Source organism: Nocardia sp. CA-120079, assembly GCF_050955745.1.
Lineage (GTDB): Bacteria > Actinomycetota > Actinomycetes > Mycobacteriales > Mycobacteriaceae > Nocardia.
Window position 1 is genome coordinate 6,399,630 of sequence record NZ_CP192088.1, and the last position, 115,343, is coordinate 6,514,972.

General features: G+C 64.3%; 93 protein-coding genes, 1 tRNA gene, 3 rRNA genes and 9 pseudogenes (2 of these 106 cut by a window edge). 42 read left to right on the top strand and 64 right to left on the bottom strand.

All coding sequences use genetic code 11. From position 1 onward, the window contains the following. Window positions 1-172, top strand: the final stretch of a protein-coding gene (locus ACQPYR_RS29555) for a class I adenylate-forming enzyme family protein (RefSeq protein WP_433622206.1). The gene continues 1,328 nt to the left of window position 1, outside the view; the window shows 172 of its 1,500 coding nt (coding positions 1,329-1,500); its start codon lies off the left edge, out of view; the stop codon is at window positions 170-172. Window positions 173-662: 490 nt separating this feature from the next. On the opposite strand, the gene ACQPYR_RS29560 is transcribed toward ACQPYR_RS29555, so the two are convergent. Together ACQPYR_RS29560 and ACQPYR_RS29565 are read right to left on the bottom strand one after the other, a co-directional pair. Continuing rightward, window positions 663-1,664, bottom strand: coding sequence for an alpha/beta hydrolase (locus tag ACQPYR_RS29560; RefSeq protein ID WP_433622207.1), 1,002 nt, complete (start codon window positions 1,662-1,664; stop codon window positions 663-665). A 14-nt stretch (window positions 1,665-1,678) separates the two neighbouring features. Next, window positions 1,679-2,437, bottom strand: coding sequence for an SDR family NAD(P)-dependent oxidoreductase (locus ACQPYR_RS29565; RefSeq protein ID WP_433622208.1), 759 nt, complete (start codon window positions 2,435-2,437; stop codon window positions 1,679-1,681). A 190-nt stretch (window positions 2,438-2,627) separates the two neighbouring features. Here ACQPYR_RS29565 and ACQPYR_RS29570 point away from each other — a divergent pair, with 190 nt between their 5' ends. Continuing rightward, window positions 2,628-3,281 (top strand): TetR/AcrR family transcriptional regulator, encoded by a 654-nt coding sequence (locus ACQPYR_RS29570; protein WP_433622209.1) that lies wholly within the window; start codon window positions 2,628-2,630, stop codon window positions 3,279-3,281. 527 nt (window positions 3,282-3,808) lie between these two features. Then, a pseudogene (locus ACQPYR_RS29575) lies at window positions 3,809-4,023 on the top strand (IS1380 family transposase); the annotation flags it as partial. A 346-nt stretch (window positions 4,024-4,369) separates the two neighbouring features. On the opposite strand, the gene ACQPYR_RS29580 reads toward ACQPYR_RS29575, so the two are convergent. The 4 genes from ACQPYR_RS29580 to ACQPYR_RS29595 all read right to left on the bottom strand — a co-directional run bounded on the left by ACQPYR_RS29580 (window position 4,370) and on the right by ACQPYR_RS29595 (window position 7,144). Next, window positions 4,370-5,509, bottom strand: a complete 1,140-nt coding sequence (locus ACQPYR_RS29580; RefSeq protein ID WP_433622210.1) for an LLM class flavin-dependent oxidoreductase — start codon at window positions 5,507-5,509, stop codon at window positions 4,370-4,372. Between the two features lie 70 nt (window positions 5,510-5,579). After that, entirely contained in the window at window positions 5,580-6,416 is an 837-nt protein-coding gene (locus ACQPYR_RS29585; RefSeq protein WP_433622211.1) for an alpha/beta fold hydrolase, read from the bottom strand. Continuing rightward, a complete protein-coding gene (locus ACQPYR_RS29590; RefSeq protein WP_433635275.1) occupies window positions 6,413-6,754 on the bottom strand; it encodes an SDR family oxidoreductase in 342 nt (113 codons plus the stop codon). The genes ACQPYR_RS29585 and ACQPYR_RS29590 overlap by 4 nt, the downstream gene beginning before the upstream one ends. Window positions 6,755-6,775: 21 nt before the next feature. Next, the gene (locus tag ACQPYR_RS29595; RefSeq protein WP_433622212.1) at window positions 6,776-7,144 is read right to left on the bottom strand and encodes a hypothetical protein; all 369 of its coding nucleotides are present in this window, start codon (window positions 7,142-7,144) and stop codon (window positions 6,776-6,778) included. 211 nt (window positions 7,145-7,355) lie between these two features. On the opposite strand from ACQPYR_RS29595, the gene ACQPYR_RS29600 reads away from it, so the two are divergent. Both ACQPYR_RS29600 and ACQPYR_RS29605 read left to right on the top strand, forming a co-directional pair. After that, on the top strand, window positions 7,356-7,880 hold the full coding sequence (locus ACQPYR_RS29600; RefSeq protein ID WP_433622213.1) for a flavin reductase family protein: 525 nt from the start codon (window positions 7,356-7,358) through the stop codon (window positions 7,878-7,880). 94 nt (window positions 7,881-7,974) lie between these two features. Next, on the top strand, window positions 7,975-8,490 hold the full coding sequence (locus ACQPYR_RS29605) for a nuclear transport factor 2 family protein (RefSeq protein ID WP_433622214.1): 516 nt from the start codon (window positions 7,975-7,977) through the stop codon (window positions 8,488-8,490). A gap of 1,009 nt (window positions 8,491-9,499) precedes the next feature. Here ACQPYR_RS29605 and ACQPYR_RS29610 read toward each other — a convergent pair. Beyond that, window positions 9,500-10,741, bottom strand: coding sequence for a 3,4-dihydroxy-2-butanone-4-phosphate synthase (locus ACQPYR_RS29610; RefSeq protein WP_433622215.1), 1,242 nt, complete (start codon window positions 10,739-10,741; stop codon window positions 9,500-9,502). Between the two features lie 1,003 nt (window positions 10,742-11,744). Beyond that, on the bottom strand, window positions 11,745-12,776 hold the full coding sequence (locus ACQPYR_RS29615) for an alpha/beta hydrolase (protein ID WP_433622216.1): 1,032 nt from the start codon (window positions 12,774-12,776) through the stop codon (window positions 11,745-11,747). Window positions 12,777-14,049: 1,273 nt separating this feature from the next. Here ACQPYR_RS29615 and ACQPYR_RS29620 point away from each other — a divergent pair. The 6 genes and pseudogenes from ACQPYR_RS29620 (at window position 14,050) to ACQPYR_RS29645 (ending at window position 22,143) form a co-directional block, all read left to right on the top strand. Then, window positions 14,050-15,699 carry a CocE/NonD family hydrolase gene (locus tag ACQPYR_RS29620; protein WP_433622217.1) on the top strand — a complete coding sequence of 550 codons (1,650 nt, stop codon included), beginning with the start codon at window positions 14,050-14,052 and terminating at the stop codon, window positions 15,697-15,699. 343 nt (window positions 15,700-16,042) lie between these two features. After that, a pseudogene (locus ACQPYR_RS29625) lies at window positions 16,043-17,709 on the top strand (FAD-dependent oxidoreductase). 531 nt (window positions 17,710-18,240) lie between these two features. Continuing rightward, window positions 18,241-19,209 (top strand): annotated as a pseudogene (locus ACQPYR_RS29630) (nitrate- and nitrite sensing domain-containing protein); the annotation flags it as partial. 156 nt (window positions 19,210-19,365) lie between these two features. Next, window positions 19,366-20,454 carry a sensor histidine kinase gene (locus ACQPYR_RS29635; RefSeq protein ID WP_433635276.1) on the top strand — a complete coding sequence of 363 codons (1,089 nt, stop codon included), beginning with the start codon at window positions 19,366-19,368 and terminating at the stop codon, window positions 20,452-20,454. After that, the gene (locus ACQPYR_RS29640; RefSeq protein WP_433622218.1) at window positions 20,451-20,855 is read left to right on the top strand and encodes a roadblock/LC7 domain-containing protein; all 405 of its coding nucleotides are present in this window, start codon (window positions 20,451-20,453) and stop codon (window positions 20,853-20,855) included. Before ACQPYR_RS29635 ends, ACQPYR_RS29640 begins: the two co-directional genes overlap by 4 nt. 313 nt (window positions 20,856-21,168) lie before the next feature. Next, entirely contained in the window at window positions 21,169-22,143 is a 975-nt protein-coding gene (locus tag ACQPYR_RS29645; RefSeq protein WP_433622219.1) for a PDR/VanB family oxidoreductase, read from the top strand. Between the two features lie 1,165 nt (window positions 22,144-23,308). On the opposite strand, the gene ACQPYR_RS29650 is transcribed toward ACQPYR_RS29645, so the two are convergent. Beyond that, window positions 23,309-25,504, bottom strand: coding sequence for a malate synthase G (locus ACQPYR_RS29650; protein ID WP_433622220.1), 2,196 nt, complete (start codon window positions 25,502-25,504; stop codon window positions 23,309-23,311). Between the two features lie 155 nt (window positions 25,505-25,659). On the opposite strand from ACQPYR_RS29650, the gene ACQPYR_RS29655 reads away from it, so the two are divergent. The 4 genes from ACQPYR_RS29655 to ACQPYR_RS29670 all read left to right on the top strand — a co-directional run bounded on the left by ACQPYR_RS29655 (window position 25,660) and on the right by ACQPYR_RS29670 (window position 31,654). Continuing rightward, complete coding sequence (locus ACQPYR_RS29655; RefSeq protein WP_433622221.1) at window positions 25,660-26,439, top strand: IclR family transcriptional regulator; 780 nt, start codon at window positions 25,660-25,662, stop codon at window positions 26,437-26,439. A 685-nt stretch (window positions 26,440-27,124) separates the two neighbouring features. Continuing rightward, window positions 27,125-28,498 carry an FAD-binding oxidoreductase gene (locus tag ACQPYR_RS29660; protein WP_433622222.1) on the top strand — a complete coding sequence of 458 codons (1,374 nt, stop codon included), beginning with the start codon at window positions 27,125-27,127 and terminating at the stop codon, window positions 28,496-28,498. Between the two features lie 943 nt (window positions 28,499-29,441). Then, window positions 29,442-31,001 carry an LVIVD repeat-containing protein gene (locus ACQPYR_RS29665; RefSeq protein WP_433622223.1) on the top strand — a complete coding sequence of 520 codons (1,560 nt, stop codon included), beginning with the start codon at window positions 29,442-29,444 and terminating at the stop codon, window positions 30,999-31,001. After that, window positions 30,998-31,654 carry a DUF305 domain-containing protein gene (locus tag ACQPYR_RS29670; RefSeq protein ID WP_433622224.1) on the top strand — a complete coding sequence of 219 codons (657 nt, stop codon included), beginning with the start codon at window positions 30,998-31,000 and terminating at the stop codon, window positions 31,652-31,654. Before ACQPYR_RS29665 ends, ACQPYR_RS29670 begins: the two co-directional genes overlap by 4 nt. A gap of 519 nt (window positions 31,655-32,173) precedes the next feature. Here the strand turns inward: ACQPYR_RS29670 and ACQPYR_RS29675 are convergent. The 7 genes from ACQPYR_RS29675 to ACQPYR_RS29705 all read right to left on the bottom strand — a co-directional run bounded on the left by ACQPYR_RS29675 (window position 32,174) and on the right by ACQPYR_RS29705 (window position 38,323). Next, complete coding sequence (locus ACQPYR_RS29675) at window positions 32,174-32,443, bottom strand: SDR family oxidoreductase (protein WP_433622225.1); 270 nt, start codon at window positions 32,441-32,443, stop codon at window positions 32,174-32,176. A gap of 359 nt (window positions 32,444-32,802) precedes the next feature. Continuing rightward, a complete protein-coding gene (dmpG, locus tag ACQPYR_RS29680; RefSeq protein ID WP_433622226.1) occupies window positions 32,803-33,831 on the bottom strand; it encodes a 4-hydroxy-2-oxovalerate aldolase in 1,029 nt (342 codons plus the stop codon). After that, window positions 33,828-34,802, bottom strand: coding sequence for an acetaldehyde dehydrogenase (acetylating) (locus tag ACQPYR_RS29685; RefSeq protein WP_433622227.1), 975 nt, complete (start codon window positions 34,800-34,802; stop codon window positions 33,828-33,830). Before ACQPYR_RS29685 ends, dmpG begins: the two co-directional genes overlap by 4 nt. Further along, entirely contained in the window at window positions 34,802-35,608 is an 807-nt protein-coding gene (locus ACQPYR_RS29690; protein ID WP_433622228.1) for a 2-keto-4-pentenoate hydratase, read from the bottom strand. Before ACQPYR_RS29690 ends, ACQPYR_RS29685 begins: the two co-directional genes overlap by 1 nt. A gap of 5 nt (window positions 35,609-35,613) precedes the next feature. After that, on the bottom strand, window positions 35,614-36,402 hold the full coding sequence (locus ACQPYR_RS29695) for an alpha/beta fold hydrolase (RefSeq protein WP_433622229.1): 789 nt from the start codon (window positions 36,400-36,402) through the stop codon (window positions 35,614-35,616). Then, window positions 36,399-37,337 (bottom strand): 3-carboxyethylcatechol 2,3-dioxygenase, encoded by a 939-nt coding sequence (locus ACQPYR_RS29700; RefSeq protein ID WP_433622230.1) that lies wholly within the window; start codon window positions 37,335-37,337, stop codon window positions 36,399-36,401. Before ACQPYR_RS29700 ends, ACQPYR_RS29695 begins: the two co-directional genes overlap by 4 nt. After that, window positions 37,334-38,323, bottom strand: coding sequence for a zinc-binding dehydrogenase (locus ACQPYR_RS29705; RefSeq protein ID WP_433622231.1), 990 nt, complete (start codon window positions 38,321-38,323; stop codon window positions 37,334-37,336). The genes ACQPYR_RS29700 and ACQPYR_RS29705 overlap by 4 nt, the downstream gene beginning before the upstream one ends. Window positions 38,324-38,423: 100 nt before the next feature. Here ACQPYR_RS29705 and ACQPYR_RS29710 point away from each other — a divergent pair, with 100 nt between their 5' ends. The 8 genes from ACQPYR_RS29710 to ACQPYR_RS29745 are packed head-to-tail and all read left to right on the top strand — an operon-like array spanning window position 38,424 to window position 45,837. Next, a complete protein-coding gene (locus ACQPYR_RS29710) occupies window positions 38,424-39,779 on the top strand; it encodes an aromatic ring-hydroxylating dioxygenase subunit alpha (RefSeq protein ID WP_433635277.1) in 1,356 nt (451 codons plus the stop codon). Beyond that, window positions 39,776-40,114, top strand: a complete 339-nt coding sequence (locus ACQPYR_RS29715; protein WP_433622232.1) for a non-heme iron oxygenase ferredoxin subunit — start codon at window positions 39,776-39,778, stop codon at window positions 40,112-40,114. Before ACQPYR_RS29710 ends, ACQPYR_RS29715 begins: the two co-directional genes overlap by 4 nt. Beyond that, window positions 40,111-41,322, top strand: a complete 1,212-nt coding sequence (locus ACQPYR_RS29720; protein WP_433622233.1) for an NAD(P)/FAD-dependent oxidoreductase — start codon at window positions 40,111-40,113, stop codon at window positions 41,320-41,322. The genes ACQPYR_RS29715 and ACQPYR_RS29720 overlap by 4 nt, the downstream gene beginning before the upstream one ends. 59 nt (window positions 41,323-41,381) lie before the next feature. Continuing rightward, the gene (locus ACQPYR_RS29725; RefSeq protein WP_433622234.1) at window positions 41,382-41,948 is read left to right on the top strand and encodes an aromatic-ring-hydroxylating dioxygenase subunit beta; all 567 of its coding nucleotides are present in this window, start codon (window positions 41,382-41,384) and stop codon (window positions 41,946-41,948) included. Between the two features lie 16 nt (window positions 41,949-41,964). Continuing rightward, window positions 41,965-42,849, top strand: coding sequence for an alpha/beta fold hydrolase (locus ACQPYR_RS29730; RefSeq protein ID WP_433622235.1), 885 nt, complete (start codon window positions 41,965-41,967; stop codon window positions 42,847-42,849). Window positions 42,850-42,902: 53 nt separating this feature from the next. After that, on the top strand, window positions 42,903-43,754 hold the full coding sequence (locus ACQPYR_RS29735; protein WP_433635278.1) for an SDR family NAD(P)-dependent oxidoreductase: 852 nt from the start codon (window positions 42,903-42,905) through the stop codon (window positions 43,752-43,754). A 33-nt stretch (window positions 43,755-43,787) separates the two neighbouring features. Next, window positions 43,788-45,377, top strand: coding sequence for an AMP-binding protein (locus tag ACQPYR_RS29740; protein ID WP_433622236.1), 1,590 nt, complete (start codon window positions 43,788-43,790; stop codon window positions 45,375-45,377). Between the two features lies 1 nt (window position 45,378). Then, complete coding sequence (locus ACQPYR_RS29745) at window positions 45,379-45,837, top strand: hypothetical protein (protein ID WP_433622237.1); 459 nt, start codon at window positions 45,379-45,381, stop codon at window positions 45,835-45,837. A gap of 27 nt (window positions 45,838-45,864) precedes the next feature. Here ACQPYR_RS29745 and ACQPYR_RS29750 read toward each other — a convergent pair whose 3' ends face one another. From ACQPYR_RS29750 to ACQPYR_RS29760, 3 genes are all read right to left on the bottom strand, one after another. Beyond that, the gene (locus tag ACQPYR_RS29750; RefSeq protein ID WP_433622238.1) at window positions 45,865-46,509 is read right to left on the bottom strand and encodes a helix-turn-helix domain-containing protein; all 645 of its coding nucleotides are present in this window, start codon (window positions 46,507-46,509) and stop codon (window positions 45,865-45,867) included. A gap of 43 nt (window positions 46,510-46,552) precedes the next feature. After that, window positions 46,553-47,326: an IclR family transcriptional regulator gene (locus ACQPYR_RS29755; RefSeq protein ID WP_433622239.1), complete on the bottom strand. Its 774-nt coding sequence runs from the start codon at window positions 47,324-47,326 to the stop codon at window positions 46,553-46,555. Between the two features lie 232 nt (window positions 47,327-47,558). After that, window positions 47,559-47,870, bottom strand: coding sequence for a hypothetical protein (locus ACQPYR_RS29760; RefSeq protein ID WP_433622240.1), 312 nt, complete (start codon window positions 47,868-47,870; stop codon window positions 47,559-47,561). 398 nt (window positions 47,871-48,268) lie between these two features. On the opposite strand from ACQPYR_RS29760, the gene ACQPYR_RS29765 reads away from it, so the two are divergent. From ACQPYR_RS29765 to ACQPYR_RS29775, 3 genes are read left to right on the top strand one after another with little or no spacing between them, the layout of a single operon-like run. Further along, window positions 48,269-48,736: a TetR family transcriptional regulator C-terminal domain-containing protein gene (locus ACQPYR_RS29765; protein ID WP_433622241.1), complete on the top strand. Its 468-nt coding sequence runs from the start codon at window positions 48,269-48,271 to the stop codon at window positions 48,734-48,736. Then, window positions 48,693-48,935: a hypothetical protein gene (locus ACQPYR_RS29770; RefSeq protein WP_433622242.1), complete on the top strand. Its 243-nt coding sequence runs from the start codon at window positions 48,693-48,695 to the stop codon at window positions 48,933-48,935. Before ACQPYR_RS29765 ends, ACQPYR_RS29770 begins: the two co-directional genes overlap by 44 nt. Beyond that, a complete protein-coding gene (locus ACQPYR_RS29775) occupies window positions 48,865-49,566 on the top strand; it encodes an enoyl-CoA hydratase-related protein (protein ID WP_433635279.1) in 702 nt (233 codons plus the stop codon). The genes ACQPYR_RS29770 and ACQPYR_RS29775 overlap by 71 nt, the downstream gene beginning before the upstream one ends. A 367-nt stretch (window positions 49,567-49,933) precedes the next feature. Here the strand turns inward: ACQPYR_RS29775 and ACQPYR_RS29780 are convergent, their stop codons facing one another. Then, window positions 49,934-50,140, bottom strand: a complete 207-nt coding sequence (locus ACQPYR_RS29780; RefSeq protein WP_433622243.1) for a DUF397 domain-containing protein — start codon at window positions 50,138-50,140, stop codon at window positions 49,934-49,936. Then, complete coding sequence (locus ACQPYR_RS29785) at window positions 50,137-51,066, bottom strand: helix-turn-helix domain-containing protein (protein WP_433622244.1); 930 nt, start codon at window positions 51,064-51,066, stop codon at window positions 50,137-50,139. Before ACQPYR_RS29785 ends, ACQPYR_RS29780 begins: the two co-directional genes overlap by 4 nt. A 470-nt stretch (window positions 51,067-51,536) precedes the next feature. Here ACQPYR_RS29785 and ACQPYR_RS29790 point away from each other — a divergent pair, with 470 nt between their 5' ends. From ACQPYR_RS29790 to ACQPYR_RS29800, 3 genes and pseudogenes are all read left to right on the top strand, one after another. Beyond that, window positions 51,537-51,854, top strand: coding sequence for a hypothetical protein (locus ACQPYR_RS29790; protein WP_433622245.1), 318 nt, complete (start codon window positions 51,537-51,539; stop codon window positions 51,852-51,854). A gap of 171 nt (window positions 51,855-52,025) precedes the next feature. Beyond that, window positions 52,026-52,927 (top strand): annotated as a pseudogene (locus tag ACQPYR_RS29795) (SAM-dependent methyltransferase). Window positions 52,928-53,283: 356 nt separating this feature from the next. Next, a pseudogene (locus ACQPYR_RS29800) lies at window positions 53,284-56,420 on the top strand (Tn3 family transposase). Window positions 56,421-56,543: 123 nt separating this feature from the next. Here the strand turns inward: ACQPYR_RS29800 and ACQPYR_RS29805 are convergent. From ACQPYR_RS29805 to ACQPYR_RS29815, 3 genes are read right to left on the bottom strand one after another with little or no spacing between them, the layout of a single operon-like run. Continuing rightward, entirely contained in the window at window positions 56,544-56,993 is a 450-nt protein-coding gene (locus ACQPYR_RS29805) for a nuclear transport factor 2 family protein (protein ID WP_433622246.1), read from the bottom strand. After that, a complete protein-coding gene (locus ACQPYR_RS29810) occupies window positions 56,990-57,673 on the bottom strand; it encodes an NmrA family NAD(P)-binding protein (protein WP_433635280.1) in 684 nt (227 codons plus the stop codon). Before ACQPYR_RS29810 ends, ACQPYR_RS29805 begins: the two co-directional genes overlap by 4 nt. Beyond that, on the bottom strand, window positions 57,643-57,837 hold the full coding sequence (locus ACQPYR_RS29815) for a hypothetical protein (protein WP_433622247.1): 195 nt from the start codon (window positions 57,835-57,837) through the stop codon (window positions 57,643-57,645). Before ACQPYR_RS29815 ends, ACQPYR_RS29810 begins: the two co-directional genes overlap by 31 nt. A 111-nt stretch (window positions 57,838-57,948) precedes the next feature. Between ACQPYR_RS29815 and ACQPYR_RS29820 the strand changes: the two genes are divergently transcribed. Both ACQPYR_RS29820 and ACQPYR_RS29825 read left to right on the top strand, forming a co-directional pair. Further along, a complete protein-coding gene (locus ACQPYR_RS29820; RefSeq protein ID WP_433622248.1) occupies window positions 57,949-58,887 on the top strand; it encodes a cupin domain-containing protein in 939 nt (312 codons plus the stop codon). Between the two features lie 208 nt (window positions 58,888-59,095). After that, a complete protein-coding gene (locus ACQPYR_RS29825; RefSeq protein WP_433622249.1) occupies window positions 59,096-59,965 on the top strand; it encodes a recombinase family protein in 870 nt (289 codons plus the stop codon). A 407-nt stretch (window positions 59,966-60,372) separates the two neighbouring features. On the opposite strand, the gene ACQPYR_RS29830 is transcribed toward ACQPYR_RS29825, so the two are convergent. The 12 genes from ACQPYR_RS29830 to ACQPYR_RS29885 form a co-directional block, all read right to left on the bottom strand. After that, complete coding sequence (locus ACQPYR_RS29830; protein WP_433622250.1) at window positions 60,373-61,269, bottom strand: DUF4913 domain-containing protein; 897 nt, start codon at window positions 61,267-61,269, stop codon at window positions 60,373-60,375. Continuing rightward, window positions 61,266-63,116 (bottom strand): type IV secretory system conjugative DNA transfer family protein, encoded by a 1,851-nt coding sequence (locus ACQPYR_RS29835; RefSeq protein WP_433622251.1) that lies wholly within the window; start codon window positions 63,114-63,116, stop codon window positions 61,266-61,268. The genes ACQPYR_RS29830 and ACQPYR_RS29835 overlap by 4 nt, the downstream gene beginning before the upstream one ends. A 64-nt stretch (window positions 63,117-63,180) precedes the next feature. Further along, on the bottom strand, window positions 63,181-64,452 hold the full coding sequence (locus ACQPYR_RS29840; RefSeq protein WP_433622252.1) for a hypothetical protein: 1,272 nt from the start codon (window positions 64,450-64,452) through the stop codon (window positions 63,181-63,183). Continuing rightward, complete coding sequence (locus ACQPYR_RS29845; protein ID WP_433622253.1) at window positions 64,449-65,324, bottom strand: hypothetical protein; 876 nt, start codon at window positions 65,322-65,324, stop codon at window positions 64,449-64,451. The genes ACQPYR_RS29840 and ACQPYR_RS29845 overlap by 4 nt, the downstream gene beginning before the upstream one ends. Before the next feature lie 203 nt (window positions 65,325-65,527). After that, complete coding sequence (locus ACQPYR_RS29850) at window positions 65,528-66,892, bottom strand: hypothetical protein (protein ID WP_433622254.1); 1,365 nt, start codon at window positions 66,890-66,892, stop codon at window positions 65,528-65,530. A 126-nt stretch (window positions 66,893-67,018) separates the two neighbouring features. Continuing rightward, window positions 67,019-68,404, bottom strand: a complete 1,386-nt coding sequence (locus ACQPYR_RS29855; RefSeq protein ID WP_433622255.1) for a cutinase family protein — start codon at window positions 68,402-68,404, stop codon at window positions 67,019-67,021. A gap of 490 nt (window positions 68,405-68,894) precedes the next feature. Further along, window positions 68,895-70,049: a lipase family protein gene (locus ACQPYR_RS29860; protein WP_433622256.1), complete on the bottom strand. Its 1,155-nt coding sequence runs from the start codon at window positions 70,047-70,049 to the stop codon at window positions 68,895-68,897. Next, window positions 70,046-71,284: a cutinase family protein gene (locus ACQPYR_RS29865; protein ID WP_433622257.1), complete on the bottom strand. Its 1,239-nt coding sequence runs from the start codon at window positions 71,282-71,284 to the stop codon at window positions 70,046-70,048. Before ACQPYR_RS29865 ends, ACQPYR_RS29860 begins: the two co-directional genes overlap by 4 nt. Next, window positions 71,281-71,856, bottom strand: coding sequence for a hypothetical protein (locus tag ACQPYR_RS29870; RefSeq protein ID WP_433622258.1), 576 nt, complete (start codon window positions 71,854-71,856; stop codon window positions 71,281-71,283). The genes ACQPYR_RS29865 and ACQPYR_RS29870 overlap by 4 nt, the downstream gene beginning before the upstream one ends. Window positions 71,857-72,893: 1,037 nt before the next feature. Beyond that, a complete protein-coding gene (locus ACQPYR_RS29875; protein WP_433622259.1) occupies window positions 72,894-73,106 on the bottom strand; it encodes a hypothetical protein in 213 nt (70 codons plus the stop codon). A gap of 293 nt (window positions 73,107-73,399) precedes the next feature. After that, on the bottom strand, window positions 73,400-74,764 hold the full coding sequence (locus ACQPYR_RS29880; protein ID WP_433622260.1) for a cytochrome P450: 1,365 nt from the start codon (window positions 74,762-74,764) through the stop codon (window positions 73,400-73,402). Between the two features lie 190 nt (window positions 74,765-74,954). Further along, window positions 74,955-75,764 (bottom strand): helix-turn-helix domain-containing protein, encoded by an 810-nt coding sequence (locus ACQPYR_RS29885; RefSeq protein ID WP_433622261.1) that lies wholly within the window; start codon window positions 75,762-75,764, stop codon window positions 74,955-74,957. Between the two features lie 751 nt (window positions 75,765-76,515). Here ACQPYR_RS29885 and ACQPYR_RS29890 point away from each other — a divergent pair. From ACQPYR_RS29890 to ACQPYR_RS29920, 7 genes and pseudogenes are all read left to right on the top strand, one after another. Continuing rightward, the gene (locus ACQPYR_RS29890; RefSeq protein ID WP_433622262.1) at window positions 76,516-77,319 is read left to right on the top strand and encodes a helix-turn-helix domain-containing protein; all 804 of its coding nucleotides are present in this window, start codon (window positions 76,516-76,518) and stop codon (window positions 77,317-77,319) included. A gap of 258 nt (window positions 77,320-77,577) precedes the next feature. Beyond that, window positions 77,578-77,781, top strand: a pseudogene (locus ACQPYR_RS29895) (IS110 family transposase); the annotation flags it as partial. Between the two features lie 302 nt (window positions 77,782-78,083). Then, complete coding sequence (locus ACQPYR_RS29900; RefSeq protein WP_433622263.1) at window positions 78,084-78,290, top strand: hypothetical protein; 207 nt, start codon at window positions 78,084-78,086, stop codon at window positions 78,288-78,290. Between the two features lie 320 nt (window positions 78,291-78,610). Then, the gene (locus ACQPYR_RS29905; protein ID WP_433622264.1) at window positions 78,611-80,233 is read left to right on the top strand and encodes an ISL3 family transposase; all 1,623 of its coding nucleotides are present in this window, start codon (window positions 78,611-78,613) and stop codon (window positions 80,231-80,233) included. A gap of 55 nt (window positions 80,234-80,288) precedes the next feature. After that, window positions 80,289-80,469: pseudogene (locus tag ACQPYR_RS29910) on the top strand (IS110 family transposase); the annotation flags it as partial. A 53-nt stretch (window positions 80,470-80,522) separates the two neighbouring features. Continuing rightward, the gene (locus tag ACQPYR_RS29915; protein ID WP_433622265.1) at window positions 80,523-80,798 is read left to right on the top strand and encodes a helix-turn-helix domain-containing protein; all 276 of its coding nucleotides are present in this window, start codon (window positions 80,523-80,525) and stop codon (window positions 80,796-80,798) included. A gap of 466 nt (window positions 80,799-81,264) precedes the next feature. Then, on the top strand, window positions 81,265-82,623 hold the full coding sequence (locus tag ACQPYR_RS29920; RefSeq protein ID WP_433622266.1) for a site-specific integrase: 1,359 nt from the start codon (window positions 81,265-81,267) through the stop codon (window positions 82,621-82,623). A gap of 114 nt (window positions 82,624-82,737) precedes the next feature. On the opposite strand, the gene ACQPYR_RS29925 is transcribed toward ACQPYR_RS29920, so the two are convergent. Beyond that, a tRNA-Pro gene (locus ACQPYR_RS29925) sits at window positions 82,738-82,811 on the bottom strand. 84 nt (window positions 82,812-82,895) lie between these two features. Beyond that, entirely contained in the window at window positions 82,896-83,648 is a 753-nt protein-coding gene (locus tag ACQPYR_RS29930; protein ID WP_433622267.1) for an acyl-[acyl-carrier-protein] thioesterase, read from the bottom strand. 123 nt (window positions 83,649-83,771) lie between these two features. On the opposite strand from ACQPYR_RS29930, the gene ACQPYR_RS29935 reads away from it, so the two are divergent. After that, the gene (locus ACQPYR_RS29935) at window positions 83,772-84,299 is read left to right on the top strand and encodes a hypothetical protein (protein WP_433622268.1); all 528 of its coding nucleotides are present in this window, start codon (window positions 83,772-83,774) and stop codon (window positions 84,297-84,299) included. Here ACQPYR_RS29935 and ACQPYR_RS29940 read toward each other — a convergent pair. The 3 genes from ACQPYR_RS29940 to ACQPYR_RS29950 all read right to left on the bottom strand — a co-directional run bounded on the left by ACQPYR_RS29940 (window position 84,296) and on the right by ACQPYR_RS29950 (window position 86,640). Continuing rightward, on the bottom strand, window positions 84,296-85,297 hold the full coding sequence (locus tag ACQPYR_RS29940) for an LLM class flavin-dependent oxidoreductase (protein WP_433622269.1): 1,002 nt from the start codon (window positions 85,295-85,297) through the stop codon (window positions 84,296-84,298). The two genes, ACQPYR_RS29935 and ACQPYR_RS29940, sit on opposite strands and share 4 nt — an antisense overlap. A 17-nt stretch (window positions 85,298-85,314) precedes the next feature. Next, window positions 85,315-85,614 (bottom strand): ArsR/SmtB family transcription factor, encoded by a 300-nt coding sequence (locus ACQPYR_RS29945; protein WP_433622270.1) that lies wholly within the window; start codon window positions 85,612-85,614, stop codon window positions 85,315-85,317. A gap of 72 nt (window positions 85,615-85,686) precedes the next feature. Beyond that, window positions 85,687-86,640, bottom strand: coding sequence for an Lrp/AsnC family transcriptional regulator (locus tag ACQPYR_RS29950; RefSeq protein WP_433622271.1), 954 nt, complete (start codon window positions 86,638-86,640; stop codon window positions 85,687-85,689). A gap of 81 nt (window positions 86,641-86,721) precedes the next feature. Here ACQPYR_RS29950 and ACQPYR_RS29955 point away from each other — a divergent pair. After that, a pseudogene (locus ACQPYR_RS29955) lies at window positions 86,722-86,829 on the top strand (NmrA family NAD(P)-binding protein); the annotation flags it as partial. A gap of 95 nt (window positions 86,830-86,924) precedes the next feature. Here the strand turns inward: ACQPYR_RS29955 and ACQPYR_RS29960 are convergent. Further along, complete coding sequence (locus tag ACQPYR_RS29960; protein WP_433635442.1) at window positions 86,925-87,062, bottom strand: hypothetical protein; 138 nt, start codon at window positions 87,060-87,062, stop codon at window positions 86,925-86,927. Between ACQPYR_RS29960 and ACQPYR_RS29965 the strand changes: the two genes are divergently transcribed. Next, window positions 87,057-87,548 (top strand): hypothetical protein, encoded by a 492-nt coding sequence (locus tag ACQPYR_RS29965; RefSeq protein WP_433635443.1) that lies wholly within the window; start codon window positions 87,057-87,059, stop codon window positions 87,546-87,548. The genes ACQPYR_RS29960 and ACQPYR_RS29965 overlap by 6 nt on opposite strands. Window positions 87,549-87,599: 51 nt before the next feature. Here ACQPYR_RS29965 and der read toward each other — a convergent pair whose 3' ends face one another. From der to steA, 12 genes are all read right to left on the bottom strand, one after another. Next, window positions 87,600-89,015, bottom strand: a complete 1,416-nt coding sequence (gene der / locus ACQPYR_RS29970; RefSeq protein WP_433622272.1) for a ribosome biogenesis GTPase Der — start codon at window positions 89,013-89,015, stop codon at window positions 87,600-87,602. 73 nt (window positions 89,016-89,088) lie between these two features. Then, complete coding sequence (cmk, locus tag ACQPYR_RS29975; protein WP_433622273.1) at window positions 89,089-89,799, bottom strand: (d)CMP kinase; 711 nt, start codon at window positions 89,797-89,799, stop codon at window positions 89,089-89,091. A 32-nt stretch (window positions 89,800-89,831) separates the two neighbouring features. Then, entirely contained in the window at window positions 89,832-90,710 is an 879-nt protein-coding gene (locus ACQPYR_RS29980; RefSeq protein ID WP_433622274.1) for a pseudouridine synthase, read from the bottom strand. Between the two features lie 720 nt (window positions 90,711-91,430). Next, entirely contained in the window at window positions 91,431-92,078 is a 648-nt protein-coding gene (scpB, locus tag ACQPYR_RS29985; protein ID WP_433635281.1) for an SMC-Scp complex subunit ScpB, read from the bottom strand. Between the two features lie 800 nt (window positions 92,079-92,878). Beyond that, window positions 92,879-93,682 carry a segregation and condensation protein A gene (locus tag ACQPYR_RS29990; RefSeq protein WP_433635282.1) on the bottom strand — a complete coding sequence of 268 codons (804 nt, stop codon included), beginning with the start codon at window positions 93,680-93,682 and terminating at the stop codon, window positions 92,879-92,881. Window positions 93,683-93,867: 185 nt separating this feature from the next. Then, window positions 93,868-94,812, bottom strand: a complete 945-nt coding sequence (locus ACQPYR_RS29995) for a ParA family protein (RefSeq protein ID WP_397056378.1) — start codon at window positions 94,810-94,812, stop codon at window positions 93,868-93,870. A gap of 226 nt (window positions 94,813-95,038) precedes the next feature. Then, window positions 95,039-95,503, bottom strand: coding sequence for a cupin domain-containing protein (locus ACQPYR_RS30000; RefSeq protein WP_433622275.1), 465 nt, complete (start codon window positions 95,501-95,503; stop codon window positions 95,039-95,041). Between the two features lie 105 nt (window positions 95,504-95,608). After that, window positions 95,609-96,559: a site-specific tyrosine recombinase XerD gene (xerD, locus tag ACQPYR_RS30005; protein WP_433622276.1), complete on the bottom strand. Its 951-nt coding sequence runs from the start codon at window positions 96,557-96,559 to the stop codon at window positions 95,609-95,611. A gap of 12 nt (window positions 96,560-96,571) precedes the next feature. After that, window positions 96,572-97,231, bottom strand: a complete 660-nt coding sequence (locus ACQPYR_RS30010; RefSeq protein ID WP_433622277.1) for an NUDIX domain-containing protein — start codon at window positions 97,229-97,231, stop codon at window positions 96,572-96,574. After that, the gene (locus ACQPYR_RS30015; protein ID WP_397056270.1) at window positions 97,232-98,953 is read right to left on the bottom strand and encodes a CTP synthase; all 1,722 of its coding nucleotides are present in this window, start codon (window positions 98,951-98,953) and stop codon (window positions 97,232-97,234) included. It abuts the gene before it with no gap. A gap of 129 nt (window positions 98,954-99,082) precedes the next feature. Continuing rightward, window positions 99,083-100,030: a copper transporter gene (locus tag ACQPYR_RS30020; RefSeq protein WP_433622278.1), complete on the bottom strand. Its 948-nt coding sequence runs from the start codon at window positions 100,028-100,030 to the stop codon at window positions 99,083-99,085. Beyond that, complete coding sequence (gene steA, locus ACQPYR_RS30025) at window positions 100,027-101,241, bottom strand: putative cytokinetic ring protein SteA (RefSeq protein WP_433622279.1); 1,215 nt, start codon at window positions 101,239-101,241, stop codon at window positions 100,027-100,029. Before steA ends, ACQPYR_RS30020 begins: the two co-directional genes overlap by 4 nt. A 159-nt stretch (window positions 101,242-101,400) precedes the next feature. On the opposite strand from steA, the gene ACQPYR_RS30030 reads away from it, so the two are divergent. Beyond that, on the top strand, window positions 101,401-101,820 hold the full coding sequence (locus ACQPYR_RS30030) for an SRPBCC family protein (protein ID WP_433622280.1): 420 nt from the start codon (window positions 101,401-101,403) through the stop codon (window positions 101,818-101,820). Between the two features lie 5 nt (window positions 101,821-101,825). Here ACQPYR_RS30030 and recN read toward each other — a convergent pair whose 3' ends face one another. From recN to tyrS, 10 genes and pseudogenes are all read right to left on the bottom strand, one after another. Further along, on the bottom strand, window positions 101,826-103,595 hold the full coding sequence (gene recN, locus ACQPYR_RS30035; RefSeq protein ID WP_433622281.1) for a DNA repair protein RecN: 1,770 nt from the start codon (window positions 103,593-103,595) through the stop codon (window positions 101,826-101,828). After that, window positions 103,573-104,565 carry an NAD kinase gene (locus ACQPYR_RS30040; RefSeq protein WP_433622282.1) on the bottom strand — a complete coding sequence of 331 codons (993 nt, stop codon included), beginning with the start codon at window positions 104,563-104,565 and terminating at the stop codon, window positions 103,573-103,575. The genes recN and ACQPYR_RS30040 overlap by 23 nt, the downstream gene beginning before the upstream one ends. Then, on the bottom strand, window positions 104,562-105,383 hold the full coding sequence (locus tag ACQPYR_RS30045; protein ID WP_433622283.1) for a TlyA family RNA methyltransferase: 822 nt from the start codon (window positions 105,381-105,383) through the stop codon (window positions 104,562-104,564). The genes ACQPYR_RS30040 and ACQPYR_RS30045 overlap by 4 nt, the downstream gene beginning before the upstream one ends. A gap of 1 nt (window position 105,384) precedes the next feature. Continuing rightward, window positions 105,385-105,687: a hypothetical protein gene (locus ACQPYR_RS30050; protein ID WP_433622284.1), complete on the bottom strand. Its 303-nt coding sequence runs from the start codon at window positions 105,685-105,687 to the stop codon at window positions 105,385-105,387. Between the two features lie 13 nt (window positions 105,688-105,700). Beyond that, window positions 105,701-106,597, bottom strand: a complete 897-nt coding sequence (locus ACQPYR_RS30055) for an HAD-IIA family hydrolase (protein WP_433622285.1) — start codon at window positions 106,595-106,597, stop codon at window positions 105,701-105,703. Between the two features lie 402 nt (window positions 106,598-106,999). Then, window positions 107,000-108,052, bottom strand: a pseudogene (locus ACQPYR_RS30060) (tetratricopeptide repeat protein); the annotation flags it as partial. A gap of 855 nt (window positions 108,053-108,907) precedes the next feature. Continuing rightward, window positions 108,908-109,024 (bottom strand): 5S ribosomal RNA (gene rrf / locus ACQPYR_RS30065). A 121-nt stretch (window positions 109,025-109,145) separates the two neighbouring features. Further along, window positions 109,146-112,280: ribosomal RNA gene (locus tag ACQPYR_RS30070) — 23S ribosomal RNA — on the bottom strand. A 322-nt stretch (window positions 112,281-112,602) separates the two neighbouring features. Next, a 16S ribosomal RNA gene (locus ACQPYR_RS30075) occupies window positions 112,603-114,119 on the bottom strand. Together the 16S, 23S and 5S rRNA genes form the textbook arrangement of a ribosomal RNA operon. 544 nt (window positions 114,120-114,663) lie before the next feature. After that, window positions 114,664-115,343, bottom strand: partial view of a tyrosine--tRNA ligase gene (gene tyrS, locus ACQPYR_RS30080; protein ID WP_433622286.1) — the 3' portion only. Its footprint extends 610 nt past the window's final position; the window shows 680 of its 1,290 coding nt (coding positions 611-1,290); its start codon lies beyond the right edge, outside the window; it ends in the stop codon at window positions 114,664-114,666.

A 115,343-nucleotide genomic window follows, 5' to 3' on the forward strand; every position in this document is an offset into this window, starting at 1 on the left:
CGCCTTCGTCGTCGCCGAGGACGCCGGGGTCACCGAGGCTGCGGTGCAGGAGTTCTGCCGCCAGCACATCGCCCGCTACAAGGTGCCCAAGCGCGTAGTCTTCATCGACGAGTTGCCCAAGGACAACCTGGGCAAAGTGCAACGGCGCAAGCTCACCGAGATCGACGCCTAATTCTCGATCCGTGGAAGGGCTGCGTCTTTTGATCTTCGTGTGGACTCGTTGATCTTGGCTGCGGTCGGGAGCGTGATAGCAGCGATGAGCTGCTGGTCTGCCCAGCTTTCCACGCATCGGTTTCTGGTCGGGCCCTATTCGGTGGCGGCGGTCAGGTCCGGCCGCCGTCGGTGGACTGGTCGCGAATACCGTTGTCACAGAGGACGATCCATGTGTGGCCGGGGACCAGTGCGCCGGTAGTGCAGCACGCAGACCAGCGCACGTCACGAGATCCTCACCATGAACTAATACCCGTGCCCGCGGCCAGCCCTCAGGCAACTTCACTGCCAGTGCCTTCTCGGATCGAGCCGGACCAGAGACCTCGACACTCCCGATTCTCTCCATCCAGAAGGCGCTGTCTCATTCAACGCGCCGAGCAGCCACCTCATCTGGTCCACGGATCCGGGCCAATTCTTAGAGGTAGACGGTCACAACATTCGTCAATGTGCGCTCACCTGACAGTATCTGTGGGCGCGACGGGCCAGCCCGCTGCCAGGATCCGCTCGATGAAGGCCGACCGGTTCGCGCGGGCGTTCCGCGCGAGGGTCGTGTCGGCGGCCATCACGTCGAACCCGTGGAACCCACCCGGGTAGACATGCAACTCGACAGGCACGCCGTCTCGGCGCATCCGCGTCGCAAGGTCCAGGCCCTCGTCGATAAAGATGTCGCTCGAGCCGACGTCGATGAGCGTCGGAGGCAGCCCGGCGAAGTCGGTGCAGCGCGTCGGGGCCGCATAGACCGGCACGTCGTCGGAGCCGTAGAGGTCGCCGAGGTAGGCCGCCCAGCCGGTCCGATTCGAGATTGAGGTCCATGGCGCACCATCGCCGAACGCGGTGCTAGAGGGAAAGCTCTCCTGGTCGTCGACCATCGGTGCGACCAGCACCATCCCACACGGCAGTCGCTGCTCGTGGTCCCGACGCCAGAGCACCGTACCCAGGGCTACGCCGCCACCGGCGCTCGGCGCGAAGAGGAGCACCCGATTAGCATCGACGCCGAGAGCTGCGCTGTCATCGAAGAGCCAGTCCAGGGCTACCACGCAGTCGTTCATGGGCGCTGGGTAGGGGTGCTCCGGAGCCAGTCGGTACTCGACGGAAGCAACGACGGCGCCCAGTTTCATCGCCAGGTCGAGCACCCGGTCCAGGCCAGTGAAGCGATCGCCGGCGACGAGGCCGCCGCCGTGGATGTGCAGGATTGCCGGCCGGGACCGAGCATTCTCTGTGTCTGGGATCAACACCAACATTTCTAGCTCCCCGTCGTCGACGGGAATCGAGACCTCCGACACCGCGAGGCCGGGCCCGATACGGTCCAGCGGGTCGCCGGGCATCATCCCGGCGACGAGGGCACGCTGAGCTTCGATGCCCTCAGGACGGATCGGCGCGATCACCTCTGGTGGAATGCGCCGCAGAGCCGCTGCGAGCTCCGAGTCCAGCTGCGACCAGAAATCGTCCTGCACTGCTGCTCCTCTCCTCAAAAACGCCCACCATCGACGGTGACCACCTGACCACTGGTGAATGACGAGGCATCGGACGCGAGGTAGAGCAGCGCGCCGACGACCTCATCGTGCCGGCCGACGCGGCCCATCGAGATACGGTCGAGAATCCCCCGCTTGCGCGTTAGGCGGGTCATCCCCTCCTCATGGCCCAGCCACGCGATCGAGCCCGGGACGATGCAATTGGCCCGGATGTTGCCTGGGCCCCACTCCTGGGCCATGTACTTGGTGAGCAACATCAGCCCACCCTTCGCCAGCCCGTAGGCGGCGAAACCAGGAGTTGGAGTATGCCCCGTGGAGGATCCCAGCGTGACGATCGAGCCGCCGCCCTGACCCATCATGCGTGGCGCCAGCCCACTGCACAGGGCGACGCACCCGCGCACGATGAGGGAGTAGGTCGCGTCCCACACCTCTGCCGGTGTGTCCACAAGCGACGCGCCGCCCTCTAGCCCGGTCACGGCGTTATAGACGACGATGTCGACTCGTTCGTAGGCGTGCCACGCGCGCGCTGCAGCCAGCTCCGCGTCGGCGACCACACTCAGGTCGCAGGTGACCGACCGGGCCTCGGATCCCCCTGCGGCGACCCGGGCGGCGAGCGCGTCGAGCGCCTCGCCGGATCGCCCGATCAGCACCAGTCTCGCGCCAGCACGGGCGAGCGCCAGCGACAGATCGCTGCCCAGGTGGCCGGTGGCGCCAGTGACAACGGCGACCTTGCCGGTGAGTTCGAAAGAAAGCATCTCGCCGCGAGATTAGCATATTGCCAATCTGGTCACAACGAGCCTCGTAACACTTGGTGCCCTGCCTACCCGGCTGAGTAGACTGGGCGGTAGATCAGGCTGTAGGCTATTGTTTTAGACACTGTGTATAGTCGCGCGTGAATAGAGAGAGATGCCACGAGCAAACGGAAGGCAGGCTCGCGGACGAACCATGCCAACAACCCCCTCGTCGAGTTCCAGCGACCGGCACCGCGGCGCCGCAGGCACAGAGCACGTCGAGTCTGGGGCGTCCGGCAACCGGGAGCAGACCGAACGGATCATCGAAGCGGCGGCGTTACAGCTGCTCGCTGACAACGGTGTGCTCGCTGGACTTAACCTGCGCGAGGTCGCAGACAGCGCCAAGGTCAACCGCGGGCTGGTCTATCACTACTACGGGACGCGACGCGAACTCCTTCGTTCGGCGCTGCGCCACCGAGCGAAGTCGACGCCGACCTGGGGCATGGACGCAAGTCGCGCGGAGCAACCGTTCGTCGAGCGCACGCTCAACGACCTCGCCAAGATTGCCTCGCTCCAAGACCAGAACACGCTGATCACGCTGCTTCACCTCGATGGTGATCCCGACATCCGAATCCTGCCTGGCAAGCGACTTGTCATCGCTGTGCTGCAGCAGGACCAGCGCGACGGCGACCTGCGGTCCGACCTGGACGTAGAGGCACTGCACGCGATGCTGTCCGCGCTTTTCACCGGGTACTCGCTGTACCGAACCCGCTTCGCCCAGGAGATGGGCCGAACCGTCGAGGAGCTCGACGATGCGGCACGCGAGATCCTGATGCGCTTCCTCGACGGCGTGACTCAATCCAAATGACCGTGAGGTACGCCGACCACACTGCGCCCTGAATAGCAGCTGTTTAGCGGTTACTTCCGAGGATGACGATCGGGCTTAACGCGTCACCGTCCGGCTTGAACCGGCCAACGGCGTCCAACGGACGGCGCCATCGAAATCGTGCAGATCTCCGCGCACTGGATCGGCGCCTCGGAGGAGCTGAAGGCTTGGCCTGCAGGTGCGTGTTGGAGGGACCGAGGATAGTCGGGAAAGCCTGACATCCAGCGGCAGATCTCCGCCGTTCTCGGCAACGAACTGGTTCATGAACAGGTAGACCGTCACCGAATTGAACCCTGCAGCCCCGGTCGATTCGGAAGTGGCGGAGGAGTCGAAGGCTTCGAGCTGTTCCGTGACTTGGCGCGTGCTTCGATCAGCGCGGCGGTCTCCTCGGGCCGGACGCGGCGTCTGGTCAGCGACGGTCATGGTCGCCGGGCGGTTGAGGTAGCCGACATCGATGAGCCAGCTGATCGCGGTGGACGGGTCGGGGTTGCAGGCTTCGTGACGAGCAGATCGACTCGCTGCTGCTACCGGTGTATGGGCACGCCAAGCAGGGCGCATCCCGCGGGTACACCAAGATCGCGGGCAAACATGTTCTGCGCAAAGGTCTTTCACCATGGGGACCACGATCAGCACCGATCTGGCTGCGCCGGTGATCCCAGGAATGCGGCTGCGCGACGGGCAAGCCGCGTCCGCCAAAGGACAGCCACGCTGTGCCGCAAGATCATCGCCGTTCGTGCTCGGTTCGCGCGTCCGCAGCGAAAACCCGTCCCGCATTTGCCCGCTCACTGACCTCGGGCCACCGCATGGCGGCAGCTGTGCACGCGACCACCACCACACTCTCAATCGCCGAACACTGGTAAACCGTCCCTACGACCGGAGACAACAGTGGAAAGGCCAGGTAGACCAGCGCCTACTTGCCTACCCAAACCTAGGCGCCCGCGCGCCCGCGGCGCGCGGGCGACCGAGAAACCGCATCGGTGCATCGAGGCCAAGTGCGAGTCGTCCTCCTGGAGGTCGGACCAGCCGCGAACGCCCAGGCAGGTTGCTTGGTGGCGGCTGCGGGCACGACCTCAGAAGTAGCCAACGTTCGCAGGGTGCTTGGGGTTGTCGTAGATCTCCTCGACGAAGCGTGGCAGGACCTTCTCGGCGTAGAGCTGCATGCTGTCAACCGTCACGCCGAAGCCCATGGTTCCGGACTGCATCTCCATCAGGAAGTTTCCGAAGCCGCCGACCCGCTCGTAGAAGGTTTCCATCTGACGGAACACGGAGTCCGGGCTGCCGACGAAGAAAATGCCGTCATCGACGAGCTTCTGGATGGGCGCGCTGCCTATCTTGCGCAGTACTTCGGCCATGCCACCCGAGCTGTTCTGATCGCGTAGGCTGCGCTGGAGTTCCTCCGCCCGAACTTGCGCTGGCAAGTATCCGGGCACATCGATGAATTGCGACGGCGTGTGTTCCTGGCTGGTGAAAAACCACTTCAGCTTGGTCGCCTGCTCATAAGCCTCGGCATCGGTCTTGGCGACGAAGACGAACCCGCTGTACGCGAGCAGATCGCGGTCCGGAGGCATGTCCATGGCTGCCCGCGTGCGGCGGTACGCGTCGAAGATCTCTCCGCAGGCCACATGGCCGTTAACCATCGTTGCCGTGACGTGTCCACGTCGGGCGAATTCGGCTGTCGAACCGGCACTGAGTGTGGTGGCCCAGATAGGCGGGTGCGGCTGCTGGTAAGGGCGCGGCCAGATGTTCACCGACCGGTGGTGGAAGAACTCTCCCTCCCAACAGAAGGCCTCGTCGTGCGTCGTCCACGCTTTCACGATGAGATCGACTGCCTCCCAGAACCGGGCCTTCTGCGTCACCGGGTTCGTGTTGGTCGGAGTCAACTCCATCGCCGAACCGCGGACGAAGCCAGCTTCGAGTCGCCCTCTGGACACAATGTCGATGGTCGCCAGCTCCGCCGCGACACGAACCGGCTCACTGCGGTTCGCGACGGGGTTACCCAACGCAAGCAGCCTCGCGTTCTTGGTGATCTTTGCGAGCGTCGCCAGGTGCAAGGGAAGGGCGCTGTTCAGACATGTCGGCGTGGCTTGATGCTCATTCAGCATCACATTCAGGCCGAGCTCATCTGCCGCGACGTAGATATCGAGGTAGCGGTTGTAGAGCTCGTGACCGATGTCCGGGTCAAACCACTTGTTCGGCAGGACCACCCGCACGGCCGGGATGGTCTCGCTCGGGGGGAGACTCGGGTACGGCATTTCGGTGAAAATGAAGCTACGAAACACGTTATGCCCTCTCCCTATCACGGCTAATTCCCACACCGGAGAGGTGGCCGACGATCAATTTCGAAACCTCGCCGGCGTGTGTCTGCTCGACGATATGGCCCGCGCCGCCAACAGTTGCCGCCTGCGCGCGCGGAATGCCCTCCACCACCATGCCGAACACATCTCGGTTGAGCACAACGCCGTCAGCATCGCCGCAGATCACGAGCGTCGGTGCAGCAATGCGGCGAAGACGCCGCGCGAGCTTGGGGTCGTGTAGATACGGTTGCCAGCCGTAGCGCGCGACCGACTCCTGGGCACGCGCCATAGCGAGAAACTCCTCGTCTGTCCACGCCGAGAAATCCGGCCATCGATCTCGCCCGCCATAGAAGGCGCGCATGACCTCCTCGTGGGAGACGGCAAACAGATCGAGATAGTCGCGACTCTCCCGGCTCCCCGCTTTAACCCCGATCGGCGAGACCAACACCACGCTCGCTGAATTCCGGGTCACCGTCGCTGCCATCTGCATGGCGATCCATGCGCCGAACGAACAGCCCACGATTCCCACTAGATTGTCGAGCTGCTCACACAGCTCGGCGTAGCGCTCCGCTAGATCGGTCGCACTGTCGACACCGGTTATAGTCGGCTCATCGTCCCAACCCGGATGACTCGGCACCACTACGCGGAACCGGGTCGCCAGCTCCCTTGCCAACGGCAGCACGCTCCCCCGGCCGTTCAGCCCGTGCAGCAACAGTGCCTGTGGTCCTGTCCCCATTGACAGGCAGGACACTGCCGAGCCGGCCACCTGCAGCTCTATCTCGGCGAACTCGTCAGTGCTTGTCGGCCTAGTCGACCCGATCATGCCGCTATCCCGTCGTCGACGGGCAGGTCCACCCCGGCCACACATGAGGCGTCCTCACCGGCGAAGAGCAACGTGGCCATCGCCTGCTGCCGTGGTCCGCCGACCCCGCCCAGCAATGTCGGGTCGGTGATGCGCTTCAGCCTGGCCGTATCGGTCAACGCGAGCGTCTTGTCAGTGGTCGTCGGCCCGGAACACACTCTGTTCGCCCTTCCGAGCGACGCGAGTTCCTTGGCCAAAGTCCGTACGAGCATCACTGCTCCACCTTTCGGGGTCTTGATAGGCGGTCTGGTGCGTCCGCGCGCGACCGGCGAGCGACGCAGTGATGATGAACGAGGGATACGGGTTGTCGACCAGAGTCTTCATCGCCGAGCGGGCGCCCAGTCAGGGGCCTTGACGTTGACCGATAGCAACATGTCGACGTTGTCTGGATCGATATTGAGCAACGTGCTGCGGGCCCGCCAGCGGCATTGGCCCAGAACACGTCGAGACGGCCGCAGTTCTCGAATGCGGCGGTCATAGGGGCGTCGTTGCTCGGTCGAGCTGTCGCCCGACACATCCACTGTGGTGCCGCCGGCTTCCAGCACCTGGCGAACCGTCTCGTCACGCCCACCTTGGTCGACGTCGTTCAACACAAGCCAGGCACCTTGGGCGGCGAAGACCTCCGCGCCGACACGCCCGATGCCAGCGGCCGCCGCGGTGATGATCGCAACCCGATCCGCCAATCGCATCCAGCCAACTGTTCCTTCGAGTCGGGGCACTCCGCTGAGGGGAAGGCCCGCATCCTCATCAACACAACGCGAATGTAGCATTATGCTATTCCGACGTCAAAGGGCGTAGACCAACCTCAGCCTTGCGGCTCGGATAAATGGCATGCAGTAGGGATAGTCAGCCTGGGAGATTTCGTCTAGCATTGCGTTAAATTACTTGAGGAGGCACTCGTTGCACGTCACCCGAAACCAAATGGACGAGGCGGTGCTGCGCAACGCGTTCGCGGCGTTCCCCAGCGGCGTCACGGTGGTCGCCGGCCTTATCGGCGACACACCGGCCGGTCTGACGGCGAGTTCTTTCACGTCGGTGTCGCTGAACCCGCCCCTCGTGTCGGTCTGCGTGGCGCACACCTCGACCACATGGCCGGTATTGCGCGGCGTGAGCCACTTCGGCGTCAGCGTGCTGAGCTACCACCAAGCCGACCTCGCGCGCGAGGTGGCGTCGAGGAGCGCCGCTGACCGGTTCAACGGCGTCCGGTGGCGCAGCACTGAGCACGGGGCAGTTTTCCTGGACGGCGCTGCCCTTTGGCTCGAGTGCTCGCTGCATGACCAGTTACCGGCTGGCGACCACGACGTCGCACTGCTCGAGATCCACGAACTGAAGACGTTCGACAGGAAGAGGCCGCTAGTCTTCCACCGCAGTCGCTTCCACCAGATCGTGCCGTGGACGCCGTGGCCCGACAACGACTTTGGTTAATGCCCCCCAACGAAAACCAACACATTCTGATCGGATCGGCTGTGAGCACTGTATGCAGGCCCGACAACTCCAACGTGACGAGAGGACAAAAGGAGTGACCGACGATACGCAGGCGCGCCTCGACAGGCTCGAGGCTCAGTTGCAGCGAGCGACGGATGAGCTAGACATCATTAAGTTGCTGGCCCGCTACGGGCCGGCAGCGGACTCAGCCGACCAGCCGGCGTACTCACGCCTGTGGGCCGACGGCGGCGGCCTCAACTCCCCGGTGCACGGCCTGATTCCGCAGGAGCGGGTAATGAGTGACGAGCTGCACCTCAAGTTGTGCGAGGACGGCGCCGCCCACGTGCCCAGCATCCCCTTCATTCGCATCGACGGCGACACGGCGGTCGCATACCACTACCACCGCGTGTACGTGCCAGGCCCTGAAACGAAGTACTTCTCGACCAAGGGAGCCGTCGTCGCCCGCCTCGCCTACATTCGCAACGACCTGGTGCGAACACCCGCCGGCTGGCGCCTGCAGCGCAGGACCTCGATCGCCCTTGCCGGCGACCAGACCAAGGACGCCCAACAGCTCATGGTCGAAGCGTCCGAGGCAGGCGCGCGCGACTGAGCGTCGGCCGTAGCCCTGCACTTCTACCGAACACCATCGATGTCCGTGGCGGTGGCAATCCCAAGGGTTCGATCCCGCGCAGTCGTGGGATTCGAGGGGATTCTGGGTGCTCGGCGCTGTCGACCACGGCGATAGATCCCGTATCGCTGGCGGCGTCGAGCTTCGCCATGGCCCCTGCGGAAGCGCAGGTTTGAACGAAGGTTCGGCATTACCTGTCGAGCAGCCCTTTCAGTCCCTCGCGGAGGAGGAAGAAGACGTCTTCTCCCCATGGTTTTCATGTCGGTGAGCACACTCATCCAAGTCCCTCGCCGGCCGCTCCCTACCCACAGGCCGAATATCCGTGCGGCCCGTCCACGGTGGCCCCGATAGCCGCCTCCGCCAGGACGCGCTCCACTGCTATCCGGAACACCCTTCGTTTGAGCACAACGCCGTCAGCGTCGCCGCAGATCGCGAGCGTCGGTGCAGCAATGCGGCGGGAAAGCCGCGCTAGGTTGAGACCGTGTAGGTACCGGTCGCCAGCCGCCCCGTTGGCTGCGACCGCTCGAGCGGTCATGTGAGCGTGCCGCCGTCGATGGGCAAGTTCCCCCGGCGATGAAGGACAAGTCGTCGCTAGCGTAGAGCGACGGCGGCCAATGCCTGTTCGCGTGGCTGAGTCCCGCACTAGATCGTCGTTGCACAACTGTGTCGAGATGTCTGTGGTCACGCCAACGACGGTGCCGCCCTCGTCCGACACCCACAGGACCGTTCGTCCAGGCCAGCCCCCGAGCGATATCACTGACGATCAACCGGTGATGATCGCAACCGGTCCGCCAATCGCGCCCGGCCAGCTGCTCACCTCGAGTCGAGGGGCCCGCCGGAGGAGGCAACGCGACATTGGCGGCGCCGGTGAGTCCGAGCCAAAGTAGCCCGGCCTCGATCGCGGCCGGAACGCTCGCCAGCGGCAATAATCTAGCGTTATGCTAGACAACGGCAATGGGGATTATGGTATGTGGGGGTCTCAGGAAACGGCTCAACCCGCGTCGACCACCGGCCGCGCGAGGTCGCGCGACGTGTCTCGGGTCACCCACTCGGGGAACCATGTCAGTTCGCTCGTCGGCAGCAGGTGTATCGAGCGGATCGCGAGCCCGTCAAGTATGTCGGCGACGGCGGCGATGGTCTGCGGGTCGGTCGTGGTTTGGTGGTCGGACTGCACGCAGCGCCCGCCGTCGGCGACGACGCGGTCCAATACACTCGCAGGATTGTCGGCGCTAGCGTTCGAACCGCGCAGGTAGACGACGACGCCAGCGCCCGAATCCATGACGGTACGCAACGCGGCACCCAGACGCTCCCGGCACTCGCAGCTCAGCGATCCGAACACATCGCCGATGACGCACTCGTGGTGAACGCTCGCGATAACCCTCGCCTTGCCCTTGACGTCGCCGAACACGAGCGCAAGGTGTTCGACTCCATCGCCACAGGTGAAGCCGACGGCACGGAAATCCCCACCCAGCAGCGGTATCCGGGCCGCAACGGTGCGCACATCGCTGCTCAACCGCTGGGCGTGGACGATTTCACCGATGGTTAGGAGCTGCAGGCAGTGGTTCGCCGCGAATGCCTGAGCCTCGACGGCAGTGGCCATCGCCCGCGGGTCCTCGACGCTGACCAACTCGGCAAGTGCCACCGCCGCGGCACGCCCGGAGTGAGCGGCCAACTCGAGCGCGGCCTCGATGACCGTTCGAGCGCCGCGCAGGCCGTCGCGGTGCGCAACCACTGGCACGATGTGCCCAGGGCGCGTGAAGTCCGCGGCGGTTGATTCCGTTGCCGCCAGCGTCCGGATCGTCCGGGCGCGGTCGCGGGCGGAAATCCCAGTCGAGGTGTCGGAGACAGCATCCACGGTGACCGTGAATTTCGGCCTGTCGGCGGTGAAGCCGCCCGCCATCGGCGGCAGGTTCAACCGCTCGGCGGCGCCAGGCGACAGGGCGACCTGCACGAACCCCGACGTGTGCCGCACGAGAAACGACACCGTGTGGGTGTCCGCCAGATCGGCTGAAACCGCGATCCATGCGCGCCACTCGGGGGCATCCTCGGCAACGATCACGACTGGTCGGCCGCGGCCGAAGTCGGCCAGCGCCGCCGCAAGAAGGTCCTCTGAGCCGACGGTCAATGAACGGATAGCACGCACTGCCATGCCCCAAGGATATGTGCGGAAAATAGATGCGTCTAGCATTATGCTAGTCCGCTGCCCCAGCCCACCGGTGTACCGCGCCGCCAACGGGGCCAGAACACTCAGGAGCAACCGTGCACTCCAGGCGTAGCCAGATGGACGAGTAGCTATTGCGGACCGCATTTGCCGCGTTCCCTATGGAGTCACTGTGGTTGCAGGGATGCGTGGCGACGTACCAACCGGTCTCCCCTCAGTTCATGCTGCTGGCAGTCTGCGAAGTGTTTGAGATTCACAACACTGTGCGCCGAAGCAAGCCCGCCACCCGCGCAGCCACGGCACCGGAGCCGTCAAGACGGGGCACCAAACGGTTGCTCACCAGCCGCTCTCCAGACACCCGGAACGACGCCGACGCTACATACGTTTCTACCGCCGGCCCCAAACACTGGCCCCTCGCGCAGCAACGCCGGAGCGGAGAGCCATGACCACGGCGCCTTGCCGGACTATCATGCTGGCCTCTATCAGGCGCCGCCGGTCTAGTCGATCAGCGATTTCCGCACACAGCGCCCGAAGTAGCCACCGAAGGCGTGCTAGCACCTGCAAGACCGAGCAGGGCGTGATCGCGCGTAGCGAGGAAGCGACCGCACAGGGGGAGCCAAAGGACGAATCGATGAGCGATCACACAAGTCACGTCTGGAGAGGTTCTAAGCACGGCGTTCGAGGGTGACGCCGCGTTCAGCGAATCAGTTCACCTAGCGATGCAAGCCGCCAATTGCGATGGCGGTCTTATCATCGGGTGCAGATCCCTGAGACCGCTTTGCCTACGCCACGGCTGCCGCCCGCAACCAAGACCACCCGTCCAGTAACGGCAGGGTGCCCTTTTAGCACGGACGACAGCCGCCGCCGGTTACAAGAACCCTTCGATGGTGCGCGATCGTAACGCTGCGCGTGCGCCCACGGGACGAACTCCTGAAGGGCCACACGATGGCCGTCTCACATCACGACGCCACGCACGTCAGCGAGCAGCACGAACACCGCGCCGTGGACGCGACTTACGTCTGCGCCTCAGGCGCCTTTGTCGGCAACGAGGTAAATATCGCGGTCAGTAAATTCCTCACGCGACGTCCCCAAGGATGCGCCTCATCCACGGCACTCGGACTGATCTCGCAGATTGAGAAATCGCCGCATCAGAAGCTACGACATCGAATCCGTGAAATCCGCCGCCCCAAACGTGAAGCTCGACCTGGCCCCCGCAGAGCCAAATCTTAGAGGCATATGCGACAGCCTCGTCGCGGTAGATTTCGGACCCACCGACGTCTATGAATGCCGGAGGTAGACCCGAAAGGTCCGTGGCGCGTGCCGGAGCCGCGTACTGAGCGACCGTAGTCGTACCCCTGTGATCGCCCAGCAGAGCTCCCCAGCCCACGAGATTAGCTGAGCGGTCCCAAACGTCGAGACCCTCTCCCTGGATCACCGATGGCGAATCGCACCTGTCGTCGAGCATGGGAGACAGGAGCATCTGGCCGATTACGTCGGGCCCTCCGACATCCCGCGCCATCAAAGCTACGGCAGCGGCCAGGCCGCCCCCTGCACTCGTTCCGCCTAGGATGATGCGCCCAGCGTCAATATTCAGTTGCCGAGCGTTGTCGGCCAACCAGCGCAGACCCGCGTAGCAGTCGTTGACTGGTGCCGGGTAAGGATGTTCGGGCGCCAAGCGATAGTCGACCGCGACTACCGCGATTTGCAGTTCTTTCGCCCGCTCGAGGTAGCTGGTAATTTCTGCCATCCGCGGTTCCCCACAGATCATCCCGCCACCGTGAATGTAGTACGAAACTGCGTATGGACCAGGTGTAGCTGTCGGCCGGCAAACGAGCAATGAGACAGGCGGATCCGAAGCCAGGCCGGGAACGGTTACTTCCTCGAACTCAAATGCTCCGCCTCGAGAAAGGTCCCCATCGGTTAATCGACCTTGTCCAGCAAAATCTCGTAGCGAAGAGATGAAATTCTCGCTGTGCGGGTCAGGCAACAGTTCCTTGGCAGCGCGAAGAGCCGGGACCAGCTCAGGATCAATCGGCGGCAGGGGCCCGATCGTGACACCCGCGCTCGGTTTCCACATCAAGTTTGACATATCGCTATCCTGTTCCATCGGCCGTGTGGCCAGCCAAGGATAGGCCCTAGCGACAGTCCACACCAGGCCAGAAGGGAAAAGCCTGCCGCCTGACTCATGCAGGCACTACGGACCACCAAGTCGACTCTTCAGCCCCCGTTGACATCTTGCTAAGAAAATGCTCCGATCAGTGGGCTCAACGGACTGGTAGCCGTCCGGGGGCACGTGTAGGACCAATCGAAAGGAGGGCGCCTGCAATGGATGTCTTCAAGTCATTGGCGCTCTTCGCCCTCATCGGGCTCGGTATCGGCGCGCCGAGCCTCAGCCTGATGGCAGCGTTCAAGGGGACAGATGTCGCCAACTTTGCACAGGGCGCGATCGCCATGTTCGTCGCGTTCCAGTTCTCGGTGCTGCGCAACATCGGCGTCATGCACTTCCCGTGGCCGCACCTACTCCCGGGCTGCCCGACCAAGCTATCGACGGGGTGTCGACCGACTGGTCTTGGAAGTTGTTCCCCGCGACGCCCTGCACGTACAGCAGGGCGCCGATGGAGGCAGCGACCCGCACCAGGACGGGCGCCGCACCAAGCCGCCAAAATACAAGGTAGTGGGCGAAGGGCCCGAGCAAGAGCCCTGTCGCAATCGATAGCAGCTACGCCGAGACCTATCCCACAGCAGTGTCCGAAATCGTCAGATGGGAAAGTACCCAGGCCCAGGAAGCTGTTCCACATACCGATCGGTAGCGCCGCTCTCGATGCATTCGGCGCTCATAGTCGTCGGCATCGGCATCGGGCGCACGGCCTTATACCGTCACGCCCGCCTCGGGCGCGGCACCCGAGTGGGCCACCAACAGGTCCATCAGGGTTGAGATTGGGGCAGCCGTCAATCCGGTATTGCGGCGCGATCGCTTTCTCCAGTCGGCGAAGTCTGCGCGGATGACCTCCGCGCCCGGATTACCTGCGGTGGCGACACACTCGGAGCGTCACTTTTAATAGTAGATTCGTCAGCTTGACTGAGTGGAAAAAGTACCGGATGATGGACACTGCGGGCGGCAGATTGGCCCGCCCAGGTTGAGTTACCAGGAGAAATTCCGATGCCAACGTGGTGCCAAGCGCGTTTGCCGGGCCGCTCTGATCGGAATGCCTAGACTTCCGAACCGCTCCAGCCCGCCCCAAAGACGTCCCCGTTCGCTACAACACGACGGGTAACCATCGCTCTATTAGCAGAATCAATCCCGCCGGGGCCGGGGCCGCTTACTCGGATCAGTGAGGGCCTAGGAAAACACCGGCAACACTGAGGAGGAAGTCAAATCAATGGCGCTGCGACAGGTTGAAGAAGTTACACAGGGTCCGAAATTAAGTCATCGACTCAAATCTGCAGCAATGCGCTACGCGCCGGTAAGAAATAGCTATGAAGTCACACGCGGACTGCCGATTACTCTCCGAGATGGTGTAGCGATTCGGGCAGATCTCTACACTCCGACGGGCGGCGGACCCTTTCCGAGCATACTGATCCGGACTCCTTATGGCCGCAAGGCATCCGCAGCAAGCGCGATATTCTTTGCTGCTCGCGGCTACAACGTCCTGGTTACGGCCAGTCGCGGTACCGATGGAAGCGAGGGTACCTTCGAAGCGATGATTTGCGAGGCCGACGATGGCTATGACATCGTCGAGTGGATGCGAAACCAGCATTGGTTTGCAGGTAGATTCGCGACATACGGTCTCAGCTACATTGCCTATACCCAATTCGCACTCGCCGAGTACGAGATCCCGGAATGGGTGGCGATGATCGTGGCTATCGGACCGCACGACTTCAGTGGCGTCGCGCGTGGGCGAGGAGTTTTCGACCTGCGCAACTTCTATGAATGGTCGAATGTACAGTCTCGTCGTCACGATCCGCACGGCCCCCTCTACGGCATGGTAAAGAGCGCTTCCGAGAGCAAGACCGCACTGATGACGAGAGCATTGACGGACGCGCCGACCGCCAAAATGCGCGAACTTTCCCCCTGGTACGATGACTGGGTTCGCAATTCTGATCCGGCCGATGACTATTGGAAGCCTTACAACCATTCGGCGGCACTTGAACGAATCAGCCGTCCCGTATTACTCGAGGGCGCATGGAACGACCTCTTCCTGAGGCAGACCCTGACCCAATGGCGTCAACTTCAGGAAAACGGTGTGGATCTCGAAGTTCACATGTCCCGGGGTGGCCACACATCCCAACGAGAGCTCATTTTCAATTCGGCGCACCTCAATCGGGCACTGAACTGGCTCGATGATGTGTTCGGTGATCGTCGGCACGAAGGCCACCGGCAACACCAGGTCGCGGTCGGTGGCATCCGAAGCACTGTCATCACGCTGGAATCATGGCCACCGCCGTCAACTCCAATGCAGTTGTTCGGAGCCGCTGGCGCTGAGTTGCAGAACAGCAAGGAAGATGCGCGAGACAGTTGGACAACTTTCATCTACGACGCGTCTGATCCCACACCCGCCGTCGGCGGCAACATCATGGCTCTCCGCGGCAGTGGAAACGTGGATAATACCGATCTCGAATCAAGGCCGGATGTGGTCGTATATACGAGCGCCCCACTGACGGAGGACGTGCTCGTTTCCGGGCACCCACATGTGTCGCTCAATGTCGACGCTTCGAAGGAATTCGACATCTTCGCCCGCCTGTGCGATGTCTCGGGCAACAAGTCGATCAACGTATGCGACGAAATCACCCGCTTTTCGCGCGGCGGGCAACATCGCGTCGGAATCGACCTCGACGGCACTACCCACTTGTTCAAACGCGGCCACCGCATTCGTCTGCTGATCGCGGGCGGCGCCTTCCCGCGGTTCGACATCAACCCCGCACTTCGGCCCATCGACCAAGGACCCCACGGAGTGAACAGCTCGGTGACCATCCGCATCAGAGATCGAGACGTCGAACTGACGCTGCCCACCCGAGGGGACCTGGCCTGACGTGGTACTGGCTGAAATGACTGCTAGCTCGAATCGGCGGTTCCGAACTGGTTCAGCTGCGGAACCGTCACCACCCCCAAGGGCGGTGACCTGTTTGCTGACGGCGACGTGACGGTAAGGCACGTCGCCGGGAAGCGGACGAAATCGCCAGGTTCGAGCGCGACCGGATCAGTGAGCGGATCGTCTGCAGCCGACAGCTGGTGATGTACATGTGGTGCAGCGTCCTCGGCAGCCGGGGATCGGATGCCGCAGTCCTCCGAATGAGCTGTAACCCCCGACATTTCGCACACCCTGTCCCATCCCGGGTGGGGAATGCCCAATACGTTTCGAGGATCTGCGAGATATGGCCTACGTGATCACACAGCGTTGTTGCAACGACGCGAGTTGCGTACCCGAGTGCCCGGTCGATTGCATTCGCCCCACTCCGGAGCAACCCGAGTTCGCGACGACCGAGCAGCTCCACATCGACCCCGATACCTGCATCGACTGCGGTGCCTGTGTGGATGCCTGCCCGGTGGAGGCCATCTTCTCCGAAGACGATCTGACCGCTTCCCTGGCCCGCTTCCGCGATATCAATGCCGCCTACTTCCAGCGGTACCCGCTGGAGTCGAATTTCGATCCGAAGGTGACCCCGGCGCGTCCGCCCAAGGAACTGGGCACGCTGCAGGTGGCGATCGTCGGTGCGGGGCCGGCGGCCTGCTATGCGCCCGACGAACTGCTGAGCCGCGTCGATGTCGAGGTGGAGATGTTCGACCGGCTGCCGACACCGTGGGGTCTGGTGCGTGCTGGTGTGGCCCCCGACCATCCGGGCACCAAGTCGGTGTCGTCGATGTTCGAAAGCGCGTTCCGCCGCGACACCCTCCAATACCGGCTGAATGTCGAGGTGGGCAAACATATTTCGCATGAGGAGCTGGCCGCCCATCATCACGCAGTGATCTATGCCGTGGGTGCTTCCACCGACCGCCGCCTGGATGTTCCGGGTGCGGATCTGCCCGGCAGACATTCGGCCACCGAGTTCGTGGCCTGGTATAACGGGCACCCCGACTACGCCGACCGCAATTTCGACCTGACCGGTGAGCGGGTCGTGATCGTCGGCAACGGCAATGTCGCCGTCGACGTCGCGCGGGTGCTGACCCTGCCGCCCGACGAGCTGGCGAAGACCGATATCGCCGAGCACGCCCTCGAGGCGCTGCGCAACAGCAACGTGCGAGAGGTCGTGGTCCTGGGCCGCCGCGGCCCGCTGCAGGCCGCCTACACGTCCGCGGAATTCCTGGCCCTCGGGCATCTGAAGGGCGTCGACGTGACCATCGACCCCGCCGAGCTGAAGCTGGATCCTTCCAGCCAGGCCCTGCTCGACGATCCAGAGATCGAACCGTCGCTGCGCCTGAAGTATGAGCTGGCCCGGGAATACGCGGCCAAGGCACCGAACCCGGACAACAAGCGCATCGTGTTCCGCTACCTGGCCTCACCGACCGCGATCAGCGGCAACCGGAAGGCCGAAGCCATCGAGTTCGTGCACAACGAACTGGTCGCCGAGGACGGCAGGGTCGTGGCACGCCCATCCGATTGCACCCAAACGCTGGCGGCGTCGATGGTGCTGCGCTCCATCGGCTACCGCGGTGCCCCGATCCCGGATCTGCCCTTCGACGAGCGCGCCGGGATCGTGCCCAACGAACACGGCCGGGTGATCGCCGACGGCGCCCACGTGACCGGTGTGTATGTGTCGGGGTGGATCAAACGCGGCCCGCGCGGCGTGATCGGATCCAACCGGGTCGATGCCACCGAAACCGTGGAACAGCTGCTTCAGGACTTCACCTCCGGCAAACTCATTGCCCCCCAAGGCGATCGATCCGCGCTCGGGGCCCTGCTACCGAGCGGCAACCCGACGCCGTCGACCGCGAAGGCTGGAAAGCTATCGACACGGCCGAGAAGACCGCAGGCAAGGCAGGCGACCGCCCCCGCATTAAATTCACCGCCATCGAGGACCTGCTCAAAGCCGCACGCGGCTGAGCGGCTTCGCCACGCCCTGTCCAGGCGATGCCGATAGAGGTGAAAGCTGTCCCCCTAGTTATCCCAACCCAATCCAGCGTTCCGGAAAAGTATGATTCCGTTCATTGCCCTCTATCTATCGTTCATCGCTCTCTATATTTTCGGACGTTTCGTGATGCGTCCGGAACCACGCTTGATCCAGCGAGCCGATTCCCGCGCCTGTGCCACTGTCCACCCTGTTGGACAGACCGCGCCACGCACGTCGACTCGTATTTCTGCCAGCCCGCGATCCGGTGAACGCGTATGGTGAGACCACGCATTCCTTTGACTACCGCCACCCAGCGTGACGGATTTCCCCGTACAGGTGTGCGGCGCCACTTGGTTAGTGTTCGCGCGCGCGTTCTCGCTGTCGCATTGATCCTTAGTCTCGTTGTCACCGTTGCAGTGGCAGGTGTCGTGATCCATTTGATCGGACAGGCGCGGCAGGATCGCAGATGGGCCGATGCGCTTCTCCAATCGGCCCCGCACACTGTGGAATTCGCTGACGCCATCATGCGTGAACGTCAGTTGACGTTCCTACGAATCGCCCACCGCAATGTCACCGATGCCGAACTCAGGGCTCAGCGTCAGCGAGTGGACTCGAGCAGTCGTCTTCTCGCCGATGCGTCAGCAACGGTGATCGATGTCATTCCCGGAGCACTCGACGAGCTCGCCACGCAATTCAGCAACAGCATCCGTGATCTGGTCGATCTTCGTGCACGTGTCGATGCCGACACAGCGAGCCTAAGCGAGGCGTACGGGATCTATAGCCAGGTAAACGCGTTCGGAGCGCAAGCCATCGAGATCATGGCACGGAAAGCCTCCGACATCAGCGGTGCACTCGACGCGTCGACCACTGCGACGCTGTTTCGGGCTGCTGACTCGTTTTCGGCTGGGTACGCGCTCGTCAACTCGACTGCCGAAGACCACGGCCTCGACGGCGAATTGTTTCGGGAGTTCGTCGGGCGAGTCGGTGCATACCACGCCTCGCTTGACGCGGTTGCGCAGAGTACCGACGTCGATATGCGGAAACAGATCTCCGAACTGACATCCGGTCCGCAGTGGCAGCAGCTGGTTGCCTTCGAGAACTCGGTCATTCAGTACGGTGCTCAGGACCAGGCCGCAGTCAAAAGTTCGGCCCATCCGGTCACCGGCCCCTTGCAGACGGTGGATCTTGTTGCAATGCAACAGAACTCCAATGTGATGGCCGACCGAGTGAACGCGCTGTGGCATACCCGCTACGACTACGTGCAGCGCAGGGCCATCGCGAACGCCAACGACACCACGCGCACGGCGATACTCGTTGGCGGATTGGCACTTTCGATGGTGGCGGCGGCGTTTCTGATCACCTTGTGGCTGGCGAACCGGCTCACTCGGCGGCTCAAGCGGCTGCGCCAGCAGACACTAGCGCTATCGGAGGAGCAGTTGCCCTCCATCATGGCCAGCATCCGCGCTGGTGAGCTGGTCGACGTCGAGTTGGCATTGCCGGTCCTTGACTTCGGTCGCGATGAGATCGGTGAAGTGGCCAACGCATTCGACACAGCCGGGCGGGCTGCGGTCGCGGCGGCTGTTACCGAAGCGAAGACCAGAGAGACGCTCAACGCGGTCTTCTTGAATCTTGCCCACCGTAGCCAACTCATGGCGCACCGCCAACTTGAAGTACTGGATGCCGCGGAGGCTCAGCAGGAGGATCCAGCCTTCCTGGAGGTGCTGTTCAAGCTCGATCACCTGGCCACCCGAGAACGGCGCAACGCGGAGAATCTGATCATCTTGGGCGGCGAGCGTCCCGGCCGGCAATGGCGCAATCCGGTACCTCTGCACGCTGTCGTGCGCGGTGCGATCGCCGAGACCCACAACTACTCCAGGGTTCGGGTCGCACGGTTTCCGGAAGTTCGGATCAACGGGAGCGTCATTGCCGACGTGATTCACCTGTTAGCCGAGCTCTTCGACAATGCGACCTCCTTCTCGCCGCCCTCCTCTTGGGTTCAGGCTGCGGGAAGCATCGTAGGCAAAGGCGCGGCGATAGAGATCGTCGACCAAGGGCTCGGTATGCCCGCTGCGGAGCTCGAACGAGTCAATGAATTGCTCAGGAGCGCACCAGATTTCAGCCTGATGCAGCTCTCGAGCGATTCACGCCTCGGACTGATCGTGGTGTCGCAACTCGCGTCTCGAACCGGGATAAAAGTCCGTCTGACCGAGTCCGACTACGGCGGGATCAAGGCCGTGGTAATCGTCCCGTTGGAGCTGCTGTCCGCGCCGACCGACGAGCCGACTGCCAACGCCGCGGTTGCTAGTCCGCATTCGCGGAGCGATTTCGACATTGCACCCACGCAGCAGCTTTCGCCGGCAGAAAGACACTGGCGCGCACCGCCCGAGCATTCTCCGCTAACGACCCGTGACGGCTTTTCTGGGTCACCGTTCACTGATGCGACAACCGACGAGCAGCCCTGGGCCCCGATTCGCAATCCGTCCGGCGACGGTGCGCCTGCATACGAGCATCCCTCCATCCCTGATGGGAGACCGCCGCTACCCAAGAGGCAACGGCAGGAGAGTCTTGCCCCCGAATTGGCCGGGCCGCTCACAGCGGGTGGTCCCGCTTTGCCGAACCCAGCCAAATCACGTTCAGCCGAGCAGGCGCGAGACCTGTTCTCGGCGATCGAGACCGGGACCAGGCAAGGTCGCGAAGTTCGCCCCGATATCCACAACCACCAGGAAGGACACCAGTGACTGCGCGTGCCGCCGATCTCGACTGGCTTCTGGACGAATTGGCCCAGCGATTGCCTGGCGTGCGCCACGCGGTGTTGTTGTCGACCGATGGGCTTCTGATGGCGCGCTGCAGCACTACAGAAGAGGCTGACGCCGAACACTTCTGCGCAATGGCATCGGCATTGCACGGGCTGGCTCGCAGTGCTGGAGGCCGATTCGCCGGCGGCGAGGTGCGACAAGCGGTTATCGACTTGGACCACGCGGTCATGTTCGTGACCGCTGCGGGCCCGAACGCGTGCATCGGGCTATGGGCAGAGGAATCGGCCAATATGGGAATGGTTGCCTACGAAATGAACCAGACGGTTCAACGTGTCGGTGCCTACATGTCAGCGTCCCCGCGTCCGGACGTCCGATGTCCTTGAGCACGAATCGGCCCACCCGACGGAAGTTGCGTGCGACGTCGAATCAACGATCCACGTCGGCAGTAGCGCCGTGACCGCGGCTGCACCGAACACTCCTGTGTTATCGGGCGCGCGCGTCTATCGCATCCACTGGACACCCTGTACAGACCTGCTGCGTGCAGTGTGCCACTGCGCTGAACAGGAATTCGAGGATCCGGTCGAAATGTGGGAGTGGCTGCTCGCTGACCTCCGCGGGCACGATCCGGCTCCCGTCGATCCCAAGCCCGCGCCGGTCAATGCCGGCGTGTACGCCCTGACATAGGAAAACAGACCCATGACCACCACAGCACCCGCCGAACCGGACCTGGAACTCATTCTCGAGCACAAGCAAGCCATAGCCGAGAGCGTCGTCGAACTGACGCTGCGGCACCCGAACCAGCGGCCACTTCCGGCCTGGGAGCCGGGCGCACATATCGATCTGGTGCTCGGCGACGATCTGGTGCGCCAATATTCGTTGTGCGGTGACCCTCGTGACCTCTCGGCGTTCCAGGTTGCGGTGCTCCGCGAACCGGAGGGCCGGGGTGGCTCCCGCCATGTCCACGAGGCGCTTCAGGTCGGACACCGAATTCGCGTACGGGGTCCGCGGAACCACTTCCCCCTGGTCGATGCCAAGCGCTACGTGTTCATTGCCGGCGGGATCGGGATAACGCCGTTGAAGCCGATGGTCGCGGAGATCGCCGCGACGGGGCGAGAATGGGCACTGGTCTATGGAGGCCGGCACCGGACTTCGATGGCCTACCTCGACGAGTTGGAGCAGCGCTACCCAGGGCAGGTCGATATCTACCCTGAGCATGAACGCGGTCGAATCAATCTTGCCGGGGCGCTCGGCGAACCGGGCGCCGACTGGGAGCAGACCGCCGTGTACTGCTGCGGCCCCGAATCCTTGCTCGAAGCGGTGGAGGCCTACTGTGCCACGTGGCCTGAAGGCATTTTGAATATCGAGCGATTCGCGCCCAAGCCCGATGCGGCCGACGGCCGGCGCACGGCCTTCCAAATCGAGCTGGCGCAGACCGGACGGGTATTGGACGTGCCGTCCGAACGCTCCATCCTCGACATCATCGAGGAAGCCGGAGTCCCGGTACTCTCGTCGTGCCAGGAAGGCACCTGCGGGACCTGCGAGACCGTGGTCCTTTCCGGCACGCCGGACCACCGCGACTCGATCCTCACCGAAGCGGAGAAGCAGACTGGCGAGACGATGATGATCTGTGTGTCCCGTTCCTGCTCAGCTCGACTCGTTCTCGACCTGTGAGCGACGAGAGACTGACGTGACTACCATCGTCCCGGACAGCAACGCACCCATTCTCGACCTGGATCCGTTCGCCGAAACCAATCTGGCAGAGCCCTATTCCAATGCATGAAGCCCTGCGTGACGCAGGCCCCGTGGCCTACCTCGAGCCATACCGGGTGTGGGCGCGAGGGTGGATACGACCGTCTACGGGATCGCGAAACCGGTTGAGGCGCTCGCGGCCAATCCGGAACAGTGGGGTCGACTCGATGCGAATCCGTCGTTGGCGCGCTTCGCGTTCGACGAACCGCTGCGATACAAGTCCCGGGTCCAGACGTTTTTTCTACAACCACCCACGAGGTGGAAGTAGCGGGGACGCGCATTCCGGAAGGACAGAAGGTGCTGCTGTTCCTTGGCGCGGCCATTCGTGATCCACGCAAATGAGTCAGGACGCTGACCGATTCGACATCACGCGCCTAGCAACCGGCAACGTTGCTTTCGGCGTGGTCATTCACCAAGGCGTTGCGCAGCCGAACACACGGCTAAAAGTCGAGTTGGTCCTCACCGCATTAGCGGAACGAGTCGAGCGATTGGAATTGATCGGCGATTCGGTTCCAAGCTCAACGACACCCTCGAAGGGGGGAAAGCGTGCCGGTCCGGGTACACCCGGCCTGACCTTCGGAAATAGGGGAAGCGGAACCGTCCAGGCTGGCGCACTCCAGAATCATAAGAGTTTCCATCTGGACGGTTCTGTTATGTGGCACCTATCGGGCCAATTATCCAACTTCGGCATCGGCTCGGAAATTGTGGACCCACTCCTGAATCGGAGGAAGGAACCTAATTCTCATGATCGGGTTCGCTCCCACCTGAGGCCCTCAGTATCAGGACGGTGCTCGAGGTCAAGAAACTCTGGACAAGCGGTCATGCGACTGGGCTCGGTTGGCACACCTATGTTAGGCCACGGGTCGCCTGCCTGTCAGTTTTTCAGCGTGGTCGGACAGGCCAAGATCGATCGGCATTCGGACGGCCCATTGTGTGCCGAGATATTCTATGGGTTCCCAGGGCAATTATGGCCATTTGTCGTCGAACTGTTCGACCATCCTCACTTGGACCTCGTGGCACCGAACCGGGGAAAGAAGAGGGCTTAGGTGACGTGAGAAGTCGCCGGCACGGAGGCGGGGGCTCCCCGTCAGCGTCCTATAGCCATGGCACCGGCTTTGAACTGGCGTCGACGCCGATGCAGGATTGGTTCCGTATAACCGTTGGGCTGCCGTGCGCCTTCGAGTATCAATTCCTTCGCTGCCTGGAATGCGAGGCTGCTATCAAAATCCGGCGCCATCGGCAGATAGTCGGGGTCTCCAGCGTTCTGCCGGTCGACAACGGAAGCAATCCGCTCCAGCGCCGCAATGACGTAATCAGAGGAGACGACCCCGTGGCGGAGCCAGTTCGCCAATAGCTGGCTCGAAATTCGAAGAGTCGCACGATCTTCCATGAGTGCAATACCTTGGATATCTGGTACCTTCGAGCAACCGACGCCAGCATTGATCCACCGGACGACATAACCAAGGATCGATTGACAATTAGTGTCGACTTCGTCCCTCTTTTCAGATTCGGACAGATCTCCGACGCTGGCGAGCGGAATAGTGAGCAAGCTGTTGATTTCCGACAGTTGAGCATCAGGCAATCGGTCCTGAACCTCATAGACGTCGACTTGATGGTAGTGGGTAGCGTGAAGGGTGGCCGCAGTAGGCGACGGCACCCATGCGGTGTTCGCTCCGGACTTCGGGTGGCCGATCTTCTGCTCGAGCATCTCCGCCATCTGCTCGGTCATCGCCCACATACCCTTACCGATTTGCGCTTTGCGCTGAAACCCGCTGGCCAGTCCGGTGGCGACGTTCCTGTCCTCGTAGGCTCCAAACCAGGGCTGCTTCTTCATCTCCGCCTTGCGAATCATCGGACCGGCTGCCATCGAGGTGTGGATCTCGTCGCCGGTGCGGTCGAGGAAACCAGTATTGATGAACACGACCCGCTCAGATGCTTCCTTGATACACGCGGCAAGATTGATGGTGGTGCGGCGTTCCTCGTCCATGATTCCAACCTTCACCGTGTTGGCGGCAAGACCGAGAACTATCTCGACGCGATTGAATAGTTCGGACGTAAATGCCACCTCTTCGGGCCCGTGCTGCTTCGGCTTCACGACATATATAGATCCAGTTCGAGAGTTCTGGAGCGGCCCCGTCTGCTCCGATACCGACAACCCAGGAATTGCGCATAAACCAGTGATCACAGCGTCGAGAATACCCTCGAAGACCTCGGTCCCGTCGGCGTGCAGTATCGCTGGTGTAGTCATCAGATGCCCGACATTGCGGACAAACAACAATGAACGCCCGTGTAGGACGAGCTCCCCGCCGTCCGCGCTTGTGTAGACACGATCGGGGTTTAGGACGCGATTGAATGATGCACCATCTTTAGTTACTTCCTGCGTGAGGTCGCCACGATTCAAACCCAGCCAGTTGCGGTACCCGGCGACTTTGTCGTCGGCATCAACCGCGGCAACTGAATCTTCGAAGTCAATGATCGTTGTTACCGCGGCCTCGAGCATCACGTCTTCCACGCCAGCTCGATCGGTCTGTCCGATCGGCGAGTCAGCATCGACGCAGATTTCGATGTGAAGGCCATTATTCTGCAACAAAACTCTGTCTGGGCAGTCGACTCTTCCGGCGTATCCGACGAACTTTCCTGGCTCTACCAGTGTGGTGACCGCCCCGCCCGGAAGCTCGGCATTCAAGGCAAAATTGGTGATGAAGTAGCGGACGACATCGGCATGGGAGCCCTCAGTGAGGGGCGCGGCCACATCGAGGAAGGCCCGAGCCCAGGCGATGACCTTGGCACCTCGAATTTCGTTGTAGGAGTCGCCTCGTACGGCCTCGCCGTCCTCGGAGATGACATTGGTGCCGTAGAGGGCGTCGTACAGCGAACCCCAACGGGCGTTGGCAGCGTTTAACGCAAAGCGTGCATTGAGGACAGGAACTACCAGTTGCGGGCCCGGAGTCGCGGCAATTTCGTCATCGACGTTCGCAGTGGTGATGCGGAAGGGGGGCGGTTCCGGTACCAGATACCCGATCTGAGTCAGGAAGTCCCTGTATTCGCGTCGCTCGATCGGCTCGCCAGCACGGGCATGGTGCCACTGATCGATCGAGGACTGCAATCTGTCACGGGTGGCGAGCAGTTGCTGATTTCGCGGCGTGAGATCCGTGATCAGGTTATCGACTCCCGCCCAGAAGTCGTGGGAGGAGAGCCCGGCAGCCGGCAGAGCCTCGCTCTCAACGAAGTCATACAGGGCCTCGGCGACCTGGATCCGGCCAACCTGTCGATACGTCGTCATGGGACTACCTTCCGTTCCTGTCTATTTGCGTTAGTTCGTGTTCGAAGGCCAAAGGGATGGACAGTTGCAACGCCTCTTCCTCCCGGTATCGGCGCCGCTTTTTCGCTTCGTGGAATGATGGCGGTGATCGCGACGCGAATGAACGGAGACGTGAGATGGCAACGACCCCCCGACCTGCATCGGGCGGCGGTTTTGTCCAGTCCGTCGAGCGCAGCTTCGACATTCTCGAATCGATGGCGTCGTTGGGCGGGCCGATCGGCGTGACGGAGCTGGCAGAAGCCGTCGACTTGCCGTTGCCGACAATCCATCGGATCATCAGAACTCTCGTGAACCGCGGCTACGTCCGCCAATTGCCGAATCGTCGATACACCTTGGGGCCTAGGCTGATTCGACTCGGAGACAGCGCCACTCAGCTCATCGGGACCTGGTCGCAGCAACATCTGTCGCGGCTCGTCGAACGAACCGGTGAAACCGCCAACATGGCCGTGCTCGACGGAAACATGGCCGTGTACGTTGCGCAGGTTCCTTCGGCGCACTCCGTACGAATGTTTACCGAAGTCGGCAAACGTGTCTATCCGCACTGCACCGGCGTCGGAAAAGCGCTGCTTGTGCAGCTGTCCAACGACACCGTGCGGGCCCTTCTCGCACGGACCGGCATGCCCGCCTACACCGAAAACTCGATCACCGACCCCGAAACGCTGCTTGCCGACCTCGAACAAAGCCGCACGCGCGGATTCGCCATTGACGAAGGTGAGCAGGAGGTCGGAGTGTGCTGCTTCTCCGTGCCGGTTCCGAATGCACCCTCTCCGACAGCAATTTCGATCTCCGGTCCGGCAGCGAGGTTGACAGTCGACTCCGCGGCCAGCATCGCGCCTTTGTTGAAGGCGGTAGCGCAGGAGCTCGCGATGGAGTTCGACAAAGGAGCGGTGCTGTAAACCTCGGCGCCCATCTCCACGACCCGCGGAACCCCTTGCGGCCGCCCGCGCCGCAGAGCCGGTCCCGCCACGACGGTCAATGCCCTGCGAAAATGAAGGCGCCCATTTCCCATTCGCAGCAGGTGATCCGGCTGTCACTGAAGAAATCCATTTCTGCCCGTCGTCGACGGGCGTGGCATTCATGCGCGGGGAACCGTGCTGCGGCAGCCGCGCTCTGCCCTAGACGCTGAAGGATGCTGTCGAGAATTATTCCGCAATGCGAAAAACTAATCTCGTTATGCGATAGAGTGAACTCGCCAGGCGACAACCTGTCAAGCGGGCAGGTTTGACCTCACTCAGTGGTCTGTCTCACAGGGCTCCTCCAGGCCGCTCCCCCCCGGACACTTGAGCGACCCAACACCTGGCTCGGCAATCGAACTCGGCAATGAAGTCCTGCGTCATCGCCCCAGCCGGTATCGCCGCGGCCGCAGCGCACCGCCCACAGATGAGCATTGACAATCCAGGGGGTGCCTGTCACTCTCGTTTTTTGGAAGAAACCTCTCGCATCCCGGAAGTTTCGCGCGCTTCGACGCCGCGTTCCGGCAGCTTGCGATTGACCCGGGTACGCACGAAAGCGCGCGACTACCTGCTCGCGCCCTGCGGCCATCGGAGCCGCGCGGCCCCTTACACGATCGAGGAGATCCCGATGACAGCCATGGATCAGCGACTGCGCGAATTGCGGGAGCAGATCCCGCAGGCAGCGATCATCACAGATCCCGATGTAACCGAGTCCTATCGCAGAGATCGGGCTCGCGACCCCCAAGCCGGCCGACCGGCTGCAGTCGTGCGTCCCACCAGCACCGAAGATGTACAAGCCGTCATGCGATGGGCAAGCAAGTACGAAATCCCGGTCGTTCCACGCGGTGCCGGCTCAGGACTGTCCGGTGGCGCCACTGCTGTCGACAACGGCATCGTGTTGAGCACCGAAATGATGCGCCACATCGAGGTCGACCCGATCACCCGTACCGCGACCGTGCAACCGGGCCTGATCAACGCGGAGGTGAAACGCGCAGCCGCAGAACACGGCCTGTGGTATCCTCCGGATCCCTCCTCGTTCGAAATTTGTTCGATCGGCGGCAACGTCGCAACGAACGCGGGAGGCCTGTGCTGTGTGAAGTACGGTGTTACAACCGATTACATCCTCGGGCTTCGGGTCGTCTTGCCTGACGGCACCGCAGTTGCGCTCGGCGGTCCCCGCCTCAAGGACTCGGCCGGACTCTCCTTGACCAAACTGTTCGTCGGCAGCGAAGGCACACTCGGCATCGTCACCGAGATCATCCTCCGCCTCATACCAGAACAGGCTCCCAGCAGCACGGTGGTCGGTTCGTTCGCCACCGTTCAGGACGCAACCAAGGCGATTCTGGACATCACCCGGGTGATGCGTCCCGCAATGCTCGAGTTCATGGACCGAGCATCGATTGGCGCGGTCGAGAACAGCATGAAAATGGGCCTGGACCTCACCGCGCATGGCATGCTCATCGCCCAGTCCGATTCCCCTGGAGCGGACCGAGCGCGCGAAACCGAGTTCATGGCCGAAGTATTCCGTACCAACAACGCGACAGATGTGTTCACCACAGACGACCCGGAAGAGGGTGAAGCTTTCACCGCGGCACGGCGCTTCGCTATCCCAGCCGTGGAGCGTCTCGGCAGCCTACTTCTCGAAGATGTCGGCGTCCCGCTGCCAATGCTGCCCGCCCTGATAGAAGGCATCGAAGACATCGCCGCTGCGCGCGATGTTCTAGTGGCAGTCATCGCACACGCCGGCGACGGCAACACTCACCCACTGATTGTGCATAACCCAAACGACGAGGACGAAACTGCCCGCGCCAACCTCGCTTTCGGTGAAATCATGGACCTCGCAATAACTCTCGGTGGCACCATCACCGGCGAGCACGGAGTCGGTCGCTTGAAGAAACCATGGCTGCCCAAGCAAGTCGGCGAGGACGTGATGGAACTCAGCCGCCGTATCAAATCGGCTCTCGACCCGCACTCCATCTTGAACCCCGGAGCCGTCCTCTGATCGTCTTACGGCGCGTGGCCACCCAGGGGGAGTTACCCCAGGCGGGCCCGCCACCACCCGTTCCAGAACTGGACACTTCTGGGCGCATGGCGCCATTCAGATACTGCCGGAAGGACCTTCTGGCCTCCGCCGTCGCCGACCGCCGCAGGGGTTTGGACGCCGCTGTCGCTTACGTACTCGGCGAACAACCAACTGCCACAACGCATGCATCTCTTCCGGCTCGGCGGCGGCATGGATCGATCTCACCGGCATTCCCCGTTTCTGATCGGTAAGTTGCTCGAGCACGTCAGCAGACGTGGAGGCGAGCAAGCTGCCAGAGGTTCTAACACGCTGGTTGGAGCGAACTCGCATTATTTGCGTGTTCATGGCTGTCAGAGACTCACTGCAATGCACCGTCCGGAACCTCGATCCAGCGATTGAGGTCGCCGAGATCGCGGACTCAGTGTCATCGACACTCACCCGCTTGCTGCCGTGCGGCGGTGTCGTGGTTGATGAGCCACCGCTATTCCCCGCGGCCGCTGACGCCGGAAGAAAGTCCGACACTGACGGATTAACCACCTCACGGTTTCCGAGGATGTCTCGACATCGGCGCGCTCGAATCGTGACTACGCCGCACCTGCATCGCCGCGCGGCACGGGCGGTTTTGCAGCTTGCCCGCTCCGGGACGCTGCAACGGGATGCTGACCGTCCGCGCCGGGTCAGGGCCGTTCCGCCTGACGGAACGCCAGCTACGCCACACTCCGATTCATGAGTGACAGTGTTCACACCAGATGCGCTCGCTGCATCGGTCATCCGCGACAGAACGTCCCAGCGCAGCAACCGGGGGCTCGGCCACCGGGACAAATTCGGATTGGGCGCCGCCCGCCCGCGGACACAACAGATACCGACGGCGTTGGGCCTACGGTAGCGGATCAGGAAGGACTCCTCATCGGTGAGGAAGGCAATGCCGTCACTCTTTGTACACGTCCGCCGATTAAGCACTCTCGGCATCGCAGCAACACTGTTCCCGGCGCTGACCGTGTTCGGCCCGGCAGGCCAAGCCGCCGCCGAGGTCCAAGTACTGCACGACATCTCCCGCTCTACCGCCACCCGCGCCACCTGCGCACCGGATTCGACCCCCGAAACCGGCCTTCAAGGCGACGTCCCTGCCGCTGACCGCGACAACGGCCGCAGCACTCAGGGCTACACCTGCAACATCACGCGCGTCGGAAGCTACGGCGGCTACGGCGGCGGTGTGGTCTCAGCGGCCTTCGACACCTGTGCCTACATCGGCAGCTTCGTCCCCGGTAGCTTCAACGGCCCCGCTGTCGGAGTCCAAGTGCTCGATATCGCCGACCCCGCCAATCCCGTCCTCGCCGGTGCGCTGACCGAACCCGCGATGCTGGCGGGCACCTGGGAATCGCTCAAGGTCAACACGACCCGCAAACTCCTCGTCGCTACAGGGGCGCCGTTAATGACCGGCGCCGGACTGATGTCGGTCTACGACATCTCCGACTGCCGCCACCCGCGTCTGCTCAACCCCGGACCCGGCAGCACCCTGTCCATTCCCTTGCCGATCACTGCCCACGAAGGCGGATTCTCACCCGACGGCAACACCTACTGGTCCTCTGGGGTCGCCCCCGGACTGGTCAGCGCCATCGATCTGAGCGACCCCGCCCAACCGAAAGTCATCTGGCAGGGCCTGCCAGGACCCTCCATGCACGGTATGGGCTTCAGTCCCGACGGCAACCGCCTCTACCTCGCAAATAGCATGGGCGGGGTCACCATCATGGACATCTCCGCTGTGCAGCGCCGCGAAACCGACCCTGCGGTCCCCATCTTGTCGGAGACGACCTGGACCGATGGCTGGGCCACCCAGCACACCGTCCCCGTAACCTACGGCGGCACACCGTACCTGTTCGCCCCCGACGAAGCAGGCAGCGGCGGAGTCAAACTCATCGACATCTCCGACGAGACCCGCCCGCGCGTAGTCAACTCGATCAAACTCGAAATCAACCTGCCCGAAAACCTGGCCTCCGCGCTCGCCTCGAGTATGGGCAGGTCGATCTTCTCCTACGACCCGCACTACTGCACCGCCGATCGCCCAGCCGACCCGACCGCGCTGGCGTGCGGATGGTTCGGCTCCGGCATCCGGGTCTTCGACGTCCGAGACCCGTTCCAGGTCAGAGAAATCGGCTACTACAACCCACCCGCGCGCAAGAACGAAGCGGACCAGCTCGTCAACTCCGCGCACAAGACGATGGCCGTCCTCGGGGCGCCTATCCTCGGCGCGAACGCGCTCATGCAGGCCATCACCAACGTCTTCGATTCCGGACAGGTACACAACCCACGCTCCGGCGAGTTCGTCTTCGGTGACATGTCCAGCGACTGGTGCACCTCCCCGCCCCACTGGCGAGGAAACCAACTGTGGGTGAGTTGCAATGACAACACCTACTCCACGCTGGCGCTCGCCCCGGCCGTCTACACCCCGCCGTCGAACCAGCAAACCACCATCGGCTCATGAGAGCTCGTACCTGGGTGACCGCGGCCGGACTCACCAGCCTGGCCGTACTGCTGCTATGCATCGGCGCGGGCGCGCGGCCGCTCTTCATCGACGATCGCGCCCCGGCCGAACCCGTACTGACACAGACCGAGGTCGGCTTCGCCCAGGATATGCTCGCCCACCACAATCAGGCCTTGATCATGGTCTCGCGCCTGGACCCCGACGCCGACCCCGCGGTCTTGGCTATTGCCCGCCGCATCGACACCGTGCAACGAGGCGAGATCGGTGAACTTATCGGTTGGCTGCGCCTGGCGGGCCAACCGACGGTCAACCCCACACCCATGTCCTGGATGCACCAACCCGACCCCACCACCGCAGCCCACCACCGCACAGGGTCCGCCACCGACGTCACCGTCCACGAGAGCCTCATGCCCGGGATGGCAACACAGCAAGAACTCGACGCCCTCTCCGCCGCCCGTGGCCAGGACGCGAGCGTGCAGTTCCTGCGCCTGATGCAACGCCACCACTACGGCGGCATCCAGATGACCCAAGCCGTCGATCGGCTCCTCGACGGCGGCATCGTCAAACAAACTGCCCGCGACATGATGAGCAGCCAAGGCCAGGAAGCCGGACTCATGGGACTAGAACTCGACTCGATAACTCCCCGCGGCTGAGTGGCACTCGGCTCGAATTCGACTGGACGACAACGATATTTCGCCGAGTCTCACTGTGGTCCTCCTCGAAACGGTAGCGTCGCGGCCACCCCGCCCCCGCCAAGGTGTGCCACGATCGGTGCCGTCCCCGGACGGCGGCCGCGTCAGCGCGGTCTCGCCGGTATTCGGATCGTCTTGGTGCCGGGGAGATCACGCGGCAACATGCCTGCGTCCACCAATGATCGAGGGCAGATCGTCCCAGGCCGGGCCCCTTGATGTCGAGTGCCGGTGACCACAGAACATCCGGAGCCGATCCACGCGGTCCGTCCCCGTATAAGAACACATCCTCAAGCAAAGTCGGCTTCACTTCGCGCGCCCAGATCGCGGCCTGGGTCGCGGAAGACGCTTAACGATACGGTCAGTGACCGTCCTTTACCTGAAGCCGGACACGGGCGGCCCTCATGCCGCCCGTGTCCGACAGTTACCCACCTACGACATCGGCAGCAGCACGACGGCGTCCGGAATTGTCGTACCGATTGCTCATCGACCACTTCCTCCGTCGATAGGGATGACCGCTCCGGTGACATTCCAGGCACCGGACGCCAGCCAGCCGAGAGCATCGGCGACATCGTCGGCGGATCCGAGTCGACGCAACGCAATGGTGGCGACCGCCTGTTCGGTCGCTTCTTCGACGGAGACCGATGTCTCCTGCGCGATTATCTCCAGTTCGGCCGCGCCCATGTCGGTGTGGACGAATCCCGGCGCGACGGCATTGACGCGACCGCCCTCGGGACCCTGTTCGGTAGCCATCGTGTTGTCCTTGCGGCCACCGCCGGATGCTCGGATGCCACCGACCGCAGGGGTCAGCCTCCGGTGGCCCCGACGCCGAACCATGGCAAGCCAAAACCGCCCGGCTCCTAGACCTCATCATGCCCGGTCTGCGCGCCGGAGCGCCCAGACCGGGCTGACGATCCGGGGCCCGGTATGCGGCGCTCAGACACGACCGCCGGGTGGGCCGCAGACCGACCACACCGCACACGACCGACGGATAGCAGATCGCCCCGGCGATGTCGTTGCCCCATGCGACTCTCACGACGGTTCTGAGCGCATGGGCAGTTCACTCCGCAGGCGATAGCTCATCGCTCATTGTCGTTCGCAGGGCGGGAGAATCAGTCTGCGGGCACAGGGGCCTTATCACCGACGAGGTCCAAGGCGATGTCGACGATCATGTCTTCCTGGCCGCCGACCAGCCCGCGGCGGCCGACCTCGAGCAGCAGGGTGCGGGCGTCGATGCCATAGCGTTCGGCGGCGATCTCGGCGTGGCGCAGGAAGGAGGAGTAGACACCGGCGTAGCCGAGGGTGAGAGTTTCGCGGTCGACCTGGACCGGCCGGTCACGTAGCGGGCGCACCAGGTCGTCGGCCGCGTCCTGGAGTGCGAACAGGTCGCAATTGTGTTTCCAGCCTTCGATATTCGCGACGGCGATGAATGGTTCGATCGGGCAGTTACCGGCACCGGCGCCTTGTCCGGCCAGTGAGGCGTCGACACGGGTGACGCCCTCCTGTACCGCGACGACACTGTTGGCCACCGATAGTGAGAGGTTTTCGTGGGCATGGATGCCGATTTGGGTGTCGGGTTCGAGTACGTCCCGGTAGGCGCGGATGCGATCACGTACCGCGGTCATGGTCAGGCGTCCGCCAGAGTCTGTGACGTAAACGCATTGCGCGCCATAGGATTCCATGAGTTTGGCTTGCGCGGCCAGTTCGGGGGCCTCTGCCATGTGGCTCATCATCAGGAATCCGGAGACATCCATGCCGAGTTCGCGGGCCGTGGCGATGTGCTGGGCGGAGATATCGGCCTCGGTGCAGTGCGTGGCGATCCGCACCGAGCGCACACCGAGGTCGTAGGCGCGTTCGAGTTCGACGATGGTCCCGATGCCGGGTAGCAGCAGGGTGGTCAGCACCGCATTGCCGATATTCGCCGCTGCGGCCTCGAGCCACTCCCAGTCGGTGTGGCTACCGGGTCCATAGTTGACCGAGCCACCGGCCAAGCCGTCGCCGTGGGCGACCTCGATGGCATCCACGCCGGCCGCGTCGAGGGCCGCGACAATACGGCCGACCTCGACCGGGTCGATGCGATGCCGGATGGCATGCATCCCATCACGCAGCGTGACGTCCTGGATATACAGCTCGTGGGTCATCGCACTGCCTCCGAAACCATCTGGGCGGCACGGGTTTTGCGCAGGGCGATCGATTCCGCGACTCGCAGAGCGGCCGAGGTCATGATGTCGAGATTTCCGGCGTAAGCGGGCAGATAATGGGCAGCACCTTCGACTTCGAGGAAAACCGACACGCGGGTGATCACCGGCCCGGCGCCGTCAGGCACGAGAGTGTGTATCGGCTCATCCGAGTCGATCGGCGTGAACTGAACCTGTTGTTTCAACCGGTAGCCTGGCACGTATTGCGCTACGCGGTCGGCCATTTCGGCGACCGAAGCGCGGATGGCGTCGTGGTTAGCGTCGCCGATGAGGCAGAACACGGTGTCGCGCATGATCAGCGGTGGGTCAGCGGGGTTCAGGATGATGATCGCCTTGCCACGTGCGGCGCGGCCGACGGATTCGATGGCGTGCGAAGTGGTTTCGGTGAATTCGTCTATATTCGCGCGCGTGCCGGGCCCCGCCGACTTCGACGCGATCGAGGCCACGATCTCCGCGTAGTGCACTGGCGTTACTGCGGAGACAGCGGCGACCATCGGAATTGTCGCCTGTCCACCGCAGGTCACCATGTTCACGTTGTCCACGCCCGCGTCCAGGTGCTCGTCCAGGTTGACCGGCGGTACCACGAACGGCCCGATGGCAGCGGGGGTCAGGTCGATCAGCGTCTTGCCGTAGGGTCCGAGCTTTTCGGCGTTCGCGATATGGGCCTTGGCCGAGGTGGCATCGAAGACGATGTCGATGTCGTCGAAGTTCGGCAGCGCGATCAGTCCGTCGACACCTTTGTGGGTGGTCGGCACCTTCAACCGGTTGGCGCGAGCAAGTCCGTCGGAGTCGGGGTCGATGCCGACCATCGCACCCACTTCCAGGATGTCGGACAGGCGCAGTACCTTGATCATCAGGTCGGTGCCGATATTGCCGGACCCTATGATGGCGACTCTGGTCTTGCTGGGGGTCATTACCCCTCCTTCGGGGAGAATGTGGCGGAAACCGAACCGAGCGGGCCGATCTCGGCGCGGATGCGCGTGCCAGGCGGTGTCGGCACCATCGGCCCGAGTGCGCCGGACAGAATGATCTGGCCCGCGCGCAGCGGCTCCCCGTATTTACGGGCAGTGCGGGCCAGCCATGCCAAGGCGTTGAGTGGGTCGCCGAGGCAGGCGGCACCGTTGCCTTCCGAAACCAGCTCGTCGTCGGCGTACATGCGCATCATGATTTCCCGTGGCGAGAAATCGTCGAGGGTGAGCCGCTGGTCGGCGAGGACGAACAATCCGCTGGAGGCGTTGTCGGCGACCGTATCGGTGATGGTGATGTCCCAGTCGGCGATTCGGGAGTCGACGATCTCGAGTGCGGCGACCGCGTAGTCGACCGCGGCCCGGATCTGCTCGTCGCCTAGGTCACCATCGTCGAGGTCGTCCTTCAAGATGAAGGCAATCTCGGCCTCGGCCTTGGGCTGCAAGAGACGCCACGACGGCACCGAGGCCGCGCTGGAGCAGTCCATATCGGCGAACAAAACCCCGAAGTCGGGCTGGTCCACGCCAAGCTGCTGTTGCACCGCGGGCGAGGTGAGACCGATCTTGCGGCCAACGATCACCGCACCGTCGGCGATGCGGCGGCGGGTCAGTTCGGCCTGCACGGCATAGGCGGACGCAATGTCGCCCACGCCGAGCAGGCGAACCGGTGGGATCGGCTGCTGGGTGCGGATCGCGCCGATGATGAGGTCGGCGGCCTGCCCGACGATATTCGCGTCGATTTCGGTTGTGTTCATGTGGTTCACGTCCTCGAGACTGGTTGTGGACGACGGTGTTTCGCGAGATGTTCAGCGACGGATGCGTTGAACAGCACAGGTTTCTCCACGTTCGCCAGATGCCCGCAATCGGCAATCGACCCCCATGTCGAGCCTGGAATGGCCAGTGTCATCTCCCGCACCAATGACGGTGATGTGACCTGGTCCAGTTCGCCGGCGAGGATGAGTGACGGCGCGGTGATAGCGGGTAGCAATTCCTCGGCATCGTGTGTGGCCAGGGCGTCACAGCAGGCGGCATACCCGCGCGGGCTCATCGTCGCCAACATCAGCAACGACGCGGCATAGGTATCGGGTTCCCGCTCGGCGAACCCCGGTGCGAAGCGACGCGCCGCGGTGACTCGCACGATCTCGGACAGCCCGTGCGTCCGAACGACTCGGGAGCGGGCATGCCAGAAGTCGGAGTCGTATCTCGGTGCCGCACACGCAATCACGACGGAGGTCACAAGATCGGCGTACGTCGCGGCGAGCACCTGTGTGACCGCACCACCGAAACTCAGCCCGACCACAGCGAATTCGTCCACACCGAGCACCTCCAGCAGCCGCACCACATCGGCGGCAAATCCTGCCACTGTCCACTCTTGCTCAGGGACCGGGTTGCCACCGTGTCCCGGCAAGTCGACGGCGATCGTGCGGTAGTCGGTGGCAAAGGCCCGCAGCTGCGGATCCCACATCGACAGCGTCGTACCGAGTGAACCAATGAACACCACCACCGGAGCGCCGACTAGCCCGTTGTCGGCGTAGTGCGGGTACCTCATCGGCGTCGCGCTGTCGTGACAGAGAATCCGGCGATCCAGGCCGGAATCGCTTCGTAGAACCGGTAATTCATCTCGTAGTCGCCACCTGCGGCCAGTGAGGCGTATGCGGCGATCCAGGTCCGCACCTCATGGGCCGAGCCGCCGCCTTCCCGGGCCATGTCTTCGACGCTCCACGAATCGAATTGCGCAAGTTCACCCTTGGCGAGGAGATCGAGCAAAGCGTTGTCCCAGCTGGGATTGATCGGAACCATGGTGCTCGATCCAGCGACATAGTCTCGTCCGGCCTGCACGACCCGCTCCTCCCCTCTGGCGCGCTGTTCAGGTGTCGGTGAATGTCCCTCGATCAGCGCCTCGGCTACCCGCGGCGGTGCGCCCTGCAGAACCGGCACCGGCGGGTCGTGCGACAGTCCGCCGGAGGCGAGGTAAAGCACACGCAAGTCCAGTTCGCTGGCCGCGTCTCCGATTGCGGTGCCCAGCGCGCGGATCCGACTCACCGGCCCGAGCGGGGTGGCGACACCATTGACGAACACCGGAACCACCGGTACACGATCGATGCCACCGAAGAGCACCTCGAGCGGCTGTGCGAATCCATGGTCGACCAGCATCCGCGAGGAGATGGTGAGATCGACACCACGGTCGAGCACACCTTGTGCGAGCACCATCGCAGCGCCTGAGTCGACAGATAGCTTTCCCGCGGTTGTGCCGAAGTCGCCTACCGCCTGTGCCTCGGTGGCCAGACAGAACGGCGGCATTTCCTTGTAGAAGAAGCCGTTGTAGTGATCGGGTGCGTACAGCACCACCAGTTCGGGGTCGAAATCACGGATGAATTCTCGTGCGGTGTCAACTGCCTGATCGACACGCACCAACACATCCGGTTCCGGATCGTTCTTGCCGATCAGGGGTGAGTGGGACAGGCCAACGGCTGCTGCGGTCACGCGTGTTCCTCGGAGTTCGGTGGATTGATGACGAGTTTGCCGGTCAGTGCACCGTCGATCATGAGCTGGAAAGCTTTGTGAATATCGTGGAGCGGCAAGGCTCTATCGATGACCGGGCGCACACCTGTGGCCTCCATCATGCGTAGCATCGCGACGAGCTCGGCGCGGGTGCAGCCGGTGGAGCCCAGGATGCGTTGCTGCATATAGAAGACTCGACCGAGGTCGGCTGGCGGATTCATTCCGCTGGTGGCACCGGCGACGACGACGGTGCCACCCGGGCGCAGTGATTTCAGCGAATGCGACCAAGTGGCTTCGCCTACGGTTTCGATTACAACATCAACCCGTTCGGGCAGCCGCGCACCGGTGGGCAGGGCAGCAGTAGCACCCCAGGTGAGCGCTTCTGCGCGCTTGTCCTCGCTACGACTGGTGGCGTAAACAACCGCACCGGCGGCCGCAGCGAGGATGATGGCGGCCGATGCGACGCCACCGCCGGCACCCTGCACGAGTACCCGATCACCGGCGCGTAAACCGGCTTGGGTGAACAACATTCGGTAGGCGGTAGTCCAGGCAACCGGAAGGCATGCGGCCTCATCGAATGACAGCCACTGCGGCTTTGGCACCAGATTGCGGGACGGGACACATAGATACTCCGCGAATGTGCCGTCGTATTTTTCGGACATCAACGCACGATTCGGATCCAGGGTTTCGTCGCCGTCACCGGCATCCGGATCGGCGATCACTGGGTGGACGATCACAGCATTGCCGTCTTCGTCGTAACCCGTTGCGTCGCAGCCGAGCACGATCGGCAGCTGTTCCGCCGGATGCCCGACGCCCCGCAGCGTCCACAAGTCGTGCATATTCAGCGACGACGCCACCACCCGCACCCGCGACCATCCAGGCCGTGGCTGCGGGACGGGAATATCGCGCAACACCAGACCCGATAGTGGATCAGCGGCGCTCTGTGATACGGCCTGTGCAGCAAGCATGCCATCACGTTCGCTTGGGTCCGTGATCTCCCACCAGTCCGTGTGCCGTTGTGCGGAACGTGGGGTGGATACCGTGACGGTGGACCGGTTCCCTGATGACATGACCTCCATCGAATCCGCCACCGGCCGCGAAGCCGTCTGCGCCACCCCGTGTGGCGCGCTGCGGCGTCCGGCCGAACTGGCTCGCAATATCGATGTCTCGGGGCTGGTCGACAGCCAAGGCGGTCTGCTGGACCGGGCCATTTTCACCGACGAGCAGCTCTACCGCCAGGAACTGCGCAGGGTATTCGCCCCGAGCTGGTTGTTTCTTGCGCACACCGACCAGTTCCACAAGCCGGGCGATTTCTTCACGACCTACATGGGCGAGGACCCGGTCATCGTCACGATGGACAAGCAGCGCCGCATCCGCGCCTACCTGAACTCGTGCCGTCACCGCGGCGCACGCGTGTGCCGCGCGGACTTCGGCGCCACCCGCAACTTCACCTGCACCTACCATGGGTGGGCCTACGACCTCGACGGCAAGCTGGTCTCGATTCCGAACCAGGACGGATATCCGGACTCGTTCGACACCGGCGACTGGGGTCTGGTCGAAGTGCCGCATGTGCAGTCCTACCGCGGCCTGATCTTCGGCACCTGGAACCCGGAACCCATGACCCTGCGTGACTATCTGGGCGATATGGCCTGGTACATGGACGCGATGCTCGATCACGACGACGAGGGCACCGTGGTCGCGGGTGGGGTGCACAAGTGGGTGTTGGAGGGAAACTGGAAACTAGCGGCCGAGCAGTTCGCCACCGACTGGTACCACGTCAATATGAGCCACGCGTCGGCGCTGATGGTGCTCTCGCCGACGAAGAACCCGAAGAACGAGATCGTGCACCGCGTGGGCCGCCAGTACGTCGATCCGAACGGGCACGGGCACGGTTTCCCTGTGCATCCGAAGAACCGTTTCAACGCGCAGAAGGTGCACGAGTGGACCGACTACGCAGCCCTGCGCGAACGCCTCAGCGATGCCCGGGTAGAAGGCCCGCTTACCGACGGGCACGCCACAGTGTTCCCGAACTTCTCCTACCTGCCGGTCATAGGCACCATTCGGGTGTGGCATCCCAAGGGCCCTGACCGCATGGAAGTGTGGTCGTGGACCGTGGTCGACAAGTCCATGCCACCGGAAGTGCGTGAGGCGCAACGGCTTTACAACCTGCGCACCTTTGGTCCCAGCGGCATCTTCGAGCAGGACGACGGCGAAAACTGGAGCGAGGTGCAAGCCATCTCGCATGGGTTCATCACCAACCGGGTGCCGCTCAACTACCAAATGGGACTGGGCTCCGAGCGCGAGGACGGCCGCCATCCCGGCGCGACCAGCGAACTCTACAGCGATGCCGCCGGTCGCGGTTACTACGGCCGCTGGCGCGACCTGATGAACACCCCCGCCTGGCACGAGAAGGAAAACCGATGAGCAGCACTGGAATTCGGGTCGCCACGCTCGAAGACATCCCGGTCGGCGAGGGAATCGCGATCGACAAGACCGTCACAGGCACCGATGACAACATCGCGCTGCTGCGCGATGACGATGGCAACGTCTATGCCCTCGACGACACCTGCCCGCACGAAGTCGCGTCCCTGGCCGAGGGCTGGGTGGAGGACGGTTTCGTGGAATGCCCAATGCATTCCAGCAAGTTCTGCCTGAAAAGCGGTGAAGTGCAGTGCCTCCCGGCGACGCAGAATACCCGGCCGCACCGCGTCGAGGTACGCGACGGCGAGGTGTTCGTCTATCCGAACGAGGCGCCGTGATCGGCAATGTCATCATCGTCGGCGGCGGGATCGCCGGGATAGCCACCGCGGCGGCGCTGCGATCGGGCGGGTTCGTGGGGGATCTAACGCTCGTGGACGCGGGCGAATTCCCCTACGACCGCCCACCGCTTTCGAAGCACTTTCTCGCCGGGAAGAAGCACCACAGCGAGATCGCACTTCAACCAGCCCAATGGTATGACGACAACAAGGTCCGGCTCATCGCGCGATCGCAGGTCACCGCGCTGCGACCGGATACCGGCGAAGTCGAACTCCGCGACGGCACAACGCTGTCGGCCGATCGCGTCGTGCTCGCCACCGGTGGCCGGGCGGCCCAGCCCCCGATTCCGGGCGGTGAAAGCAGCCTCGTGCACGTGTTGCGGAGCACGACCGACGCCGAGCGGCTGCGCGACGCGCTTCAGCCTGGGGCACGCGTGCTTGTGGTCGGGGCCGGTTTGATCGGTGCCGAAGTCGCCTCCACCGCAGTAGATCTCGGCTGCGCGGTAACGCTGGTCGATCCGGTATCGCCCCCGCTATCCGGGACGCTCGGAGCGGAAATCGCGACCTGGCTGCACTCCCGGCACACCGAACGCGGTGTAACCACATTGCGTGCCAGCGTGAAAGCGCTGCGCGACACCGTTTCCGGCATACGAGCGGATCTGGGCAGCACCGACACGCACACCTTCGATGCAGTCGTCCTCGGTGTCGGGATGGTCCCCGCCACCGAACTGGCCGAGGCGGCCGGCCTCGAGGTCGATCGCGGCATCGTCGTCGACAGCACCCAGACCACATCGAACCCGGCTGTCCTCGCTGTCGGTGACCCGACCCGGACACGCCTCGATGGCGTCCTACTGCCGCGCGCGGAGCACTGGGAGGCGGCACAGCACGACGGACAGCGCGCCGCGGCAACGATTCTCGGCACTCCCCCACCGCCCACGACCGCATCCTGGTTCTGGACCGATCGGCACGGCGTGCACGTCGAGGTAGTCGGCGACATGGCGGCGGCCCAGCACACAGTGCTGCGCGGAACCGTTGGCGACCTCCCGTTCGCCGCCTTCGGTCTCACCGGAACCCGCGTCGTCGGCGCCGTCGGTGCCAACGATGCCGCCGCGATCCGAGCCGCCCGAAGGCTGATCGATCGCAATATCGAGGTCCGAGCCGATCAGCTCGCCGACACCGGCACCGACCTGCGCAGGCTGCTGCGCGGCTGATGTGCCGCTCTGCGGCACAACCGCTTCGACCTGCCGACCCGAAGGAATGGAATCAGATTGTGAGCACCACGACAGCGTCGTCCGCGGCCGCTAGCTGCGCCGACCGCGACACCCATTTCGAGGTCGAGCAGTTCTACTACCTCGAGGCCGAACTGCTCGACGACGGCCACTTCACCGACTGGCTCGATCTGCTCGACGACGACCTCGAGTATTGGATGCCTACCCGCACCAACCGATTGCGTCGTCAGCAGGCCCTGTCGATCGCCGCCCGCGGTGAGGCCGCCTTCTACGACGAGACCAAGGAGAGTCTGGCCTGGCGCATCCGCCGCTTCGACTCCGGTATGGCCTGGGCCGAGGACCCTCCCTCGCGCACTCGCCATCTGGTAACGAATGTCATTGTGCAGCACGCGGATCCGGATGAGCACGCGGGTTTCACCCCGGCGGACCTGCTCGTGCGATCGGTTTTCCTCGTCTACCGCAATCGTCTCGAACGCGAGGAAAACATCTTCGCAGGCAGGCGTACCGACCTGCTGCGGCGCACCGAGAGCGGACTGCGCGTGGCGCGGCGCACGATCCTGCTGGACCAGAACATCCTGCAGGCCAAGAACATTTCCACCTTCTTCTGACCATAGGGGCTCTGTCATGACCGCTACCGAATTCGAGTTGCAGCGCAAAGATATTCAGCTGAAACATCACACCGTGACCACATCGCTCGGCGAGATCGCAATTGCCGAGGCCGGATCCGGCCCGGTGCTGGTGATGCTGCACGGCGGCGGCCCGGGAGCCTCCGGGGTCAGCAACTATCACCAGAACCTGCCCGCCCTGGTGCAACACTTCCGGGTGCTCCTGCCCGACCAGCCCGGATTCGGCGACAGCTACCGGCCCACCGAGGCCGACCTCGACGCCCGCTCCATCACCGAGATCACTGTCGACGCCCTCTACCAGGCTCTCGACGCCCTCGGCGTGGAAAGCTTCCACCTGTTGGGCAACAGCCTCGGTGGTGCCGCCGCGATCGCGATGGCCCAAACCCGCCCCGAACGGGTCACCGGCCTGGTCCTCATGGCCCCCGGCGGTGGCTGGCTCCCATTCGGGCCTACCCCGACCGAGGGCCAGAAGGAGATGTTCCGCTACTACAACAGCGGCGGCCCCAGCCCGAAGAAGATGGCCAACTTCATCCGCACCATGGTCTTCGACCACAAGCAATTCGGTGAGGACGTGGTGCGCGCCCGCTACGAGGCATCCCTCGACGAAAGCCACATCAAGTTCTACCACCACTACAACGCCGCTTTCGCCAAGCGGCACGGCATGGACCCGCTGTGGCGCGACCTGCACAAGATCAAAGCGCCGACCCTGCTGTTGTGGGGACGTGACGACCGCACCATTACCCTCGACGGCGCCCAGATCATGCTCAAGAGCATCCGTAATGTCCAGATGCACATCTTCGGCAACTGCGGGCACTGGGTCCAGCTCGAACGCGCCCGCGAATTCGAGCGCCTGGTCGGCGATTTCCTTGTGGAGCTCGCGTGACCGGGTCGAGGCCGAAGGCAGCAGTGGAGCGTAACCACGAAGGCTCCGCGGACATGCGCAATGGACACCGCGTGAGCGGGTGGCTCGACGGTTACGTCGCCCTGGTCACCGGCGGCGGTTCCGGCATCGGCCGCGCTGTCGCCGAACGCTTCGTCACCGAGGGCGCCTCCGTGACGATCCTCGGCCGGAATCTCGACCGCCTCGACGAGGTCGTGCGCAGTTCTCCCGACCCGTCCCGCATGCATGCTGTGGCGGCCGATGTCCGCGACTCCGATCAACTGCACGCCGCTGTCGCGGAGACGGTCCAGCGGTTCGGCAAACTCGACACGCTCGTCACCAATGCCGGCATTTGGGACTATCAGCGCCAGCTCACCCGGCTGACCGGCAAAGAGCTCTCAGATACGTTCGACGAGCTCTTCTCGATCAATGTGAAGGGGTATTTCCTGGCGGCCGAAGCGGCCTGGCGGGAACTGGTGAAAACCCGCGGCAGCATTGTGATGACGCTGTCCAATGCCTCGTTCTACGTCAACGGCGGCGGACCGGTCTACACCGCGAGCAAACACGCCTGCCTGGGCCTGATGCGCGAACTGGCCTATGAGCTCGCCCCCAAGATCCGCGTCAACGGTGTCGCCTGCGGCGGCATGAACACCGACCTGCGCGGACCGGAATCGCTTGCCCTCCAAGATCGTTCGCTGGCGACCTCGTTCGCCAAAAAGACCACGGACACGCCCCCGCCGCCCATTCCGCTGCACGACTCCAGCACCGACCCCCGCGATTTCACCGGTTCCTACGTCCTGCTCGCCTCCCGCGAGCAGAGCGGACCCATCACCGGACAGGCCATTTCGGTGGACGGCGGCATCGGCGTGCGTGGCTTCGCCTCCGCCGCCGGCGGCGACCACCTGTAGCACCAACGCTCAGTGACGAGCCAGGAGACTCTCATGACCACGGCCCATCTGGCGAATTCCGTTGCCGGAGTGGATATCAACCCGGCCACAGCGATTCGGGTCAACGCCCGATACCAGGCTGACCATGTCGCCGTCCGGTACGCCGGCGGCGACCTCACCTGTGCCCAACTCGACGACCGCGCAGCCCGGCTGGCCACGGCGCTCACCCAAGGTGGTGTGATCGCGGGCGACCGGGTGGCCTACCTCGGGCTCAATAGCCCAGCCTTCCTTGTGACCATGCTCGCGGCGTTCCGGCTCGGTGCGATCTTCGTGCCCGTCAATTTCCGCCTGGCCGAGCCCGAACTCCGCACCATCCTGGACAGCAGCGGTGCCATTGTCCTTGTCGCCGAGGACGGGCATCGCGACATCGTGGATGTCGTATGCGAACACACTGCCCTACAACGCTTTCTGCTCGTCGACGACGATTCCGAGATCCCGGCCACATCGACGCCGCACCTGCGATGGGAGCCGTGGAGTCCCCTGTTGCACGCTGCACATCCGGCCGAGGCGGTGCGGCCGGCCCGGTTCGAGGATCCAGCGATCATCATGTTCACCTCGGGCACCACCGGCCTGCCCAAGGGAGTCACACTCTCCTACGGCAATATCTGGTGGAACGGCGTCAACGTCGACACCCGCCTGGACACCCGCCGAGGCGATGTCACCCACGCCGTCGCGCCGCTGTTCCACATCGGCGGACTCAACGCCATCGCGTTGCGCACCCTAATCCGCGGTGGCACGGTGGTTGTCCGGCGCAGCTTCGACCCGATCGCATTCCACCGCGACTTGATCCAGTATCGCGTCAACTCGTTCTTCGCCGTGCCCGCCATGCTGGCCGCACTCGCTCGCGTGCCCGACCTGTTCCGCACCGAACTCCTCGACCTGCGCACCGTGGTCGTGGCAGGCGCACCGGTGCCGCCGTCGCTCATCGCCGAGTACGCGGCGCACGGCATAACTTTGCAACAAGCGTGGGGCCTGACCGAAACCGCGCCGTTCGCAACACATCTGCCCGCCGAACACACCCGCGGGAAACTCGGCTCGGCCGGAATTCCCATGCCGTACACCAGGATCAGCGTGGTCGACCCCGCCACCAACACACCAGTCGAGGCGGGCATCAGCGGCGAGGTCGTGGTATCCGGACCCAATGTAACCCTGGGCTACTGGAACAATCCGGACGCCACCGCAGCGGCCTTCGACGCCGACGGCTGGTTCCACACCGGCGATATCGGCTACCTCGACACCGACGGCTATCTCTACATCGTCGACCGCCTCAAAGACATGATCATCACCGGCGGCGAGAACGTCTACCCCGCCGAGGTGGAACGCGCCCTCGCCGATCTACCCGGACTGCTCGACGTCGCCGTCGTCGGCACAGCGGATCCTCAGTGGGGCGAAACGGTCGTCGCCGTCATCAGCTGCGACGAAGGCGCCGAACCCAGCTTGGATGAAGTTCGCGACCACGCTGCGGCCAAACTGGCGCGCTACAAAATCCCACGACACGTGAAGCTGGTGAAAGCGGTGCCGCGCAACGCATCCGGAAAACTCGACAAGATCGCGGTACGCCGTCTACTGGCCGAGGGCAGCTGACATGCTCAGCCCCGAGATCCCTGCGCTCGCGCTGCCTGGCCCATGGCACAGCAAGGTCCGCTCCCACTCCGGGACAACCGTGCTGCTCGAGGTCGGTAGACCCAGCGACGGCGGCACCACCGTCGAGCTCGAACGCTGCAACAGCGGCCGACTGCGCCACAGCTACCCGGTCGACTCCCACGATATTGAAGCGCGAATACTCGGTGCGCTGCCCACGTCGGTACTGGCGGAACTGCTCACCGCGCTCAGTAGCGCCATAGCCATGGCCGATCCGCGGTGTCGACGGCTCGTATACGCCGCTCCAGCCGAGGACACCGAGACGATCGCGACCGCCGAGGCCGCGGGATTCCGGTATGTCGTGGATGTCGATCTGCCCGACAGCGCGCTGAGCCTGCTGGTTTCCGAACCGCGGTGGGTCACCGCCGTCGATGCCGACCTCGACCGCGTGCCCGGCACGTGATGGACGCCAGCGCGCGGTCATCCGACCTTAGGAGTCATGGATGCCGTTGTGCGGCAGGTCATTTCGAGCGACAATCGGGCGCGTCGGCGAGAACCGACCCACTCGCGGCACCGTGGTCACCATATGCGCGAGTACCCGGTCGGTCAGCGGGATGTACACGTGCGCGACGTCACCGGGAAACCGGACGAAATCACCGGCGGCCAGATCGACCGTGTCGCTGACCGGACCCGTGCGGACCTTGCCGGTGACGACGTACAGGTGATGCAGCGTGCCCGGGGTATGCGACTCGACCACCGTCGAGGCACCGTTCGTGCGTTCCAAACGCATCATGAGGGTGCGCACATCGCCGGATCCGTAGGTCTCGTCCATCATCCGCTCGGCCCAGCCGGTCCGGGGCGACCACTGCACCTCGTCGGCGCGCTGCACGAAGACCGGCGTCCCCCACTCGGTCAGCAACCGCCGAGCAGGCACACCCAACGCCGTCCCCAACAGCGACAGGGTCTCGACCGTCGGATTGCCCACGCCCTGCTCGATCTTCGACAGGGTCTGCTTGGACAGCCCCGAACGACGAGCGAGGTCCCCCAGCGACATGCTGCGCTCCAGCCGGTATCGGCGGAGATTACGTGCGACGAGATCGTTCTCGTCCGGTCGCCCGTCACTTGTGGTGTCCATGCCGCCATTGTCGACCGCGCACGGGAGTGCGTGCATCGCGGCCTCACACCCACCCCACCCGCGCGACCGCCTGGGAGGCCGCCGCACAGACCTGTCGCAGGCTGCGCTCGAACCGGCGAATATCGACCTGTCCGCGCGGTCCGGATACCGAGAATCCGGCGACTGCACGGCCACGGTTGTCGAAGATCGGAACCGCCAAGCAGGTCAGGCCGAGCCTGCTTTCCTGATCATCGATGGCACAGCCCGTACGGCGAACCGCCTCTAGTTCGGTTGCCAGACATTCCGCATCCGTAATGGTATATGCGGTCAGCGCCGCCAACGGTTGTGCCAGTGCCGCAGCGTGCGGAGCGTAGGCCAGCAATACCTTTCCGACCGCGGTGCCGTGCGCAGGCAGCCGTCCGCCGATCCGCGAAGGCGCTGGTACGGGGCGATGGCCGTACAGCTTGGCCAGATACACGACATCCGTACCGTGCAATGCGGCAAGATGCACTGTCTGCCTGGTCGATTCGTACACATCGGTGAGATATGGCAACAACAGATCCCTGATCCGCTCATGTTCAGGCGAGTACACCGCCCGGCCCAGCTGATGCAGCCGGGCGCCCAACCGATAGCCCGAACCGCTGCGCTCGACAACACCACTACGTTCCAGCATGCCGAGCACCCGGAACGCCGTCGACTTGCTCAACTGTGCACGTCGAGCAAGTTCACTGACCCCCACCCCAGCATCGGCCTCATCGCCGAACGCCGCGAGCAAGCTGATCGCCTTCTCCACCGCGGGCCGATCGTCCCGCACCGGTTCGACAACGGACACGGTCATCCCGGACCTCCTGTTCACCCCCATTGTCAACTACAATATGCACGTCGGCACTTTTACATGACAATCATGGGAGCGGTTAGAGGTGTTCGTCAACAGTGACGACCGTACATTAAAAGTGACATTTTCCGACAGGCGCATGCACCCGACAGTGGCGTGGCCAACCATCGCCAAGACCACAGCCATCATCACTGTGAACGCGACGATGTGCCGTATCCGAATAGGTCAAGGCCAATCATCGCGACCGACCTTCGATTCGCCAGCCCGCGCCACGGCGCGTTTCCAATGAAGTTACTCCGAACGGCCGGTCGCCACGCCGGATCAGCGCCCGCATCAGAGCGAATAACTCATCGAGATGGAACGGGTTGGCCAGATAGCCATCAGCAACATCGTCGAGCCCGGCGACCCGGTCCCGGACCGCGCCCCACGCGCTCAACAACACCCGAATCCAGATCTCCTCACCCGCCGCGACGTCCGCCACATTGACCGACCAGGTCAGAGCACTAGTGGTGTCACCGGCACCACCGTCCCGGCGGGCGCTGGCCATTTGCACCTTCCGCCTGCCACGCTGTCGCGCCTGACCGGCTCGACCATCCGTGCCGCGTCGCACTGGACCCACACCGTCGCCGCGAGGAACGCAAATACGTCGCGCTGAGGCCACACGAAGTTGACAGTCATTCGTGACCGTGAACCTATTGACAGTCACATATGACTGTGAAAATTTGTGGTTGTAGCCGAGAAGAGAACCGATGGAGTAGGCGTGCGGGCGGTGCAGCGCGAGGCCACGCGGGAGTTGATCGTCCAGACGGCGGTCGACTTGCTGGTTTCCAGAGGTCTAGCTGCGACGACGACCGTCGAGGTCCAACGCGCTGCGGGATTGAGCCGGGGGCGCTGCTGCATCACTTCCCGACACGAGAAGCGATGCTGGGCGCGACGATTCGCACCTTGATGCAGAGCAACGAGCAGGTGGTTGCGGAGGCTGAGGCCGCGGTGCCGCAAGGCATCGACCGGGTGGAGCGTGCTATCCGTCTGCTGCGAGCGGCGGTCGTGCGGCCCTCGTTCGTCGCAGAGCTCGAATTGTGGTCGGCGGCGCGCACCGACGCCACGTTGCGGCAGGTGCTGCGCGACGAGGAGAAACGAGCACGCAGCGACCTGTATCGGGTGGTCGCGGAGGCATTCGGGCCCGAACTGGTAACCGCGGCAAGGTATCCGATTGTCGCCTCGCTGACCGTGCAATTTCTGCGTGGATTGGCTATTTCGCAGGTTCTGCAGAGCGAACCGGACAGCGCCGACGCGATTGTCGCCGAATGGGTGGGCGTTGTGCGTGCACTGTTATCCGGTTCGCCCCTTGGCGATGACGGAGCCCTCAATGAAGAAGAGAGAACTGACGATGTCGGATGTGGTGACCTATGAGGTGCGTGGCCGCAAGGCATATTTAACGTTGAACCGGCCTGACAGGCTCAACGCGATCACCGACGAGGTGGCGCGGCGGTTGAAGGAACTGGTCGACCGGGCCAACGACGACCCTGCGGTGGAATATCATCGTCCTTCAGGATGCCGGGCGAGCCTCCAGCGCGGGGTACGACCTCAAGCAATATGCCGAATCTGGTGATCTCACTCAGCCGCCGGTATGGGATCCGATCAAGGATTTCCGGTTGATGAAACGCAATACCGACGACTTCTTCAGCCTGTGGCGGTCACTGAAGCCGACCATCGCCAAAGTCCACGGCCACGCGGTGGCCGGCGGCAGTGATATCGCACTGTCGTGCGATCTGGTGGTGATGGCCGACGATGCGCGTATCGGCTACATGCCAGCGCGGGTGTGGGGCTGCCCCACGACCGCGATGTGGGTGTACCGGCTCGGTGCCGAGAGGGCGAAGCGGATGCTGTTGACCGGTGACACCATCGATGGCGCAACTGCGGCCGCATGGGGCCTGGTATTGCAGGCCGTGCCCTGCCGACGAACTCGATCAGGCAGTGGAGACCTTGGCCGACCGGATCGCCGGGGTACCCATCAACCAGCTGGCCATGCAGAAGCTCATGATCAACCAGGCTTACGACAACATGAGTCTGCACGGCACGCAGATCCTTGCGACGTTATTCGGCGGCATCACCCGGCATTCTCCCGAGGGCCGCTGGTTCCAGGAGTTCGCTGCCAAGCATGGGTTCGCGGCCGCGGTGGCGTGGCGCGATTCCGGCCGCGAGATCCCCGACGGCGGTGGCCGGGTTCCCTCGGTCGATGAACTGGTCGGCAACTGAGGCCGGGTGGTCATGACAGTGGAATTGGAATACGCGTACTGGTCGGCCGACACCAGTCGTGTACCGATGACGATGTCTGGACCAGCAACTTCGTGCGAGCTCTGTCGTCGCTGCATTGATTCCGGTACCGGTTCTCACCGGGGCGTCGTAAATGCGACAGCCTGGGCTTGGTGTGTGGCGACACCAACCCGACCCTCGCTTCGGGTCCTTGAAGTGATGAGTCTTCGTCCACTGCGCAAGAATTCGGCAGGAACTCCGCAGAATAAGAAATGCCCCTTCAGCGTCGCGGCGAGAGGGGGCATTCATTCCTGTCGAAGTACAGAGGGGACAAGCACCCACTTCGCGACGAACTTACTTTCGCTCGAACTCGCCATCCTGTACGCCAGCGGTGAACGCATCCCATTCCGAAGGGTTAAAGACCAGCGCCGGGCCGGTCGGGTTCTTGGAGTCCCGCAGCCCGACTATCCCCCCGTCGAGGTGAGCGACTTCGACGCAGTTGTCGTTACCGCCACTGTGGCGGCTCTTGAACCAGTGTGCCCCCGACAGGTCGACGCTCACGGCATGTACTCCTTCGCTACCCGCCTCAGCAGGCGTTTACTTTCAACTACGTCCAACGCTACCCGTTGGATCACCCGGAAGGCTTCTCGGTACGCCCGAACACTGCGCGGAGTCTCCAGGTGCATACTCCCTGCAAAGCTTTCGACGTACACGACCGGTGGTTCAGGCGGCTTGCCGTTCCCGAAGTCCAACAGGGTGAACGCATCGACCGCTTTACCCATGGGGTATCCGCTGCTATCGGGCAGCACCCGGACAGATACGTTCGGTGGCAAGTCAGCGAGGCGCCGAAGCTGTCGACTCATCAATCGTGGCCCGCCGACGATCCGCCGCAGCACTCCCTCATCGATGACTAGATCAACCTCCAGAGGGGACACTGAACGGTGAATCAAGTGCAGGCGCTTGCGCCGTACTTCCATCCGTTGTGCCCTATCTTCAGGCGAATCATCGCGAAAGTAGATGCGATCCAGTACCTCGGCGTACTCCTGAGTCTGGAACAGGCTCGAAATGATGTCCGGTCGGTACACCGTCAACCGTTCGGCAGCAGCTTCAAGGCCCAAATAGACTTTGAAGCTCGGCGCCAACATGTCCGTTCGTTCGTCCCACCAACTTTGCTCGCGTCGTTGCGCCGCAAGGTTTTTCAGCTCCTCAAGCCGATCCATCCTCTGATAGAGACGACACAGCTTCGTCAGCTTCGCATCGTCAATCTTTGACGCCTGCGCACTCTCCAGGCGTTGAAGTGACCCTGACCCCATGCCGACTGCCTTCGACGCGGTCAGGATCGAAAGGCCTGTCTCGCTCCGCATCTCACGCAAGATCCGCCCCAGCTGGCGGTGCGGTACTCCATTCACGAGCGGTTCGTCGGGTGAATTGGGTGACGACGCAGCCTTCGCGTTGTCGTCATTCCCCCTGGTCGTCGGCTCATCCATCGCTTACGCCTCTCAATTCTCCGGGCAGATGGCGCGGCCTTTTGGGTGACGCATTCCGCCGATTCTGGGTGACGAAGATCCGTGTCGTTGGGTGACTCTACCTGCAAGTATGGGTGACATTCTGGGCAAATGAACCAGTAAGTGCGGGTGGCCCATTGGGTGACCCAAACTGTCCATCAGAGTGATCTTATGGGCACGTGCTCGGCTGGACGCCGGAAATCAATCCTTTGCAGTCCGTTGCCAGCCGGGCGCACCTTAGCCGTCGTACTGAGGGGTCGTGATGTTGAAGCCGGAACTGCCGAAGCGAGCCACGTTCATGGGACCACTCGGCCTCACCCGATGTGATGTGCCAGCTGAGGTGCTCGCGAACTATCTTGTGGCACTCCAAGAGTGGACGCCGCCTGAACACCCCGATGGCGGGGTGTCGTGTCCTCCGCCATCGGGGCAACCACACCGACGGAGGGGTGAATATGACCCGGGACATATTTCGTACCACTGAATCACCGGATGGTCGCCAGGTCGCCAAGTGGCGGTTGATCGGTACGGTGCCGCACATATATCAGGTCCAGAACCGCGCGGATGCTTCGGTCGCGTACCGGTGGCCAGATCACAAGCAGGCACCCAGCGCGGCGCGCGGCCTTGTGCTATTCGATGAGGTGTCCCCACCGGATCTCGTCACTGCCCGCGAAGCGTTCCCCGGATTCACCGATCTCTGGGATGCGATACGGCACGAACGACTTTCGTTGGTATTCAGCCTCAATGAGCTACGCACTGCGGGCGAGGCATGAGTGCCTCCCTCTCATGCTCGAGCCCCATGACGCGGGAGCGCGCGCCGCTGTACTACGCCCGACGCTGGGAGGACCAGCGAGCGGGGAAACGAACCTCTATCAACGTCATCAGCGCCCCGGCCGTCCCAACCTTCCGCCGGGGCGTGGCCCAACAACCAAAGGCGTGACAACGTGCCCGATGCATGGCCGTTCGATGAACCCCAATCGAGACCGATTTCGGGGACGACATCGATCAACGAGGCAACGAGCCCTGACCTGACTCTGCCGCGGCGCACTGAACCCACGACCGACGAACTACGCCAGAATGTTCCGACTCCGGCACGTGTCCACAATTGCCTCCTCGGAGGGGATGACAACTATTGCTGTGACCAGTGGGCCGCCGCCGAAATGTCCCGGCTGTACCCGGAAATGCGCACCGTGGCGCGCGCTGGCCGCGACTTTCAGCGTCGAGTCACGAATACCTTGCCGCACAAGATATCCGCCAGTTCGTAGACATCGGGACCGGTACGCCGCATCACCCCGCCCTGCACCAAATCGCTTTCCTACACGCGCCTGAATCTCGAGTGGTCTATATCGACAACGACCTGATCGTCGCCGCGCACGCGCGAGCTCTGCTAGTCGGCGAATGCCCCGAACGTATCGATTTCGTCCGTGCCGACCTGACGGTACCCGCGTCGATCACGGCTGCCCTGGGTCGCACGCTCGACCTCGGCCAGCCCATTGCGGTCTCGCTGATCTCGGTGCTGCACTGGATCGAAGATCACCACGGCCCCCACGCAGCCGTGCGCCACGTCCGTTCAGCGCTGGCACCGGGCTCATTCCTGATCGCTTCGCACATCACCGGCGATTACAACGAGCAAGCGACGGACGCGGTGACACTAGCTTGCCAGAAGCACAGCCTGCCGTTCCGTGCACGAACGCACGCCGACTTCGCCGAGTTCTTCTCCGACTGCGACGTCATCAAACCTGGAATCGTCAACCCCTACCAATGGCACCCTGACACCGGCGACGCGCATTGGTCAACCATCTCGACGGAGCTGCCTTGCTACGTCGCTGTGGCCCGAACCCGATGACTCCCAGCGACGCCGCCTCTGCGGGGATTTCGGGAAACACCCACCGACCCCGACGGAGTGTGGAGGCGAACACGACGTGGTCGCGCAGGATCCACACGTCCGAACGCTCTTGCATCTGTCCAGATGCGTCGACTGTCGTCGCGCCGAAGAATGTGAGACGACCGTCAATGATCACCGTGGCATTGGTGAGCCGGTAGCCATCCATGGTCAGGCCCGCTTGCACCGGGTGTGAGTAGTTGAGGTACAGGAAATCCCGGTGAGAACGATCATGGTCGTTTAGCACACGCGATCGGCCTGGTGCGGGGGTTCGGGGGAAGATCCTCGATCGCTGTCGGGGCATGGCTACCGTCCGCCGCATGCCGGTGGAATTTTTAACTGATGAGCAGGCCGAGGCGTACGGGACGTTCACCGAGGTGCCCACCCGCCCGGAGCTGGAGCGGTTCTTCTTCCTCGACGATGACGACCGTGATCTGATTGCCCTGCGTCGTACGGACGCACATCGCCTGGGCATGGCCGTGCAGATCTGCACGGTCCGCTACATCGGCCGGTTCCTGGGTGAGGACCCGCTGGCGGTGCCGTGGGAGGCCGTGGAGTACCTGGCCGGGCAGCTCGGCATCGCCGACGCCTCGTGCGTGAAGCGGTACCCGGAGCGCCGGTCGACGGTGTACGAGCACGCGGCGGAGATCCAGAAACGGTTCAGGTACCGGGACTTCACGGATCGGAGGTGGGCCGGGAGTTCCGTGGCTTCCTGTACGGGCGTGCGTGGACGCACGCCGAGGGGCCGGTGGCGCTGTTCAACCACGCGGTGACGTGGCTGCGGAAGAACCGGGTGCTGTTGCCCGGCGTTTCGGTGTTGGCCCGGCAGGTGTCGGAGGCCCGGACGGTTGCCGAGCGGCGCTTGTACGAGGCGGTGGCCCGCGCCGCATCCCGGGCCGATCCGTCTCTCGCGCCGGCGCTGGCTGAGCTGCTGGTGGTGCCGGAGGGCAAGCGGGTCTCTGAGCTGGAGCGGCTGCGTACTCCTCCGACGAAGTCGACGGGTACGGCGATGGTGCGGGCCATGGAGCGGGTGGAGGAGATCTCGGCGTTCGCGCTGGGGCAGGTGGACCTGTCCCGGGTGCCGGTGAACCGGCTGTCCACGCTGGCCCGGTACGGGCAGTTGAGCAAGGCGCAGACGATCGAGCGGGCGCCGGAGCCGCGGCGGACCGCGCTGTTGACGGCGGTGGTGCGTCAGCTGGAGGCGCAGGCGGTCGATGACGCGCTGGACCTGTTCGCGGTGCTGATGGCGAACCGGCTGATCAGCCCGGCCCGCCGGGCGTCGGATAGGGACCGGCTGGCGATGCTGCCGCAGCTGGAGAAGGCGGCCCGCATCCTGGCGAAGGCGTCGAAGATCCTGACCGAGGAGTTGGATCTGGTCGCGGAGGGCGGGACGGACCTGGACGTCGGCGCGTTGTGGGCTGCGGTGGAGGAGGCCGTGCCGCGTACGGCGGTCGCGGGGGCGGTCGCGACCGTGGAGGCCCTGGTGCCGGAGGACGACGGGTCGGCCGAGGCGGCGATGCGGGAGAAGCTGGCCCTGCGCTACAACACCATCCGGCCCTTCCTGTCCCTGCTGGGTGAGTCGGACGCGCTCGGCGCGGCCCCGGCCGGACGGCGGGTGCTCGCCGCGGTGCGCCGGCTGCCCGCGCTGTCACGGCGGCGGGTCAAGGACCGGCCGCTGCTGCCCCGCGAGGTCGACGCCGAACTCGTGCCGGCGATGTGGAAGCGGGCGGTGTTCTCCAACGCGAAGCTGCCGCAGGGCGCGGTCGACCGGGACGCGTACGTGGTGTGCGTGCTGGAGCAGCTGCACCGCGCGCTGAACCGGCGGGACGTGTTCGCCTCGCCGTCGAACCGGTGGGCAGACCCGCGCGCGAGGCTGCTGGACGGGCCGCGGTGGAAGGCGATGAAGGCGGACGTGCTGGCGGGCCTGTCCCTGTCAGAGGACGCCGCCGAGCACCTGGACCAGCTGATCCGCGGCCTGGATGCCGCGTGGCGGCAGATGGCCGACCGACTCACGGAGGCCGGTGACGACGCGAAGGTGGAGGTCGTCGTCCCCGAAGGCGGCGGCAGGGCCAAGCTGTCGGTGGACAAGCTGGGTGCGGTGGGCGAACCGGAGTCGCTGACCTGGCTGAAGAACACCACGGAGGCGATGCTCCCCCGGATCGAGCTGCCGGACCTGCTCTTCGAGGTCCATTCCTGGACCGGGTTCCTCGACGCCTTCGGCCACGTCTCCGAGCGGCGCACCCGCATGGAAGGCCTGCTCGTCTCCCTGGTCGCGCTGCTGGTCTCGCAGAGCTGCAACATCGGCCTGACCCCGGTCATCGACACCGAGAACAAGGCGCTGACCCGCTCGCGCCTGTCCCACGTCGACCAGAACTACGTGCGCGCCGACACCATCGCCGCAGCGAACGCCGCGCTCATCACCGCCCAGTCCCGTATCGAGCTGGCTCAGATGTGGGGCGGCGGGCTGCTCGCCTCCGTCGACGGCCTGCGCTTCGTCGTCCCCGTCAAGAGCATCAACACCGGACCCTCACCCAAGTACTACGGCTACAAACGCGGCGTGACCTGGCTCAACGCCGTAAACGACCAAGTAGCGGGGATCGGCGCGATGGTGGTGCGTGGCACCCCGCGCGACAGCCTGTACACGCTGGACACCCTGCTGAACCTCGACGGCGGGGTGAAGCCGGAGATGGTCGCGACCGACAACGCCTCGTACTCGGACATGGCCTTCGGCCTGTACAAGATGCTCGGCTTCCGCTTCGCCCCGCGCTTCCGGGACCTGGAGGACCAGCGGTTCTGGCGGGCCGACCTCCCCGACGACGGGCAGACGCCGGCCGCCGGGTACGGGCCGCTGGAGGCCGTCGCCTGCAACAAGGTCAACCTCAAGCGGATCGCCACGCACTGGCCGGACATGCTTCGCGTCGCCGGATCGCTCATCACCAACCAGGTCCGGGCCTACGACCTGCTGCGCATGTTCGGCCGCGAGGGCCACCCGACCCCGCTCGGTGCCGCGTTCGCCGAGTACGGCCGGATCGACAAGACCATGCACCTGCTCGCCCTGGTCGACCCGGTCGACGACACCTACCGGCGGCTCATGAACCGACAGCTGACCGTGCAGGAGTCCCGCCACCGCCTGGCCCGCGCGATCTGCCACGGCGGCCGGGGCCAGATCCGCCAGGCCTACCGCGAGGGCCAGGAGGATCAGCTGGCCAGTCTGGGTCTCGTTCTCAACGCCGTCGTGCTGTGGAACACCCGCTACCTGGACGCTGCTGTGGCCCAGCTCCGCGCCGAGGGCCACGACATCAAGGACGAGGACGTCGCCAGGCTCTCCCCGCTCAAGGACCGGCACGTCAACTTCCTGGGCCGCTACCTGTTCAATATCAAGGCCAGCGGCCCCGGCCAGGGCCTGCGCCCTCTGCGGGACCCGGACGCGGTCGAGGACGACGAGGACGAGGAGTGAGCGGCGCATCCGTCGTCCGGGGCGGGTCGTTGTACTACCGGAAGACCGCCGCTGACCCGTGGCTGAGTGCCTTCGCAGGCTGATCGCCTGGGTGACGGCGGCCTCGGTGGGCTGCACCGGCTCTTACGAGCGACCGCCCTGTGGCCATCCCTGTGCGTCGAATACGGCGATGGGGTCCAGGTAGTCGCGCCAGTGCGTCACCTTGCTGTCCTCGATCGTCACGACGGAGACGAAGCGGTTGTCGTAGGGCCGCCCCGTCACCGGCGATGTGCCGTGGACCTCGTACTCCAGGACGACCGTCGAGGTCTCCGGGTCTCGGTGTACGCGGAGATTGTCAGCGCTGCGCAGCGTGATGTAGTCGTCGTAGTCGCTGTACAGGTCGATGATTTTCTGGCGTCCCTCGACCCGTCGGGGGTAGCCCGGCACGGTGATCACGTACTCGAAGACCACGTCCTCGGCGAGCAGGTCGTAAAAGTCCTCCCCGTCGACCAGGCCGTTCAGCCCCTCCTTGATGATGTGGAAGAACGGGCTGTTCGCCCCGAAGGGAGCATTCTCGCCGACGATCTTGGTCACTTCGCCTCCGGAGTCCAGACGTGGGCGTTGCGCTCGGCGAACTCGCGGAAGGTGGTGGCCGGCCGGCCGGTGACCTTCTCGACGTCCCCGGTGGGCGTGGCACCGTTGCCGGAGATGACGGCGCCGGTGAGCCAGCGCATCATCACCTCGTACTCGGCGGGGACGCCCGCGGCGATGAGCGTGTTGATCCACACCTCCTGGTCGATGTCGTGGTAGGCGACGGGTCGGCCGCTCACGGCGGCGATGATGTCCGCGACCTCCTGGTGGGTGAGGGCCTGCGGGCCAGTGAGCGAGTAGACCGCGCCGGCGTGGGCCTCGGGGTCCAGCAGCGTTTCCGCCGCGACCGCCGCAATGTCGGCCGCGTCGATGAACGCTTCCTTTCCGCCGCCGCTCGGGGCCGCGAACACTCCGTCGATGAGCGGGATGTGCGCATCGCCGAAGTTCTGCATGAACCATGCCGGGCGCAGGATGGAGTGTGTGATGCCCTGCCGGGACGCCAGATCGGCCTCGACGGCCGCGATGTCGACCTCCGGCGGGGCCTGGTCGGCGTTGTAGACGCTCAGGTAGGTGACATGACGCACCCCGGCCGCCTCGGCGAGGTCCAGGAAGGCTGCGACCTGGCCTGCGTAGCTGATACGCGCGGTGACCGTCACCAGATAGAGGCGGTCGACACCGGCCAGGGCGGCCGCATGGGTGGCCGGGTCGTCCCAGTCGAAGCGGACGTCCGCTCCGCTGCGTGCCGCGGTACGGGGGTAATGCCTCGCTGGGCGAGCAGGTCGGCCAGCAGCGAACCGGACCGGCCGGTACCGCCGAGGATGAGCGCGGTGGGTGCTTCGTTGTTCATGACTCCATACTCGAAGCTCGGAACTAGATAATCCATGCGTGATTCGCTCTACCTTTTACGCGATGCTCTCAGTCCTTGACCCGGTATGGTCGTTCTGGTCAAGGTGATCCCATGGACCTGTTGACTGACCACCTGGTACGGGCACGCGCCACCGGCGCGGTGTTCGCGCGGACGGTCGCCGAACCGCCATGGGGCCTTCGGCTGGACGGTTCGATACAGCTGTCGGTGCACACGGTCGTCCGCGGCCGCGGCTACCTCTGGCTGGACACCCCCGGCAGCACCGTGGAGCTCATACCGGGAAGCGTCACGCTGGTACGCGGCGGGCCGGACCACTACATCGGGCATGAGCCGGGCGCCGAATGCCTGGAGCCGGAGGAGTTCCGGGCACGGCATGCCCAGACGCTCCCTGGGGACAACCCGCAGGCCACCGTGTTCCTGTGCGGTGCCTACCAGTTCTCCGGCGACGTCGGCGGGGGACTGCTCGACGCACTGCCCCCGGTCATGACCCTCTCGGCGGCCGATGACGACCCGCTGCGGGACGTGATCACCTTGCTCTCCCGCGAACTGGTCCGCAGCGAACTCGCCCAGCAGATCGTCCTGGACCGCCTCCTGGACCTGCTCCTCGTCCTGGCCATCCGCAGCGACTTCCGCCGCAGCGCGACCGCACCGCGCTGGTACCGGGCATCCTCGGACCCGCGGCTGGGCCCGGCTCTGCAGGCTGTGCACGAGAACGCCGCCCACGCGTGGACGGTCCCCGAACTCGCCGACATCAGCGGCCTGTCGCGGGCCGCCTTCGCGCGGGTGTTCCGGGAGGCGCTCGGCCAGGCCCCCATGCAGTACCTGACCGAATGGCGCATGACCATCGCCCGCGACCACCTCCGCGCCGGTGACCTCAGCCTGGCCCAGATCGCCGACGCCGTCGGCTACGGCTCGCCGTTCGCCTTCGCCGCCGCCTTCCGCCGTCACCACGGAGAACCACCCGGAACCTGGCGCCAGAGGGAACGAATGGCCGCCCCCGCGCGGCTGCTGACCACACACCCCGGCTCGTGAGCGTTATTCGGCCCCGCTCGCGGAGCAGCAGTGCCCCGCCGTCGAACCCCGGCAGCGTGTCGACGCGAACTTTCGACCCGCGGCTGTTTCATAGGTGGTCGCTCGTGAAACACCCCGCCGCCCGGCGGTCCACCTGCGGCGATCATGTTTCATGAGTTGTTGCAAACGGCTGGACGTCTGAAACGCCCTCATGAAACGATCCGGGGTCGTGAGCGACGACTTCAAGCTCGTGGAATCGCACAACTGCCCTATGTCCACCTGTGCCGCCCCCGCGGGCTCCCCTTGTCGCACCGGCAAGGGCAAGGTGGCCATCCAGTACCACACCGCCCGCTTCCGCCTTGTGCCCCAACTCGCCAAGGCGCTTGGCGTGCCGACCCCCGCCGTACGTAAGCCGGGGTCGACGTGGACCGAGCTGCCACGGCCAGTGAGCGCCGGCTCCCAACCGGCCGGGCACGTCCGCCTCGGCTACGCACGGGCCTCGACCACCCGGCAGTCCCTCGACGCGCAGCTCGACTCCCTCGCCGAGGCCGGGGTGACCCGGGTCTTCTCGGAGAAGATCTCCACCCGCGCCACCCGGCGCCCCGAGCTGGAGGCCGCCGTGAAGCTCGCCGGGGAGATCCGCTCCTCCGGCGTCGCCGTGACCCTCGTCGTCCACGAGCACAAGCGGCTCGGCCGCGGCATCGAACTCGCCATGCTCGCCGAGGAACTGAAGGCGAGCGACGTCGGCCTGGAATTCCTCACCGGCGAACTGAAGGGATCGCACGACCCCTCCGGGATCGTGTTCACCGTGCTCGCTGCCATGTCCGGCATGGAACGCGAGTACATCCGCGACCGCACACTCGAAGGCCACGAGTCCGCCCGCAAGCGCGGCAAGACCATCGGCGGCGCCGGCGTCACCGACGAGGACATGCTGTCCATGGCCCTCCACCTGCGCGACCAGGAGATGAGCCTGCGCGACATCGCCAAGAAGCTCGTCATCACCACCGGCACGAAGAAGGGCCAACATCCTTCACCCGCCACCGTCATGCGGATGCTGCGCGAATACGACGAGCAGGCCGCCACGGCGGCGAGCGCGTGATCACCTGGCTACTTTGCGGCTGGCGTCTGAGCTAGGACTACGGAGCCCACCCGGGCCGAAGCCCGCCGTGCCGCGCTCGAAGCCTCCGGACAGGTCACGTTCGAGATGTAGAGAACTTGCTGGCCGAGCCCATGATCGTTCTCACCGGAATTTCCTGTACCTCAACTACTCACACCCGTGCACCTGCGCGACAACATTTTCCGACGCTGGCGCGCATCGCGGATCTGACAGGGACACCGGCGCAGCGGGCGGCGCGGTAGGGGCTGAGCTGCTCGTCGTACTCGCCGCAGTCGATTCCGACTCGCGTCGGTGATCGCGGCACCGATCGCGGCGACCACCTCTTCATGCTGTGGCAGAGCCGCCACGGAATGGGCTGTGAGGACCTTTGTATGCGCGCGCCGGCGTGGTCACGCGCGCGCCTCCCCCGGTGAGACGGGCGCCAGGGCCCGGAAGTCGGGTCCCCATCCGAGTTGTTCGATGGGAGTTTTCGTGCCGTCGATGCCGAACCAGGCTGGTGCGATCGTGGTGTTGGGGAGTCCGGTCAGTTCGATGTGTCGGTGTGGGGTGCACAGGTGTAGCGGTCCTTGTGCGGCGTCGAGGATTCGGCGCATGTGCCGGTCGAGGTGGCTGACGAACAGGATCGACATCGCGGTCTTGTCCTCGGCGCGGCGCGCAGCTTCGAAGACGGAATGGATGGCGGCGAAGCGGAGTACGACCTCGTGGTGGCGCCACCATTGCCGACACCATGTGTAGTGGCCTTCTCTGCGGTTCGCGGTGATGCGGAAAGCGGTGACCGGCAGCAGCCAGCCGGTGACGAAGCTGCTGTAGTGGACGAACAGTGGTTGTGGTTTCGGTTCGCTTGCGGTGCCCGCTTCCGGCGCAGGGGTGGGTTTGGTGCCGAACCAGTTCGCGGGCACCGGGTCCGCCGATAGCGAGGGCACGGTGTTGTGTTCGGTGCGGGTGCAGCGATAGAGGGGGCCGTTCGCGGCGTCGAGGATGAGGTTGAAATGGGCGTCGACGTGGTTCAGGACATAGGTGCTGATCGCGCTGCCGGCCTTGCTGCGCCGCGAGGCTTCGAAGGCGTTGTGCAGGTGGGCGATGCGGACCGCGACGGGGCGGTGGCGCCACCATTGACTGCACCAGGTGTACGTGTTTTCCCGGTTCGCTTCGGCGAGGCGGACGTTGACCATCGGCAACAGCCATTTGTCGGCGAATTCGGTGAAGTGCCGGTACGCCGGTGGTTGGGCTGGGCGGTTCGGTTTCCCGCTCCCTGCCGCGGGTGGGGTTGGTGCCGGGCTGTTCATGGCGCGCCCCCCGCGGTGGGGTCGGTGGTCCCGGTCATTGGTGGGGTGACGGTGTCGGCGGTGAGGTCCTTGAACCGGTCCAGCGATCGCTGGATCTGGGGTGCGAGATCGGGGTTGTGGTACCAGGGAACCTTTTTCACCAGCAGCGGCCCGTGGTTCGGTAACCGGATGACCGCACGGTCTTTGGGTAGCGCCGCTAGCTGGGCAACATCCAGGATTGGTTCGGAGCGCCAGGTCAGCGACCGGGTGACTCCGCCGGGACCATAGCTGCTGGAGCGCTCAGCGACGTCGTGCGGCCCGGTCATGCGTGACCAGTGCTCGAGATAGTCCAGGGCGGCGATACCGCCGCCGTAGACCTCGATGGCTTGGGCACGCATGATCTTCAGACCGTTCGCACCCCACAGGGCTTCGCCCTGTTCGAGGACTTGCAGGATGGTCATCAAGATGATTCCGCAGCCCGCGCAGTAGGTGTAGTACTCCGGTAGCTCCGCGATGCGTGCGCAGTTGGCGGCTTCATCCAGCACCGCCAGCAGCGGAACCGCAAGGCGCCCATCAGCTCTCGCTCGTGCCGTGGCCAATGCGGCTTCGAGGATCTGCCCGATCAGCGCCGCGGTCAGCGGGGTCGCGCTGTCGTGTCCGGCCATCGACAGCGCGTAGAAGGTCTCGTTGCTGGTGACGAACTCGCGGGGCTGGAATTGCGGAAGGTCATGGACTTGCGCGCCGTCGCTGATGTCGAGGATCCCGGTGTTGTCGGGACCTTCGTGGGCTTTGATAATGCGCCGCTGTGGAGGGGTCACCATCCGCGCATAGCCCTCATGGGTCAGGACGTTGAGATACCGGCGCGCCATATCGAACAGACCGTCCCGCTGACGGGCGTACAGGCTTTGGGCCTCCAGGATCCGTTCGGCGGCGCGCGGGTGTTCGGAGTGGCGCAGGATCAACGCCGGGGTTTGGTCCTGGTCGCGGCCGAGCCATTCCGCGGCGTGTATCAGATCCCCACCCGCACATGCTGCCGCGAAAATATACAGCGCCAGCAGCTCGCGCGCGCCGCCGTCGAAATAGGCGTCCACGCGGGCGTTTTCGGCGTTCGAGTCGGCGATGAAGAACCCGCCCAGCTTGCGGGCGGCGGGCAATGTGCCCACCTGCGCGAGCAGATCGACCCAGAACGAACATTGGACCGTCCCGGTGACCGCCTGCAGATCACACAACCAGATCCGGCTGCGCTGTTCTTCGCGCCCGCCGACAGTGTGGCGATACACGTCGGGTTTGTTGGAGGTCGCCAGCACCGGCCCCCACCCCGAGAGCACCGCGGGAACAGCCCACACCATGGTCTTGCCAGTGCGCTGACCAGCGGCGATCACCACACCCATCTCCGCGGGCACATACAACTCGATCCCACTGCGGACCGTTGTGCCCAGTGGTGGCCCCTTCAGCGATTGGATTTCCGGCGGCGCATCACGTAGGAGCCGCGTTGCGGCGGTGGCGTTGTCGGCTTGGGTGGCCATGGTGATCTCGCTGGGGCGGTGCATGGTGCGGGCGGCGGCATCGAGGCGCGGACGCGAGGCCACCGATCGCCACCCCACTCGAACCAGGACCGCGACCGGCACGGCCAACACGGCCGCTATGACGCTGGATTGCCACGGCCACGGGTGCTGACCGATTGCCACTTGCAGCAACGCCACCACCGGGTGCCGGGTCACCGGCATCCCGGCCCACCAACTGCCCGCGCTCAACACCGCCCATGCCAGCAGCGCGAGTGCCATGACGGCCGAAAACAGCAGTAGCGCGGTGGTTTCGGGTCCCAGACCACCCACGCGGCGGCGGCGAGCCTCTCGGGTGGAAATCATGACCGGGGACTCCTCGACATCACGCACGGATTTGCGCTCGGATTGTGTTGCAGAACAACCAAATTCACCGACTTACCTCCTCAACGACGTCGGTCCGGAGACTGGCGGGAATCGGTTCGTCCGGTTCGGTGGTGGCGATGGCGACGTCCCAGTCGTTGCCCGCGCCGTCTGGTATGGCAGCGTCGATGGCCGCGCCGATCGCGGTGCCACCGTCGCCCGTGGTGTCGGCGCCGACTGCGGGGTTCACGGTTGTGGGCGTCGAGAGTGTTGGTGCGGCTGCGGTTTCGGTACTGGTGGGCGCGGCTGCGTGGCGGGCGAGCTGGTTGCGCAGATCGGCCACGACGCCGCGCAGGGTGGCGGCTTCGGCGCGGGCGTCGTCGCGTTCGGCGGTGAGCTGCGCGATGCGCCCCAAATGAGGGTGGGCCGGACGGTCGCTCCAATACGTGCCGTCCAGGCCAGCCCGATAGGCGAGGTCGATGTCGGAGTACTCGACTCCACCGGCGAGGGCATCAGCACGGGCGCGCCGCACCTGAGCCAACAACGACTCCATGTGCTCGACGAGAGCTTCTGGGTCATCGATAGGCTCGCCCTGTCCGTCCGCCACGCGCGAGTGTTCGGCCGTGAGGTCCTGTACTTCACGCAGCAGCGCTGCCTGGCGCGCCAGCTGTTCGGTGCCGTCGCGGTCGCCGAGCTCTTCCTCCCAGTCCAGGGCGAGGTCGATACCGTCGATGACGGCCTCGACCTCGTCCATGCTCAACAGCCGCGCGCCCGGCCGGGCTCCCAACGCACGATCCACTGCGCTCAACACTGGTCCGGTCCCCTGCGTCGAGGCTGCCGCAGTATCTGGAGCCGAGTGGGCTTGGGAGGTGGTCGTGTTGGTGATGAGACGTGATGGCCCGGTTGCTCGCCAGCTCGCCTGGTCCTGGCTGGAGCCGTAGGCGATGCCGTCGGTGTGGCCGGTGATTTCGCGGGCTTGGCGCAGAGTGCGCCAGGTCATGTCATCGACACTGCGATCCCCGGCATGCCGGGAGCGTGCGAGGCTGTCGAAATACCGGCGCGCCGCCTCGGAATCGGCTTCCCATTCGCCGGCGACAGCGTCGATTTGCCCCCAGAGGGTGCGCCACTGCGGCATGTCGTGGTGGACCCACGGCGCGGCGAGTTCGACGGCGGAGTTCTCGAGCCGCGCAACATCGGCGGGTGTTTCGCCGTAGGGCGCGATTTCGCGCAGCGCGTAGTGCTTGGCGAAATCGGCCCGTAGGTGCTGCTCAGTATCGGAGGCCGCGTCAGCGTAGTAGAGCGGGTCCAGGTAGCCGCGCGGCTGTTCCAACCACGTCATAGCCCCCGCTCCCAACCCAGCGTCGCCGGGGGATCCTGCTGCGGCGATTCCGTTTCCGATGCCCATCGCGCACCGCCGAGGTCCGGCGATGTCGCGTCGATGGCCTCACCGATCTCGCCACCGGAATCCACCGCGCGGCACTCGAGGTCGTCACCTACCGCGACACCGCCCCCGGCCTGCCTGGACACCGTCTCGGGGATAGCTTTGTCCCCCAGCAACTCTCGAAGTTTGGCGTGGCTGGTACTGACCTGGTATTCGAGTCCGAGGATCTTGGTGTCTTGCCCGATGACGTGCATGCGCAGCGCCATGGCCTGCTGCCGGTGCTCGAATGCCTGTTGAGCGAACACTTGGGCTTGGGTGTCGAGGCGTTCGATCCTGCCCAGCCAGCGGTGTGACGGGTGCGCCGCCCATGGCATGCCCTCGGTGCCCAGCAGTTCGGCCGCGATGACATCGTCCTCGGCGACGCCGTCGGCCAGCGCGTCGCGACGCGCCTGCCCCAACGCCACGGTGAGGGCATCCAGCTGGGCTGGCACACCGTCACCTTGCTCCCCCGGCGGTGCGGCGTCGGCGAGCAGAGTTGTTGCCGCGGCGAGGTTTTGCACCTCCCGCAACCGGCGCGTGTAGAGCGCGTCGGCCGCATCGTCGGCAGCCGAGGACCGGCTCGCCTCGGGTTGCGTGCGGCCGATTCGCTCGGGGGACTCGAATAGTTCCAGGGCCAGCTTTTCCACCTGCGCGGGGGATGTATCCAGCGCGGGTGGGGTCGATCCGGTGGGCGGGGATTGAGCTGCGGCGGCGGTATCGCCCGAGTTCGGGGGTGAACCGGCTGTGATGGTGGGTGTTTCGAGATTATCGTGGAATGTGTTGTCGGACATCGTCTTTCGACCTGGTCGAAGTGGGCCGCGGCGCCGAAGCGTCTCGCGCGGCTGATTTCTGATGTCCCCGGCGGATTGTGTGGCTGTCTTGCCTGTGACCGGCACCTACGGTCAGCGAGGAAGACCCGGATGTTGCATGTGCTGTCGCTGGATGCGCCGCGACCGGCACGGTAGGGGCGCGAATGTTGTTGCGGTGTCGATAGTTACGGTTCGGGACCGGCCTCCTTATGCGTGTGCGGTGGGCGCTCGGTGGTGGGGGTGGTTTCGCTGTTCCACTGCCCGACCAGTCCTGGTGGCAGTGCCTGCTCGATGGCGGCGGTCATACCTTGCGGAGCGAGGGCGTCCTCGATGAACTGGGTGCGGATCGCGGCGCAGGCGTCAGCGATCATCTGCTCCGGTGCCGGTGGCACGCTGTCGGCTTGCGGGATCGGTTGACCATCGTCGTCGACCGCGACATACTGCGGCACCGGCAATCCCGGATCCGCGCTCATGTAGCCGCGTAGCTCGTCGTGAAGCCCGGTTTCGTCCTGGGCGCTGACGTAAGAGTTGTGGAGTTTCAGCCATCCCGCTCGCCCGATTCCCCACAACTGCTCGCCCTCGGCCACGCTCACCTGCGCCATGTGCGCGAACGCGGTCGCCCGCTGGTGGTGCACGCGCATAGTGCGCTCGAAATGTCGTGCCTGGGTGGGCGATATCTCGAACGTTGCCCGGCCGGTGGCGACGCGGTCCTGATAGGCGGCGGCCAGATACGCCATCCGCTCCAGATTCCACAGATCCGGGGCCATCATGTCGAACCAGAACCCTCGGACCTCACTCGATACGCTCGGCGACTCCACCTGCTGCGGCGACGTCGCGGTCCGGGAGATGGCCGCCACGGCATCGGTGATGCGGACGTTGATCACCTGGAGGTAGTCGATGCGCTGGTTGTCCAGGTGTAGTTCCACCAGATGCACCGTCGCGGTTGTGTCCGCGATCGGGGTGATCGCGACGCAGTGGCGGGTGTCTTTCGGGATCGAGGCGATACCGACGGCCAGCGCCTCGGGCAGGATCCCTGCTTCCGGTGCGAGGAATCGCAGTGCGGCATCTGCGTCGCCTTGGTAGTAGGCGTGCTCGAATCCGGCGATCGCCCGTGTCATGGGGTCGGGACCATCGGTGGTGTCTGTCACCACGGGTGCGGTCAGGCCCTGGCACGCAGGGCGTGTCGGCGGTGTTGACGGTGGCGTCGCGGCGGGCATGGTCGGCGCCGCGGTCGGTGGCTGTTCATCTCTGACGACGAATCCCCCGGCGATGACCACGCTCGTGGCCGAGAGGGCCACTGCGCCGAGGGCAGCCCATGCCTTTGCTGGGAGTCCGCGCAATCGGCCGGGTTTGGTTTCAACGTCGGGGTCGAGGGCGCTGCCGTGCGGAGGTGGCGGGTTGTTCAGCCAGTCCCATTCGTCGTTGCCAGGGTGATCGGATGGTGTTGCGCGCGAACCGATGAGGGGTAGCTCGACCGCGGTGTTGTCGTCGAGCCATCCCCACCCGTGCGCGTCGTCGGTGCGGATGTCAGTGCCGGACTGGGTTGCCATGTGGGGTTTCACCTCCTTGGTGCTCGTGTCGGAGTGCGTGGGGCCCTTCGGGGGAAGTCGCCGGGGATTGATTCACAGATCAGCCCTGAAGTAGGTGCGAGCTGATCGCGCCTTCCCCCGAAGGGGTCATGAGGCGGGCGTAGTGCCTGCCGGGCTTGTGCTCACCGTCGAAGTGCTCGCTGCCGCAGTGGTTGTCGGCAAAGCCGGTGTCGTGGTGGGGGCGGTCGTGGTTGTCACCGCGGTGGTTGTGGTTGGTGCCGGTGTGGCGGGCGGGGTGATGGCGGCGATGTCACGGGCCGCGGCGGCGAACCAGGCCGCTGTGGTCGCCAAGGGCGATTGCCCGGTCGGGGTGGCAGGGGTGCTGGAGTAGGAACCGTGGCGCCCGGAGGTGTCGCTGTATTGGGTCGAGCTGGCGATGTTGTAGAGCTGGGTGTTGTCGGTGACGGTGGTGGTGATCGCGTCGAAGGCTTGGTTGATCAGCCGGATCCCGGTCTGTGGTGGGACGAGTTCGACCACGGCGGCGGCGAGTTTGGTGCCGAGGGTGGCGATCGCGGCCAACGGGTCGGTCATGCCGACGGTGGCGAGTTCGGTGATCGTTGCCGGGGTGAACACTGTCTGTGCCACGGTGGTGACCGCGTTCAGCGCGATGGTGCCGATCCGCATCAGTGCGGCGATGGCCTGGTCGGGGCCGGGCAAGGGCGTTGCGGGGTTCGAGGCTTCGGCCAGGCGCTGGCTGATCGATTTGCTGGGCTCGTAGGACAACTGGTCGAGGCTGTTGCCGTGGACGTCTTCGGTGACCACGCCGACAGCGGTCTTGTACACCGTCGCGGCGAGGGCTTGGGCGATCGTGGAGATTGCCGCGACGGGGTCACGTAGATCCGATTGCGCGGCGATGTTGGTGACCGTCGTTGCCAACGGCCCTTCGGATGGGGCCGCGCACGTGATGTCACCGGCAACACAGAAATCAGCGACGCGGCCGGTGAGAGAGCCGAAATCCGCTGATGTATCGGCGGTTCGAGCGATACCGGAGCCGGTCGTAGCGGTGCCGGTGAAGGCGATCTTCGACACCTGGGTTCCCGTGGTGCCAGGCACGGCTGTGGGGGTGGTAGCACCGGCGAGCCCCGGCAGCACTGCGGTGTCAGAGGCGCGAGCGGGGTTGGCCAGCAACGCGATGCCCGCGACTTGATCCGCGCCTACCTTGCCGGTGCCGGTGCCGACCCGTTGGGCGAACGCCGCGACCGCCGCCGCGCCTTGGCCATAGCCGGCGACAGCAATCTTGCTGCCCGAGCAGCGGCGCACAATCTCCGCGGCGGTGTCCTCGAGCCGCGTCGACGCGGTCGCCACAGCCTGGTCGTAGGGTTCTTCGGCGCCATCGCCGCGGCTGCCGTACGGGATGTAAGCGCGTTGCGCCAAACCCTGTGCCGCGCCGAGCATCGGCGCGAACAATTGTCCGAGCGCGCCGGTGTCGGTGGTCGATGCGGCATCCGGTGAGCTCTCTTCAGGTCCCTGCACGCCGAGCGCATAAAGCGCGGGACAGGTCGTATCGAACGGGGCATCAGGATTCGACGATTGCGCCGACGCAGACCCGCTGGTGACGATGCTCGCGACCACCGTCCATGCCGCGACAATTATCGACAGTGCGTAGTTCGGTGCTGACGTTCGCCTCGCATGTGTGTCCCGAGTTGTGCTGATGCGCATGGCGTGTGTTCTCCTTTCAGTCCTGAGTTGCGGTGCGACCAGCCGTGTTTCACGCTGGTGGGTCAATGCGGCGGCTCAGCGGTGCGGACCACAGGTGAACCGGGCCGCTCGAGTGCTCCTGCCGGGATCGGCGGCACGAGGTTGCGCGGTCGCGCTGTCCGGGTTGTCGAGCTGGGGTTTTCGCGGTGGTCGTTGTGTCGCATACTGTTTGGCCTCGATCCGTTGGGGTGTTTGTCGTCCGGGGCCTGCCCGCGCCGCTGGCGAGGGGAAGACGGGGCGCGGGCAGGGTTTCCCGGAAGCGGGTTCAGGAGTCCGGAGTCGTCGTTGGCGGTGATGTCGATGGCGTCGACCGGATGGACCTCGGCGGGGTGCGCTGCAGGTAGTCCGCCAGGTGGGCGATGGCCTCACCGGCTCCGTCGGTGGCGGCTTGTAGGTGATCGACCTGGTATTCACTCCAGTTCAGATCCACACCCAATCCGCGATAGTCGCTGAATAGTCGCCGCGCTGATTCGACGGGGATGAGGGTGTCGTGTGTGCCGTGGTAGAGGTGCACCGGGATTTGGGGTGGTTGCTGTGCGCAGCGTTCCCGAGCCAGCACATATCGCCACATCGGGTCAGCCCACGGGTCAGCCTGCTCGCACCAGTGTCCCAGCGGTTGCCGGTATCGCGCGAGAATCGTTGTTGCGTCTAGGTTTTCGATGTTGGCGACGGCGAGGTGACCTTCGGTGGTGAGGATGTGCAGCATCGGCAGGTGCGCATAAGCGCGGGCCAACCCGACCAACCCGGCTAGCCCGAGGCCCGCGAATGGTCCGTCGTCGATCTCGGCGACCAGTTCCCCCGGATCCGCGACCACCGCGCCGGCGGCGACACCGCGCAGGTCGAGGTCGGGTGCGTATTCGTGCTGGATTTCCGCGGCCCATAAGGCGTTTCGGCCGCCGTCGGCGTATCCCCACAAAGCGATCGGCGTGGTGTCGTCGTTCAAGCCGGGTAGTCGCTGTGTGGCGCGGGTGAGGTCGAGGATGGTTTGCCCGGCGCAGCGACCGGCCAGGAATGTATGTGGTCCCAGCCCCGTGATGCCGAGTCCGCGACCGTCGGCGACCGCGACGCTCCAGCCACGATCCAACGCCATCGCAAGGTAGTCGGCTTCGGGTTCGGTCCCGTCGGCCAGCAGCTGCGAGGGTGCGCACCGGCCGCCGAGCCCACGGAACACCGGACAGTATCCGAGAATGGGTCCTACACCCACCTGGGTGGCGATGTCGGGGACGATTACGATGCCCGAAGCCGGGATCAGCTCGCCGTAGGAATCGCTCGTGACGTAGACGATCTGCCACGCGCGCGCAACCGAACGCAGTTGCGGGACAGCGACTTCCCGCAGTCGCAGGATCTCGCCGCGCGTGCTGCCGGTCTCGATCGGTGTCGCGGTGTAGAACTCGTCGTCGGTGAGGGGCTCGGTCATCATCGGCTCCCGAGGTCGTGTGCGAGTGCGGTGAGCCACGCGGTGCCCGAGGTCAGTTGGCCGGTTGCGGCGTAGCCGTTGTGGCGGGCGACGGTGTCGGCGAAATGCAGCCAGACACTGGGGTTCGTCAAGGCGGCGTTGTCGGCGAGTAACTGCCCCCATGCGGCACTGAGTTGCCCGACCACCTTCGGCAACAACACCACCGGGTTGCCGACGATGGTGGCAGTGATCTCGTTCCAGCGCGCCGCCGCCGCACCGGCGTCTTCTGGCGTCGGCGCCGGAATGCGCGGGTCGGCAGCATCGATCAATCGGACTGACAGCGGTTGCTGTGGGGCGTAGTCGACGTTGCCGCCGCCGACCTGGATGTCGTTGTTGATGACGGTGGTCCAGGCGTCCCCGAGGGCCTGCGACAGCAGGGCGTTGATCGATGCGACTGCCGAGATCGGGTCGGCCAGATTCGCTCGAGCGGCGATCTCCGCACCCAGGCGCAGCAGCGCCGCCTGATCCGGTGCCGAGCACGCCAGATCACCATCGACACAGACATCGGCGACGCGCCCTTCGAGCGCACCGTAACCCGCTCCTGTGCTCGCGATTCCGCTACCACCGGCCGCGCCACTGATTACCTGAACACCCGACACAGCTGCTCCCCTGGTACCCGGCGCCGGGTCCGGAACGGTTTGCCCCGGTCGACCGGGAAAGGTTGGACTGCCCTCGACGCGGATCGGGTTGGAATACAGGGCGATCGCGGCGATCTTGTCCGCGGGCACCGAACCAACCCCTGCCCCTACTTCCTGGGCGAACTGCGCAAGGGCTTGCGCACCTTGGGAATAGGCGACACCGGCGATCAGCGTGCCAGGGCACTGCTCGATCACTTGCGCTGCCGCAGTCGCGAGTTGGTTGTGCGCATCGGCCACCGACGCCGCGTACGGGGCCGCCCCGCCGCCAGGAACGATGCCGCCGAATCCGGCACCGTAGGCGATGTAGCTGTGTTGCACCAGTCCCGGAACAGCGGCAGTGACCGGCGCCAACATCGTGCCGAGCACACCGGTATCGGCCACCGGGTCCGCTGCCGGTGAGGACTGACCGGTCCCCTGAACACCAAGGACATACAAGGCAGGGCACCCCGGTCCGATCGGCATCGCCTGGGCACCGCCCGCCGCGGTGGTGAGAGCGGATGCCGCCGATAGGGCCAGCAGGATCATGGTGGCGCGGACGCGTCGAGTCATGGACTTTGTCACGGCTGACCCACTCCCACGCCCGCACCGAACCCGGCACCGATAGTGCCGGCAACCGCTGCTCCCACCGCAGCGACCGGCAATCCGGCGATGGCCGCTCCTACCGCAGCGCCGATCGCGGCACCGATCGCTGTGCCCGCGATACCGGAGGTGACGGTCCCGATCACCGGGACCTCGATCACCGTTCCCACTGCGGCCCCGGCGATCCCGCCGATGGTGCCACCGGCCAGACCACCCACGACCGCCCCTACGGCAGCGGTCGGAGCACCCGCGATCGCGGCACCGGCGGCGCCGCCCAGCAGTGCACCCGCGGTGGTCGCGCCACTGACCCGGTCAGAGCGGCCGGGTGGGAGCCCGATCGAATCCAACGCTTGCGCCACTTGGGCTTCGGCACCAGCGGCGGTGTCGTTGATGCAGTCTCGGATCTCCGGTGGCAGCCAATCCGGTGACGGGGTTTCGAATTGCCCGATCCGGATCGTGTCCGCAGGTGGCTCGATCGGCGCGACCGGTGGAACCGGTTCGGGCAGATGCAACTCCCCCAGCTCAACCGGCGCGACCGGAGCGGGCGAGGGCACCGGCCGGCTGGGTGCTTCGTTACGTACCGCTGGTGGTTGCTCGTAATACGCAGGCGGTTGGGGTTCCTGCACGGGAGGACTGGGAGGCGGTGGTGCGGGTGCGGCGGTGCCAGGCTGTTCAGGACCGGTTACCCCCGGCTGATCCGCGATCGGATCGGCCGAGATGGCCGCTGACGCAACGCCGCCGCAAACCAAGACCGCCACCACCGGGATCGCGCTCGCCAGCGCGATCCGCCTGCCACGCCCCACTCGAACAGAGTCGCCGTGAACCGAATGCGAATGGTTCGGACTGGGACTCTTGCGCGGCGCCGCGCAACTTGTTGTATTTCGATATTTCGGCACGCCAAATAGCCCTTCTACACGAAGGCGGAATAGGAAAGTCGAAGAATGCGCTCAGCGCGGCCCCACAGGGCCTCCCGACCCGGTTTCCCCAGTAAGGAGGCCCTCTTCAGGGCAGAACTATCAGAGGAACGGCACGATCAGAGACAGCGCTTGGGCCGCGACCGACAAACCGTTCGACAACACCGACAAGCCGGTGTTCACCCACGATAGAACAATAAACGGATCCACGATTTTTCCCTTCGATGCGGTTTAGATTGCCTCCCTATCCAAACCGCGAAGCCCGTTGTGAATCCAGACTTTTTACCAACAAGATCATCCTATACAACAGCATTGAGCAATTCGCTGATTGATCTAGCAGCGCGAACCCCGCCATTTAACAATGCTGTTGTCAAACAGATTTCTCCCCACCACGACCGAACACGGCCATTTCTTGATCCCCCTCGGAGCCCGCCGAGCCGCTCGGGAGACAACATCTCGCTATCGTGCGGCGAAAACGACATTGCCAGCACCAGCCGGAAGTGATGGAAACGGATCGCACACCATCTCGGCAGCTCACGATGGCGTCGGGGCGAGTCCGCGGCTGCGGGGCCGCATAGCCACGAGCGCGAGCACCGCGTCCGTGATGGTGTTGTTCTCATCCGATGAGGCGACCTGTGAGTCGTGGAGGACAGGGTCGGTTCAACTCCGTGCAGCTCTCACCGCCCGCAGCGGTGTGCGCGCCCTTTCGTCAGCCGATCAGCTTGCAGGCAAACACGTTTTGTCGTAGGCGGCGATGACGCGCAGATAATCCGAGCACACAACGGATCCACTGCGGCAGCACCGGTTCCGCCGAACAGCGCCAGATCCTGTGGAGTTTCGACGACCCGGAATTCGGTCAGCGCCTCGGCCAACGCGGTGGTCGTTTTCATCGCGTCCCGCCGCCGCTTCGATTGGCTTTTGAACCAGTGACCGACCGTTTAGGACCAGGCTGTACCAGTTGCGGCCGCCGCGTCGGCAAGCGTTTCGGCGGCGAAGACCTCACTGGCCCGACGGTCGGCGGTCCAGCAACGGTTACCTTCCTCATCGTAGGTCCACGAGCATTGGCGCACCGAGTCACGGTCCGGCGGCGGCCGGTTCTCGTAGGATCTAGGTCATAGCGTTTCCATCGTCGTGCCCCGGCGTCATTGGCGTCGAACAGCCTTCGGCGAACAGGTGTCGTTGATCACTCGACGAGTGCGGGTACTTGCCTTGTGTTCACTCGCATCTGCACCCCGTCGGGTATCGGAATCTGCGTCATCGACATCGAGATCGGCCGCTGCGTAAACGACGACAGCCGCCACCGACCGGTGATCGTTGCCAATGCGAGCGCGGCCTCGATCAACCCGAACTGCTCGCCGATGCATCGGCGAGCACCGAGACCGAACGGGATAAACGTCTTGCGGTTGTGATGCGGTGTGGTGTCAACCCAGCGGTCGGGACGGAACGCACTCGGGTCGTCATATATCCGTTCGCTGCGATGAATGACGTACGGGCTCACCGCGATCTTCGTCCCCGCCGGGAGCAGGATGTCGCCCAATTCGGTATCCGCCGTGACCTGTCGAGTCAGCACCCAGGTCGGCGGGTACAGCCGAAGGGTTTCGGTGATGATCCTGTTGGTGAGGGGGAGCGAGGGAAGGTCTGCGCGCGTCGCTGTGCGGCCGCCCAGGACCGAGTCGACCTCCTCGTGTAACTGCTGCTGCACGTCGCGATTGTGGTCGAGCAGATACAACGCCCAGGTGAGACAGCCCGCGGTCGTCTCGGCGCCACCCAAGAAGAATGTGAATACTTGGTCGATCAGCTCGGAGTCGGTGAACTGTGCGCCGTCCTGTGCATCGCGGGCTTCCAGCAATGCCGACAACAGATCGCCGCGGTCTTTTTGTTCGGCGCGTCGTTCCGCGATGACGGATGCGGCGAGTTGCCGTACGCGGCGCGCGGTGGCGTCGTAGCGTCGATTGTCGGGGGTCGGTAGGCGATTAATGATGGCGGGCAATGCTGTCCGCCGGAACAATCCGTGAGCGATCGTGCTCAGATCTGTGGCGAATTGGCGAATCTGGCTGTCGGACAGTGATGTTGAGAAGATAGCCTCCGTCGCAACCCGGAAGGTCATGGCCGACAGATCGACACCCAGGTCGATTACCTGACCGTCGTGCCATCCCCGCACTGTGGTCTCGATCGACCGGGTCATGCTCTCCACATACGACGGGAGCCGGTCCGAGCGGAACGCTGGCTGGCACAGGCGACGCTGCCGACGATGCATATTGTGCGGGCAGCTGCCGAGTCCATCGCCAGCGACCTCTCGGGCCCGAGCATAGAAGGGCCCCCCTTTGTCGTAGACCTTGTCGTCCACGAAGACCTGCGATGTCAGGTCCGGATCGGAGACGAAAACGACAGTGTCTGTCCCGAGCCGGATTCGGCACATCGGACCATGCTCCGGCAGTGCCGAGAGAAGTCCGAGGGGGTTTCGCATCAGCGCCACGCCATGTCCGATCAGCGGCAGACCACCCGGAACGAGAGGGATGCGGTCGAGGTCGGACTTATCCACGTTCATAGGGGTCCCCCTTAATCAGCTGACTACTCCCCAGGAGAGCGCGGCACTGCATTCGCCAGCGAGCAGAACAATCGTCCTGGATGCTATCAACATTCGGATGTTATAAACATCCCAAATGTGTTGGGGCGCGTAGAACGTGAGCGTCGTGCGTTGTGTCGGTGCCCGTGTGACCCACAGCCGCTGGTACCGATCAGGACAGCGGTGGACCAGCGTATGGCCGTCGGATCGCCTGTTGGAAGCGGACATCGCGGGTATCAGGGAGTTCACCGACCTGAATGGACACCGAGAATGGCTCTCCGGTTACCGGATCTAGCATGTGGCACAGATCGTCTGGCTCACGTCCGTAGGCGACCTGAATTCCGCCCTGCCAGCGCTCATTGAACTCGTCGCTCGCACGGAGTCGCGCCAGCAAGTCGGCGGCTTGGGGTGAATCGCGGTAGCGACCGAGTCCCGCACGGACCAGTGCCATGAGCCCGGTCGCCTCGTAATCCCATTGCAGGGCAACATCTTTGGCAGGCGATCTGGCCACACCGGGCCGGAAATGCCACAGTGCGACGTTGTTGCCTGCAGCTACGATATCGGGTTCTGCCTGGTAGAAGCTTCGGTTGCCGACAAGGACATTCCACAAGGGGTCGGTGAAGACGCAAATGATGCCGACCTGGTCGAAGAACTTCAATGCGGCAAGGCGGTCCGGCGTGCTCACGCGTTCGCGCAGCTCTGCAATCGGCGTCAGCTCGAGGGGCGGCTCGGCTAGTTCCCGAGTGAAACGGGCTTGCATCTCGTCAAGCCGGTAGCCGACGATGAGCTGGTCGAGCACACCTCGAAGTGGCACGACCTTGTTGTTCTCAATCTGTTTGATGTAGGAGTCGCTGACACCGGTACGCGCCTCGGCGGACTTTCGAGTGTGGTTCCGGTGCTCACGCACCTTACGTAGCCAGTCACCGAGGTTTGGCATCTCGGCCTTGTCGGATGTGTGGGCGCGGCCACGCCGCTGTGTCATGGCTCGTCGCGCAGGAGCCGAACTCACGTTGTCGTCCTCCCCGTCTCGTCATCGCCGCCAGAGATAATGCCTCGCCATGGCAGGATGACGAGGAAAGGTCACCGCAGACTCCCCCAAGCTGCTTCCGTCCTATCAGACCTAGATCAATCCGGCAAACGCGTAACGCCTTCATGCGATTGCGAAAAGGTTGCCTCAGCGGCCAACACTTCGACTCACCAAGCGAGTCCGCGATCGAGCAGAGCCACCCGGTCGCGCAGCTGCGGACACCGCACTCGGAACCCCATTGTTGCGCCATGGCGTAATCGCCTTCTCCTTAACCGATTTTGTGCCGATACGCTGGAATGGTCACCACCTGGAGGCGTCGAACGACACGTGTCACGTAGCGGCGGCCGAGAATCTCTGGATGGACAAGGCTATTGCCAATTTTTCCGATCCGTGCTGGTCAGGATGGTCAAGTGTATGGGCGAAGAAATTGACTGGCAAAAACGTTGTCCATTGAAAGGCTAGCGCCGCAGCGGTTTTCGAGGGTTTGATGGCGTAAGCGCGACTCTCGATCTCGGCGCGTACCTAGTCGCGTACGACGCAATCCGCGAGAGTTCGTCTCGGAAACTCTTCGCAATATTCGATTGCAATCTTGCAGTGGAAGACTGCCAAAAAGGGAGGGGACGTCTTTATGGACAGTCACAATCAAGGACGTGGTCCGGACCGCCGCCTACGCCGACGGCGCAGGCCGCGGTCGCAGGAGGCGCAGATGCCGGACTTCTTCGAATGGATATGGGAGCTGCGCACGCGCCAAGATCTGAGCCGGGACAAGGCCGCTCCCCTCGTCGGCATCAGCGCCTCCTACCTCACACAGATCGAAACCAAGCGCTATCCACCCGAACGAGAAGTCGTCGACGGACTCATCATCGGCTACGAACTCAACGACATGCAGGCCCGACACCTGCGCGAACTATCCGAACCTCCAGTCGATCTCGCACCACTGGACGAACTCCGAACCCGACTCATCGCCTCAGGACAACTCGAAGTACTCAACTACCACCAACACAACGACACTCTCGCCGTATACATCGACTACACCTGGCATGTCCTGGCCGCCAACCCATCAGCAGTGCACGCTTTTCCCGGATTGAACGCAGTTGGCGGCAACATCCTGAGCTGGTTCTTCACCCCTATCGCGCAAGAAATCATCGTCGGTTGGGAACACGTGGCACCCCATATCGTCGCCACCGCCAAGGCCGTACTCGGCCGACACCGCAACACCCCCAGAGCACTACACCTACTCGAACAGCTCCGAAAAAGCAGCGAGGTCAACCGTCTCTGGCGCGACAACATCGACCTCGCCTACGGCCGCCCCCCAACCGAGCTGTTCCACTGGCGAGACCCCACCACAGGTGAACCCTTCTCCCTCAGCGTCCAGACCTCCGATCACTTCGGCACCCAAGACATCTTCCTGTCGTGCGGCTTCCGACGCCCCTACTCCGGACCACCACTCCAACAGACCCCGAAACCATTGGGCACAAACACTTTTCAACCTCCACGCGAAGTTCTTTGAACCTGACGGACCAGACCAACCGAGGATGGTGCAGACGGCCAACTGGCCGTCTGCACCCGTCTTCGCCACTGCCCCACCTCCATGAGACTGTGCCCCCACGACGCCGTACGCCATGTCGCACGAATACGCCGATGCACACCTCCGACACTGCACAATCAGCACGCAACGACCCGATAACGAACTCCGGTGAGCTCCTCGGCAACCTGCTACAACCGTGCCCCGGCGGCCGGATCCACCGCGCGACGCGAGACCACGGGATTACCGAAGGACGAAGCCCGGCTACGAGCAGTGTCCGATCGCCTCGCCGAACGAGTACCACTGCTGATCGTGGTCGACCAACCCAACACCATCGGCGCCCTGCCAGTGATAGTCGCCCGCGCGCAGTCACGACGTCGCTTATCTGCCCGGCCTGTCGATGTGCCGGATCGCCGTCTGTATCCCGGACAAGCCAAAACAGACGCTGGATACGCAGGCCCGCGACGGCCTCGGCGGCGGAGTTGACGCCGTCGTAGTTGTCGTAGTCGATCGGGACTTCGTCGCGATGTTCAGGGCCGCGCCCGACCGGTCCGGGCAATCTACGGTACTCGCGACGTCGAATCACTTGACGGTTGCGCAAAGTGCTGTGTCCGTCGGGGCTCACAAGCCCTGACAGGCACGGGAGCCCGATCGAGGAGCAAGAAGTCCGGGCCTGGTTCGTCTCGCGGTCCTCCCTGGCTTCTATGAACACACGCGGATGCTTGTCCCCCGGACGCAGGAGGCAGGACTTGGACGAGGCGCTCGACAGGGTGACCGATCCCCTTGTCGCCGCGAGCATGCGGCAGCTTGTAAGCGAGATCCTGTGGCGCTATGGGTCGATCGACGCATTCTGCGCACGGCTGCACCGGCTCCTCGACCAGCCCACCGTCCAGATCCCCGCCGTGACCGGCATCCCCAGCACGCACCCGCAGGGCCGACACCGACTGCGGGAATAGTGAGACCGTGGGTAGCCGCTGCTAACTGGAGGTGTTTGATCTGGCTGGGCTCCTTGGTGAACCGAGGGACTGGCTACCTGGCCTTGTCCCCCTTCACAGCGGCGGAGCCACCCGGGACAAACGAGGAATTTCGGTGAGCGTCAGTGGGAAGTTCAAGGCTCTGGCGACGATCATGTGACGTGCACTGGTCGGAGTGTGGGTAAGTCCCCTGGAGTGGTGGGAATCGGATCGACTGCCCGGCAACGTTTTCCGGCGTGTCGTGCGTGAGGTTCGGGGGCTGCCGAAGATGATGTCGGGCGTGGATTTCGCAGTGTATTGATGTGTTCTTGCCGCACTTCGCGGCGGTGGCTGTGGATGGTGTCGACCTGGATGGGGATCTGGTGACGTTCCGGGTGCGGGCGAAGGCAGGTGAGGCGCCCTGCTTGGGCTGCCGATGGCGCTCGGGCCGGGTCCATGCCCGCTACCAGCGGCAACTCGCCGACATCCCGCTGGGTGGCCGTAGGGTGCGGGTAGTCGTGTGTGTCCGCCGGTTCAAGTGCGTCAACCCCGAATGCTCGCAGTCCACGTTCTCCGAGCAGATCGAAGGGTTGACCACACCGTTCGCCCGCCGCACCCCGCCATTGACCCAGGCTCTGGTCCGCGTCGCGCTCGCTCTGGCCGGCCGTCCCGGAGCGAGGCTCGCAGCCAGGCTCGCCATGCCATGCTGCCACGACGTGCTGATCGGCCTGATCCGCGCCCAGCCACTGCCCGAAGCCGGACGGATCGAAGTGCTCGGTGTCGATGACTTCGCGGTTCGGCGCCGCCGCTCCTACAACACCATCTTGATCAACATGGACAACCATCGGCCCGTGGACGTGCTGCCCGACCGTGAGGCCGGCACGCTCGCAGCCTGGCTACGCGAGCACCCCGAAATCCGGACCGTGTGCCGCGACAGAGCTGGGGCCTACGCCGAGGGCATCCGCTCGGGCGCCCCGCAGGCGATTCAAGTCGCGGACCGATTCCATCTGTGGAAGAACCTGTGCGAGGCGGTGGAGAAGACCGTGTCCGCCCACCACCCCTGTCTGCGCAAAGCCGCTGCGGCCCAAGCCATCCCGGGCGAACCGGAGCCTTCCACGCCCGCACCGGCACCCGCGGCCGAGCTCATCGCCGCGCCCCAGCGCAGCTACCGGCTGGCCGAGCGGACCCGGGAGCGATACACCGCGGTACAGCAGTGCCTCGCCCGTGGACTGTCCCGCTCGGCCATCTCACGGGAGTTGAACCTCGACCGCCAGACAGTACGCCGGTTCGCCAATGCCACCTGCGTGGAGGAACTGCTCGGCAGGGCCGAGCACCGCCTCACCAAGCTCGACCCCTACATCGACCTGGTCAACCGGCGGTGGAACGAGGGCGTGACGAACGCGCAGACCATCACCTGCGAACTACGGACTCTGGGATTCACCGGAGACGTCCAGACGGTGCGCCGCTACCTCAAGCCCTTCCGGATGCCCGGCACCAGCCGCTGCCGCCCGGACCCACATCGGCGCAGGCCCACCCCCACCGCTGCGGCAGTCCCGAAGCCACGCAAGATCAGCAGGGCGCTACTCACCCATCCCGACCGTTTGACCGAGCAGGACGCACTGATCGTGAAGAACGCAACCACCGAATGCGTCCATCTGGAACACCTCCAGCAGCACGTCCGCACCTTCGCCAAGATCATGACCCAACGGCGCGGCCTCGAACTACCTGCCTGGCTCGACGCCGTCGAAGCCGATGACCTACCCGAACTGCACAGCCTCGCAATCGGTATGCGCCGCGACCTGACCGCCATCATCAACGGGCTCACCACCGAACACAGCTCCGGCGCTGTCGAAGGCAACGTCACGCGCGTGAAACGACTCAAGCGCGACGGCTACGGCCGGGCGAACTTCGATCTCCTCAGAGCACAGATACTTCTCGCCGCCTGAACGGCCGTCACATGATCGTCGCCAGAGCCAAGTTCAACGAGCGCCATCACCGACCGGAAAACAGTGGTACGACAAGGCATTGCCCAATGACGAGTTTCGCCTGCGGGCAGTGTTCGACTCCCCGCTACGCGCGGGCTGCTGCTGATCGCGGTCGATCAGCCGAAGACGATCGGCGCGCTGCCGGTCACGGTGGCCAGCGCTTGCGGCCATGACGTGCCTATCTGCCTGGCCTGTCGACGTGATTGCGACTGGCGCATTCTCGTCGAATCCGGTTCTATTGTTGTAAGGGATGACTCACGGATCGGCCCGTAATCGAGGCCGAAAGTTGAACCACAAAAATATTCTCGCTGTCGGGGACATACTTCACCGTCTGCTAAGCGAGCCGACGGTGTCGGTCCCCGATGCAGCACGGCTCCTCGGTGTCGGCAAATCCACTGTCTACGCGGCGGCGAAGTCAGGTGATGTGCCAGCAGTTCGAGTCGGCAACCGAGTGCGAATCCCGTCGCGATGGGTACGACAAGTGCTCGAGTTGCAAACCAATCCAGCCGACACCGACACCCTCTAAGACATCAGCGCTTCCGATGCCGTTCACAGGTTGTCGGTCCCACTGACAGCCTTCCACCTACGTGCCGAGGCAACACCTCCGCCGCCACCGGTGCCGCGACTTGCACTGACAGCGTGACCACCGACCAAGCCGTCAAAGCATCCCAATCGCAACAGCTCTCACGGTGTGCAATTGAGTGACGCTCAGGCACACCAATCTTCCGATTCGCCAAGATACTTCTGAGGAATCTCACACTGCGGCCGCGCATCGAAGAGGGCGACTTCAGCAACTTGCGCCGACTCCAAACACGCCAGCGCCAATCATCGCTGTCGACGCCGTCTCTGAATTGACAGTCACATATCCGAACGGACCGCTGACATGTCGTCGAATGCCCACCGTCAGCGCGAGTTCCTCACTCGGCGAGTAGCGCCCCGTCCGCAACGAGAACCGATAAAGACCACCACCCACCACGGACAGGAGTCACGACATGACGAATAAGCCGGCCAGACGCGCCGAACCGATCAACAAACACACAGCCAAGAACGGCAAGGTGACCTACTGGTTCCAGGCCGATGTCGGCACCAAGCCGGACGGCAGCCGCGACCGGCAGCGTTTCACATACGACACCCAAACCCAGGCGCGGCGCGAATACCGGCGGATCACAACCGAAGTCGCTGCCGGAACATACGCCAGACTCCTGGACATCACCGTGGACGAAGCGTGCGACCAATGGCTTGACAGTCGGCGCGGTATCCGCCGGATCACGCTGCAGGGCTACCGCAATGATCTGAAGGCCGTTCGGCGGCACATGGGTGGCAAGAAGCTGCGCCAGCTCACAAAGGCAGACGGGGACGCACTCGTCGAATGGATGCTTACGAAAGGTCGTGTCGGTCCCCGGCATTACCGCCCGGACAGCCTCATGTCGCAGGTAGCCGAACTAATCGGACAGCACCCGGAGGGCATCACGGCGGCGAGAATCAAGGCGGCATTCCCGGACAAAGATATCCACACGTGCTTATCAGGGCTCATCCGCGTCGGACGTATTACCCGCCCCCGACGGGCGGTCTACATCCCGGCGGACACAACGCAGACCGAGAAGGCACCGAGCGGCGTCAAACCGGTGACGGTGCGGGCTACATTGACCGCCTTCGGCATGGTCGTGCAGTCCTATGTCGACCAGGGAGCCTTGCCGCGCAACGTCATTGCGCTCGTGGAGCGGCCCAAAGACGACTTCAGTGAAGACGACGACGAACAGTCGAAGTCTTGGACGGTGGCCGAGGTCGAGACCTTCCGCGAGTCGGTGCGCGGCGAACGGCTCTACGCCTGCTGGCTGTTGTCCTGCTATGGGGCGCGCCGATCCGAAGTGCTCGGCATGCGATGGACGCGCTTCGATGAATCCGCACTGCGGGTGCGCCGAGGCCGTGTGGCCATCGGCAAGGAGACCGAAGAAAACTTGCCGAAGTCCCGCCGCAGCCGCCGCGACCTTCCCCCGCCCCCTGATTTGGCGGAGGCGCTCAACAGGCTGAAAATGCTCCAGAAGGCCGAGTGCTCGGCGCTCGGCATCGAGTGGTCCGACGATCAGCTGATCGCGGTGGACGAAGCGGGAGAGCCGATCCGACCGGAGTACTACTCCGACACGTTTCACCGTCTGCGGGAACGCGCCGGGCTCCGTCGCATCCCACTGAAGGGGCTACGGAACACGAGCGTAAGTCTGATGTTGGCGCTGGGTATTCCGGTGCACATCGTCGCGGCCTGGCACGGCCACGACCCCGCGGTCTCGCTGGGCATCTACAGCGATGCACAGCCGGAGGACTTGCGCGCGGCCGGCGCCGCGCTCTTCGGATGATTCGAATGCCCGCTCCCGCATGTTGGCAAGTTCTTGGCAAGATCGCGTGCCGAAGAACTCCTCCCGCATACGATAAAACCCCTTCCGATGCTGGTCGGAAGGGGTTTTCGTGTGTCGGGCTGACAGGATTTGAACCTGCGACCACCTGACCCCCAGTCAGGTGCGCTACCAAGCTGCGCCACAGCCCGTTGCGCCTAATGTTCGGGCGCTCGGAAAGATTACCTCAGGGGGCGCCCAGACGCCGAATCGCCTGGTTATCGGTGGGGCGGGAGTCAGCGTGGGGTGATGCGGGCAGTGGCTCGGGGGTCGTCGGCTACGGCGAACCAGGCGTCGAGGGTGCTGCCGGTGCGGCGGCCGATTACGCGGACCTGCTCGCCCGCGGTCAGGGGTTTGGTGTATTCGATGACGGTGCGATGCGGGCCGGAGGTGAGATCGGTGTGGGTGGCGAGGAGTTCTTCCAAGGCGCTGAGGTAGACAGCATTGTTGACGTGGTCGAGCCAGTCGAAATCGGCGACGCGCAAGGGGAAGGGCAATTCCTGGACGTCTGGGCCGGTGGGTAGCGGGTCGGTGAGTGTGGCTTTCCAGCGCAGGCGATGTTCTGTGGTGCTGGCGAGCATGGGTGCCATGAAGCGGTCGCTCATGCGCGCGGGCACGCCGGATTCGGTGCCGAAATGGATCAGGAATCCTTCGGTTTCGACCAGACCGCCGTTGCTGCCACAGATCTGCACGCGCATATTGCACCAGCGGTTCGACAGGGCTGAGCACCAGCGGCGCAGGGTGACGTGCTCGCCGAATTCGATGGGCTTGAGGACGTCGATGACGGTGCGGCGGACCACCCAGCCGCGGTGGATGTCACCGTCCTCGACGGCTTCGAGGTGTTCGAAGCCGATGTCCTGCAGGTAGCGGGCGATGGCGTCGAGGCGCAGACGCTGGTCCCGGTCCGTATCGGCGAGGCGGACCGGCCAGCCGGTCTCGAACGGGGATCCGACGGTAGGGCGTTCCGGCAGCACGCTGGGAATGACCATAAACGGATAATGCCAGGTCCCGCCCTGCAGCAGCACCCCGACCCGCTCAGCGTGTCAACCGGCAGCAATGTGCTCCCGCCAATGGTGATAGGCATTCGCCCTCGGTTAAATAACGTTGAAGCTATGAGTCCCCCGGCCACGCCGTGGTCGAACCAGCCCAAGGCCCTCCCGAGCAAGGAGTCCAGCGGCGGCGCGGAGCTGGCCATCGACCCGGTGATTCTCACCGCTATCACGCTTCCCTCGAAGCGAGGGCAGCACTATCCCGACCTCGGCATGCTCATCGGAACCAGCTTCGCGGTCCTGCTGTCGTTGGTGGCCTACCTTTCCGTAGCGTCCATCGGTTCGACACCGGTCCGAGATTCGGCAACCGGCGGATCCGCGGCGGCCACCGCCGCCCCGGCGAACGCGGTCCAGGTCGATCGGGGGCTGACCGTCGGCAAGGTCACTGCCAACGACGGCAAAACGCTTGCGGTGCAAGGGATATTGGGTGCCACGACGAACGTTCGTGTCAACACCGGTACCCGGGTACTTGTCCTCACCGGCAGTAGCGTGTCGGATGTGACGGTCGGTGCCGCGGTCGTCGTCTACGGCAATAAGGAAGCCGACGGCACAATTACCGCGAACCTGATCGTCGGCGGCTCGGTGAGCTAGGGGGCCACCGGCTCGGTGATGAGACCGCCGGTGAGTTCGACCGAGCGGAGTCGGTCATCGATTTCGGTGGCGTGGTGGGCGACGATGAGTTCGTCCGCATCGATGGAGCCCGCGAAATCCGCCAGATACGAACGGACTTCGGTGGGAGTGCCGACGGCGGTGTATCGGGTCATTGCGCTGAGCTGGCTGCCGTTCGGCGAGGCGAGGAACGCATCGATCTCCTCGTCGGTGAAGTCCGCGCCCGCCGCGCCACGCCGAATCATGGCTCGCGCGCGAGCACGGTAGGAGATCGTCTTCTGCGCCACCGCCGCATCGTGGTCTTCGGCCGCGAATACATTGACACCCGCCATCACATACGGCTCGGCGAGTTGCTCCGACGGCCGGAAGCTGTCGCGGTAGACGGCGACCGCCTGGTGTAGCGCGTCCGGCGCGAAGTGGGATGCGAAGGCGTACGGCAGGCCGAGTTGCGCGGCGAGTTGCGCACCGAATAGTGACGACCCCAGAATATAAAGCGGCACAATGCCTTCCGCGCGCGGCACGGCCTGCACACCGGGTACTCGCGAGTTGCCCGACAGGTAGCCCTGCAGCTCCAGCACATCCTGCGGAAAGGTGTCCGCCGAGGAAGGATTGCGGCGCAGTGCGAACATGGTCTTCTGATCACTGCCGGGCGCGCGGCCGAGTCCGAGATCGATCCGCCCGGGGAACAGCGTCTCCAGCGTGCCGAATTGCTCCGCGATCACCAGCGGCGAGTGATTGGGCAGCATGATGCCGCCTGCGCCGAGCCGAATGGTGTCGGTGTGCGCGGCGACGTAACCGATGAGCACACTGGTGGCGCTCGAGGCGATCGAGCGCATGTTGTGGTGTTCGGCGTACCAGACGCGTCGATAGCCGCTGCGCTCGGCGGCCCTGGCCAGCGCGACGCTGTTCTCGAAGCTGTCGCGTGCGGTGCTGCCGGGTGCGACCGACGCCAAGTCGAGGATCGACAGTGCGGTGGGCATAAGACTTCCTTCGTAGCTCAGAGAACGCGGTTGAGTTCTTCGGTGAAGGCCCGGATGCGGGCTTCGTCGCGGCGGTAGTAGGTCCACTGGCCGCGTTTAGTGGCGCTGAGAAATCCAGCGCGCTGCAGGATCGCGAGGTGTGCCGATATGGTCGAGGCCGAGGTCCCCGCCTTCTGCTGGATGAGACCGACGCACACCCCTAACCCGCCGGTGTCGTCGCCCCGCGCTGGGAAGTTCGCGTCCGGATCCTTGAGCCACGCCAGGATGCGCAAGCGGGTCTCATTCGCCAATGCCTTGCACTCGTCGAGCACATCCACCTCCCTTCGGTATTTCGCTAATTAACGAATTTACGCCGGATGCCCTGACTCGGCATCGTGACGCAGCACACGTCAGAGGAGCAGGGAGCCCGCGCGTTTGACGGTACGAATGATCGGAGCGGTTTCGAGCGTGGCGATGCCGGGAAGTTCGGCGATGCGCTCGGTGAGGTAGCGACCGAGATCTCGAGGGTCGCGGCAGTTGACCGCCGCGACCAGATTGGTAGCGCCGGTCGTGACAGCGGCGAAGGAGACTTCGCGGTGGCGGGCCAGCGCTTCACCGACGCCGACGGCGGCGGCCGGTTGTGTGGCGATCCAGAGTCGGGCCTCGGTACCGAATCCCAGTGCAGCGGACGGGATGTCGAGCTGGAATTGCAGGACTCCGTTGCGACGCATGGCTTCCATCCGGCGACGCACCTTGGTTTCGGACCACTGGGTGGCGGCGGTGAGGTCGGAGTAGGAGGTGCGGCCGTCGCGGTTGAGGGCGCGCAGCATGGACCTATCGCCTTCGTCGAGATGAAGGGGTCCGTCTTCCGGGTCGACGGGGGCGGGCCTCAGATGGTCGACCTGGTCGGGTGTCAGCGTGGCTGATCCTTGCCAGCCGTCGGGCAGCACGAATCCGCGCAGCAGCAAGTGCGCGGACATGGCCACGATTCGGCTGGTGCGTGGAAGTTTGTGCAGCAGTAGAGCTTCCTGCTCTTCGATACTGCGAGTCTGCACCGTGCAGGAGACCTCGGTACCAGCGGAGAGGAGATACACGAACGACGTATCATCGCGTGCCGCAAGGGCTTTCGCGACGGAACCGGCGGCGTCGGGAGTGCAGCGCAACCGGATCGTCCATTGGACGTAACCCAGCCGCTGACCGTTCACCAGTCCGATCACCCTGAGCCCATGCGTATTTCGCAGCTGATGATACCGACGTGCCACGGTGTTCTCGGAGACGTCGAGAACTTCGGCGATCGTTCGGAAAGGCGCCCGGCCGTCGATCTGCAGCGCATGAATGATCCCCCTCTCGACGGCATCCATCATGAACCCTCCAAATCTGACGGTTTCCAGCAAAATGAGACCTTACCCTGGTCGATTTCTCTCCCTTAGCGCCAGGATCGAGGCATGAACATTCTCGTCCTCGCCGCCACCGGAAACGTCGGCAGCCGGCTCGTCCCCCAACTGCGTACAGCCGGTCACACCGTGCGCGCGGGCACCCGCAACCCGGCGGCCGCCGATCTCCCGCCCGACGTGCAGGTCGTGCGCGTCGAACTGTCCGAAACCCGAAACGCTGCGCGCCTGCCTCGACGACATCGACGCGGTCTTTCCTACTGTGGCCGCTGCAGACCGGCGCACAACTGCCCAACGCACTCGATCTCATCGCCGAGCACGCCCGGCGCATCGTATTTCTCGGCACCGGCGGCATCCCGGACCTCAGCTTCGAGGATCAGCAGAAGCTGGTGCACGCTTGCGGAATCGAATCGGTGGTGCTGCGCCCGAGCACTTTCGCCGTCAATACCCTCTGGTGGGCCGATGAGATTCGAACCGGCGATATCGTGCACGGCAGCCACGGCGACCTGCCGATGAGCCTGATCCACGAGGCCGATATCGCGGCGGTCGCGGCCCGGACGCTCACCGAAAACGCCCATGCCGGAGCCACTTACACGCTGACCGGACCGGAGGTACTAACCCAGGCGGAGCAGGTCAGGATCATCGGCGAAGTACTCGAGCGTCCCCTGCGCTGGGCCGAACTCACCCGCGACCAAGCCAGACAGCGCCTACTCGACGACGACACCTTTCCCGACTCCTTCGTCGACGTCCTCCTCGACGGCTACACCGAGATGCTTGCCGTGCCCCGCCCCGAAATCACCTCGACCGTCGCCGATATCACCGGGCGCCCGGCTCGTTCCCTGGCCGAGTGGGTATCCGACCACCTCGCCGCGTTCCGCTGACGGCAAATGGCAACGGACGCCGTTGCTCGGCAACGGCGTCCGTTCCAGCGCCTACTTCCGGCGTTCCCGCTTCTCACGCACACGTACCGAAATACGAACCGGAGAACCGTCGAAGCCGAACTCCTCACGCAGTCGGCGCTCCAGGAACCGGCGGTAGCCCGCCTCCAAGAACCCCGTCGTGAAGAGCACGAAGGTCGGCGGCCGGGTAGTGGCCTGCGTGGCGAACAGGACGCGCGGCAGTCGACCACCACGCATCGGCGGCGGTGTTGCCGCGATGACTTCCTTGAGCCAGTTGTTCAGCCTACCGGTCGGGATGCGCTTATCCCAGGACTCCAGTGCGGTTTCCATTGCGGGAACGAGCTTTTGGACGGCGCGGCCGGTATGCGCGGAGATATTGACGCGCTGCGCCCACGGCACGCGAACCAGATCCCGATCGACTTCCTTGTCGAGTTGCAGGCGACGGTCCTCGTCGACCAGATCCCACTTGTTGAAGGCCAGCACGAGCGCGCGACCGGAGTCGGCGACCATGCTGATCACCCGCAGGTCCTGTTCGGTGATCGGCTCGGAGGCATCGATCAGCATGATCGCGACCTCGGAGGCCTCCAGCGCCGCCTTCGTGCGCAGCGAAGCATAGAACTCCATGCCGCTGGCATGGGAGACCTTGCGACGCAGACCTGCGGTATCGACGAATTTCCAGATCCTGCCGCCCAATTCGACCAGCGAATCGACCGGGTCGACGGTCGTACCCGCGACATCGTGCACGACCGAACGCTCATCACCGGAGAGCTTGTTGAGCAGGCTGGACTTGCCGACGTTGGGCTTGCCGACCAGCGAGACCCGGCGCGGACCGGTACCTCCGGTGCCCTCACGCGGGGTCTCGGGGAGGACTTCCAGGACATCGTCGAGCAGGTCACCGGTGCCGCGACCGTGCGCGGCACTGACCATGCGCGGCTCACCGAGACCGAGCGACCACAGCGCGGCGGCCTCGGCCTCGACGCGTTCGTCGTCGACCTTGTTGGCGACCAGGATCACCGGAATCTTGGAGCGACGCAGCTTCTTCACCGCGGCCTCGTCCGTGGCCGTCGCACCGACGACGGCATCGACCACCAGCAGGATCGCGTCGGCGGTCTCCATGGCCAGTTCGGCCTGGCGGGCAACCGACTGCTGCAGACCCTTGGCATCGGGCTCCCAGCCACCGGTGTCCTGAACCAGGAAACGGCGACCAGCCCAGTTCGCCTCATAGGAGATACGGTCGCGGGTCACGCCGGGAATGTCCTCGACGACGGCTTCACGACGGCCGAGAATACGGTTCACCAGGGTCGATTTGCCGACATTCGGGCGGCCGACGACCGCCACCGTCGGCATCGCGAGGTGTTCGCCCTCGTCGAACTCACCGTCGAGATCGGCTATCTCCCAATCGGTTTCGTCGCTCCAGACGCCATCGCCGGCGAGAACGTCTTCACTCATGACTGCGCCTCGCTGGCGCTCGGCTCCGTCAAGAGTGACACTGCTGTGTCTTCGATTCGCTCGCTACGCTCGCTCACGGTGTCCTGCCTGTCCGGCCGATCGAAACCTGCCGCACCACAACGCGATACAGCTCGTCGATGACCTCATCCATATTCAGTTCGCTGGTGTCGACCTGCACCGCGTCGTCGGCCGGACGCAGTGGGGACACCGTGCGAGTGGAGTCGAGGGTGTCGCGACGCTGCACGTCGGCAAGTACGCCCTCGTAGTCGTCGCCGCGGCCTTCGGCGATGTTCTGCTGATTGCGCCGCTGCGCGCGGGCCTCGGCGGAGGCGGTGAGGTAGATCTTGGCGTCGGCATCCCGCAGCACGACGGTACCGATATCGCGTCCCTCGACCACGATTCGCTGTGCGGCGGAAGCGATTTCACGCTGCAGAGCGACGAGCAGCTCGCGCACCTCGGCCACGGCGGACACCGCGGACACCGCCTTGGTGACGGCATTGCCGCGGATCTCGGAGGAGACGTCCTCACCGTCGAGCAGGATCAGCTCACGGCTGGGATCGGTACCGATGGTCAGCGGCAGTTCCTTCACCGCGGCACCGATCGCTGCCGAATCGGTCAACTCGACCCCGGCACGCAGCACCCGCAGCGTCGCGACGCGGTACATCGCGCCGGTGTCGAGGTAGCTGGCGTCGAGCCTGGTGGCCAGTCGCCGCGACACACTGGACTTGCCCGTGCCCGAAGGCCCGTCCATGGCAACGACCAGCGGCGTGGTTCCTTCAACCATCGCAGGGACCTCCACGGGAATCTCTACACCGTTCACAACGACACCGCCTCGTAAAGTTTGCCGACTTCATCGCGGCCGATCACGCGCAGCGTGCCGGGCCGTTGGTCGCCGAGTGCGACCGGACCGATATTGGTGCGCACCAACCGCGTCACCGGATGACCGACCGCGTCGAGCAGCCGGCGCACGATGTGCTTGCGCCCTTCGTGCAACACGATCTTGACCAGCGAACGTCCCTCGCCCAGCTCGAGCACCTGGAACCGGTCGACCTTGGCCGGACCGTCTTCGAGTTCGACACCGTCGCGCAGGCGCTTGCCGACCGACTTGTTGACCTCACCGTTCACCGTCGCCAGATAGGTCTTCGGGACCTGGAACGACGGGTGCATGAGCCGGTGCGCGAGGTCGCCGTCATTGGTGAGCAGCAGCAGTCCCTCGGTGTCGGCATCCAGCCTGCCGACGTGGAACAGGCGCTGACCGGCCGCGATGCGTTCGGCGACGATATCGCCGACGCACGGGCGGCCCAGATCGTCGGACATGGTGGACTGCCAGCCCTTGGGCTTGTTCAGCGCGATATGGACCAGTTCCTCACGCACCATCACGCGGGTGCCGTCGACGCGGACCACGGCATGCTGCGGATCGATCCGCAGACCCTGCTCGGTGACAATGGCGCCGTCGACCTCGACCCGTCCCTGGGCGATCATCTCCTCGGCGGCGCGGCGCGATGCGACACCGGCCTTGGCGAGAACCTTCTGCAGCCGCTCGCCCTCGCCCCACGGCAACTTCTCGTGGCCACCCTCGGCGGGCTGGCCGACGTGCTGTTTCTTGGCGGGCTTGGCGTTGTTCAGCAGCGGGGCGGAGACCACCTTCTTCTGCGGCTTCGGATTCCTGGGCTTCTTGCCAACAGGCGCGGACATCGCGCCCGACGTTGTGCGGCGCGACGGATTGCCTTGCTGCGCAGCGCCTCCCGGTGCGTAGCCGCGCGAACCGGCGGAACGCGGGGCCGAACCGCCTTGTGCGCCAGCACGATAGCCCTCGCCGCGCGAACCACGATGATCGGATCCGCCGTGCGACGAACCGCGGTAGCCCGAGCCGCCTTGTGAGGAACCGCGATAGCCGCTGTCACCCTGGGCGGAACCGCGATAACCGCCACCCTGCGACGTGCCACGTCGATCTGATCCGCGCTCGGCGGAACCGCGATAGCCACTGTCGCCGTGCGACGAACCGCGATAGCCACTGTCACCCTGGGCGGAACCGCGATAACCGCCACCCTGCGACGTGCCACGTCGATCTGATCCGCGCTCGGCGGAACCGCGATAGCCACTGTCGCCGTGCGACGAACCGCGATAGCTACTGTCGCCCTGCGAGGTGCCGCGGTAGCCGCCGCGCGAGCCACGCTGATCGCCCTGCGACGAACCGCGGTACCCACGGTCGCCGCCTTCTGAGCTCCCCCGATAACCCCCTTGCGAGGAGCCGCGCTCGGAACCGCCCCATGCGGCCCCGCGCTGCGTACTTCCCCGTTGCGCCGAACGCATATCGCGTGCGTTTCGGCCTGCGCCGCCCCTGGTGGGCTGGTCGCTTCTGTTCCTACGATCCGGTGTGCCATCTCGGCGAGCGGGCGTATTCATTTTGTCCTGTCAGTCTTCTTCGGTACCGAGATCCAAATCGGTCTCGGCGGATTTCTTCAACCTGGTGTAACGGGGGTCCGTGTCCAGGCTCTCGTTGATCTCGTCGATCAGGTCGACGCCCGGCAGCAGGGGCGCCAGTGGCGGCAGATCGGACAGTGATGCGAGTCCGATCCGCTCCAGGAACAGTTCGGTCGTGCAGTACTGCGTGCCGTTCGTTTCCGGGTCGACCCCGGCCTCGGCGATCAATCCGCGAGCCAGCAGGGTTCGCATCACACCGTCGACGTTCACGCCGCGCACCGCGCTGACCCTGGTCCGGGTCACCGGTTGGCGGTATGCCACCACCGCCAATGTTTCCAAAGCGGCCCTGGTCAATTTCGACCGGGCACCGTCGAGCAGCATCCGTTCCACATACGGCGCGTACTCGCTGCGAGTATAGAAGCGCCACCCATCACCCACGAAACGCAGGTCGATGCCACTGGCCCGCGCGGACAGTTCCGCGGCCATTTCGTGCAGCGCCCACTCCACCCGCGCCGGTTTGTCCTGCAACGCGTCGGCCAGCAGTTCTACCGGGGCCGGAGCGTCCACAATGAGCAGCATCGCCTCCAACGCCGACCGGAATTCATCGTCATCCAGCGGTTCGGGCGTGAACTCCGCCACTTCGTCGTCGGAACCTGCGCCTGCGTCTTTTTTGTTCTTCGCTGCACGTGCGGTCTTCGTCGCACTTACAGAAGCTGGGACGTCGTTCCTACTACTGCCTCGCCGCGTCTCACTCGGTCCTCCAGCAACGCCGTCGTCGACCTCCGCGCCCAGCGCTACCTGCTCGCTGACGGTCGGCTCGCCTGTGCCCGCGGAATCGGCGTCGATGATCGCACTACTCATCGCCTCGGGCGCACCAGCCGCAAGCTCCTCGCTCACTCCCCTCGTCGGTGGCGTATCAGCGCGCCCCGCGACGCCCTCGACTCCGCCCGACGCCTGCCCGCTGAGGCTCGGCTCGCCCGCGCTCGAGGAATCCGGTTCGACAATTCGACTGCTTACAGCCGCCGCTCCCGTGCCGCTCGAGCCCGCCGCATCCCCGGCATCGTCACCACTCGAATTCGCCGCACCACCGTCGGATCCGGATGCGCTCGCATCCGCAGCGTCTTCGATGAACTCATCGCGCCCACTCGCCACCTTGTCGACGCTCGATTCTGCGGCGCTCGCACCCGATGCGATACCGCCGCTCGAACTCAGCGCCGCACTACCGTCAGAGCCTGGCGCGCTCGCATCCGCAGCGTCTTCGATGAACTCATCACTCGACGATGGCGCTTCGTCGCCCGAGCCCGCCGCGCTCGCGCCCGATGCATCGCCGCCCCCGGCGATCACTGCACGGTCACCGCCGTCGACCTGCTCGCCCACGACGCCGGTGTCATGCTCGATGCCGTTGTGCTCGAGGGGTGTCGCGTCGTCGGTGCGCTCACTCACCCGTAGTCCTCCTCGATGGTCACGGTGTCGGCGGTTTCGTCCTTGGGGTCGCCGGTCCAGCTGATCGAGAGCGGGCCGAGCGGGTCGGGTTGGTCGAACTCGATCGTCTTGCCCCGGTACAGCTCGAGCAGTGCCAGGAAGCGGGCGACGATCTGGATCGGCACATCACAGTCGGCGACCAGTTCGCCGAAGGTCGTCCAGCCGCCCGGTCCGCGCAGTTTGAGCTGTTCGAGCACGAGCGCGGCCTGTTCGGCGACCGAGAAGGCGTGCTGGTGCAGATGGTCGAGTCCAACCCGCGGCGCCGGGCGAGGCCGGAAGGCCGTCGCGGCGATCGCGGCGAACTGGTTTGCGTCAACACCCAGCTTAACCTCGGGCAGCAGATCGGCGTATCGCTCCTCCAGCCCGACCGCGCGTGGGTAGCGTCGCAGCGCGACCGCCTCGAGTTCCCCCAGCAACTCGGCGACCTGTTTGAACGCGCGGTACTGCAGCAGCCGCGCGAAGAGCAGATCGCGTGCCTCGAGCAACTCGAGATCCTCGGCGTCGGTCACCTCACCCGACGGCAGCAGTCGCGCCGCTTTGAGATCCAGCAATGTCGCCGCGACGACAAGGAATTCGGTGGTCTGATCCAGGATCTTGTCCGCACGCAACGCCTGCTGCCCGATGCTGGCGGTCAAAGCCTTTGTGTAGGCGATGAATTCGTCGGTCACCTGATGCAACGCGACCTCGGTGACATCGAGCTTGCGCGAACTGATCAGACTCAGCAGCAGATCGAACGGCCCTTGGAAGTTGCTGAGCCGCAGCTGGAACCCGGAGGTCTGGGCCGTAGGCTCGCTCTCGCCGCCAGGTCTGCCTGGCCGATCATCGGCGGCCGAGTCGTTCGCAGCCGACGCGGCACGCCCGGCGTCGGAGTCCCGATCGACGAACTCATCGGACTCTGGGCCGAGCGTATCGGTGTTCGTCGACGGCGCCGGTTCCGTACCGCCGATCACCGGCCGGACCGGTGGATGACTTCCCGCGCCATCGCCCGATATGCTTCGGCCCCACTGGATTTCGGTGCCCACGTGGTGATGGGTTCACCCGCGACGCTGGCGTCCGGAAAACGTACGGTGCGCGCGATCGCCGTGTCGTACACCAGGTCGCCGAACACTTCGACGACGCGCGCCATGACCTGACGCGAATGTAGTAGCCGCGCATCGAACATGGTCACTACGATGCCGTACAGGCTCAGGCGCTGGTTCAAGCGGTCGCGCACCTTCTCCACGGTGTCGTTGAGCAGGGCGAGTCCGCGCAGCGAAAAGTATTCGCACTCCATCGGAATGATCACGCCATCGGAACAGGCCAGCGCATTCACCGTGAGCAGGCCGAGCGACGGCTGGCAGTCGATGAGGATGTAGTCGTAGCGATCGCGCACCGATTCCAGTGCGCGGCCCAGTGTCTGCTCCCGGCCGACCTCGTTGACCAACTGGATTTCCGCGGCGGACAGGTCGATATTGCTCGGCAGCAGGTCCAGATTCTCGACGCGGGTCTCCATCAGGACATCGTCGATCGAGACCTTGGATCCGATGAGCAGGTTGTGCACGGTCAGATCGAGATCGTGGTGGGCCACACCCAATCCCGCCGACAGCGCACCCTGCGGATCCAGGTCGACCAGCAGTACCCGCCGACCGAACTCCGCGAGCGCCGCACCAAGGTTGATGGTCGAGGTGGTCTTGCCGACGCCACCCTTCTGATTGCACATCGCGACGATCAGCGCATCACCGTGGTTTTCGACCGGCGGCGGGTCGGGCACGACACGCAGCGGGCGCCCGGTCGGGCCGAGCGTCGCATCGTCGGGGACGGGTTCGGCGCCGTCGCCCCACAGCGTTTCCGCCGCGGCGGCCGAGTACGGACCCGTCCGGGGACCCGTAAGCGGCTGCGCCCCAGCACTCATCGGCGGCTCTGCCGCGCCGGCTGTCGTCACGATCCGCTGCTCCTTATACGTTCCTGCCCGTTGCCTTCGCCCGACTCCGGCATCTTCTGCCCGAGCGTAGCGAGGCCGATCAGGCCCGACCTCGCTTTCGTACGGTCCAGCTCTCGATAGACGCTACCGCTTGACAGCGCAAGACCCACGCTCGGACACGCGACACCCACGTTTACCTGCGCAGGCGTCCACTCCCCTAGCGCCAATCCGGTCCGCCGTCGAAATGGACGTCGAACCGATCGTGGAGTTCATCCATGCTGTCCCAATCCGCCTCACCCCGAGCGATACGACCGAGCTGCCGGAAGTACTCGAACCGGACGATACCCGGTGTGAGTACGGCGAAGAACTCGGCGGGACCGTCCGCGGACGCCCCGAAGGCATGGACAGTACCCGGCGGAACCACCACCAGACCACCCTTCGCGACCGCATGCCGTTCGCCGTCGACGAGGAATTCCATGGTCCCGTCCAGGACGTAGAAGATTTCCGCGGACTTCGTGTGATGGTGCGGCCTGGTCCCATCCGCGCCCGCCGGCAGTATGAGCCGATTCGCTCCGAACAGCCCATCGGTGTTCTCGCTGTCCTCGAGCAACCGGAACGATCCGCCACCGGGCAGCGCCACCGCCTCGACATCGCGCTCCTGAACGATGAAAGCCTTTGCCATCCAACTCACCTCACGTCGGTGTGCCGAGACCACCCGATCCCGGCATACCGACACAACCGGACCACGGTTCTATTTCTTCCGCGGCGGCGTCCGGAGCACAGCGGGTCAGCGGGCGCGGGGGTGAGCGGTTGCCCAAACCTCACGAAGCGTGTTCACGGTGACCAAGGTGTAGATCTGAGTGGTCGTCACCGATGCATGCCCCAGGAGTTCTTGGACCACACGCACATCCGCACCCCCGTCGAGCAAATGCGTTGCGAAGGAATGACGCAGCGTATGTGGCGAAACGGTAGCCCCGATGCCCGCCCGCTCGGCGGCGGTCTGCAAAACCTGCCAGGCACTCTGCCGCGACAACCGACCACCGCGGGCATTCAGAAACAGCGCGCCCGCAGTGCCTTTCCCATTCGCGGCGAGCACCGGCCTCCCGCGCACCAGATATGCGTCGACAGCCGCCAGCGCGGGCCTGCCGATCGGAACCATGCGCTGCTTGCCACCCTTGCCGTGCAACACAACAGCGCGTTCCTCGGTATCGATATCGTCCACATCGAGCCCGACCATCTCCGAAATTCGCGCCCCGGTCGAATACAGCAGCTCGAGCAGCGCGCGATCGCGCAATCCGCGCGGCCCGCCATCGCTTCCGGCGCCATTCGCATCATCGATCGGCCCGCCGCCGGCCGCCTCCAACAGCCGCAACACCTGATCGTACGGCAGCGCTTTCGGCAACCGCCGCCCCGGGGTCGGCGGCTTGACCGCATGTGCGACATCGGTACTCGTGAAACCCTCCGCCGCGGCGAAGCGATGCAGCCCGCGCACCGCGATCAGCGCACGAGCGACCGAACTAGCGGCCAGGGGCGGATGTGTCTCCCCGCCCGCTCGCAGCACCATCGTGAACTCGGCGACATCGGATTCGGAAACCTGCTCGAGCGCCGTAATCTCGTGCCCGGTCAGGAAATCCCGATACCGGTCGAGATCGCGACGGTACGCACCGAGGGTGTTGCGGGCGGCGCCGCGCTCGACCGCAAGATGATCGAGGTAGGCGTCCACCTCCCGCGCGAGCACCGCCCGGACCCGTCAGTCTTCGGACTGCCGCTGCGCCTTGCGACGCAGGAATGCGGTGGGCTGCCCCGGCCACGGCGCATCGGCCGGACGCAGCTGCGCCCCGCCCGCCCTGGCGGCCGCGAGCGCGAGCAGACCGGCGACGGCCGTGGCATTGACGATCTCACCGGCCAGCGCGGCCCCCACTGCCTCGTCCACCGGCAGGCGGACCAATTCCAAGTCCGCCTCCTCCAATTCCGGCTCCGGCCGGTCGGTTTCGTACAGACCTCGCGCGGCGTATACCCGCAGCGCCTCATCGGTGAATCCGGGCGAAAGCGCGACATCCACCAAAACCGACCATTCCCTGGCAGCCAGTCCGGTCTCCTCGGCCAATTCGCGCTTGGCCGCTGTCAGCGGATCCTCGCCGGGCACATCGAGCAGTCCGGCGGGCAGCTCGAGCAGCCGCTGATCGATCGGATGCCGATACTGCCTGATCAGCACCACATTGTCGGCATCATCGATGGCCGCAACCGCAACCGCCGCATGATGTTCGATCACCTCGCGCTCGACGACGCATCCGCCCGGCATTGCCACCTGGTCGAGCCGCAAGGCGAGAATGGCACCGCTGTACATGGTCTTGCTCGCCACGGTCTCGAAGTCGTGGGTTCCCGGCTGGGCGCCACCGATCTCACTCATCTACGACGCCTGGTCGGCGTTCGCGAACTCTTCGTCCGGGATATCGACCGGAAGCCGCTCGGCCAGTTTATATTTCAGCGCCGCCGCGATCAGCGCCGCGAACAGTGGGTGCGGGCGAGTCGGACGGCTCTTGAGCTCCGGATGCGCCTGGGTGGCCACGAAGAACGGATGCTTATCGGCAGGCAGTTCGACGAATTCGACCAGATGTCCGTCGGGGGAGGTACCGCTGAATTTCAAACCGCTGGTGGCGATCTTGTCGCGGTAGGCGTTGTTCACCTCGTAGCGATGCCGGTGCCGCTCGGAGACCTGGTCGGTGCCGTAGGCCTGCGCCACCACCGAACCCTTCTGCAGCGTCGCCGGGTAGGCGCCGAGGCGCATGGTGCCGCCGAGATCTGCCTCACCGGCCACGATCTCCTTCTGATCGGCCATGGTGGAAATCACCGGATGCGGTGTGTCCGGCTCGAATTCCGCCGAATTCGCTTCGGCCAGACCGACCGAGCGCGCGGCTTCGATGACCACACACTGCAAGCCAAGACACAGACCGAGCAGCGGAAGCCCCCTGGTCCGCGCATATTTGATGGCGCCGACCTTGCCCTCGATGCCACGGATACCGAAGCCGCCCGGAATCAGCACCGCGTCCACATCGCGCAGCGCGGCCTGCGCACCCGCCGGGGTCTCGCATTCATCCGACTGCACCCAGCGGATATTCACCTTGGCCCGCGAAGCGAATCCACCCGCGCGCAACGCCTCGGTCACCGACAGATACGCATCGGGCAGATCGACATACTTACCGACAAGTGCGACCTCGACGGTCTCCCGCGGCTGATGCACCCGGTCGAGCAGATCGCCCCACACCGTCCAATCCACATCGCGGAACGGCAGCCCGAGCCTGCGCACCACATAGGCGTCCAGGCCCTCACGGTGCAGCACCTTGGGAATGTCGTAGATCGACGGCGCGTCCGGCGTGGAGATGCAGGCGTCCACATCGACGTCGCACATCAGCGCGATCTTGCTCTTGAGCGCCTGCGGCACCTCGCGATCGCAACGCAGGATCAGCGCGTCGGGCTGGATACCGATATTGCGCAGCGCGGCCACCGAGTGCTGGGTCGGCTTGGTCTTGAGCTCACCCGACGGCGCGAGGTAGGGCACCAGCGATACGTGCAGGAAGAACACATTGTCCCGGCCCACATCGTGGCGGATCTGGCGCGCGGCCTCGAGGAAGGGCTGCGATTCGATATCGCCGACGGTGCCACCGATTTCGGTGATCACCACATCGGGCACCTGCCCCTGCAGATCCGGTCCCTGCATCGCCAGGATGCGACTCTTGATCTCGTCAGTGATGTGCGGGATGACCTGCACCGTGTCACCGAGGTATTCGCCGCGACGCTCCTTGGCGATCACCGACGAATAGATTTGCCCGGTAGTCACATTCGCGTCCCGGGACAGGTCCCGATCGAGGAACCTCTCGTAGTGGCCGACATCGAGATCGGTCTCCGCGCCGTCCTCGGTGACGAACACTTCTCCGTGCTGGAACGGATTCATGGTGCCAGGATCGACGTTCAAGTACGGGTCGAGTTTCTGCATGGTCACCCGCAGTCCGCGCGCGGTCAGCAGCTGACCGAGGCTGGAGGCGGTAAGACCCTTACCCAATGAGGAGGCGACACCACCGCTGACGAAGATGTGCTTCGTGGCCGTTCGCGCCTGATTCCGTGTATGACCCACGGGTCTTCACGGTAACACGAAATTGCTGGTCTGATCACACGCCACGCACGTTTGCCACCGAGTCGCTGCGATCAAGGGATTCGCACCGCGTGCTATGTGCGCAGCCTGGGGCATCGCGGATCGGGCGGGTCAGCTCGAAGGCAGCGCGACCAGTGTGAGGGAGGTCGCCTTGGTGCCGGTTCCGTATCGGCCCGCGCCGCCGTTGAGCTGCTCGCTCAGGCCGAGCACGGTGGTGACGCGGCCGATATCGCGGTCGAGATTGTCGACGGTGGTGACGGCGGTGGCGAGCGCGGCGTCGGAGCGAATGAGCGCGATCGGGCCCGGATTGTCGGCGGCACCGGATCGGCCCGCCAGCACCGCCCCCGCACCGCGACCACGCAGGGCGCCTGCGAATCGGGCGATATTGCTGCCCTGACTGTTCTCGCTGGACTTCGCGCCGTCGCCGGTGACGACAACGGCGAGGTTCGCGGCCTGCGTCGGAGTGTCGCCGTAGGCGAGGAAACCGCCGCCGCGCAACGTCTCCATCACCAGACTCAGCTCCTGCGGGGTGCTGCGCGGTTGCGCACTCGCCGGATCGAGCAGCAGCACCAGGCCGAGCAGATCGCCCGCCATACTGCCCTGATCCACCTGGCCGGTGCGCAGCTGCGCGCCCGCGGGGATGACATTGGTGACCGCGGTGCGCATCCGGTCGCCCTCGGCGGCGTCGAGGAAGGCGTCGTTGAGTGCGATGCGGCCGGTCACGGTGGCGCCCGAGGTTTCCAGATCCTTCGCGACGGCCTCGACATCGGCGGGTTCGGCATCGGGGGTCGTGAACACCACGACGCTGCGGTCGGTGAGCGTGCCGCCGAGGATCCGGCCCGCCGACCCGGCGATGAACCGGTCCGCGGCATTGATTTCGTCGCCGAACTGCCGGTTCTGATCGGTGGCCACATCGAGCTGTTTGCGCAGATCCGTTTTATCCGCGCGCAATCCGGACAGCAGGTCCGCCGCCACGGTCTGTGACCCGAGCACCACGCCGAGGGCGAGGGCCAGGAAGATCGCGACGATCGAAACCGCGTGCTGCCGAATCGAAATCATCGGCTCCCTCCCGAACCGGCTAGGCCCTCGGCCCACAGCGTGAACCGGTTCCAGCTATCGGCAGCCCAATCCAGCGCCTCGGTCCCCATATTCGATGCGAGCATGGCCACGATCACCGCGACCAGTGCGGCGAGGACGACCATCGCGATGGCGGTGCCCGACACCCGGTTCCGGTAGAGCGTGGCGACGGCCTTGGCATCCATGAGTTTGGTGCCGACTTTCAGTCGGGTGAGGAAGGTCGCCGGATTGCTGTCGCGGCGGCCGCGGTCGAAGAAATCGTCCAGCGAGGCGGCGGCGCCGGCGGTCACGATCAGCGATGCGCCGTGGTGGTGGGCCAGCAGCAGGGCCAAGTCGGAAGGTGCGCCCGACGACGGGAAAGTCGTCGCGCCGATGCCGAGATCCTGGATGCGTTCCAGCCCCTTGGCGTGGCCGTCGGTATCGGCGGGCAGGATCATCTCGGCACCGGATTTCAAGGTGGCGGTGGTGATTTCGTCCGGGTCGCCGACGATCAGATCGGGGTGGTAGCCCTGCTTCAACAAGGTGTCCGCACCGCGACCGACGCCGACCATGATTGGCGCGTACTCCTTGATGAAGGGCTTCAGTCGCTTGAGATCGTCGGCGTGCTCCGGGCCGTCGGCCACCACGACCACATGCCGATTCTTCATGTCGAGCTCGAGCTCCGGCACCCCGATACCGTCGATGAGCAGTGCACTCTCGGTGCGAATGAATTCGATGGTGTTGCCAGCGAAGGCCTCCAGATGATCGGCGAGACCGTTGCGCGCATCGATCATTCGCTCGGCGATATCGGATTCGGTCAGCTCGATGCCGGTGACCAGGACCTCGGGCTCCTTCTTGACCAGCTTGTCGGAGTAGACGACGCCCTCATCGATGCGGACCTTGGTACCGTCCTTGATCCGGAAGGCATCCGAACTCACTGTGTCCAGCAGCAGAATTCCGTTGGCGACCAGCACTTCCGGCCCCAGATTGGGGTAGCGACCCGAGATCGACGGCGAAGTATTCACCACCGCGACCACGCCCGCCTCGACCAACCGATCGGCGGTGAGCCGATCCAGATCCATCTCATCGAGTATTACGACATCACCGGGCCCGACCCGCTTCAGCAGACGCCTGGTGTTGCGGTCAACCCGAGCTGTCCCGGTCAGCCCGGGCAGCGTTTCGGTGCTCTTCGACAACAACGCCAACATCTTCATGTGGCCGATCCTGTCCGCAAACCCTCAACCATTGGTGGAGGCGCGCCGTATCACCTATCACATTCGTCACTGTGATAACACGAACACCACGCCGCGCCAAGAGTGCGCCAACAAGTACCCGTATGCTGCGGGTCACAGATATCCCGAATAGGAGTCACCATGGTCAGCAGTACCGTCGACGCCGTGATCGCGGCACCGCGCGATGTCGTCTACAAGTTCTTCACCGAGCGGGATGGCATCAACCCCTACATCCCGGTCGACTTCACCCTGAAAACCCCCGGCTCGCCCACCCCGACGGGCGTCGGCGCGCAGTACTTCATCGGCAAGGCCGGCGTCGGCATCGTCGAGGAGACCACCAAGCTGGTCCCCGGCGAGCTCATGGAATACAAGATCATCAAGGGTGCGCCCGTGAAGCGGCACATCGGCACAATCACCTTCACCGACACCGACAACGGCACCCTCGTCTCCTACACGATGGAGTCCGAGCCCAGCCTTCCCGTCCCGTCAAAGGTCCTGGAATTCGGTCTGAAGAACCTCATCAACCAGTTCATCAAGGGCGCCCAAAAAGCCCTGCGCTGAACTCCTCAGGCGAGGGCGCGTTCGGCGCGGGCGGTTTCGAGCAGTTCCTCGGCGTGGGCTCGGCCGGTTTCGGTGTCATCGAGACCGGCCAGCATGCGAGCCAATTCGATGACGCGCTCGTCCTTGGTCAATGCCCGGACGCCGCTGTTGACCTTGCCCTTGCCGTCATCGGACTTGTCCACCACCAGATGAGTGTCTGCGAATGCCGCGACCTGCGGCAGGTGGGTCACCACGATCACCTGATGGGTGCGCGCGAGCCGAGCCAGTCGGCGGCCGATCTCGACCGCGGCCCGGCCGCCGACACCGGCATCGACCTCGTCGAACACCATGGTCGCGCCGTGATCCGAACTGGCGAGCACCACTTCGAGAGCCAGCATCACGCGTGACAGCTCACCACCGGATGCGCTCTTGCTCAACGGCAACGACTGCGCGCCCGAATGCGCGGACAGCCGGAATTCCACCTCGTCGACACCGGTCGAACCCGCGTGCAATTCCTGCCCGTCCACCGTCAGCGGCGCGGAATCCTGTGGGCTTGCAGGCGCCGGCCGCACCACGACCTCGAGCTTCGCCTTACCCATCGCAAGCCCACCGAGTTCGGCGCTCACCGCCGAAGCGAGCTTGCCCGCCGACTTGGTGCGCGCCGCAGTCAATTTGCGTGCCGCTTCCCGAACGCGTTCCGCGGCGATGTCCACCTCCGCCGCCAGCGCCGCCAACGCCTCTTCGGAGACATCGAGCGAGCCGAGACGCTCGCGCGCCTCATCCGCCCACGCGATGACCCCGTCGATATCCGGCGCGTACTTGCGCGTCAGCGATTTCAATTCGGCCTGCCGGGTGAGCAGCGAATCCAATGCGCCCGGGTCCGAAGGCAAATCCGACAGATAGCCGCTGAGCTCGGTGGTGAGATCGACGACCACCGCGATGGCCTCACCGAGCCGCGGCCCGAACGCGGTCAGCGCCGGATCGTGGGCCGATTCGATGCGGGCCCGCGCGGCGCCGAGCAATTCCAGCGCGCCCAAACCGTCTTCGGGCGAATCGGCGGGACCAGCCAACGCATCGTGCGCGATCGCGGCGGCCTCCCGCAGCGAATCCAGATCGCTGAGCCTGCGCACCTCGTCGACGATGCGCTCGTCCTCACCAGGTTCCGGTGCGATGGTATCGATTTCGGACAGCGAATGCTTCAGCCGGTCGGCCTCCAGCGCGAGTTCCCTACTGCGCGCGGTACGTTCGAGCAGCTCAGTGCGGGCGTCGAGCCAGGATCGCCGCTGCACCTGGTACTTACGCAGCAACGAACCGACCGTATCGGCGGCGAACTGATCCAGCGCGGACAGCTGCTGATCCGGACGCTGCAGGCGCAGCTGATCGTTCTGACCGTGCACGGTCAGCAACGGCGCGGTGAAATCGGCGAGGACAGACGCGGGTACGCCGCGCCCACCCAGGTGCGCGCGGGAACGTCCGTCACTGCCGACGGTGCGGATCGCGATGATGCTGCCGTCGTCATCGCGTTCGGCCGCAGCCGCTTCCAAGACTTCCTGCACTTGCTTCTGCGCGGTGGTATTGACCTCGTCGACGGTGAACCGGCCCTCGACCACGGCCCGGTCCGCACCCAACCGGACACGGCCCGCATCCGCCCGCGCCCCGCTGAGCAGGTGCAGGCTGGTCACCACCATGGTCTTACCGGCGCCGGTCTCACCGGTCAGAACCGTCAGGCCCTCATGGAATTGCGCGGTGGCCGTGGATATGACGCCAAGCCCGTCAATCCTGATCTCTGTCAGCACGTGTGATCTCCGTTCGCCGTCGGCCACGCCAGCCTGTCACGGGCAATTGGAACTTGCGCACCATCCGGTCTGCGAATGGTGCGGAATCCAACCGCACCCACCGCACCGGTTCGGCGCCGCGGACCGCCTCGAGCCGGCCGCCCTTCGGCAATGCCAGGGTGCGCCTGCCATCCAGGAAAACTATCGCATCATGGCCCGCCGCAACGGATTCGACCGCGATCCTGGACTCCGGACTGGTCACCAGCGGCCGTGCGAACAGGGCGTGCGCATTGCTGGGAATCACCAGCAGCGCTTCGAGTTCCGGCCACACCACCGGACCACCCGCGGAGAACGCGTAGGCGGTCGATCCGGTCGGTGTGGAGATGAGGATGCCATCGCAACCGAACTGCGAAACCGGCCGCCCGTCGACCTCCAGGACCACCTCCAGCACACCCATGCGCGCGGCGTTCTCGATGCTGGCTTCATTGAGCGCCCAACCGGTTTCGACGATCTCGTCGTCCACCCGGACGTTCACATCGATGGTCATCCGATGCTCGAGGCGGTAATCGCCGCGGACCACGCTCGCCAACGCCTCATCGAGGTGTTCGGCCTCGGCCTCGGTGAGAAAACCGATGCGGCCCAGGTTGATTCCGAGCACCGGCACCCCCGCCGGCCTGGCCAGTTCGGCCGCGCGCAGGAAGGTGCCGTCACCGCCGAGCGAAAGCACCATCTCGCAGCCGACCGCCGCGTCTGGGCAATGCTCGACCACGCGCGCCGGATATCCGCCCGGTTCCGCGACGGCGGTCCCGCCCGAGGTGTCGGGCTCACAGTCGAATCGGGTGCTGTCCGCTTCGTCCGCGAGCACGCGCAGCCCGATACCCGCGTCCGCGAAAATCTTCGCGACACGATGAGCGGTTTCGATGATCTCCGCCCGGCCCGGGTGCGAAACCAGCAGAATCTCTCTGGATTCGGCCGGCGTCAGCGCGTTCACTGTGGACCCTCCTCAACCGCACGTTCGACAAGCGCCGCGACCTGTTCGCCGTCGTACTCGAACTGCCCGTCTTTACGCAGCCACACAAAGTATTCGACATTGCCCGATGGGCCGGGCAGCGGGCTGGCCACCACCCCGACGGTGCGCAAGCCCAATTCGGCGGCCGCCGCCGCGACATCGCGCACCACTTCCGCGCGCAGTGCGGGATCGCGCACCACACCGCCGGAGCCTACTCGCTCCTTGCCCACCTCGAACTGGGGTTTGACCATCGGCAACAGGTCGGCACCCGGCGCGGAGCAGGCCGCGAGGGCAGGCAGCACCAGATTCAGTGAGATGAACGATAGATCACCGACAACCAGTTCGACGGTGCCGCCGATGGATTCGGGGGTGATGGCGCGAACATTGGTGCGATCGAAAACCCGCACTCGGTCGTCGTTCTGCAGCCGCCAGACCAGCTGGCCGTAGCCGACATCGACGGCGACGACCTCACGCGCCTGCCTGGCGAGCAGTACGTCGGTGAAGCCACCGGTCGACGCACCGGCATCGAGGCAGCGCTTCCCCTCGACGCTCAGGCCTCGGGGTTCGAATGCTTCGAGCGCACCGAGCAGCTTGTGCGCACCACGCGACGCCCACGACACCTCGTCGGGCTCCTCGCGCACGACCAACGGCGTGCCGGTCTCCACGGCAGTCGCCGGCTTCACCGCGACCGTTCCAGCAATCAGGACGCGGCCCGCACCGATCAGCTCGACCGCATGTTCACGCGATCGCGCCAATCCGCGGCGAACCAGTTCGGCGTCCACCCGCGCGCGTCTGGCCACCTCAGATCTTGTCCACCGTGGCCAGTGCCTGTACGAGCACTTCATGCGCCTGTTCCAGAATGCGGGCGCGCCGGGTGATGTCGGCGCCGGAATCGGAGGCCGTCGGCGGGGGCGCCGCCAAGCCGGCCCACGCCGGACGCGCGTCGAGTTCGGCGAGCAGACCGTCGATCTCGGTGCGGATCCGCTCGGGGTCGGCAGGCTCCGTGCGTCCCTGTGCACCCGGCAGATGCTGGCCGGGCAGCGGTGGCCCGGGGCGCGGTCCATTCGAGCCGGGTCCGTTGGGGCGTGGCATCGGAGTAGTCATCGTGGGGTCAACGCTATCGGATTTCCGAACCGGACGCGTGCACCCTTACCGCTCTTCCCGGGTTACGGCGTAAGCGTTGCGCCAAGTCGTCGGCGAGGTCGGTCGCCTCGTCCTCGACCGGCGGATGATTCAGTGCATCCAATGACTCCGAGACGTAGGTCGGGATCAGGTCCGCCGGGGCGTCGCGTAGTTCGTCGAGGGTGCTCACGCCGGTCAGGACCAGCAGCGATTCGAGGCCGACGCGGTTGGCGCCCTCGATATCGGTGTCCAGGCGGTCGCCCACGACCAGCGCGCTGCGCGTTCCGGCGCGCACCAGGGCGTCCTCCAGTAGTGGCGCATAGGGTTTGCCCGCTACAACAGGCTCTCTACCGGAGGCGGCACGTAGTGCGGCGACCATGGCGCCGTTGCCGGGGGCGAGGCCACGCTCGTTCGGCAACGTCCTATCGGTATTGGCGGCGACCCACAGTGCGTCGGCGCTCAGTGCGTAGGCAGCCTCGGCCAGATCCGGCCACGCGGTTTCGGGCGAATGTCCTTGTACAACAGCATCGGGCGCGGCTCCGTTGAAGCGCCGGATCGAACGCAGCCCGACCGCTTCGACCTCTTTGGCCAGGTCATCGGTGCCGACGATCAACACCGTTGCCCCGGAATCGAGCCGCTCGGCCAACAACCGTGCCGCCGCCTGCGCACTGGTCACGACATCATCGGTTTCCGCCGCGAACCCGAGCTCGACCAAATGCCGTGCGACCACATCCGGACCACGACTCGCATTGTTCGTGACATACACAAGCCGCTGCGCCGCAACGGAATCCGCCAACGCCGCCGGTGCGCCCTCGATCACCTCCGGCCCGCGATACAGCGTGCCGTCCAGATCCAGCAGCAGGGCTTCATACCGCTCTCGTAGCCGCTTCACACCACTCTCACTTCACGTAACCGACCGACACCTTCCCGAACCCTACGCCAGCCCGCCGACAGGAAAATGACGGCGTCGACCGACCGTATGCCACAACTCCACTTCCGAGCCCACGCTCGAATCGACAGTACGACGTGTGACACCGCCTAGCCAGCGCGTTGCGCAGGGTCCGCAGCCACGAAGAGTGACCAGAACCGCCGGACATCCGCAGGCCATGCGCAATCTCACAAGCCACGCCTTCGCTGGCTAGCGCCCAACGCGAGACTGCGCCGGTCTTCCGACAAGATCCGTTCACCTGTACCCGCGAATTCCATACCCGCTTGACGGCTGTCCGACTGGATCGCCCCCGCACTTGTGACCTGAGTCCACTAACTCTTCGGTGTCGGGTCCCAGCCACTGTGCCTATAGGTCGGTGTCGCCGGTTAGTTCCTCGGCACGCTCTTCGGCATCTGTTTCACCGTCGAGGTCGGCGGAGGCCGCGTTGAGGAACCAGGTGAGGCCCTCTGCGGTGCGGCCTGCGGCGACCAGGGCGTCGGCGTAGGCGTAGAAGAGCCGGGCGGCGGCGGAGCCGGTGCGGGAGGGGTCGAGTTCCGAGGTCTGCAGGGTGACTACGGCCTGGTCGTATTGGCCGAGATCCATGCGGGCGCCGGCGACCACGATGCGGAGCTCGGTGGCCTCGTCACCGCGCAGGGCGCGGGCCTCATCGCTGCGGCCCAGTTCGATGGCACGTTCGGGGCGGCCGAGGCCGCGTTCGCAGTCGGCCATGACGGCGAGCAGACCGGAACCTCCGGACATCCGGCGGGCCGTGCGCAATTCGGAAAGGGCCTCGGCCCACTCACCCGCGTGATAGGCGGTGACGCCAGCGGTTTCGCGGACCACGGCAATGCGGCCGGCGCGTTGGCGAGCGGCCCGTGCATGAGCCAAAGCGAGACGCGGATCGTCATCGATGAGTCGGGCCGCCATTACCAGATGCCGGGCGACCGTTTCGGCGTTGCTCTTGTCCAGACTCAGCAGGTCCCGACGCACCTCGGTTTCGAGGTCGGCGGCCTGGACGTCATCGGGCAGATCCGGCTCTTCGGGACGCGCGGCGCGTCGATCAGCCGAACCACCCCCGGCACGTGCGCCCTCGCCACCACGACGGCGATCCTGTGCGTCGTCGCCGCGGTTCCAGCCGCCGCGCTGACCGGAGTCACCGCCACGGTTGAAACCGCTACGCTGTCCGGCGTCATCGCGTCGCTTGAACCCGGTGCCTTCGTTCACCTCGCCGCGCTGACTCGAGTCGCCACCACGCTTGAAACCACCGCGCTCACCCGTGCCACCACGGCCGACCCCGCCGCGCTCCGCCGAGTCACCACGGCGGAAACCACCGCGATCCCCCGAGTCACCTCGGTTGAAACCGCCGCGGTCGCTCGAACCGCCACGGCTGAAGCCACCGCGATCGCCGGAACCACGGCTGGAACCGCCACGGTCGCCAGAACCACTGCGGCCGAAGCCACTTCGATCGCCGGAATCACCGCGCTGACCCGAATCGCCGCCACGTTTGAAGCCACGGCGCTCGCTGGAATCACCGCCTCGGTTGAAACCGCCACGCTCACTGGAATCGCCCCGATCGAAACGGCCGCGATCGCCGGAGCCACCCCGGCTGAATCCGCCCCGTTCGCCGGCATCGCCGCGTCGGCCCGAATCACCACTGCGGTTGAAGCCGCCGCGTTCATCCGAACCACCACGGTTGAAACCACCCCGGTCGGCGGAATCACCGGAGCGCTTGAATCCGCCGCGTTCACCCGAACCACGGTTGAAACCCCGCTCGCCGGAATCACCACTCCGGCCGGAGTCACCGCGCTCGAAACCGCCACGGCCGCCGCGGTTGAAACCTCCGCGATCATCGGCACCGCGGTTGTAGCCGCCACGGCTACCGGAGTCGCCGCGCTCGCCGGATCCGCTGCGCTTGAAACCACCGCGGTCGCCGGAACTGCGATCATTGGAATCGTTGCGGCGATTGAAGTCGCCGCGGTCGTTCGAACCACTCCGGGTCGAGTCGCTGCGTTTGAAGCCGCGCCGTTCACCGGAATCACCTCGGTCGGAAGAGCCGCGAGAGTCGCCGCCTCGATCGCGGTCGGGACCGTCCTGCCGGAAAGACTTCCGGCCGTCGTTCTGTTCCGACACGGTGGCCCCTTTCTAGGTTCCGCCAGAGGTTGTCGAACCCCTGAATTCAATCACGTGTCGGCGGTCGGGCCCGAACACGGCATAGATATAGGTGCAAAAACGACGATAGGGGACCCAGTTCTGGGTCCCCTATCGTGAAGGATGTTCCGGCGGTGTCCTACTCTCCCACACCCTGTCGAGTGCAGTACCATCGGCGCTGGTGGCCTTAGCTTCCGGGTTCGGAATGGGACCGGGCGTTTCCCCACCGCTATAGCCGCCGTAACTCTATGAAACTATCCACACACAACCCGACAACCAGCACAGGGAAACGAACCCCTTCTGTTGTCTGCTGCAGTGTCTGTGTGTTGTTTCAGATACCGCACAGTGGACGCGTAGCTTCTTCGTTGGTAAGTCCTCGGCCTATTAGTACCAGTCACCTACACCCGTTACCGGGCTTCCAGTTCTGGCCTATCAACCCCATGGTCTGTAGGGGGCCTTAACCACTCGAAGGTGGTGAGAAACCTCATCTTGGAACAGGCTTCCCGCTTAGATGCTTTCAGCGGTTATCCCTTCCGAACGTAGCTAACCAGCAGTGCCCTTGGCAGGACAACTGGCACACCAGAGGTTCGTCCGTCCCGGTCCTCTCGTACTAGGGACAGCCTTCCTCAAGTTTCTGACGCGCGCGGCGGATAGAGACCGAACTGTCTCACGACGTTCTAAACCCAGCTCGCGTGCCGCTTTAATGGGCGAACAGCCCAACCCTTGGGACCTACTCCAGCCCCAGGATGCGACGAGCCGACATCGAGGTGCCAAACCATCCCGTCGATATGGACTCTTGGGGAAGATCAGCCTGTTATCCCCGGGGTACCTTTTATCCGTTGAGCGACACCGCTTCCACTTGCCGGTGCCGGATCACTAGTCCCGACTTTCGTCCCTGCTCGAGCTGTCACTCTCACAGTCAAGCTCCCTTGTGCACTTGCACTCGACACCTGATTGCCAACCAGGCTGAGGGAACCTTTGGGCGCCTCCGTTACATTTTAGGAGGCAACCGCCCCAGTTAAACTACCCACCAGGCACTGTCCCTGAACCAGATCATGGCCCGAGGTTAGAGGTCCAATACGATCAGAGTGGTATTTCAACGACGACTCCACAAACACTGGCGTGCCCGCTTCACAGTCTCCCACCTATCCTACACAAACCGTACCGAACACCAATACCAAGCTATAGTGAAGGTCCCGGGGTCTTTTCGTCCTGCCGCGCGTAACGAGCATCTTTACTCGTAATGCAATTTCGCCGAGTCTGTGGTTGAGACAGCAGAGAAGTCGTTACGCCATTCGTGCAGGTCGGAACTTACCCGACAAGGAATTTCGCTACCTTAGGATGGTTATAGTTACCACCGCCGTTTACCGGGGCTTAAATTCTCAGCTTCGCCACCGAAGTAGCTAACCGGTCCTCTTAACCTTCCGGCACCGGGCAGGCGTCAGTCCGTATACATCGTCTTACGACTTCGCACGGACCTGTGTTTTTAGTAAACAGTCGCTTCTCTCTGGTCTCTGCGACCACACCCAGCTCAGGCTGCAAGAACCGTCACCAGACGTGGTCCCCCTTCTCCCGAAGTTACGGGGGCATTTTGCCGAGTTCCTTAACCACAGTTCTCTCGATCGCCTCAGTATTCTCTACCTGACCACCTGTGTCGGTTTGGGGTACGGGCCGTGTACCAACTCACTAGAGGCTTTTCTCGGCAGCATAGGATCACTGAATTCACCTCAATCGGCTACGCATCACCTCTCAGGCCATATGCAACACGGATTTACCTATGTCGCGCCCTACAGGCTTACACCAGTACAACCACTGACTGGCCCAGCTACCTTCCTGCGTCACCCCATCGCTTGACTACTACAGCCAGGATCGTATGCAGCCCCCTCCAGCTTCCCGAAGGAAGTCTCTTGGGTTTTGGATACTTAGCACAACTGATTCGCCATTGGGCGCGGATACACGGGTACGGGAATATCAACCCGTTGTCCATCGACTACGCCTGTCGGCCTCGCCTTAGGTCCCGACTCACCCTGGGCGGATTAACCTGGCCCAGGAACCCTTGGTCATTCGGCGGACGAGTTTCTCACTCGTCTTTCGCTACTCATGCCTGCATTCTCACTCCCACAGCCTCCACAACTAGCTCACACTGCTGCTTCCATGGCTGTAGGACGCTCCCCTACCCATCCACACCACTGCACCAAATCCCGTAGAACTCAGCGGATGTATTGTGTGAATGCCGCGGCTTCGGCGGTGTACTTGAGCCCCGCTACATTGTCGGCGCAGAATCACTTGACCAGTGAGCTATTACGCACTCTTTCAAGGATGGCTGCTTCTAAGCCAACCTCCTGGTTGTCTTCGCGACTCCACATCCTTTTCCACTTAGTACACGCTTAGGGGCCTTAGCCGGCGATCTGGGCTGTTTCCCTCTCGACTACGAAGCTTATCCCCCGCAGTCTCACTGCCACGCTCTCACACACCGGCATTCGGAGTTTGGCTGATTTCGGTAAGCTTGTAGGCCCCCTAGACCATCCAGTAGCTCTACCTCCGGCGTGAAACACGTGACGCTGCACCTAAATGCATTTCGGGGAGAACCAGCTATCACGGAGTTTGATTGGCCTTTCACCCCTACCCACAGCTCATCCCCTCAGTTTTCAACCTAAGTGGGTTCGGGCCTCCACGACGTCTTACCGTCGCTTCACCCTGGCCATGGGTAGATCACTCCGCTTCGGGTCTAGAACACGCGACTCAAAACGCCCTATTCGGACTCGCTTTCGCTACGGCTACCCCACACGGGTTAACCTCGCCACATGCCACTAACTCGCAGGCTCATTCTTCAAAAGGCACGCCATCACCCACAGTGACAAGTCACTCGCAGGCCCTGACGGATTGTAAGCGCACGGTTTCAGGTACTATTTCACTCCCCTCCCGGGGTACTTTTCACCTTTCCCTCACGGTACTAGTCCGCTATCGGTCACCAGGGAGTATTCAGGCTTACCGGGTGGTCCCGGCAGATTCACAGCAGATTTCACGGGCCCGCTGCTACTCGGGAAACATCCACAACAGCCGTTGAGTTTTCATTTACCGGACTATCACCGTCTATGGCAGGCCGTTCCAGACCACTTCAACTAACACAACGGTTTCTCACTGTCGCCCTGACCGGCAGATCAGGGAAGAATGCTCCCACTACCCCGTCCAGACAACCCCTGCCGGGTATCACATCTGAACGGTTTAGCCTCATCCGCTTTCGCTCGCCACTACTCACGGAATCACTATTGTTTTCTCTTCCTGTGGGTACTGAGATGTTTCACTTCCCCACGTTCCCTCCACACACCCTATATATTCAGATGCGGGTAACACGACATCACTCGTGCTGGGTTTCCCCATTCGGAAATCCTCGGATCTCAGCTCGGTTGACAGCTCCCCGAGGCTTATCGCAGCCTCCTACGTCCTTCATCGGCTCCTGGTGCCAAGGCATCCACCGTACGCTCTTAAACACTTACAAACAAAGATGCTCGCGTCCACTGTGCAGTTCTCAAACAACACACAAGACTGAAACCCGATACAGCACCAGCACTTCCGAAGAAGCCGGTATGACTGCGGCCCAATCTCGTCGTTATCTTGCCTGGAAAGAACGTCTGTTCTCTCAGGACCCAACAGTGTGTCGATATATCCACCGCGACCAACCACTCAGGATTGATCCAATGCAATGAAACTTGCCAGCGTTCCACCCATGAGCATCCGCAGTTCTACATGTGAGAACTACACGGTCTCTGACGCGGTCGAGGACGACTATTCGAACCGACCAGCGTAGAAGTGCTCCTTAGAAAGGAGGTGATCCAGCCGCACCTTCCGGTACGGCTACCTTGTTACGACTTCGTCCCAATCGCCAATCCCACCTTCGACGGCTCCCTCCACAAGGGTTAGGCCACCGGCTTCGGGTGTTACCGACTTTCATGACGTGACGGGCGGTGTGTACAAGGCCCGGGAACGTATTCACCGCAGCGTTGCTGATCTGCGATTACTAGCGACTCCAACTTCACGGGGTCGAGTTGCAGACCCCGATCCGAACTGAGACCGGCTTTAAGGGATTCGCTCCACCTCACGGTATCGCAGCCCTCTGTACCGGCCATTGTAGCATGTGTGAAGCCCTGGACATAAGGGGCATGATGACTTGACGTCGTCCCCACCTTCCTCCGAGTTGACCCCGGCAGTCTCTCACGAGTCCCCGCCATAACGCGCTGGCAACATAAGATAAGGGTTGCGCTCGTTGCGGGACTTAACCCAACATCTCACGACACGAGCTGACGACAGCCATGCACCACCTGTACACCAACCACAAGGGGGCACCTATCTCTAGGCGTTTCTGGTGTATGTCAAACCCAGGTAAGGTTCTTCGCGTTGCATCGAATTAATCCACATGCTCCGCCGCTTGTGCGGGCCCCCGTCAATTCCTTTGAGTTTTAGCCTTGCGGCCGTACTCCCCAGGCGGGGTACTTAATGCGTTAGCTACGGCACGGATCCCGTGGAAGGAAACCCACACCTAGTACCCACCGTTTACGGCGTGGACTACCAGGGTATCTAATCCTGTTCGCTACCCACGCTTTCGCTTCTCAGCGTCAGTTACTTCCCAGAGACCCGCCTTCGCCACCGGTGTTCCTCCTGATATCTGCGCATTTCACCGCTACACCAGGAATTCCAGTCTCCCCTGAAGTACTCTAGTCCGCCCGTATCGACCGCAAGCCCACCGTTGAGCGGTAGGTTTTCACGATCGACGCGACGAACCGCCTACAAGCTCTTTACGCCCAGTAATTCCGGACAACGCTCGCACCCTACGTATTACCGCGGCTGCTGGCACGTAGTTGGCCGGTGCTTCTTCTACAGGTACCGTCACTCACGCTTCGTCCCTGTCGAAAGAGGTTTACAACCCGAAGGCCGTCATCCCTCACGCGGCGTCGCTGCATCAGGCTTCCGCCCATTGTGCAATATTCCCCACTGCTGCCTCCCGTAGGAGTCTGGGCCGTGTCTCAGTCCCAGTGTGGCCGGTCACCCTCTCAGGTCGGCTACCCGTCGTCGCCTTGGTAGGCCATTACCCCACCAACAAGCTGATAGGCCGCGGGCCCATCTCGCACCGATAAATCTTTCCACCCCAAGACATGCATCCTGAGGTCATATCCGGTATTAGACCCAGTTTCCCAGGCTTATCCCGAAGTACGAGGCAGATCACCCACGTGTTACTCACCCGTTCGCCGCTCGTGTACCCCGAAGGGCCTTACCGCTCGACTTGCATGTGTTAAGCACGCCGCCAGCGTTCGTCCTGAGCCAGGATCAAACTCTCCGTTGAAGACTCACAACCACACCCCCAAAAAGGGGCGCAATCAGAAGAATTAACCAGAGTCCGAAAACCTTGGCAAAATCAAACGCCAGCAAAAGTATTTGCTGACAAAAATGTCCAACCTCACCACACGGGGGTATGAGAGGCCGGAACCAAAAAATATTTGGCACTGACATTCATCGACACACTATTGAGTTCTCAAAGAACACACGCACACAACTGGACCCCAGATTCTCTCGGGGGGCTTGTTGAGGCAACTGTCCTAGCCTAGCCAACCGCCCGCGCAGAGTCAAGTCTGCCCGTCCGATCCGGCAACGCTGATCGCCAGGCGCTCCTCGTCCTACCTCGTTTCCCAGGCCACTGTGCTCAACGTTTCCGCTGCGCTTTGGGCTCCGGGTCGGTGTCCGTGTCGCTCTGACTTGGACAAAGTTACGCGGCGGAGAACGTCGAGTCAAATCCGCACTGCACGGATGTCATTTCGCAGGTCAGAGGCCATCTGGCCGCCCGGAAAACGGGCTCGGGCCACTCGAATGTGACCCGAGCCACGTGATCTTCATGCGCCCGCCCGCAGTACGCCGGCGAAGTTCCGCTTGCCGCGGCGCAGTACCAACCATCGTCCGTGCAGGTAGTCGGCATCGGCGGGCATCCATTCCAGATCCGAGATCCGCTCGTTGTTCACCGACGCTCCGCCTTCGTTCACCGCGCGCCGTGCGGCGCCGCGGCTCTCCGACAGGCCGGTGGCGACCAGCAGATCGACGATCGTGCTCGGTTCACCGACACCGACCTCGGCGACCGTGCCGTCGACGGCGGCTTCACGCAGGGCTGCCGACAGCGTCGGCTCATCGAGTTCACGCAGATCCGCGCGTCCGAACAGCGCCTGACTCGCCAACTGCACGGCCCGGGTATTCGCCTCGCCGTGCACCAGATTCGTCATTTCCTCGGCCAGCTTGCGCTGGGCTTCCCGCGCGTGCGGACGCTCGGCCGTGGCGGACTCCAGCTCGGCCAACTCTTCACGGGACAAGAAGGTGAACCAGCGCAGGTATCGCACGACATCGGCATCGGCGGTATTCACGAAGTACTGGTACCAGGCGTATGGGCTGGTCATTTCCGGATCGAGCCACAGGCTGCCGCCGCCGGTCGACTTTCCGAACTTCTTGCCGTCGGCCGAGGTGACGAGCGGCACGGTCAGCGCGTGCACCGCCGCACCGTCGACGCGCCGGTTCAGCTCGACAC

Coding starts and splice junctions, on each gene's coding strand:
- ACQPYR_RS29875 (WP_433622259.1), bottom strand. CDS start 73,106: ATGAAAACGACCACCGCGTTGGCCGAGGCGCTGACCGAATTCCGGGTC.
- ACQPYR_RS29705 (WP_433622231.1), bottom strand. CDS start 38,323: ATGCTTGCTGCACAGGCCGTATCACAGAGCGCCGCTGATCCACTATCG.
- ACQPYR_RS29890 (WP_433622262.1), top strand. CDS start 76,516: ATGCCGGACTTCTTCGAATGGATATGGGAGCTGCGCACGCGCCAAGAT.
- ACQPYR_RS29840 (WP_433622252.1), bottom strand. CDS start 64,452: ATGACGTGGTTGGAACAGCCGCGCGGCTACCTGGACCCGCTCTACTAC.
- ACQPYR_RS29715 (WP_433622232.1), top strand. CDS start 39,776: ATGAGCAGCACTGGAATTCGGGTCGCCACGCTCGAAGACATCCCGGTC.
- ACQPYR_RS29635 (WP_433635276.1), top strand. CDS start 19,366: ATGGCGCACCGCCAACTTGAAGTACTGGATGCCGCGGAGGCTCAGCAG.
- ACQPYR_RS29585 (WP_433622211.1), bottom strand. CDS start 6,416: ATGATCGGGTCGACTAGGCCGACAAGCACTGACGAGTTCGCCGAGATA.
- ACQPYR_RS29710 (WP_433635277.1), top strand. CDS start 38,424: ATGACCTCCATCGAATCCGCCACCGGCCGCGAAGCCGTCTGCGCCACC.
- ACQPYR_RS30030 (WP_433622280.1), top strand. CDS start 101,401: ATGGTCAGCAGTACCGTCGACGCCGTGATCGCGGCACCGCGCGATGTC.
- steA (WP_433622279.1), bottom strand. CDS start 101,241: ATGAAGATGTTGGCGTTGTTGTCGAAGAGCACCGAAACGCTGCCCGGG.
- ACQPYR_RS29735 (WP_433635278.1), top strand. CDS start 42,903: ATGCGCAATGGACACCGCGTGAGCGGGTGGCTCGACGGTTACGTCGCC.
- ACQPYR_RS29860 (WP_433622256.1), bottom strand. CDS start 70,049: ATGATGACCGAGCCCCTCACCGACGACGAGTTCTACACCGCGACACCG.
- ACQPYR_RS30010 (WP_433622277.1), bottom strand. CDS start 97,231: ATGAGTGAGATCGGTGGCGCCCAGCCGGGAACCCACGACTTCGAGACC.
- ACQPYR_RS29565 (WP_433622208.1), bottom strand. CDS start 2,437: ATGCTTTCTTTCGAACTCACCGGCAAGGTCGCCGTTGTCACTGGCGCC.
- cmk (WP_433622273.1), bottom strand. CDS start 89,799: ATGGTTGAAGGAACCACGCCGCTGGTCGTTGCCATGGACGGGCCTTCG.
- ACQPYR_RS29920 (WP_433622266.1), top strand. CDS start 81,265: ATGACGAATAAGCCGGCCAGACGCGCCGAACCGATCAACAAACACACA.
- ACQPYR_RS29570 (WP_433622209.1), top strand. CDS start 2,628: ATGCCAACAACCCCCTCGTCGAGTTCCAGCGACCGGCACCGCGGCGCC.
- dmpG (WP_433622226.1), bottom strand. CDS start 33,831: ATGACCCACGAGCTGTATATCCAGGACGTCACGCTGCGTGATGGGATG.
- ACQPYR_RS29820 (WP_433622248.1), top strand. CDS start 57,949: ATGGACCTGTTGACTGACCACCTGGTACGGGCACGCGCCACCGGCGCG.
- ACQPYR_RS29690 (WP_433622228.1), bottom strand. CDS start 35,608: ATGAACACAACCGAAATCGACGCGAATATCGTCGGGCAGGCCGCCGAC.
- ACQPYR_RS29845 (WP_433622253.1), bottom strand. CDS start 65,324: ATGTCCGACAACACATTCCACGATAATCTCGAAACACCCACCATCACA.
- ACQPYR_RS29935 (WP_433622268.1), top strand. CDS start 83,772: ATGAGTCCCCCGGCCACGCCGTGGTCGAACCAGCCCAAGGCCCTCCCG.
- ACQPYR_RS29880 (WP_433622260.1), bottom strand. CDS start 74,764: ATGAACGTGGATAAGTCCGACCTCGACCGCATCCCTCTCGTTCCGGGT.
- ACQPYR_RS29730 (WP_433622235.1), top strand. CDS start 41,965: ATGACCGCTACCGAATTCGAGTTGCAGCGCAAAGATATTCAGCTGAAA.
- ACQPYR_RS29915 (WP_433622265.1), top strand. CDS start 80,523: ATGACTCACGGATCGGCCCGTAATCGAGGCCGAAAGTTGAACCACAAA.
- ACQPYR_RS29760 (WP_433622240.1), bottom strand. CDS start 47,870: ATGGCCAGCGCCCGCCGGGACGGTGGTGCCGGTGACACCACTAGTGCT.
- ACQPYR_RS29685 (WP_433622227.1), bottom strand. CDS start 34,802: ATGACCCCCAGCAAGACCAGAGTCGCCATCATAGGGTCCGGCAATATC.
- ACQPYR_RS29785 (WP_433622244.1), bottom strand. CDS start 51,066: ATGGATGAGCCGACGACCAGGGGGAATGACGACAACGCGAAGGCTGCG.
- ACQPYR_RS29755 (WP_433622239.1), bottom strand. CDS start 47,326: ATGACCGTGTCCGTTGTCGAACCGGTGCGGGACGATCGGCCCGCGGTG.
- ACQPYR_RS29665 (WP_433622223.1), top strand. CDS start 29,442: ATGCCGTCACTCTTTGTACACGTCCGCCGATTAAGCACTCTCGGCATC.
- ACQPYR_RS29670 (WP_433622224.1), top strand. CDS start 30,998: ATGAGAGCTCGTACCTGGGTGACCGCGGCCGGACTCACCAGCCTGGCC.
- ACQPYR_RS29595 (WP_433622212.1), bottom strand. CDS start 7,144: ATGCGATTGGCGGATCGGGTTGCGATCATCACCGCGGCGGCCGCTGGC.
- ACQPYR_RS29830 (WP_433622250.1), bottom strand. CDS start 61,269: ATGAACAGCCCGGCACCAACCCCACCCGCGGCAGGGAGCGGGAAACCG.
- ACQPYR_RS29790 (WP_433622245.1), top strand. CDS start 51,537: ATGACCCGGGACATATTTCGTACCACTGAATCACCGGATGGTCGCCAG.
- ACQPYR_RS29650 (WP_433622220.1), bottom strand. CDS start 25,504: ATGACGACGTATCGACAGGTTGGCCGGATCCAGGTCGCCGAGGCCCTG.
- ACQPYR_RS29655 (WP_433622221.1), top strand. CDS start 25,660: ATGGCAACGACCCCCCGACCTGCATCGGGCGGCGGTTTTGTCCAGTCC.
- ACQPYR_RS29745 (WP_433622237.1), top strand. CDS start 45,379: ATGCTCAGCCCCGAGATCCCTGCGCTCGCGCTGCCTGGCCCATGGCAC.
- ACQPYR_RS29750 (WP_433622238.1), bottom strand. CDS start 46,509: ATGGACACCACAAGTGACGGGCGACCGGACGAGAACGATCTCGTCGCA.
- ACQPYR_RS29770 (WP_433622242.1), top strand. CDS start 48,693: ATGAAGAAGAGAGAACTGACGATGTCGGATGTGGTGACCTATGAGGTG.
- ACQPYR_RS29930 (WP_433622267.1), bottom strand. CDS start 83,648: ATGGTCATTCCCAGCGTGCTGCCGGAACGCCCTACCGTCGGATCCCCG.
- ACQPYR_RS29950 (WP_433622271.1), bottom strand. CDS start 86,640: ATGATGGATGCCGTCGAGAGGGGGATCATTCATGCGCTGCAGATCGAC.
- der (WP_433622272.1), bottom strand. CDS start 89,015: ATGAGTGAAGACGTTCTCGCCGGCGATGGCGTCTGGAGCGACGAAACC.
- ACQPYR_RS29835 (WP_433622251.1), bottom strand. CDS start 63,116: ATGATTTCCACCCGAGAGGCTCGCCGCCGCCGCGTGGGTGGTCTGGGA.
- ACQPYR_RS29740 (WP_433622236.1), top strand. CDS start 43,788: ATGACCACGGCCCATCTGGCGAATTCCGTTGCCGGAGTGGATATCAAC.
- ACQPYR_RS29620 (WP_433622217.1), top strand. CDS start 14,050: ATGGCGCTGCGACAGGTTGAAGAAGTTACACAGGGTCCGAAATTAAGT.
- ACQPYR_RS29980 (WP_433622274.1), bottom strand. CDS start 90,710: ATGTCCGCGCCTGTTGGCAAGAAGCCCAGGAATCCGAAGCCGCAGAAG.
- ACQPYR_RS30020 (WP_433622278.1), bottom strand. CDS start 100,030: ATGATTTCGATTCGGCAGCACGCGGTTTCGATCGTCGCGATCTTCCTG.
- ACQPYR_RS29885 (WP_433622261.1), bottom strand. CDS start 75,764: ATGACACAGCGGCGTGGCCGCGCCCACACATCCGACAAGGCCGAGATG.
- ACQPYR_RS30000 (WP_433622275.1), bottom strand. CDS start 95,503: ATGGCAAAGGCTTTCATCGTTCAGGAGCGCGATGTCGAGGCGGTGGCG.
- ACQPYR_RS29995 (WP_397056378.1), bottom strand. CDS start 94,812: ATGAGTGCTGGGGCGCAGCCGCTTACGGGTCCCCGGACGGGTCCGTAC.
- ACQPYR_RS29615 (WP_433622216.1), bottom strand. CDS start 12,776: ATGGAACAGGATAGCGATATGTCAAACTTGATGTGGAAACCGAGCGCG.
- ACQPYR_RS29645 (WP_433622219.1), top strand. CDS start 21,169: ATGACCACCACAGCACCCGCCGAACCGGACCTGGAACTCATTCTCGAG.
- ACQPYR_RS29660 (WP_433622222.1), top strand. CDS start 27,125: ATGACAGCCATGGATCAGCGACTGCGCGAATTGCGGGAGCAGATCCCG.
- ACQPYR_RS29850 (WP_433622254.1), bottom strand. CDS start 66,892: ATGGCAACCCAGTCCGGCACTGACATCCGCACCGACGACGCGCACGGG.
- ACQPYR_RS29815 (WP_433622247.1), bottom strand. CDS start 57,837: ATGAACAACGAAGCACCCACCGCGCTCATCCTCGGCGGTACCGGCCGG.
- ACQPYR_RS29695 (WP_433622229.1), bottom strand. CDS start 36,402: ATGAGGTACCCGCACTACGCCGACAACGGGCTAGTCGGCGCTCCGGTG.
- ACQPYR_RS29675 (WP_433622225.1), bottom strand. CDS start 32,443: ATGGCTACCGAACAGGGTCCCGAGGGCGGTCGCGTCAATGCCGTCGCG.
- ACQPYR_RS30050 (WP_433622284.1), bottom strand. CDS start 105,687: ATGACTACTCCGATGCCACGCCCCAACGGACCCGGCTCGAATGGACCG.
- ACQPYR_RS29940 (WP_433622269.1), bottom strand. CDS start 85,297: ATGCCCACCGCACTGTCGATCCTCGACTTGGCGTCGGTCGCACCCGGC.